The organism is Streptomyces aureocirculatus (assembly GCF_000720475.1).
Lineage (GTDB): Bacteria > Actinomycetota > Actinomycetes > Streptomycetales > Streptomycetaceae > Streptomyces > Streptomyces aureocirculatus.
Window position 1 is genome coordinate 113503 of sequence record NZ_JOAP01000015.1, and the last position, 114642, is coordinate 228144.

The window sequence follows — 114642 nt, forward strand, 5'->3', positions numbered from 1 at the left end:
GCGCAGGACCTGACCCTGGAACAGGACGTCCTCGCGTCCGTGCGGGCGGCGCTTCCCGACGACTCCCCGTCCTTCTGGGACATGACGATCCTCGCGTACTGGGCCTGGTCCGCCTTCGACGCGCGGCGCCCCGGCACCATGCACTCCGCACAGGGCGCGGGCGGCCTCGGCTACGGCTTCCCCGCCGCGCTCGGTGCGGCCGCCGCCGACCCCACCCGGCCGGTCCTCGCGGTCTCCGGCGACGGCGGCGCGATGTACTCGCTCGCGGAACTGGCCACCGCCAAGCAGTACGACCTGGACGTGACCTGGCTGATCGTCGACGACGGCGGCTACGGCATCCTGCGCGAATACATGGCGGACGCCTTCGGCGAGGCGACCGGCACGGAGCTGACACGCCCCGACTTCGTGGCCCTCGCCGAGTCCTTCGGCGTACGGGGCGTACGGACGTCCCCGGAGCACCTCCGCGAAGACCTCACCGAGGCCCTGGCCACACCGGGACCGAGCGTGGTCGTGCTGCCCGCGCTCCTGCGGATGTTCGCGCCCACACACCTGGGCTGAACATCTGGACTGACGAAAACCGCACAGCAGTGCAACCACCGTCGGCCCCCGTGAGTCATGTGTTGCGAGTGCGCTGGGGGCGCGCTCGTACCACTTCGAGGGGAATCTCCATGACTCACCGGATATCCGGGCTGCCCACGCGTGCCCGCGTACTGAGCGCCGGTGTGGCCGCCGCCGTGCTCGTGCCGGTCGCCGCGACCGCCGTCGCCACTCCGGCCGCCGCCGCGACCGCCCAGGTCAAGTGCACCTCGTCGGCTCAGCCGACGCTGGCGAAGAAGCTGACCAAGGACATCACCGCCGCCCTGAAGAACCGCAAGGGCACCATCGCCGTCGGGTTCTACGACAAGGCCACGAAGACGAGCTGCACCCTGCGCGGCTCCACGTCGTTCGACTCGGCCAGCGTCGTCAAGGTGACCGTGCTCGCGACGCTGCTGTGGGACGCGAAGAAGACCGACCGGTATCTGACGGACCGCGAGACCAGGCTCGCCACCGCCATGATCACCAAGTCGGACAACGACGCCACCAGCACGCTGTGGCGGCAGCTCGGTGCCACCAAGGTGAAGAAGTTCCTGGCCGCGGCCAAGATGACCAAGACCGTACCGGGCTCCGGCCGCTACTGGGGCCTGACCCGGATCAACGCCACCGACGAGCAGAAGCTCCTCGCCCTGATCACCGGCAAGAACGCCGTGCTGAGCGACAACTCGCGCGCGTACATCCTCAAGCTGATGGGCAAGGTCGTCCGCGACCAGCGTTGGGGAACGCCTGCCGGGGCTCCGTCCGGCACCGACATCCACGTCAAGAACGGGTGGCTGCCGCGGGCCACGCACGGGTGGCGCGTCCACAGCATCGGCGCCTTCAAGGGCCGCGGGCACGACTACACGATCTCCGTGCTCACCCACGGCAACAGCAACATGAACTACGGCGTCGACACCATCCAGCGGGTCTCCAAGGCCATCCACAAGGACCTGACCCCCCTCACCCAGGCCCCCACCCGCTTCGCCCCCACGGACACCCCGAAGGAAGCATCGGTCCCGGCCCCTCCGGCCTGACGTCAGCTACGCCGGGCGGGTATGTCAGCCCGTCCGGCGTTTGAGGACGAGGCCCGGAGGGCCGAAAAGGCGGGGGAGCGGGGCGCAGCCCCATAGTTTTGTTGCGGCGGGATGAAAACCGCACCTCACCGCGTTGGGCCTCTCGGCAGGTCAGGCGAGCGGGAGGCGGACACAGTGACGAGGCAGCCGGAGCAGCCGGAGCAGTTGGGCTGGGGGAAGCGGCTGTGGGGTTACGCCTGGCGTCACCCCACGGACGTCGTGCTCGCGCTCGGCTCGTCCCTCGGCGGCATGGCCGTCATGGCGCTCGTACCGCTGGTCACCAAGGTGATCATCGATGACGTGATCGGCGACCACAGCCGCCCCATGGGGCCGTGGGCCGCCGCCCTCATCGGCGCGGCGGTTCTTGTCTACGTCTTCACCTACATCCGCCGCTACTACGGCGGCCGCCTCGCCCTCGACGTGCAGCACGACCTGCGCACCGAGATGTACGACACGGTCACCCGCCTCGACGGCCGGCGCCAGGACGAGCTGTCCACCGGCCAGGTCGTCGGCCGTGCCACCAGTGACCTCCAGCTCATCCAGGGCCTGCTCTTCATGCTGCCGATGACCATCGGCAACGTCCTGCTGTTCCTGATGTCCCTGGTCATCATGGCGTGGCTGTCGCTGCCCCTGACCGTGGTCGCGCTCGCCGTCGCCCCCGCCCTGCTCCTGATCGCCCGCCGCAGCCGCGCCAAGCTGCACCCCGCCACCTGGTACGCGCAGGCCCAGGCAGCCGCGGTCGCCGGTGTCGTGGACGGCGCCGTCGGCGGCGTACGCGTGGTGAAGGGCTTCGGGCAGGAGGAGCAGGAGACCGGGAAGCTCAGGGAGGTCGGACGGCGGCTCTTCGCGGGGCGCCTGCGCACCGTCCGCCTGAACTCCCGCTACACCCCGGCGCTGCAGTCCGTGCCCATGCTCGGGCAGGTCGCGATGCTCGCCCTCGGCGGCTGGCTCGCGGTGCAGGGCGACATCACGCTCGGCACGTTCGTGGCGTTCTCCACCTATCTCGCCCAGCTCGTCGGTCCCGTACGCATGCTCGCCATGGTCCTCACCGTCGCCCAGCAGGCCCGCGCCGGTGTGGAGCGCGTCCTGGAACTCATCGACACCGAGCCGACCATGACCGACGGCACCAAGGACCTGCCGGACGACGCCCCGGCCACCGTCGAGTTCGATGACGTGTCGTTCGCCTATGACGAGGGCCGGCCCGTTCTCGACGGGCTCAGCTTCGCGATGCGCCCCGGTGAGACCCTCGCCGTCGTCGGCTCGTCCGGCAGCGGCAAGTCCACCGTGTCGCTGCTGCTTCCCCGGTTCTACGACGTGACGCACGGCGCCGTCCTCATCGGCGGCCACGACGTGCGCGAGCTGACCCAGGACTCGCTGCGCGCCGCCATCGGCCTCGTCCCCGAGGACTCCTTCCTCTTCTCCGACACCGTCCGCGCCAACATCGCCTACGGCCACCCCGGCGCCACCGACGAGGACATCGAGCGGGCCGCCCGCGCCGCCCAGGCCGACCGCTTCATCGCCGAGCTGCCCGGCGGCTACGACACCAAGGTCGGCGAGCACGGCCTGACCCTCTCCGGCGGCCAGCGCCAGCGCCTCGCCCTGGCCCGCGCCATCCTCACCGACCCGCGCCTGCTCGTTCTCGACGACGCCACCTCCGCCGTGGACGCCCGCGTCGAGCACGAGATCCACGAGGCGCTGAAGCACGTCATGCGGGACCGTACGACCCTGCTCATCGCGCACCGCCGCTCCACCCTCAACCTCGCCGACCGCATCGCCGTCCTCGAAGACGGCCGCCTCGCCGACATCGGCACCCACGCGGAGCTGGAGCACCGCTCACCTCTCTACCGGCGCCTGCTCACCGACCCCGACGAGCTCGGCGGCGTATCGCCCGGTCACGTGCCGCCCGCCGCGCCCGCCGAAGCCGTCGATGACACCTCGGTGCGCGCCGAGCTCGACGCCGAGTTCGACGCCGAGCGGGGCATCACCCCGCGCCTGTGGGACGGCGACCGCGAACCGAAGGACATGTCCCTCTCCGGGACTCCGGCCACACCCGAGCTGCTCGCCCAGGTCGACGCGCTGCCGCCGGCGACGGACACCCCGGCGATCGACGAGGCGCGGGCCGTCGCCGCCGAGGAGTCCTACGGCCTGCGCAGGCTGCTCCGCGGTTTCGGCGCGCCGCTCCTGGTGAGCCTGCTGCTCGTCGCCGTCGACGCGGGCGTGGGCCTGCTCCTTCCCGTCCTCATCCGGCACGGCATCGACGAGGGCGTCTCCCAGCTCGCGCTCGGTGCCGTGTGGACCGCGTCCGGCCTCGCGCTCGGCGCCGTCGTCGTGCAGTGGGCGGCACAGACCGGCGAGATCCGCATGACGGGGCGCACCGGCGAACGGGTCCTCTACGCGCTGCGCCTGAAGATCTTCGCGCAGCTCCAGCGGCTCGGGCTCGACTACTACGAGCGGGAGCTGACCGGGCGCATCATGACCCGGATGACCACGGACGTGGACGCCCTCTCCACGTTCCTGCAGACCGGTCTGGTCACAGCGTTCGTCTCCGTCGTCACCTTCTTCGGCATCATGGTCGCGCTCGTCGTCATCGACGTACAGCTCGCCCTGGTCGTCTTCGCCACCCTGCCGCTGCTCGTCGTCGGCACGTTCTTCTTCCGCCGCTCCAGCGTGAAGGCGTACGAGCTGGCGCGGGAGCGCGTCTCGGTGGTCAACGCCGACCTCCAGGAGATGGTGTCCGGGCTGCGCATCGTGCAGGCCTTCCGGCGCGAGCGCTCGGGCAGCGAGCAGTTCGCCGCCCGCAGCGCCGACTACCGCGCGGCCCGCATCCGCGGCCAGTGGCTGATCTCGGTGTACTTCCCGTTCGTGCAGTTCCTGTCGTCCGTGGCCGTGGTCGCGGTGCTCGTCGTGGGCGCGCACCGGGTCGACGCGGGCACCCTCACCACCGGCGCCCTGGTCGCCTACCTCCTCTACATCGACCTGTTCTTCGCGCCCGTGCAGCAGCTCTCCCAGGTCTTCGACGGCTACCAGCAGGCGTCCGTGTCGCTCGGCCGCATCCAGGAGCTGCTCCAGGAACCCGCGTCCACCAAGTCCGCGGACGAGCCGCTCGACGTCCTCTCCCTGCGCGGCGAGATCGCCTTCGAGGACGTGGCCTTCGCGTACGGCACCACCGGCACCGCCGACACCGCCGACGGGTCCGGCGCCGCCGACAAAGCCGCCGGGGGCGACGAGACCGCGCTGAGCGGGGTACGCCTGAAGATTCCCGCCGGGCAGACCGTCGCTTTCGTCGGCGAGACCGGCGCGGGCAAGTCCACCCTGGTCAAGCTCGTGGCCCGGTTCTACGACCCGACGTCGGGCCGGGTGACCGTCGACGGCACCGACCTGCGCTCCCTGGACCTCACCTCGTACCGGCACCGGCTCGGGGTCGTACCGCAGGAGGCGTATCTGTTCGCGGGCACCGTCCGGGACGCCATCGCCTACGGCCGCCCCGACGCCACCGACGCGGAGGTCGAGGCGGCGGCGCGGGCCGTCGGCGCGCACGACATGATCGCCACACTGGACGGCGGCTATCTGCACGAGGTCTCCGAGCGCGGCCGCAATCTGTCGGCCGGTCAGCGCCAGCTCATCGCGCTCGCCCGCGCCGAGCTTGTCGACCCCGACATCCTGCTCCTGGACGAGGCCACCGCAGCCCTGGACCTCGCCACCGAGGCCCAGGTCAACCAGGCCACCGACCGCATAGCGGGCAGGCGGACCACGCTGGTCGTCGCCCACCGCCTCACCACCGCGGCCCGCGCGGACCGTGTGATCGTGATGGATCACGGGCAGGTGGCCGAGGACGGCACGCATGAGGAACTGCTCGCGCGCGGCGGCCGGTACGCGGAGCTGTGGCAGACGTTCGTCGGGCAGCCGGTGGGGGCGTAGCCGGGCCCGGCCCGGCCCGGCTGCTCGTCCCGACTGTCCGTCCCGGATGGTGAGACAGGCAAACTGATAGGCCGGGTTCCGCAACCATCGAGTTCCTGGTCGGCGTCCGTACGTCAGTACGCTGGTACGGGGGTGACGGGAGGGGAAGACGTGCACAGTGGTCGGATATGGCGGGGCCTGTCGACGGGCGCCGCCGCACTCGCGGCTGCCGTCCTGTTCGCGCTCGCGGGCCCCGGCGTCGGTGCCGCCCAGGCCGCGGGTCCCTGCCCCGGCCACAAGGTCCGCACCCTGTCCTTCAGCACCGGCAAGGTCGTGCTCTACAAGAAGCGCGGCTACGTCTGCGCCGTCACGTACGCGAAGCGGCCGGGCGGCCGCAAGGTGATGTCGGTCAGCGTGCAGGCGCGCGGCAGCCGCCCCGTACAGGAAAAGGGCCGCTTCACCCGGCTCGCGGGCCCCGTCAAGGTGCACGCGGGACACCGGTGCGTCTGGGTCAAGGGCGCGGTGGGCCGGGTGAAGGTCAGCTCGGGCTGGATCCTGTGCTGACGTCCGGCCGGGACGGCCTCCGCCGCGGTCTTCGCCGCACTCTTTGCCGCGGTCCTCGCTGAGCTGACGTCCGGTCAGCGGACGCGTTCGTCCTCTCAGTGAAATTCCCTGAGTCCCGTATGAGTCCCTTATGTTCTCAATGTGCCCTGGTGTGCGCGCAGTTGCTCGGTTAGGTTCCGGTCAATCGCTGCGCCGACAGGGGAGGATGCATGCGTAAGACCCTCAGATGGGTGCTTTCACTCACGGTGCTCATAGGCACCGTGGGCCTGGCCGAGACCACGGCCACGGCGTCACCCGACGCCGAACGGGGCGCCACCAGCGCCGCCGAGGACGCTGCCGCCAAGGAAGCTGCCGCAAAGGACATCAAGGACCGGCTCCTCGCCGTCAAGGGCATGAGCCTCATCGAGGAGAAGCCGTACGACGGTTACCGCTTCTTCGTCCTCAACTACACCCAGCCGGTCGACCACCGGCACCCCTCCAAGGGCACCTTCAAGCAGCGCATCACCGTGCTGCACAAGGACACCGCCCGGCCCACCGTCTTCTCCACCTCGGGCTACGGCCTGAGCACCAACCCGGGCCGCGCGGAACCCACCCGCATCATCGACGGCAACCAGGTCGCCATGGAGTACCGCTTCTTCACTCCCTCGCGCCCCAAGCCCGCCGACTGGTCCAAGCTCGACATCTGGCAGGCCGCGAGCGACCAGCACCGCATCTTCAAGGCCCTCAAGCCGATCTACGGCAAGAAGTGGCTGTCCACGGGCGCCTCCAAGGGCGGCATGACCGCCACCTACTTCGAGCGCTTCTACCCGCGTGACATGGACGGCGTCGTCGCCTACGTCGCGCCCAACGACGTGAACAACCGCGAGGACTCCGCGTACGACCGGTTCTTCGGACACGTCGGCACCAAGGAGTGCCGCAGCAAGGTCGAGGCGGCACAGCGCGAGGCCCTGGTGCGGCGCGCGCCGATGAAGAAGCTGTACGCCAAGTACGCCGCCGACAACGGCAAGACCTTCAAGATCATTCGTAGCTTCGACAAGGCCTTCGAGGCCGTCGTGCTCGATGTGAACTGGGGCTTCTGGCAGTACCAGGACTCGGCGACCGCCTGTGCGAAGGTGCCCGACGCCAAGACCGTCACCGACCAGGCGCTGTTCGACTGGATCGACGAGGTCGGCGGCTGGAACGGCTACACCGACCAGGGTCTCGAGTACTACGCGCCGTACTACTACCAGGCCGGCACCCAGCTCGGCTCGCCCGACATCACCCAGCCCTGGCTCGCCGACCTGAGCCGGTACGGGTACCAGCCGCCGCGGAACTTCGTGCCGCACGAGATCCCGATGAAGTTCCAGAAGAACGCCATGAAGGACGTCGACCGCTGGGTGCGCCACAACTCCCACCGGATGCTGTTCGTCTACGGCGGGAACGACCCGTGGGGTGCCGAGCCGTTCCGGCCCGCGCGTGGCGCCAAGCACGACTCGTACGTCATGACCGCGCCCGGGGCCAACCACGGCGCCAGCGTGGCCCAGCTCGTCGGGGACGACAAGGCCAGGGCCACCCAGCGGATCCTGGCGTGGGCCGGGGTGCCTGCTGCCCAGGCCGAGGCCGCGAAGCCGCTCGCGCCGTACGACGCGAAGCTCGACCGCAAGGACCGCGACCGCCGCGACTCGCTGCGTCCGTAGTCCCTCGCGGGGCGCCCCGGGCCCGCCCCTTCTCCGAAACCGGGGCACCGCCCCGGACCCCGTATCGGCGCTCCGCGCCTCGTCCTCAAACGCCGGACGGGCTGTTCACACCCCGTCCGGCGGGTACGAGAGGCCGTGTCCGACGGGGTGCAGCACCGTGCCCGGGTCGTCCGGGCTCGGCACGGGCACCGGCAACCGGCCGGTCGGGCGGACCCGTCCGGCGATGACCCGGGCGGCGGCGCGCAGTTCGACGTCCGTCCAGGAGTACGCGGCGAGCGCGGCGGCCACACCGGGCAGCAGGGTCACGTCGTTCGGGGTGCGCACCGAGACGATGACGACGGGCGGGCCGCCCGGGATCGCCGTCAGAGCTGTGACCAGGGAGTGCTGCGGGTCGCCCGGGGTGACGTCGTACGTCGTGACGAGCACGGCGTCGTGGCCGGAGGCCGCTTCGGCTAGGGCCTTCTCGACGGTTCCGGGTGACGGCTCGGTGCCGGTGCCCGACGCCGTGGCGGTGAAGCCGAGTTCGGTGAGGGCGGCGGCGAGCACGGACGTCGGCGGGCCCGTGGTGCCCGACGGCGAGACCGGGTCGGCGCCGAGGACCAGGAGGCGGCCGTGGGTGCCGGGGGACAGCGGCAGCAGATCGCCCTCGTTGCGGAGGAGGGTCGTGGTGCGCTCGGCGATGCGGTCGGCGGCGACCCGGTGCGCCTCGCTGCCGACGGTCGCCGTGACGGCGGCGGCAGTCGTGTACGCCTGCTCGAACAGGCCCAGCTTCTCCTTGAGCCGCAGGATCCGCAGCACGGACTCGTCGATACGGGCCTCGGTCAGCTCGCCCTCGCGGACGGCCCGCAGGATCGCGTCCCGGGCGAGTTCGGGCTGCGGCGGATGCAGCAGTTGGTCGACGCCCGCCTTGAGCGCGAGCACGGCCACCCGGTCGTCGCCGTACTTGGTGCGCACACCCCGCATGGACAGCGAGTCGGTGACGACGACACCGTCGTGACCGAGCTCCTCGCGCAGGATGCCGGTGACGACGGGGTACGAGAGCGTCGCGGGGTCGAGCGCCGGGTCGAGGGCGGGCACCACGATGTGCGCGGTCATCACCACGTCGACGCCGGTCGCGAGCGCGGCACGGAACGGCGGGGCGTCCAGCTCCTCCCACTGCGCACGGGTGTGGTGGATGTACGGCAGCGCGGAGTGGCTGTCCGTCGCGGTGTCGCCGTGGCCGGGGAAGTGCTTGACGGCGGGCGCGACGCCCGCGTCCCGGTAGCCCTCGATCTGCGCGGTCACGCACGCCGACACCGCCTCCGGGCCCGCGCCGAAGGACCGTACGCCGATGACGGGGTTGGCCGGGTTCACGTTGACGTCGGCGGACGGCGCGTAATTCTGGTAGATGCCCAGTGCGCGCAGTTCGGTACCGGCTATGCGGGCCGCCTCGCGGACGTCGTCGGCCGAGCCGCCCGCGCCGAGCGCCATCGCGCCCGGCAGCAGGGTGGCGGGCGCGCCGATGCGGGCCACGACGCCGTGTTCCTGGTCCACGGAGAGCAGCAGCGGGATGCCCGGCGCCCCGTCGGCGGCCGCCCGCTGGACGTCGTTGGAGAGCGCCGCGAGCTGCTGCGGGTCGCGGGTGTTGTGGGCCCAGCCGAAGTAGATCAGCCCGCCGGGCCGGTACTTGGCGACGGCGTCCGCGGCAGTACGCACACCGAGTTCGCGCTCGTTCAGCTCGATGTCGGCCGCGTCGGGCTCGGTGGCGTGGTGGCCGTACACATGCAGGACGAAGAGCTGGCCGACCTTCTCTTCGAGGGTCATACGGGAGAGCAGCTTCTGGAGGTGGTGGTCGTGGGGACCGGGCCCGCCGGTCTCTTCCTGGGCGCTGCGGGAGTCGTGAGGCACCTGCCACGGATATCCCGTGGGGTGCGGCGGGTCAAGGTCCAAGTTCCAGGTTCCGAGGTCCGACGTCTCCGTGCGGGGGCGCCGATACGGGCGAGGGCCGCCACCGGCGCAAGGGAGGGGCGCACCGGTGGCGGCGTGCTGCCGGCCGCGGGCGGCGGAGAGGGTGGTCAGCGTTCGCAGCCAGCAGCGATGCCGACACCGCCGCGCGGAGACTCTCCGGCAGCTTGCCGGTTTGACGACGGGGCGCCCGCCAAGGTTCCCGAAACGGCGCGGATCAAGGGAAGTTGGGGCGTCCCGTACGGCATCGCTAAGCAACGCTTCAGGTAATCATGAAGAAATTCGTGCTGGTGCTGAACACTGGGGTCGCGTGATCCTCGATGCATGCGCCCCTCACACATCTGCCTCGCCGTCCTCGTCGCCGCCGTCTGGGGTGTGAACTTCGTCGTCATCGAGGTCGGCCTCGGCCACTTCCCGCCGCTCCTGTTCTCCGCGCTGCGCTTCCTCGTCGCGGCCCTGCCCGCCGTGTTCTTCGTCGGGCGCCCCAAGGTCGCCTGGAAGTGGCTCGTGGGTGTGGGCCTCGTGCTCGGCGTGGCGAAGTTCGGGCTGCTGTTCATCGGCATGGACGCGGGTATGCCTGCCGGTCTCTCCTCGCTGGTGGTCCAGATCCAGGCGGTCTTCACGGCGCTCATCGCCTTCGTCGCCCTCGGCGAACGCCCGGCGTGGGTGCGGGTGGTGGGCATGGCCGTCGCGCTCGCCGGGATCGGTGTCGCGGCCGTCCACGAGGGCGCGTCGGGACCCCTCACGGCCTTCGGCCTGACGGTCGCGGCCGCCGCCTGCTGGGGCGTGTCCAACGTCCTCACGCGCAAGGCGGCGCCGCCCGACGCCCTGAACTTCATGGTGTGGGTGAGCACCGTCCCGGTCCTGCCGCTGCTCGCCCTCTCGCTGCTCTTCGAAGGCCCCTCGCGCGACCTCGACGCACTGCGCGCCCTTGACTGGCAGGGCGTCGGGATCATCGTCTACGTCGCGTGGATCACGACCGTGTTCGGCTTCGGTGCCTGGGGCTTCCTGCTGCGCCGCCACCCGGCATCGACGGTGGCACCGTTCTCCCTCCTGGTACCGGTCTTCGGCATGTCGTCGGCCGCACTGTTCCTGGACGAGTCGGTGGGGGGCCTCCAGTGGTGCGCGGCGGCGCTCCTGGTGGGCGGGGTGGCGCTGACGTCCCTGCCGGGTACGCGGCAAAAGCCGATCGCCGAGGCCGCGGCGACGGCCACCCCGGTGGCCCCGGCCGCCCCCACGCCCGCCCGCGTACGCTGACGGCGTGACCTCGGCACCCCCGTCCCGCGCATGACCCGACACGCCCCGCGCGCCGCACGCGCCCCGAAGGCACTGCGCCCGGTGGACCTGGCGCGGATGGCGGGCGTCTCCACCCAGCTCGTCCGCGACTACGCCGACGCGGGCATCCTGCCGCCGACCCCGCGGACCGCCACCGGCTACCGGCGTTTCGCCCCGGTGCACGGCCGGGCCCTCCTGACCTACCGCGCCCTCGCCAAGGGGTACGGGCCCGACCGGGCCCGGGCGGTGATGCGGGCGGTGCACGCGGACGACGTACCGGAGGCGCTGACGCTGCTCGACGCCGCGCACGCGGAGCTGCACGCGCGGCGGGAGGCGCTGCGGGCGACGGGTGCGGCCCTTGAGGCCGTGGCGAGCGAGGTCCCCGGCGCCGCGCCCGCACCGCCGCCGCGCGCGCCCCTGACCGTCGGCGAGGTCGCCGCCCGCGTCGGCGTGCGCACCTCGGCCCTGCGTGTCTGGGAGGCGGCGGGGCTGCTCGCCCCGGAGCGGGAGCGGGGGACCGGCTACCGCCTGTACGGCGCCGCGGACGTGCGCGACGCCCGCATGATCACGATGCTCCGGCAGGCGGGGTACCCCCTCCCCGCCATCCGTCCGGTCCTCGAAGGCCTCCGCGAGACGGGCAGCAGTGAGGCGTTGCGCGCGGCCCTGGCCCACCGCCGGGAGGAACTGACGCGCCGGTCGGGCGCGATGCTGGCGGCGTCGAGCCTGCTGCACGGGTACGTGACCGGGGAGCACGCGGATGGTCCGGGCGGTCCGGATGGGCCGGGCGGTCCGGGCGCGCCGGGCGGTCCGGATGGTTCGGGCGGTCCGGGCCGCCCGGGCGGTTCGGACCAGGCGTCGGCGGGCGGCGGCTTCGGCACGCTGCCGTAGAAGGCCCCCGCGGCCGGGCGGGGCCGCGTGTGCGGGACGGGCGTCGGCCGGAGCCCGGTCGTTCAGGCCGACTCCGTCAGGAGGCGCGTCAGCAGCTCGCGTCCCTCGCCGAGGAGTTCCGGCAGCGGCGCCGCCTTTTCGTACCAGCGCTTCTCGTACTCCCAGCACAGCCAGCCGTCCCAGCCCTTGCGGGTGAGCAGCTCCAGGCACTCGGCGAGCGGCAGGACGCCCGTACCGAGGGCGAGCGGGGTGGTGTCGTCGGCGCTCGCGATGTCCTTGACCTGGACGTACCCGAGGAAGGGGGCGAGCGCGGCATAGCTGTCGGCGATCTGCTCGCCGCCGAGCCAGGTGTGCATCACATCCCACAGGGCCCCGGCGTGCCGGTGGCCCACGGGGCCGAGCACGCGGGCGGCGGCCGCGCCGGTGCGGTGCGAGTCGTGGGTCTCCAGGAGGATGCGGACGCCCGCGTCGGCGCCGTACTCCGCTGCGGTGCCGAGCCGCCGGGCGGCGATCTCGTCGGCCTCCGCGAGGCTCTCGGGGTCCCCGAGGCTCTCGGGGTCCGGTTCGGTGCCGTCGTCCGGGGGTCCGCCCGGGAAGACACGGATGTAGGGGGCGCCGAGGTCGCGGGCCAGGGTCAGCAGCTCCCGGATCTCGTCGAGGACGGGCTCGTCGGCGCCTGGCGCCGCGACGCGCGCGTAACCGGCGACGCCGAGCACCTCGACGCCCGCCTCCTTGAACCGGGCCGCCACCTCGGCCCGTTCGGCGGCACCTAGGCCCGGGTGCACCGGCTCTTCGGGGTGTGCGCGCAGCTCGACGCCGTGGTAGCCGTGAGTGCGGGCCAGCTCCAGGACGTCCTGGATCGGCATGCCCGGGACTCCGAGCGTGGAGAAGGCGAGTTTCATGGCCGGACATCTTTCCGCCGTGCGGCGCCGGAAACGTGCCCCGCAGGGGCGCGGGGCTGTTTTGATGTGCGGCTCCGCCGCGTGGGCGCGCTCGGCCCAAGAGCAGCCGCAGACGCGTCTGCCGGGTGACCACGCAGATGCGTCTGCGGCTTTTTCGTGGCTGGTCGCGCAGTTCCCCGCGCCCCTGACGGGGCGCTCAGTGGGAGGAGCCGCGAAAAAGTCCCCAGTGCGGCTTCAATGAAACGATGGAAGCCGATGGAAGCCGATGGACCGGTGCCGTCGCGCCATCGATGGCGCCGGATGACGTGACGGGAGGCCGGGAGTGAAGTTCGTTCTCGAAGTCGATGTGGACGAGACGGCGACGGCAGAGGACTCCGCCCGCGAGCTGGGCCGCATCCTCCGCTACTGGGCGGGCAACCTCCGGTACTACGCCCTCGAACCGGGCACGGGCGAAGCCGTGTACGACTCCGCCTACCGGGAGGTGGGCCGCTGGAGGTTCACGGAGGCCTGACGCCCCCCGGCGCCGGAGGAAGCCCCCCCGGGGGGCGCCTCAGTGACGCCGGGGCGCCCCCGTCGACCCCCGCACCATCAGCTCCCCGTGCACCGTCGCGATCCCCCCGGGCGGCTCCTCCTCGCGGCCCGTGGCTATCCGGCCCGCCCGCGCCCCCGCCTCGTACAGCGGAAGCCGCACGGTGGTCAGTGCCGGTACCGCGTCGATGCTGAACGGCAGGTCGTCGAAGCCCGCCACCGACACATCGCCGGGGATCGAGAGGCCCCGGTCCCGCAGGGCCGCGCAGGCGCCCAGGGCCACCGTGTCGTTGGCGGCGACGACCGCCGTCAACCGCGGTTCGCGGCGCAGGAGTTCGAGGGTCGCGTCGTAGCCGGAGCGGCGGTCGTAGGGGCCGTGCAGGGTCAGCAGGGGGTCGTTCGCGACGCCCGCCGCGGCCAGGGCCTCCTGGTGGCCCTCCAGGCGGTGGCGGGTGGTGGTGCGCTCCGTGGGGCCCGCGATGTAGCCGATGCGGCGGTGGCCGAGGCCGATGAGGTGGTCCGTGAGGCGGCGCCCGCCGCCCCGGTTGTCGAAGGTGAGCGCCACCGCGTCGGGGGCGGCACCGGTCGGCGGCCGGCCGCACAGCACCACCCGCGAGCCCGCGTCGCAGAGCCGCCGCAGCTTCCTGCCGATCGCCGCCGCGTGCGTGGCGTCCTCGATGGCGCCGCCGGTGACCACGACGGCGGCGGCCCGCTGGCGCTGGAGCAGGGTGAGGTAGGTGAGTTCGCGCTCCGGTGAGCCACCGGTGTTGCAGACCACCGCCATCCGCTCGCCGCCCGCGCGGCCGCCGGGCCCGGTGATCTCCGACTGGACCGCGCTCGCCATGATCCCGAAGAACGGGTCGGCGATGTCGTTCACCAGGATGCCCACCAGGTCCGACGTGGCGGCGGCCAGCGAGCTGGCGGGTCCGTTCAGGACGTAGTCCAGATCGTCCACCGCCCGCAGCACGCGCTCACGCGTGGCCGCGGCCACGGGGTAGTTGCCGTTCAGTACGCGGGACACGGTGGCGGGGGACACCTGGGCGCGAGCCGCCACGTCCGCCAGGGTCACGGTCATCTGTTGGCCTCCGGTCTTGTACGAACCTTGTCCGGCAGGCTAGCTTCTCTCCAATAGAAAGCGCTTGCTACGCATGCTGTGCCTGTACGCACATACGCATCGAGTGCCGCACGGAACGCCCCTGGACCCCGCCCCGGGCGACACCGCCCCACCGGCCGCGCGCCCCGCGCCCCGCGCCCCGCGCCTACGGAGGAACTCACGTGACACGCAGATCGGTCCGCATCGCCATGAACGGCGTGACGGGACGCATGGGCCACCGCCAGCACCTGGTCCGTTCGATCCTCGCGCTGCGCGAGGAGGGCGGCCTCGACCTGGGCGACGGCACCCGGCTCTGGCCGGAGCCGGTGCTCGTGGGCCGCAGGGAGCGGGCGCTGCGCGAACTCGCGGGACGCCACGGCGTCGAGCACTTCTCGACCGACCTCGACGCCGTGCTCGCGGATCCTGCGACCGACATCTACTTCGACGCGCAGGTGACATCGGCCCGCGAGGAGGCGATCAAGAAGGCCCTGGCCGCGGGCAAGCACGTGTACACCGAGAAGCCCTCCGCCACCTCCTTCGACGCCGCGCTCGACCTGGCCCGGCGCGCCCGGGACGCGGGCGTGAAGCACGGCGTCGTCCAGGACAAGCTCTTCCTGCCGGGCCTGCGCAAGCTGGCGCGCCTGATCGACGGCGGCTTCTTCGGGCGGATCCTGTCGGTGCGGGGCGAGTTCGGCTACTGGGTCTTCGAAGGCGACTGGCAGCAGGCGCAGCGCCCGTCCTGGAACTACCGGGCACAGGACGGCGGCGGCATCGTCATGGACATGTTCCCGCACTGGGAGTACGTCCTGCACGAGCTGTTCGGCAGGGTGCGCTCCGTACAGGCGCTCGCCGTGACGCATCTGCCGCAGCGCTGGGACGAGCGCGGCAAGCCCTACGAGGCGACGGCGGACGACGCGGCGTACGGCATCTTCGAACTGGAGGGCGGCGTGGTCGCGCAGATCAACTCGTCCTGGGGGGTGCGGGTGCACCGCGACGAGCTGGTGGAGTTCCAGGTCGACGGCACCGAGGGCTCCGCCGTCGCGGGCCTGCGCAACTGCCGCTTCCAGCACCGGGCGGGCACGCCCAGACCGGTCTGGAACCCCGACCTGCCCGTCACGCACTCCTTCCGCGACCAGTGGCAGGAGGTCCCCGACACCCCCGACACCCCCGACGCTGACGGCGCCGACGGGCCCGTCAACGGCTTCAAGGCACAGTGGGAGCTGTTCCTGCGGCACGTGTACGCGGACGCGCCCTACCACTGGGACCTGCTCGCGGGCGCCCGCGGCGTGCAGTTGGCGGAGCTCGGCCTGCGCTCGTCGGCGCAGGGGCGCAGGATCGACGTACCGGAGATCACCCTGTGAACGCACGGAACCCGTACGGGGCGGGGTCCGCCGCGAGCTCCGCCCCGCATGGCGAGGGGCGGGAGAGTCTCGCGAACCCGGCGGTCTCCCTGCCGCGGCCGGTGTCCGCACCGCCGCTGCGCTCGCGCGCCGTCCTCGCCGCCGCGCACGTCGTGGCGGACCCCCGCGCCGACGTGTCCCCGGACGGGCCCGCCGCCGTCGACTGGGACGCGACGCTCGCCTTCCGCAGGCACCTGTGGCGGCATGGCCTGGGCGTCGCCGAGGCGATGGACACCGCCCAGCGCGGCATGGGCCTGGACTGGCCGGGCGCCGCCGAACTGATCCGGCGTTCGGCCGCGGAGGCGCGGGCGGTGGGTGGCCGCATCGCCTGCGGTGTGGGCACCGACCAGCTCACCGCGCCCGCGGCCCGGCTCGCCGACGTGCGCCGCGCCTACGAGGAGCAGCTAGCGCTGGTGGAGGACACCGGTGCGCAGGCGATCCTGATGGCCTCGCGCGCCCTCGCCGCCACGGCCGAAGGACCCGACGACTACCTGACGACGTACGAGGGTCTGCTCCGGCAGACGAGCGCCCCGGTGATCCTGCACTGGCTCGGCCCGATGTTCGACCCGGCACTCGCGGGTTACTGGGGCACGGACGACCTGGACGCGGCCACGGACACCTTCCTGGAGGTCGTCGCCGCCCACCCCGGCAAGGTGGACGGCGTGAAGATCTCGCTCCTGGACGCGGACCGCGAGGTCGACCTGCGCCGCCGCCTGCCGGACGGGGTGCGCTGCTACACCGGCGACGACTTCCACTACCCCGAGCTCGTCGCGGGCGACGACCACGGCTTCAGCGACGCGCTCCTCGGCGTCTTCGACCCGCTGGCGCCCGTGGCCGCGCAGGCGGTGCGCGCCCTGGACGGCGGCGACCCGAAGGCGTTCCGGGACCTGCTCGACCCCACCGTCGAACTGGCCCGTCACCTCTTTCAGCCCCCCACCCGCTACTACAAGACGGGCGTGGTCCTGCTGGCCTGGCTCGCGGGCCACCAGGACCACTTCACGATGGTCGGCGGCCTGCAGTCGGCCCGCTCCCTGCCGCACCTCGTCCGGGCCCACGAACTCGCCGACGCCCTGTCCCTGTTCCCCGACCCGGACCTCGCGGCGTACCGCATGCGCTCGCTCCTGAAGGTCTACGGAGCCACCCCATGACACCACCCACGCCCCGCGCGCCCGCCGACTTCAGCATCAACCAGATGACGGTCAGACAGCTCTCCCTGCCCGACCTGGTCACCGCCTGCGCCGACCTCGGCATCCGCGGGGTGGGGCTGTGGCGCGAGCCCGTCCAGGAGTACGGGGTCGAGGCGGCCGCGAAGCTCGTGCGGGCGGCCGGGCTGCACGTCACCACCCTCTGCCGGGGCGGCTTCCTCACCGCCGTCGACCCCGGCGAACGCGCCCGTGCCCTCGCCGACAACCGGGCCGCCGTCGACGAGGCCGCCGCTCTCGGCACCGACACCCTGATTCTGGTCTGCGGCGGGCTCCCCTCCGGCGACCGCTCCCTGCCCGCCGCCCGGGAACGCGTCGCCGACGCCCTCGCCGACCTCGCCCCCTACGCGGCCGAGCGCGCCGTCCGCCTCGCCGTCGAACCCCTGCACCCCATGTTCGCCGCCGACCGCTGCGTCGTCTCCACCCTCGGTCAGGCCCTCGACCTGGCCGAACGCTTCCCCGCCGAGCAGGTGGGCGTGTGCGTCGACACGTACCACGTCTGGTGGGACGACCTGGCACCCGCCGCCCTCGCCCGCGCCGGGGCCGGGGGGCGGCTGCACGCCTTGCAGCTCGCCGACTGGACGACGCCCCTGCCGCGCGGCGTCCTCACCGGGCGTGGGGCGCTCGGTGACGGTGCCGTCGACTTCCGGGCGTGGCGCGCCCTCGCCCGGTCCGCCGGGTACCGGGGGGCCGTCGAGGTCGAGGTCTTCAACGATGCGTTGTGGGCGGGGGACGGGCGGGAGGTCCTTGCGGACACGGTACGACGCTTCATGGCGCACGCCTGCTGACGGCGCCCCCTCTTTCCCCCCCCCCCCCCCCCCCCCCCCCCCCCCCCCGCCCGTGCCTCATCGCGCTGCGCGCTCGTCCTCAATCGCCGGACGGGCTTTCTTGCCCGCCCGTCCTTCACCGCGCTGACGCGCTTGTCCTCAATCGCCGGACAGGCTTTCTTCCCCGCCCGCCCGCCCTTTCATCGCGCTGCGCACTTGTCCCCAGTCGCCGGACAGGCTCTCTTCCCCGTCCGCCCCTTCATCGCGCTGCGCGCTCGTCCTCAATCGCCGGACGGGCTCAGACTGTCGCCGGACGGTCTGAGGCTGTCGCCGGTGCGGCGAAGGTCTTTCAGCCCGTCCGGTGAAAGTTTTTCAGCCCGTCCGGCGTTTGAGGACGAGCGCGCAGCGCGACCCAGCCCGTCCGGCGTTTGAGGACGAGGCGCGGAGCGCCGACAAAGGGCTGGGGTCCAGGGGGCGCAGCGCCCCTGGTTACGGTGAAGGGGTGGGCCTGGGGCGCCCCGCGAAGGCCGCCCCGCCTACTTCCTGCCCCCGCCCCCCAGAATCTCCCCCAGAAGATCCCCGAGCCCGCCGCCCGCAGGACCACCCCCGGCCCCCGGCGGGGCAGAGGCACCCCCCGGCGACGGGGAGGCTGCCCCCGGCGACGCGGAGGCAGCCCCCGGCGGCTTCGCCCTCTGGGCGCGCTTGGTGAGGACCGTGAGCACCACGGGGATCAGCAGCTCCACGACACGCACGACCGTGGCCGCGGGCAACCCCGTCTTCTTCGCGACCGCACTCGCCACCGGCCGGCTCAGCCTGCTGAGCATCCCCGCCATCACGCCACCCCCGAGCAACCCCCCGAGCCCACCCCCCAACGTGGCCACGCCCTGAAGCGGCGCCTCCTCCGCGAACGCCTGCCGCACCTCGTCGGCCTCCACGGGATCCGCCGTCTCCGCCTTGTCCCGCAGGCTCCCCGAGAGCGTCGAGACCGTCGTGCCCACGACGTCCTGGGCACCCGCCGGGTCCGTGCCGATGACGTCGGCGATCTCCCGCAGCCGGTCGTCGCCCAGCTCGGAGAGTACGTCCTGCTCGAATGAGGTTTGCTCGCTCATGGGTGAAACGCTACGTCCGGGGTGGTTCGTCGGCACGCCGAAATCTTCCGGGGGAACTTGCCGAAGTCGTGCAACCCTTCCCCCACCACGCGGGTCGTACTGGGTGTCAGGAGCTCTGGAGGGGGATCCGGGGGGATCCGAGGAGCACTGGCAAGGGGAGGGAAACCGAGGGGGCCCGGTCGACGGACAGGGTCCCCTCGAAATAACCGCGGCCACGGACGAAACGCACGCCGCGAGCCCGCCCCAACGGCGCGAGCCCGCCCCAACAGCATGAGCACGCCTCGCCACCTCAGCCGCCCCGGCCCCGGCCCCCAGCCCCCTCAGAAAAAGACCCCGCACGTCAGCAACACATTCGCGTACGGAGTCGCCTCCCCGGTACGGACGACGAGCCGCGCCCCCGCCGAGCGCTCCTTCAACTCCTCGTGCGACACAAGCCGCAGCGCCGCACCGGGAAACCGCCGCTCCAACAGCGCCGCCGTCCCCGGACTGGCCTCCCTGACCTCACGCGCCGCCACCGCACCCTCCACCACGAGCTCCGCGAGCAACCCGTCGAGCACCTGCGCGAACGACGGCACCCCGGCGACGAACGCCAGATCCACCACCCCCGGCCCCGCAGGCACCGGCATCCCCGCGTCACACACCAGGACCCGGTCACCGTGCCCCAGCTCAGCGACCGCACCCGCGAGACGGCGATTGAGTATCCCCGCCTTCTTCACCGCGCCCCACCTCCCGCCGCGGGCCCGTCCGCCGCACCGAGCGCCGCCACCTCCTCGCCCGACGGGTACGACACCTGCGCCCCGGCCCGCGTCACCGCGAGCGCCCCCACCTTCGCCGCGTACCGCGCCGCGGTCTCCAGGTCCTCGCCCACGCCCAGACGCCACGCGAGCGCCGCCGTGAACGCGTCCCCGGCGCCCGTCGTGTCCACGGCGTCGACCTTCACTGAAGGGACCCGCGCCGTCCCGTCCGGGCCCGCGACGAGGGCGCCCTCACCGCCGAGGGTCACCACCACCGACCGCGGGCCGAGTTCGAGGAGCCGCCGCGCCCAGTCCTCCGGCTCGTCCGGCACCTCGGCACCCGCCCCGCGCAGGATCACCCGCGCCTCGTGCTCGTTCACCACCAGCGGATCACAGGCCCCGAGCACCTCGCCCGACAGCGGGGCGGGCGGCGACGGGTTCAGGACCAGACGGGTCCCTGCGGGCAGCACCCGCGCCACCTCGGCGACCGTCTCCAGGGGAATCTCCAACTGCACCGACACCACCCGGGCCGCCTCGAAGAGGCTCCCCGCCGCCCGCACGTCCTGCGGCGTCAGCCGCGAGTTGGCGCCCGGCGCCACCACGATGCTGTTGTCGCCCGAAGGGTCCACCGTGATCAGGGCGACCCCGGTCGGCGCGCCGCCCACCAGGACCCCCGCCGTGTCCACGCCGGCCGAGCGCTGCGAGTCGAGCAGCAGCCTGCCGTACGCGTCGTCGCCGACCCGGGCCAGCAGCGCCGTGCGCGCCCCGAGCCGGCCGGCGGCCACCGCCTGGTTCGCGCCCTTGCCGCCCGGATGGACGGCCAGGTCCGAGCCGAGCACCGTCTCACCGGCGCCGGGCCGCCGCTCGACGGCCGTCACCAGGTCGGCGTTGGCCGAGCCCACGACCAGCAGGTCGTAGTCATGCATCGTGGTTCTGCCTTTCCGTTCTTTCCCCGTGGAACTCTTCTTTCCCCGTGGACTCTTTCCCCGTGGGGCGGGACCCCGTGGGGCGGGACCCCGTGGGGCGGGACCCCGTGGGGCGGGACCCCGCGGGGCCCCGAGAGCGTGTGCCCCCGCGCGCGGCCGCGCCGCGCGCGGGGAACCTCACTTGAACCGTGCCACGTTCCGCGCCGTGACCACCTTCACCGGCACCTTCACCACCGCGTCGACCTTCTTGTCGTCCGCCGCGGCGATCGCGTTGCGCACCGCGATCCGGCCGAGCTCGGCGGGCTGCTGCGCCACCGACGCGTACAGCGTGCCCGCCTCGACCGCCTTCAGGCCGTCGGGGGTGCCGTCGAAGCCGACCACCGACACCGACTTGCCCGCCTTGTCACCGAGGGCCTTGACCGCCCCGAGCGCCATCTCGTCGTTCTCCGCGAACACGCCGTCGACGCCCCGGTTGCCCTGGAGCAAGTTGGTCATGACGTCCAGGCCCTTGGTGCGGTCGAAGTCCGCGGGCTGCTTGGCGACGACCTTGATGCCGGGGTACGCCTTGATGCCCTCGGCGAAGCCCTGGCCGCGCTCGCGGCTCGCGGAGGTGCCCGCCGTGCCCTGGAGCACGACGACCTCGCCCTTGCCGCCGAGCTTGTCGGCGAGGGCCTTCGCCGCCTGCTTGCCGCCCGCGACGTTGTCGGAGGCCACCAGGGTGGCCACGTCCGCCTTGTTCACCCCGCGGTCCGCGGCGACCACGGGGATGTCGGCCTTGTTCGCGGCCCGCGCGGCCGGGCCCGCGGCGTCGGAGTCCACCGGGTTGACGATGACCGCCTTCATGCCGCCGCTGGTGAAGTTCTGCAGTTGGTTGGCCTGCTGGGAGGCGTCGTTCTGCGCGTCCGTGACGGTCAGGTCGACGCCCGCCTTCTCGGCCTCCGCCTGCGCGCCCTGCTTCATCTGTACGAAGAAGGGGTTGTTGAGGGTGGACAGGGACAGGCCGATCTTCGTCGACGTACCGGACGAACCCGAGTTGAACACGGACACCGCGGCGATCACGGCGGCGGCGACCACGGCCGCGACCGTGTACTTGAGCGCCTGCGGGCCCTTGCGCCCCGACCCCGACGACGTACCGCCCACGGCTCCGCCGCCCGCACCGGCCTTCCTGCGCAGCGTGTCCAGGAGCACGGCGAGCGCGATCACGACACCGATGACGACCTGCTGCCAGAACGCCGACACGGACAGGAGGTTGAGGCCGTTGCGGAGGACCGCGAGGATCAGCGCGCCGATCAGCGTGCCCGACGCCTTGCCGACGCCGCCCGCGAGGCTCGCGCCGCCGATGACGACCGCCGCGATGGCGTCCAGCTCGTAGCCCTGCGCGGCCTGCGGCTGCGCCGACACGAGCCGGGAGGCCAGGACGATGCCCGCGACGGCCGCGAACAGGCCCGAGAGGGCGTAGATGACGATCTTCTGCCGCTTGACCCGGAGGCCCGAGAGGCGCGCTGCCTCCTCGTTGCCGCCGATCGCGTACATGGAGCGGCCGATGTACGTACGGGACAGGATCACCGCGGTGACCACACCCATGACGACCATCACGATGACCGGCACCGGCAGCCACCCGCCGAGCGTGTCACCGACCCTGGAGACCGAGTCGGGGAACGGGATCGGGCTGCCCTGCGAGATCACCAGGGACAGGCCGCGCCCGATCGACAGCATGGCGAGCGTCGCGATGAACGGCGGCAGTTTGCCGTACGCGACGAGCGCGCCGTTGACCAGGCCGCACGCGATGCCCGTGGCGATCGCGAGGAGCACGGCGAGCCAGACGGGCACGCCCTCCTTCGCCGCCGTCCAGGCGAGGACCGTCGCCGACAGGGCCGCCACGGAACCGACCGACAGGTCGATGCCCGCCGCCACGATGACGAAGGTGACGCCGAACGCGAGGATCGCCGTCACGGCCGCCTGCACCCCGACGTTGAGCAGGTTCTGCGTGGTCAGGAAGTCGCCGGAGAGCAGCGACATCGCGACCACGAGGACCACGAGGGCGCTGAGCGCGCCGTTGTCGAGCAGGATGCGGCGTAGGTCCGGGCCGCTGCCCGCGCCGCCGGTGCCCGTCTTGTCCGGCCGGGTGTCAGTGGTTGCCACGGGAGTCCTCCTTCGCGTCCCCCGCAGGGGTGTTGTCGTTGTCCACGGGGGCGTCGGTCGCCGCGGGCGCCGTCGTCGCGGTCGCCGTCGCGGAACCGGTGCCGACGGCGAGCGCCATCACCGCGTCCTGCGTCGCCTCGGCCGCGTCGAGTTCACCCGCGAGGCGGCCGTGGGCCATGACCAGGACCCGGTCGCTCATGCCGAGCACCTCCGGCAGATCGCTGGAGATCATCAGGACGGCGTGTCCCGCGGCCGTGAGTTCGTTGACGAGCTGGTAGATCTCGACCTTCGCGCCGACGTCGACGCCCCGCGTCGGCTCGTCGAGGATGAGGACCTTGGCCTGGGCGAGCAGCCACTTGCCGATGACGACCTTCTGCTGGTTGCCGCCGGAGAGGGTGCGCACATGCTGGCCGAGCCCGGCCATCCGCACCCCGAGCTGCCCGGCGATCCGCTCGGCCGCGGTCCGCTGCGCGCCCCGGTCCACGAGCCCCGCCCGCGTCGCCGCCCGCAGCGTCACCAGGCCCAGGTTCTCCTCCACGGACGCGTCGAGGACCAGGCCCTGGCCCTTGCGGTCCTCCGGTACGAGGCCGATGCCGGCCCGCATCGCGGCGTACACGTCGTGCCGCGGCAGGGCCCGGCCCGCGACCTCCACCGTGCCCGCGTCATAGGGGTCCGCGCCGAACACGGCCCGCGCCACCTCGGTGCGGCCAGCGCCCACGAGGCCCGCGACGCCGACCACCTCACCGGCGCGCACCTCGAAGCCGACGTCGTGGAAGACACCGTTCCGGGTGAGGCCGCGGACGCGCAGCAACGGCGCGTCCCCGTCGGCCCGTGGCGTCCCGCCGGAGCGTTCGCGCGGGTACTGCTGCTCGATGGAGCGGCCCACCATGAGGCGGACCAGCTCGTCCTCGGGTGCCGACGCGGGCACCCGGCCCACGCTGCGGCCGTCCCGCAGCACGCTGACGCGGTCGCCGAGCGCGGCGATCTCCTCCAGGTGGTGGGTGATGAAGACGACGCCGACACCGTCGGCGCGCAGGCCGCGCACGATGGTGAAGAGTTTCTCCACCTCCTCGGAGGTGAGCACGGCCGTCGGCTCGTCCATGACGAGCACGCGCGCGTGCAGGCTGAGCGCCTTGGCGATCTCCACCATCTGAAGGCGGGCGATGCCGAGGTCGCGGCAGCGGACGCGCGGAGAGACGTCGACGCCCACGCGCGCGAGGAGCTCGGCGGCGTCGGCCTCCATCTGCTTGCGGTCGATGAGGCCGAAGCGGCGCGGCTGCCGGCCCAGGAAGATGTTCTCGGCGACCGTGAGGTCGGGGACGAGGTTGAACTCCTGGTGGATGGTGGCGATCCCGAGCCGCTCGGCGTCCTGCGCGCCGTGGATGCGCACCTGCTCGCCGCCGACGAGGATCCGTCCGGCGTCGGGCTGGTGGGCGCCGGAGAACATCTTGATGAGCGTGCTCTTGCCCGCGCCGTTCTCGCCGAGGAGTACGTGTACCTCGCCGCCGCGCAGATCGAAGTCGACACCGTCCAGGGCGACCACGCCGGGGAAGGCCTTGCGGATGCCCTCGACACGCAGCAGTTCCGGCGCGTCCTGCACGGTGTCGCTCACCGGAGCGGGGCCAGTCATGCGTCACTCCTTCGGGTCGTGTCCGTCGTGAGGTGCTCGCCGCACGAGCCGCGTACGACGAGGCGGGCGGGCAGCGTCACGGACTGCGGGGTGCGGCCCTCGATCAGATCGGTGAGGGCCCGCACGGCGGCACGGCCGAGGTCGTCCGTGGGCTGGGCGATGGCCGTGACGGGCGGATCGGTGTGCACGAACCAGGGAATGTCGTCGAACGCGGCGAGCGCGATGTCGTGCGGGACGCGCAGTCCGCGCGCGCGGATCGCGTCGAGCGCGCCGAGCGCCATCAAGTTGTCGGCGGCGAAGACCACTTCGGGTGGTTCGGACAGGGCGAGGAAGCGCTCGGTGGCGCGCCGGCCGCTCGCGGCCTGGAAGTCGCCCTGGCCGATGTAGGCGTCCGGCAGCGCGAGCCCGTACGCGGCGAGCGCCTCCCGGAACGCGGCCACGCGCTCGCTGCCCGTGGTGGTCGCCGCGGGGCCCGCGATGATGGCGAGCCTGCGGTGGCCGAGCCCGTGCAGATGGGCGACGAGATCGCGTACCGCCGCCCGGCCGTCGGACCGCACCACGGGCACGTCCACGCCCGGGATCCAGCGGTCCACGAAGACCGTCGGGGTGCCCGCGCGCGCCGCGTCCAGGACGAGCGGGGAGCCGCCGTCGGCGGGGGAGACGAGGAGACCGTCGATGCGGCGGTCCAGGAGCGTGCGGATGTGGTGGTCCTGGAGCTCGGGCCGCTCGTCGGCGTTGCCGAAGATGATGCTGTAGCCGAGCGCGCGCGCCTCCTCCTCGACGGAGCGGGCGAGCGCGGTGAAGTAGGGGTTCAGTACGTCGCTGATGACCAGGCCGAGCGTGCGCGTCCGGTCCGTCCTGAGGGACCGGGCGAGCGTGTTGGGCCGGTAGCCGAGCGCGTCCACCGCGGCGAGCACGCGCTCGCGGGCGGCCGGGCTCACGGACGCGTGTGCGTTCAGGACTCGCGAGACCGTCGCGACGGAGACGCCCGCCCGGGCGGCCACATCCTTGATGCCGATGCCTGCCACTGCCGATGCCACCTCCTCGTGGAATCGATTACACGAGGGATTGGAATCGATTACACGGTGATCTGGCAAGCCCCTGCCCGATGGCCGAAACCCGATCGTGATTTTTGCTGGCGTGGGCGCCTTGACCAGGCAGGGTCGGCAGGGCCACTGCGCCCCGCAAGGGCGCGGGGAACTGCGCGCTCAGCGCGCGAAAAGCCGCAGTCGCGTCTGCCGAGTGACCAGGCAGATGCGACTGCGGCTTCGTCGTGGCTGGCAGCGCAGTTCCCCGCGCCCCTTTCGGGGCCCCCGTGCCCCTTGCGGGGCCCCGTGGCGTAGGCGTTGTCAGTGGGCGGGGGTAGCGTCGGGCCATGTCGAGTGCCGCGCAGCGGAGGAGCGCCGACGGCGTCCCCGGACCCCGTACGGCCGTCGTCGAGGGCGTCCTGGAGCGCATCACGTACGCCAACGAGGAGAACGGGTACACGGTCGCGCGCGTGGACACCGGGCGAGGCGGCGGTGACCTGCTGACCGTCGTCGGCTCGCTGCTCGGCGCGCAGGTCGGCGAGTCCCTGCGGATGGAGGGCCGTTGGGGCTCCCACCCACAGTTCGGCAAGCAGTTCACGGTGGAGAACTACACGACGGTCCTGCCCGCCACCATCCAGGGCATCCGGCGCTATCTCGGCTCAGGACTGATCAAGGGCATCGGCCCCGTGATGGCCGACCGCATCACGACGCACTTCGGCGTGGACACCCTCGACGTCATCGAGACCGAACCGAAGCGCCTCATCGAGGTACCGGGACTCGGCCCGAAGCGCACGAAGAAGATCGCCGCCGCCTGGGAGGAGCAGAAGGCCATCAAGGAGGTGATGGTCTTCCTCCAGGGCGTCGGCGTCTCCACGTCCATCGCCGTGCGCATCTACAAGAAGTACGAGGACGCCTCCATCTCCGTGGTCCGGAATCAGCCCTACCGCCTCGCCGCCGACGTCTGGGGCATCGGCTTCCTGACCGCCGACCGCATCGCCAAGGCCGTCGGCATCCCGCACGACAGCCCCGAGCGGGTCAAGGCCGGTCTGCAGTACGCCCTGTCGCAGTCCACCGACCAGGGCAACTGCTTCCTGCCCGAGGAGCGCCTGATCGCCGACGCGGTCAAGCTCCTCCAGGTCGACACGGGCCTCGTCATCGACTGCCTGGCCGAGCTCGCGAAGGACCCGGAGGGCGTGGTCCGCGAGTCCGTGCCGGGGCCCGACGGCGGCGAGGACGTCACGGCCGTCTATCTGATCCCCTTCCACCGCGCCGAACTCTCCCTCGCCGGCCGCCTGCAGCACCTGCTTCGCACCCCCGACGACCGCATGCCCGGCTTCCGGGACGTGGCCTGGGACAAGGCGCTCGGCTGGCTCGCCGGGCGCACCGGGGCGGACCTCGCGCCGGAGCAGCAGGAGGCGGTCAAGCTCGCCCTGACCAGCAAGGTCGCCGTCCTCACCGGGGGGCCCGGCTGCGGCAAGTCCTTCACGGTGCGCTCCGTGGTGGAGCTGGCCCGCGCCAAGAAGGCGAAGGTGCTGCTCGCGGCGCCCACGGGTCGCGCCGCCAAGCGCCTGGCCGAGCTGACGGGAGCCGAGGCCTCGACCGTGCACCGCCTCCTGGAGCTGAAGCCGGGAGGCGACGCTGCGTACGACAAGGACCGGCCGCTCGACGCCGACCTCGTGGTCGTCGACGAGGCCTCCATGCTCGACCTGCTCCTCGCCAACAAGCTGGTGAAGGCGGTGCCGCCGGGCGCCCATCTGCTCTTCGTGGGTGACGTCGACCAGTTGCCGAGCGTCGGCGCGGGCGAGGTCCTGCGGGATCTGCTCAGCGAGGAGAGCCCCGTGCCCGCCGTCCGGCTCACCCGTGTCTTCCGCCAGGCGCAGCAGTCCGGCGTGGTCGCCAACGCCCACCGCATCAACTCCGGGCAGCCCCCGCTCACCCAGGGCCTGAGCGACTTCTTCCTCTTCGTCGAGGACGACACCGAGGAGGCGGGGCGGCTCGCCGTGGACGTCGCGGCCCGCCGGCTGCCCGCGAAGTTCGGGCTCGACCCGCGCCGTGACGTGCAGGTCCTGGCCCCCATGCACCGCGGCCCCGCGGGCGCGGGCCATCTGAACGGCCTGCTCCAGCAGGCCATCACCCCCGGCCGCCCCGACCTGCCCGAGAAGCGCTTCGGCGGGCGGGTCTTCCGCGTCGGCGACAAGGTCACGCAGATCCGCAACAACTACGAGAAGGGCGCGAACGGCGTCTTCAACGGCACGGTGGGCGTGGTGCAGGACCTGGACGCCGACGAGCAGCGGCTGACCGTCCGCACCGACGAGGACGAGGAGGTGGGGTACGACTTCGACGAACTCGACGAACTCGCCCACGCCTATGCGGTGACGATCCACCGCTCCCAGGGAAGCGAGTATCCAGCGGTGGTGATCCCCGTCACCACCGGCGCCTGGATGATGCTCCAGCGGAATCTGCTCTACACCGCCGTGACACGCGCCAAGAAGCTGGTGGTCCTCGTCGGTTCGCGCAAGGCTCTGGGACAAGCGGTCCGCACCGTTTCGGCGGGCCGCCGGTGGACGGCCCTGGACCACCGGCTCGCCGGCCGCGGGACCGGCTGACAGCGGTTGTCAACGTACTGCCACCGGTTGATCGATCAAACGAGTCGGAAAGGTCACAGAGCACTTTCGGAACCGGGATCCAGGGGGCAGGATGAGCAGGTTGGCGGCACTGAGTGCCGCCAATAGGCCCAATGGTCGACCCCGAGTGCACTCTCCAGGGCCAAATGGGGGATGGTAGAGACAGTCAGGGCACCTCGAAGAAGAGGCACAACGTCGGTGAGGGATGACGTGAGCGAGAACGCTAACAAGGCTGTAGTACTCCGGTACGGCGATGGCGACGAGTACACCTACCCGGTGATCGAGTCCACTGTCGGCGACAAGGGCTTCGATATCGGCAAGCTCCGCGCCCAGACCGGTCTGGTGACCCTGGACAGCGGCTATGGCAACACGGCCGCCTACAAATCCGCCATCACCTATCTGGACGGCGAGCAGGGCATCCTGCGCTACCGCGGCTATCCGATCGAGCAGCTCGCGGAGCGCTCCACCTTCACCGAGGTGGCGTACCTGCTGATCAACGGTGAGCTGCCGAAGGTCGACGAGCTCGCCAGCTTCAAGAACGAGATCACCCAGCACACGCTGCTGCACGAGGACGTCAAGCGGTTCTACGACGGCTTCCCGCGCGACGCCCACCCGATGGCGATGCTGTCCTCCGTGGTCAGCGCGCTGTCCACGTTCTACCAGGACAGCCACAACCCGTTCGACGAGAAGCAGCGGCACCTCTCCACGATCCGGCTCCTCGCCAAGCTGCCGACGATCGCGGCGTACGCGTACAAGAAGTCGCAGGGCCACCCGGTCGTCTACCCGCGCAACGACCTCGGCTACGTCGAGAACTTCCTGCGCATGACGTTCTCGGTGCCCGCCGCCGAGTACGACCTGGACCCGGTCGTCGTCTCCGCGCTCGACAAGCTGCTCATCCTGCACGCGGACCACGAGCAGAACTGTTCGACCTCCACGGTGCGTCTGGTCGGCTCCTCGCAGGCCAACATGTTCGCCTCGATCTCGGCGGGCATCTCGGCCCTGTGGGGTCCGCTGCACGGCGGCGCCAACCAGTCGGTCCTGGAGATGCTGGAGGGCATCCAGGCGACCGGTGGCGACGTCGACACCTTCATCCGCAAGGTGAAGAACAAGGAAGACGGCGTGAAGCTCATGGGCTTCGGGCACCGCGTCTACAAGAACTTCGACCCCCGGGCGAAGATCATCAAGGCGGCGGCGCACGATGTCCTCTCGGCGCTCGGCAAGTCCGACGAGCTGCTCGACATCGCGCTGAAGCTGGAGGAGCACGCGCTGGCCGACGACTACTTCGTCGAGCGCAAGCTCTACCCCAACGTGGACTTCTACACCGGTCTGATCTACCGCGCGATGGGCTTCCCGACCGAGATGTTCACGGTCCTTTTCGCCCTCGGCCGGCTGCCGGGCTGGATCGCCCAGTGGCACGAGATGATCAAGGAGCCGGGCTCGCGCATCGGCCGTCCCCGGCAGATCTACACCGGCGAGGTGATCCGGGACTTCGTCCCGGTGGAGTCTCGCTGAGCCTGGGCCCGTAAGGGGCGCGGGGAACTGCGCGACCGGCCACAGCGAAGCCGCAGTCGCGTCTGCTCGGTAACTCGGCAGATGCTTCTGCGGCTTTTCGCGCGCTGAGCGCGCAGTTCCCCGCGCCCCTGGGGGAGCGGGGCTGAGGCCCACAGGCAGAGGGCGCAGGCGCCAGTGAAAAACACCCCGCCGTCGATCCCCCCACGGGTCGACGGTCGGGGTGTTTTCCTGTGCCCCGGTGCGGATTCCCCCCACGGGATCCGGCCGGGAGTAGGTGGTGCGGTCTGCCGGGACGCGTACGGGAGGGCCGCTCAAAGCTCCCCGGTGCACGTGCCCCGGCCAACGCATTCCAGGGACATCCCCCAAGATGCCCCCCTGACGCCGAACGGATCCCCCAAGATCCGTCAGGTGTCGCCCTCTTAGACTCGCGAGCCCCCTCGATGGTTACGCTGCAATCGATGTGATCTACGTCTCTTGCATATGCCATCGAACCCGCGCAAGAGGGTTCATATGCGGATATCCCTCCTGACGTGAGAGTCCCGCGAAGACAGTGTGAAGGATCGCGGAGCTATGTGAAAGACCGCAAGCGGAGGCTGTTGGTGACGACGAACACGGAGGAGAAGGCCATGGCCGCTCCGGCGATCATCGGGTTGAGCAGCCCGGCGGCGGCGAGCGGCAGCGCGGCGACGTTGTAGCCGAAGGCCCACCAGAGGTTGCCCTTGATCGTGGCGAGGGTCCTGCGGGCGAGCCGGATCGCGTCGGCGGCCGCCCGCACATCGCCCCGTACGAGCGTCAGATCGCCCGCCTCGATGGCGGCATCGGTGCCCGTGCCCATGGCGAGCCCCAGGTCGGCCGTCGCCAGGGCCGCCGCGTCGTTCACGCCGTCCCCCACCATGGCCACCACCCGGCCCTCGCTCTGTAGCCGACGCACCACGTCGGCCTTGTCCTCGGGCAGCACCTGTGCGTACACGGCGTCCGGGGCGATGCCGACGGCCTCGGCGACCGACCGCGCCACCGCGTGGTTGTCCCCGGTCAGAAGGACCGGTGCGAGGCCAAGGCCACGCAGCCTGCGGACCGCCTCGGGGGCCTCGGCCCTGACGGTGTCGGCCACGGTGAGCAGCCCGCGCGCCATCCCGTCCCAGGCGACGAGGACGGCGGTGCGGCCCGCGGCCTCCGCGCGCTCCCTGGCCGCGGTCAGCTCGTCGAGGCCGGTGACACCCGCGGCGGCGAGGAACCGGGCGTGCCCGGCGAGCAGCGCGTGCCCGTCCACCGTGCCGCGCACCCCGGACCCGGGGACGTTCTCGAAGTCCCGGGGCGCGGGCAGCGCACCCGTTGCGAGGCCGAGGCGCTGGGCCGCGCCCGCCGTGACGGCGCGGGCGACCGGGTGCTCGGAGGCGTGCTCCAGGGCGGCCGCGAGCCGCAGCAGCTCCTTCTCGTCGGTGGTGTCGGCCGCGTACACCTCCTGGAGGGCCATGCGTCCCGTCGTCACCGTGCCGGTCTTGTCGAGGACGACCGTGTCGACGCGGCGGGTGGACTCAAGGACCTCGGGGCCCTTGATGAGGATGCCGAGCTGGGCGCCCCGGCCGGTGCCGACGAGCAGCGCGGTGGGCGTGGCGAGGCCGAGCGCGCAGGGGCAGGCGATGATCAGGACGGCGACGGCGGCCGTGAACGCGGCGGCGGCGCCCGCGCCGTTGCCGAGCCAGAAGCCGAGCGTGGCGACGGCGAGCGCGATGACGACCGGTACGAACACGGCCGCCACGCGGTCGGCGAGCCGCTGCACCTGCGCCTTGCCGCTCTGGGCGTCCTCCACGAGCCGGGCCATGCGGGCCAGTTGGGTGTCGGCGCCGACGCGGGTCGCCTCGACCACCAGGCGCCCGCCCGCGTTCACCGTCGCGCCCGTCACCGCGTCGCCCACCGAGACGTCGGCGGGCACGGACTCGCCGGTCAGCATGGAGACGTCGACGGCGGACGCGCCCTCGACGACGGTGCCGTCGGTGGCGACGGTCTCCCCGGGCCTGACCACGAAGCGGTCCCCCACGGCGAGGCGGCCGACCGGCACCCGGGCCTCGGTGCCGTCAGGCCGCAGTACGGACACCTCCTTGGCGCCCAGTTCGAGCAGCGCCCGCAGCGCCGCGCCCGCCTTCCGCTTGGAACGGGCCTCCAGGAAGCGGCCGAGCAGGATGAAGGTGACGACGCCCGCGGCCACTTCGAGGTAGAGCGCCGACGAGCTGTCGCCGCGCGCGATGGTGAACTCGAAGCCGTGCCGCATGCCCGGCTCGCCCGCCGTGCCGAGGAACAGCGCCCACAGCGACCAGCCGAAGGCGGCGAGGGTACCGAGCGACACCAGCGTGTCCATGGTCGCCGCGCCGTGCCGGGCGTTGCGGAACGCGGCCCGGTGGAAGGGGAGCCCGCCCCACACGACGACCGGCGCGGCAAGGGTCAGGGACAGCCACTGCCAGTACTCGAACTGGAGCGAGGGCACCATCGCGAGGACGACGACGGGCAGCGCGAGGGCCGCCGAGACGAGCAGCCGCTGCAGCAGCCGGTCGGCCTCGGTGAGGTCGGTGGTGACGGGGCGGTCGGCGGTGAGGGGGCGGTCGGCGCCGTCGCCGTCCGCGTCGTGCCCGGTGTCGGGCGGGGGCGGGACGATCTCGTGGGCCGAGTAGCCGAGTCTCTCCACGGTGGCGACGAGTTGGCCGACCTCCACGCCGTCGGGGAAGGCCACCTTCGCCTTCTCCGTGGCGAGGTTGACCGACGCGGTCACGCCCTCCAGGCGGTTCAGCTTCTTCTCGATGCGGGCCGAGCAGGAGGCGCAGGTCATTCCGCCGATGGCGAGTTCGACCTCGGAGGTGTGCGAGGTGTTCATGGGGGCTTTCGGCTCTCCGGGCGGCGTACGGCGAGTGGGCGAAGCGGAGGGGAGAGAGGGGTGCCGGGCCCCGCGGCCGTGGGTGGCGTGCCGCGGGGCCCGGCGGGTGGGGCGGCGGTCAGGCCTTGCCGACCAGTTCGTAGCCGGCCTCGTCGACGGCGGCGCGGACGGCCTCCTCGTCGAGGGGGGTGTCCGACACCACGGTCACCTTGCCCGTGGCGGCCTCGGCCTTGACCGAGCTGACGCCGCCGAGCTCCGAGATCTCGCTGGACACGGCGCCCTCGCAGTGGCCGCACGTCATCCCCGTCACCGCGAACACCGTGGTGACGGAGCCGGGCTGCGAGGTCTGGGCGTTGGCGGTCATGTCGTTCTCCTCAGGGGGTGGTGTGGACGCGGTGGACGTCGGTGTGCCTGTGGGGCTCCGGTAGCTCCAGGGAACCCCGACGTGCTTCACACTATACCCCTAGGGGGTATTTTCCAAGAAGGTGTCGGGTGCCATCAGGGCCGGCCCTGCTCAATCGTTGCGGCGGGTGCGGTTGCCGGGGCGGGCGGCGACCCAGGCGCGGATGGTGTCGGCGTACCAGTAGGGCTTGCCGCTCTCGACGTGGTCGGGGTCGGGCAGCAGTCCGTGCTTGCGGTAGGAGCGCACGGTGTCCGGCTGGACCCGGATGTGCGCCGCGATGTCTTTGTACGACCACAGCCTTCTGTCGGTCATGGGGGGCTCCTCACTGCGTGCGCCCAGGGGCGGCCGGAACGGCCGACGGGGGAGCTGGGTGCAGTACCGGCGATCACCCAGCCTGTGCCCCGTCAACGACGCAGAGTGACCGCGCAGGGGGGTCTGTAGACCGGCTGTGACGCAAGATCCGCATTGGCGGGACATGTGTGACATGAAGGCGGTCTTCGTGACAGAAGTGACGCCGGATCGAGGTGTGAAAGTGGGGCGTGTCCGCGGCGCGCGGCCACGCGAGGTGGTAAAGGGAACGAAGGACCGGGCCCGCTGCGCCGGACCCGGCCCCCGGGTTCCCGCACCCTCCCCGAAGCCCGCCGGCCCGAGACGCGGGGGCTCCTTCGGCGGTGGCCCGGAGGGGTCAGGGTGCCCTCAGCGCCCGGGCGCGGTCTTGGAGAATTCCGCGCTCAGGCCGGGGAGCCAGGGGTGCTCCGGCCGGGGGAGCCAGGGGTGCTCCGGCCGGGGGAGCCGGGCGCGCCCCGCTCCGAGGTGCCCGGGGGCCCCAGGACGAGGCTCGTCTGTTCGCCCGCGAGCCGCGCGGCCGACGGCGGTCCGCTGTGCGCGGGCAGCGGAGCCCCGCTCACCCGCGCGAACTGGCGCGGTGTGCAGCCCGTCATCGCCTTGAACTCGCCGCTGAGGTGCGCCTGGTCGTAGAAGCCGCAGAGAGCCGCGGTCTCCGCCTGGCTGCGCCCCGCGGCAAGGAGTCTGCGGGCGTGCTGCAGGCGCAGGACCCGGCCCGCGGCCTTCGGTCCGATGCCGATCTGCTCCCGGAAGCGGTTCTCCAGTTGCCGCACGCTCCAGTCGACCTCGTCCGCGATCGTGGTCACCGGCGCGGTGCCGCGGGTGCGCACCAGCTCGTTCCAGGCCCGCACGGTCCGCCGCGAACTCGGCGGTCCGGACTCCGCCCAGCGGATCAGGACGTCGTCGAGCAGCCCGAACCGGTCGGACCAGCGGGGGAGCGCGCCGAGCGCCGCCGCGAGGTCGCCGATCCGATCCCAGGGGCCGCGGCAGGGCCTGGCGCCGAGCGCGTCCGGATCCAGGGCGCGCCCGGCCAGTTCGTGCTGCTCGACGCCGAGGAGAGTGAAGGAGGCCCACGGAGTGAGCAGCACCTCGATGCCCGCGAGCCGCCCGTCGTGCTCGCCGAGCACCGGCCGCGTGGTGAGCCCGGAGACCACCGAGACCAGCGACACCGGGGGCCGCCCGGAGCCCGTGAGGCCCCGGATGCGCAGCTCGTGGCCGAAGCCGAGCAGCAGCGTCACCGCGCCGATGGGGACCTCGAGCCTGCGCCGGGGCGCGCCGAGGGCGAGCCGGAAGCCGCGGTAGCTGATCACACCGGGCCGCAGCCGCGGGTGGGGGCGGGCGAGTGCGACTTCCCAGCGCCCGTCGGGGCCGTGCAGGGAGCGCACCGCGGTGCGCGTACGTGCCTCGTGCCGGCGGCCCGCGCTCATTCAGCCTCCCGCTCGTCGTCGGCCCGGCGTGGCGGCCCGCCGTACGACCAGCGTGCCGCATCGCTTCGCTGGATGGGCGGTGTTCATCCTGCGGGCCGGTGGGGACTGGTCGCGCGATTCCCCGCGCCCCTTACGGGGCGAAGCGCTAAGCGCCGCAGGAGCGCAGGTACGACCGTGTGCGGCGGGCGATGGGGAGCGGCTTGTCCGGCTCGCACGGATACATGTCCTGCTCGACGATGGCGAAGAGATCGACGTCAAGGCGCTGCGCGGCATCGAGGACAGGTCCGAGCGCGGGCACCCCCGTGGGCGGCTCGCACATCACGCCGCGCGCGACGGCGGGCCCGAACGGCATGTCCTGCGCGCGGACTTCGGCGAGCACGGCCGGGTCGACCTGCTTGAGATGCAGATAGCCGATGCGCTCGCCGTAGGTCTCGATGAGCTTGACGCTGTCGCCGCCGCAGTAGGCGTAGTGGCCGGTGTCCAGGCAGAGCGAGACCAGGTCGGGGTCCGTCGCGTCGAGGAAGCGGGCGACGTTCTCCTCGGTGTCGATGTGGGTGTCGGCGTGCGGGTGGACGACGACGGTCAGGCCGTACCGCTCGCGCACCTCGCGGCCGAGGCGCTCGGTCTGGGCGGCGAGGTGGCGCCACTGCTCGGCGGTGAGCGCGGCGTCCTCAAGGACCTCGCCGGTCTTGTCGTCGCGCCAGAAGGACGGGATCACGACGAGGTGGCGCGCGCCCGTCGCCCGGGTGAGCGCGGCGATGGCCGACACGTGCTCCCAGGTCCTGTCCCAGACGGCGGGGCCGTGGTGCAGGCCCGTGAAGACCGTGCCCGCGGAGACCTTCAGGCCGCGGCGGCCCGTCTCGTCGGCGAGTTGGGCGGGGTCGGTCGGCAGATAGCCGTACGGTCCGAGCTCGATCCACTCGTATCCGGACGCGGCGACTTCGTCGAGGAAACGGCTCCAGGGGACCTGCTGGGGGTCGTCGGGGAACCACACGCCCCACGAGTCGGGGGCCGAACCGATCCGGATGCGGGACAGCGTCGTCATGTCCGAAAGCCTCGCCGCCCGCCGAGAACAGTGTCAAGGAGTAGTCCGAATGTCAGGACAAAATGTTGACAGGGTTCCTGGCGCGGGATTAGACCTGGGGGTGGCGACAGGCTGCCTCCAGGAAGGGATGTGCAGGGTGACCGATCCGTACACCGATCCGTACGACGTCATCACGATGGGCCGGATCGGGGTGGACCTCTACCCCCTGCAGACCGGGGTGCCGCTCTCGCAGGTCACGACGTTCGGGAAGTTCCTCGGCGGCTCGGCCACGAATGTGGCGGTCGCGGCGGCGCGGCTCGGGCGGCGCGTGGGCGTTGTCACGCGGACGGGACAGGACCCCTTCGGTACGTATCTGCGCGAGCAACTGCGGGAGTTCGGGGTGGACGACCGGTGGGTCACCCCGGTCGCCGGGCTTCCGACGCCCGTGACGTTCTGCGAGGTGTTCCCGCCCGACGACTTCCCGCTGTACTTCTACCGGCAGCCGAAGGCACCCGACCTGGAGATCGCGGCGGCCGATCTCGATCTCGACGCGATCGCCGAGGCCCGGATCTTCTGGATGACGGGGACCGGCCTGTGCGCGGAGCCGAGCCGGACGGCGACGATCGCGGCCCTCGGCGCCCGCTCGGGCGGCCTCACCGTCTTCGACCTCGACTGGCGGCCCATGTTCTGGGCCGAGCCCGACGAGGCGCGGCCGCACTACGCGGCGGCGTTGCGGCACGCGAATGTGGCCGTGGGCAATGTGGACGAGGTGGAGATCGCCACCGGGGTGCGCGAGCCGCGGGAGGCGGCGCATCTGCTCCTGGACGCGGGGGTCGAGCTCGCCGTGGTCAAGCAGGGGCCGAAGGGGGTGCTCGCCATGAACCGCGCGGGCGAGTCCGCCGAGGTGCCGCCGCTGCCCGTGACCGTCCTGAACGGGCTCGGTGCCGGGGACGCGTTCGGCGGGGCGCTGTGCCATGGGCTGCTCGCCGGATGGGAGTTGGAGCGGGTGATCCGGTACGCGAACGCGGCGGGAGCGATCGTCGCCTCCCGCCTTGAGTGCTCGTCCGCGATGCCGTACCCCACCGAGGTGGAGACCGCGCTGGCGGCGGGGGCGGTCCTGTGAGCACCCGAACAACACGACTGCGGCACCCGCTGCCGCAACCGCAACCGCAACCGCTGTGGGCAATCGTGCCGCAGGGCGAGTGGGGTCTCCCCTGCTCGAGCGGAGTCGAGAGCTTGGGGAAGGGTGGGCACAGCCCACAGTTCCGGGTGCCGTTCATCCGGCGTGAGGGCAGCGGACGTACGGAGGCCAAGGCGTGACCCCCGTCGATGTCGGCGAGCTCGTACGCATCCGGGCACGGCACCCGGAGGCCATCGCAGAGGCAGCCGCACGCCGCAAGCGGCGGGACCTCCTCGGCCCTTCGGGCCGGCTGATGATCGTCGCCGCGGACCACCCGGCCCGCGGCGCCCTCGCGGTAGGGCGAAACCCCATGGCCATGGCCGACCGCGCCGACCTCCTGGCACGCCTCTGCGAGGCCCTGTCCCGCCCGGGCGTGGACGGCGTCCTCGCCACCGCCGACATCCTGGACGACCTGCTGCTGCTCGGGGCCCTGGAGGGCAAGGTGGTCATGGGGTCCATGAACCGGGGCGGACTCGCGGGCGCGGCCTTCGAGCTGGACGACCGGTTCACAGGGCACCGCCCCGAGGACATCCAGCGGCTCGGCTTCGACGCGGGCAAGCTGCTCCTGCGCGTCGACTACGACGACCCCGGCTCCCTGACGACCCTGGAGGCCACCGCCAGGGCCGTCGACGAGATGGCGGCCCGCAGGCTGCCGGTGTTCGTCGAACCGTTCCTGTGCCGCAGGACCGCGGCCGGGGTGCTGCGCAACGACCTGGGCGCCGACGCCGTCACCCGCTCCATCGCCATCGCCTCCGGCCTCGGCGGCACCTCCGCGTACACCTGGCTGAAGGTCCCCGTCACCGAGAACCCCGACGACATGGCGCGCGTCATGGAGACCTCGACGCTGCCCGCCGTCCTCCTCGGGGGCGACCTGGCGGGGAACCCCGACGACACCGACACCGCGTACGAGAAGTGGCGCGGCGCCCTGCGACTTCCCACCGTGCAGGGCCTGGTCGCGGGACGGACGCTGCTGTACCCGCCGGACGGCGACGTCGCGGGCGCCGTCGACACCGCGGTCGGCCTGCTGTAGCCGTGACGTACGCACTGTGACGTACACGCCGTGATCTGTGCGATCAGGAGGAGCCCGCATGACGTACGTACCAAAAGGAAGTGCGGCCGACGGCACCTACGCCGTCGCCATCGACCCGAAAAGCGCAGCCTGGACGTATGCGGGGCTGCGCGTCGTGGAGATCCCGGCCGGCGGCACGCACTCCTTCGCCACGGGAGACAGTGAATGGATCGTGCTCCCGCTGACCGGCGGCTGTACGGTGCACGCGGAGGGCGAGATCATCGAACTCCTGGGCCGCGAGAGCGTGTTCAGCGGAGTCACCGACTTCGCTTACGTGCCCCGTGACGCCCACATCCAGATCGCCTCCGGCGTGGGAGGCCGCTTCGCCCTGGCAGGAGCGAAGTGCGAGCGCCGACTCCCCGCCCGCTACGGCCCCGCGCCGGAGGTCCCCGTCGAGGAGCGCGGCAGCGGCGGCTGCGCCCGGCAGGTCCGCAACTTCGCCGCCGCGGACGCCTTCGACTGCGACCGCCTGATCGCCGTCGAAGTGATCACACCCGGCGGCAACTGGTCCTCGTACCCGCCGCACAAGCACGACGAGCACCGGCCGGGCGTGGAGTCGGTCCTCGAAGAGATCTACTACTTCGAGATCGAGGGCGAGCACGGCTTCGGCTACCAGCGGGTCTCCCCCTCGCGCGAGGGCGGCACGGACACGCTCGCGGAGGTGCGCTCCGGTGACGCCGTGCTCGTGCCCGACGGCTGGCACGGGCCGTCCGTCGCACAGCCGGGGCACCCCATGTACTACCTGAATGTGATGGCGGGACCGGGGGACGAACGGGAGTGGAAGATCTGCTTCCACCCCGACCACACGGAGGGTTACCGATGAGCGGCACGAAGGACGCGACGCGGGGCCTGCCCGGCACGGTCAGGCTCACGACGGCCCAGGCCCTGGTGCGCTTCCTGACGCGGCAGTTCACCGAAAGGGACGGCGAGCGGCGCCGCCTCATCGACGCCACCTGGGGCATCTTCGGACACGGCAACGTGGCGGGCCTCGGCCAGGCCCTCGTCGAGTACGGCGGGACGATGCCCTTCCACCAGGGCCGCAACGAACAGGCCATGGTGCACGCGGCGGTCGGGTACGCGCGCCAGTGCGGCCGCCTCTCCACCCAGGCCGTGACCACGTCCATCGGCCCCGGCGCCACCAACCTCGTCACCGGCGCCGCCCTCGCCACCATCAACCACCTGCCGGTCCTGCTCCTGCCCGGCGACACCTTCGCGACCCGCCCCGCCGACCCGGTGCTCCAGCAGCTCGAAGTGCCGTACGCGGGTGATGTGTCCGTGAACGACTGTCTGCGGCCCGTCTCGAAGTACTTCGACCGGATCACCCGCCCCGAGGCGCTGATCCCGGCCGCCCTCCAGGCGATGCGGGTGCTCACCGACCCCGTCGACACCGGCGCGGTGACGCTCGCGCTGCCGCAGGACGTGCAGGCGGAAGCGTACGACTGGCCGGAGGAGTTCTTCGTCGAGCGGGTGTGGACCGTGCGCCGGCAGGCCCCCGACCCCGCCGAACTCGCCGCCGCCGCGAGCCTGGTGCGCGACAGCGACCGGCCCCTGATCATCGCGGGCGGCGGCGTCCACCACAGCGCCGCCGAGCAGGCACTCGCCGAACTCGCCGACGCCACCGGCATCCCCGTCGCCGCCACCCAGGCGGGCAAGGGCTCCCTGCGCCACGACCACCCCGCCGACGTCGGCGGCATCGGCCACACCGGCACCGCGACCGCCGACGAACTGGCCCGCACCGCCGACCTGGTGATCGGCGTCGGCACCCGCTACACCGACTTCACCACGGCGTCAGGCACCCTCTTCGCCGCGCCCGGGGTGCGCTTCGTCAACCTGAACATCGCCGCGTTCGACGCCCACAAGATGGCCGCCGCCACCCTCGTCGCCGACGCGCGCGCCGGGCTCGAAGGGCTGCGGGACATGCTGCGGGGCCATCGCGTCGACACCGCGTACGCGGCCGAGTACACGGACGACAAGGAGCGCTGGGAGCACCGGGTCGACGCGGCGTACGCAGCGGACGAACCGGACGTCCGGCCGACCCAGACGCAGGTGCTCGGCCTGCTCGACGAGATCGTCACCGACGAGGACGTCCTCGTCAACGCGGCCGGATCCCTCCCCGGCGACCTGCACAAACTGTGGCGGGCCCGCTCGCCGGAGCAGTACCACGTGGAGTACGGATACTCCTGCATGGGCTACGAGATCCCGGCCGCGATCGGGGTGTCCCTGGCCGCGCCCGAGCGGCCCGTGTGGGCCCTGGTCGGCGACGGGACGTATCTGATGATGCCCACCGAGATCGTCACGGCCGTGCAGGAGAACATCCCCGTCAAGATCGTGATCCTGCAGAACCACGGCTATGCCTCCATCGGGGGCCTTTCGGAGTCCGTGGGCGGCGAGCGCTTCGGCACCGCCTACCGACACCGGGCCCCCGACGGGGGCTATACCGGAACCCCGCTGCCGGTCGATCTCGCCGCCAACGCGGCCTCCCTCGGACTGCCGGTGACCCGCGCGAAGACCGTCCGTGAGCTGCGCGCCGCGCTGCGCGAGGCACGCGAAGCGGACGGCCCCACATGTGTCTACGTGGAGACGGAAACGGCAGACACAGTGTCGGGCCCGCCCCCGGCACAGGCGTGGTGGGATGTGCCCGTGGCCGAGACCGCGACGCGTACGTCGGCGGTCGAGGCACGTGAGGAGTACGACCGGCACGTCTCAGCCCGGCGCCGCCATCTGTGAAGGGACTTACTCGGCATGACGAGCACGACGAGCACGACGAAGACCGTCGACCACTGGATCGGCGGCAAGAGCGTCGAGGGCACGTCCGGTACGTACGGCCCCGTCACCGACCCGGCGACCGGCGCCGTGACGACCCGGGTGGCCTTCGCGTCCGCGGCCGAGGTGGACACCGCCGTGGCCGCCGCGAAGGCCGCGTTCACGACCTGGGGCCAGTCCTCGCTCGCCCAGCGCACATCGATCCTGTTCAGGTTCCGGGCGCTGCTCGACGCGCACCGCGACGAGATCGCCGAGCTGATCACCGCCGAGCACGGCAAGGTGCACTCCGACGCCCTCGGCGAGGTCGCCCGCGGCCTGGAGGTCGTCGACCTGGCGTGCGGCATCAACGTGCAGCTCAAGGGCGAACTGTCCACGCAGGTCGCCAGCCGCGTGGACGTCTCCTCGATCCGCCAGCCGCTCGGCGTCGTCGCGGGCATCACGCCCTTCAACTTCCCGGCCATGGTGCCGATGTGGATGTTCCCGCTCGCCATCGCGTGCGGCAACACCTTCGTCCTGAAGCCGAGCGAGAAGGACCCGTCGGCGTCGATGCGCGTCGCGGAGCTGCTCACCGAGGCGGGGCTGCCGGACGGCGTCTTCAACGTCGTGCACGGCGACAAGGTGGCCGTGGACCGCCTCCTCGCGCACCCGGACGTGGCCGCCGTGTCCTTCGTCGGATCCACGCCGATCGCCCGGTACATCCACACCACGGCCGCCGCCAACGGCAAGCGCGTGCAGGCACTCGGCGGCGCCAAGAACCACATGCTGGTCCTGCCCGACGCCGACCTGGACGCGGCGGCCGACGCCGCCGTCTCGGCCGCGTACGGCTCGGCGGGCGAGCGCTGCATGGCGATCTCGGCGGTCGTGGCGGTGGGAGCGGTGGGCGACGAGCTGGTCGCCAAGATCAAGGAGCGCGCCGAGAAGATCAAGATCGGCCCCGGCAACGACCCGTCCTCCGAGATGGGGCCGCTCATCACGGCCGCCCACCGCGACAAGGTGGCGTCGTACGTGGCGGGCGCGGCGGCCCAGGGCAGCGAGGTCGTCCTCGACGGCACCAGGTACACCGTCGAGGGCCACCCCGAATGCGCTGACGGCCACTGGATCGGCCTCTCCCTGCTCGACCGGGTGCCGGTGACGGCCGACGCCTACAAGGACGAGATCTTCGGCCCTGTCCTGTGCGTGCTGCGCGTCGACACCTACGAGGAGGGCATCGCCCTCATCAACTCCTCGCCGTTCGGCAACGGCACGGCGATCTTCACGCGCGACGGCGGCGCGGCCCGGCGCTTCCAGTTGGAGGTCGAGGCGGGCATGGTCGGCGTGAACGTCCCGATCCCGGTCCCCGTCGGCTACCACTCCTTCGGTGGCTGGAAGGACTCGCTCTTCGGCGACCACCACATCTACGGCAACGACGGCACGCACTTCTACACCCGTGGCAAGGTCGTCACCACCCGCTGGCCCGACCCCTCCGACGCGCCCGCGGGCGTGGACCTGGGGTTCCCGCGCAACCACTGAGCACCGCGCAGCACAGCACGAAGCCGTCCGGAATCCGGACGGCTTCGTTTCTTTTTCGGGGCCCGCGCTGCGGTTCTCGTGCAGAGGGGATGAAACGGGTGCCGCAGGCCACAGGTCCGTTCGACCTTGTCATCCAAGGTCATTAACTGAATCGATCAGGTGAAATTCACCTATAGCCACGAAGGGCTGGGATTCAACGGCGAGTTGGCTGCTCGCGGGACTGCGGATTCCGTAGGTAATCGGCCATTGACGTCTTGTTGACGCCGAGGTTTCCTGACGGCTCCGCGTCCCCCTCCGGTACGAGCCGATCGGATCCGCCGTATGACCGAAACGCTGCACTCGCCTCCCTCCGCGCCCCTCGCCACGGAGGCGGATCCGGCGCCGGACGGGTCGCCGCGGCAGCTCAAGCGGTCCATCGGCGTCGTCGGCGGCACCCTGCTCACGCTGTCCTGCGTGACCCCCGCGTCCACGCTCTTCGTCGTCGTCCCCGACCTGTTCTCCTCGCTCGGCACCGCCACCGCGTTCACCATCGCCATCGGCGCGCTGCTGTGCGTGGGCGTCGCGTTCTGCTACTCCGAGCTCGGCACCCTGATCCCCAGCGCGGGCGGCGAGTACGCCATGGTGTCGACGATGGCCGGGAGGCTCGCGGGCTGGCTCGTCTTCGTCCTGTCCCTGCTCGTCGTCATGATCGTGCCGCCCGTGATCGCCATGGGCACCGCCGACTACCTCGCACCCGTCGTGCACCTCGACCCGTCCTTCGCGGGTGCGGGCGTCATGCTCCTCGCCACCCTCGCGGGCCTGCTCGACCTGCGTGCCAACGCCTGGATCACCGGGATCTTCCTGGTACTCGAAGTGGTCGCGGCGGGTGTGGTCGCGGTGCTCGGGTTCGCGCACGCCGAGCGCGGTGCGGGCAGCCTCGTCGACCTCACGGTGGCCTCCGGCTCCGCCGCCGGTTCCGGTTCCGGCGGCGGCACCGAGGCCGTCACCGCCATGCTGATCGTCTCCGGGCTCGCCATCGCGCTCTTCGTCACCCAGGGCTTCTCCACGGCCGTCTACCTCTCCGAGGAGATGGAGAACCCGCGGCGCAACGTCGCCCGCACCGTGCTCCTCACCCTCGGCATCTCCGCGGTCGTCCTGCTCGTGCCGGTCGCCGCGATCACCATGGGGGCGCCCGACCTCGCGGCGCTCACCAGCGGCGACATCGGCGGGATGGTCGCCGCGTGGTCCAGTTCCGGCGTCGGCACCTTCATCAGCCTGTGCGTCGCCCTCGCCATCATCAACGCGGGCATCGTCATGGTCATCCAGAACTCCCGGGTCCTGTTCGCCTCCGCCCGCGACAAGGCCTGGCCCGCGCCCGTGAACACCGTCCTGTCCCGGCTCGGCCGCTTCGGCTCGCCCTGGGTCGCCACCCTCCTCGTGGGCCTGCCCGGCGCCTTCCTCTGCTTCGTCGACCTCGACACCCTGTACGGGGTGACCGGAGTGTCAGTGACCGGGATGTATCTGCTGGTCGCCGTCGCCGCGCTGCTCGCCCGGCGGGGGACCCACGGGGCTGCGCCCGCCTGGCGGATGCCGTTGTGGCCCGGGGTGCCGGTGGTGCTCGTCGCCGTGCTCGCGTACGTACTCAGCGAGCAGGAGGGCGAGTACCTCCTGTGGACCGGGGGCATCGTGGCCGTCGCGACCCTGTACTGGGCGTTCTACCTGCGGCCGCGCAAGGGCAGCCGGTGGCTGGTGAGCGTGCCGGGGGAGTAGCCGTCGCGGGGCGCCCCAGGCCCGCCCCTTCTCCGATCCTGGGGCTCCGCCCCAGACCCCGTATCGGCCTTCGGCCTCGTCCTCAAACGCCGGACGGGCTCAAATTCTCGCCGGTGCGGCAGCGTCTTCCGGTGCGGCGAAGTCTTTCAGCCCGTCCGGCGTTTGAGGACGAGGCGCGGAGCGCCGATAAGGGGCTGGGGTCCAGGGGGCGCAGCGCCCCTGGTTCGGGAAGGGGCGGGCCCGGGGCGCACCGCGAGGCCTCACCCCCGCAGCCGCCCCTCCACCCCCGCCCAGTCCTCCGGATCCACCGGCACGGACGCCCCCGAGGCCAGCAGATCCCGGTCCTTGAACCCACTGGAAGTGGAGATACAGACCACGGGCCCCTCGACCTCCCGCCCGCCCCCGGCCACCTGCCGCAACCCCGCGACCCCCGCGGCAGCGGAAAACTCGGCCCACACCCCGCCCCGGGCAAGCTCGGCCCGAGCAGCCACCATCTCCTCGTCGGAGACAAGCAGGGCGGACCCCCCGCTCTCCCGCACCGCGACAACCCCGCGATACCCACCGACGGCACAGTCGATGGCGTACGCGGCCGTGGGCCCGAGGGAAACGTGCGCGGCGGGCACCCCGGCACGCACGGCCGCGGCGAGCGGACCCCCGGCGGCGGGCTCGCAGGCGTACATGCGGGGCACCCGGTCCACGAGGCCGTACCTGGCGAGCTCGGCGAACCCCTTCCACACGCCGAACAGCATCTCTCCGTAGCCGGTCGGCACGAACACCGCGCGCGGGGCGACACCCAGCTCCGCGAAGATCTCATAGGCGATGGTCTTGTAGCCCTCGGGACCGAACCCGTGCCCCGTGTGCGCGGCGGGCGTGAGGTTGCTGACGGGGTGGTATCCGGCGCGCTCGACGATGCGGCGAAGGAGCGGCCACCGCGCCTGCGTGGGGACGGGCAGCACGGTGGCCCCGTAGGCACGCAGGAACGCGTCCACGGCGGGCGGCGCGTCCACGGAGGTGACGACGGCGCAGCGCAGCCCCGCGCGTGCCGCGTACGCCGCCGCCGACGCGCCGTGGTTGCCGGAGGAGGCGACGACGACGCCCGTCGCGCCCGCGCCGACCGCCGCGCTCACGGTGACGCGGTTGAGGCGGTCCTTGTGGCTCCACGTCGGATTGCGGGACTCGTCCTTGATCCACACCCCGTCCTCAAGGGGCAGGAGCGGAGTTCCGCCCTCCGCGAGCCCGGGGGCGTGCAGGGGCGGAAGGAGGGGCGCCCACCGCTCGTGCCCGCGCGGCCGGGACGCGGCGGTCGCGAAGAAGTCGGCGGGCAGCTTGTCGTAGGCGTAGTCGACCTCGACCGGGTACGCGACGGAGTCCGTGCTCGTGACCGGGCAGCCCTCGGTGAGGGGCGGCCACAGCGGGAACCGTACGGCGGGATCGGCGAGCGAGCGCTGGCCGGTGGCCAGCGATGCGGTGGGGGTGGCGGGCGAAGACGTCATGGGTCAAGAGGGTAGGCGCCCCTGACAGTTGGACGGCCGGGGCCGCGCCCTACCGCGTCGGTGGTACACGGCGGCCTCCGCGTACTTCCCCGGGAGACACAGGGGTTCCGACCGGCGGGGGCATTGCTTGTCGGTGGCCACCCGTACCGTTGACGCCATGGATCTACGACGGCCCAGGACCGGTGCCTGGAAGACCGCGCTGCGCGGGCCGCGCCGGCTGTTCGCCGCCGCGGCCGCGGTCGTGGTGCTCGCCGGAGCGGGTACGTGGACGGCGCTCGCGTCGGACGACGCCCCGGACGTGCGCCGCTCGGACCAGCGGCTCGACATGGGCACGTCGGCCGAAGGGCGCGAGGTGCGGATCGACACGTCGTACTTCACGGCGGGCGACCCCGGCGAGAAGCGTCCCGCCGTCCTCATCGGGCACGGCTTCGGCGGCAGCAAGAACGATGTGCGCGAGCAGGCCGAGAAGCTGGCCCGCGCCGGGTACGCGGTCCTGACCTGGTCCGCGCGCGGCTTCGGCGCGTCGACCGGCCGGATCGGCCTGAACGACCCCGAGGGTGAGGTCGCCGACGTCCGCAGGCTCATCGACTGGCTGGCCGAGCGCCCCGAGGTGCAGCTCGACAAGGCGGGCGACCCGCGCGTGGGCCTCACGGGCGCCAGTTACGGCGGCGCGGTCTCGCTGCTCGCCGCCGGGTACGACCGGCGTGTCGACGCCATCGCCCCGCTGATCACGTACTGGGATCTCGCGGACGCGCTGTTCCCGCACGGCGTGTTCAAGAAGCAGTGGGCCGGCATGTTCCTCAGCGCGGGCGGCGGCTGCGACCGGTTCGAGAAGAAGCTGTGCGAGATGTACGAGCGGGTCGCGGTGGCCGGGAAGCCGGACGCGAAGGCACGCGAGCTCCTGTCCGGACGCAGCCCCGCCGCCGTCGGCGACCGCATCAAGGTGCCCGCCCTGATCGTGCAGGGCCAGACGGACTCGCTGTTCACACTCGACCAGGCCGACGCCATGGCCAAGAAGATCCGCGGCAACCACGCCCCGGTCTCCGTGGACTGGATCGCCGGCGGGCACGACGGCGGCGACATGGAGACCGACCGGGTCGCGGGCCGTGTCGGGACCTGGTTCGACCGCTATCTGAAGGACGACAAGGGCGTCGACACCGGCCCCGCCTTCCGCGTCACCCGCACCGGTGGCATCGACTCCACGGACGGCGCCGCCACCCTGCGCGGCGCCACCGGCGACCGCTACCCGGGCCTCGCGAACGGCGTGCGCGAGGTTCCGCTCGCCGGCAGGCCGCAGACCTTCGACAACCCCGCGGGCGCCGCACCGCCCGCCGTGTCCGGGCTGCCCGGCATCGGCGGCGCGGCGGGCGGAGGCGGCGGCCTCTCCCGGCTCTCCTCGCTCGGCATCGGCGTCTCCCTGGACTTCCCCGGCCAGCACGCCGCGTTCGAGTCGAAGCCCGTGCCCGAGGACCTGCGCGTCACCGGCGCGCCGACCGTGCGGGCCCATGTGAAGTCCGACAGCGAGGACACGGTCCTGTTCGGGAAGGTCTACGACGTCGGCCCCGACGGCGAGCAGAAGGTGCTGCCCGCACAGCTCGTCGCCCCGGTGCGCGTCGGCGGCGCCGTGGACGGCATGGACGTCGACCTCAAGCTGCCCGCGGTCGACCACGAGCTGAAGAAGGGCCACCGGCTGCGCCTGGTGCTCGCATCGACCGACCTCGGCTATGCCTCACCGGCCGAACCCGCCGCGTACACGGTGTCGTTGAAGAGCGGCCTGAAGGTGCCGACCGCCCCCGGTGTGGACACCGCGGCGGCGCCGCTGCCCGCCTGGGTGTGGTGGCTGCCGCTCACCGGCGCGGTGCTCGCGGCGGCCCTGCTCGTCCTCGGCCGCAGACGGACCACGGCGCCCGCGCCCGACCCTCAGCTCGCCGAAGTCCCCCTGCAGATCACGGACCTGAGCAAGCGGTACGCGAAGTCCACCGACCGGTACGCGGTCCGCGACCTGTCGTTCCGCGTGGAGAAGGGCCAGGTACTCGGCCTGCTCGGCCCCAACGGCGCGGGCAAGACGACGACCCTGCGGATGCTGATGGGCCTCATCGCCCCGGACGCCGGTGAGATCCGCGTCTTCGGCCGCGCGATCCGGCCGGGCGCGCCCGTCCTGTCGCGGGTCGGCGCGTTCGTCGAGGGCGCCGGATTCCTGCCGCACCTCTCCGGGCGGGAGAACCTGGAGCTGTACTGGAAGGCCACGGGGCGACCGCCCGAGGACGCCCACCTCGACGAGGCACTGGAGATCGCAGGCCTCGGCGACGCGCTCTCCCGCGCGGTGCGCACGTACTCCCAGGGCATGCGCCAGCGCCTCGCCATCGCGCAGGCCATGCTCGGCCTGCCCGACCTGCTCATCCTGGACGAGCCGACCAACGGCCTCGACCCGCCGCAGATCCGCGAGATGCGCGGCGTGATGATCCGGTACGCCGCGGCCGGGCGCACGGTCATCGTCTCCAGCCACCTCCTGTCGGAGGTCGAGCAGACCTGCACGCACCTGGTGGTCATGGACCGCGGCAGGCTCGTGCAGGCGGGCCCCGTCGACGAGATCGTCGGCTCCGGGGACACCCTCCTGGTGGGCCTCGCGGCCGACGTACCCGACCCGCTGGTGGAGAAGGTGGCGGCGCTGCCCGGCGTGGCGTCGGCGGTACGGGCCGAGGGCGGCCTTCTCGTGCGGCTCGCTCCCGCGGACGACGCCGACCAGGCCGGTTCCGCGGCGTCCCGGCTGCTCGTCGAGCTGGTCCGGCTCGACGTCCCCGTCGAGGCCGTCGGACCGCACCGCCGCCTTGAGGACGCGTTCCTGACCCTGATCGGAGGCACCGCATGACGGCGACCGAGAGCACACCGGACGCGCCGCACGTGCCGGACGCGACGGCCACGGGCCCCTCGGGGCCGGGGGATGCGCCCGGTGAGCGGGCCACCGCGCCCGGGTACCGCGCGGGGCGCACCCTGCCCCTGCGCGTCGAGGCGATCCGCCAGCTCAAGCGGCGGCGCACGCTGGTGATGGGCGGCGTGCTCGCGCTGCTGCCGTTGGTGCTGCTCGTCGCGTTCGCCGTGGCGGGTTCGCCCGGCGGGCGCAGCGACGAGGTCACGCTGATGGACACGGCCACCGCGTCGGGCGCGAACTTCGCCGCGACCTGCCTGTTCGTGTCGGCCGGTTTTCTGCTCGTGATCCCCGTCGCCCTGTTCTGCGGGGACACCGTCGCCTCCGAGGCGGGCTGGGCCAGCCTGCGCTATCTGCTCGCCGCACCCGTGCCACGGGCCCGCCTGCTGTGGTCCAAGCTCGCCGTGGCGCTCGGCCTGAGCGCCGCAGCGATGGTGCTCCTGCCGCTGGTCGCGCTCGCGGTCGGCGCCGCCGCGTACGGCTGGGGACCGCTGGAGATCCCCACCGGCGGCACCCTGGACGCGGGTACGGCGGCACGGCGCCTCGCGGTCGTCGTGGCGTACGTCTTCGTGTCCCAACTGGTCACCGCGGGCCTCGCCTTCTGGCTCTCGACCAAGACCGACGCCCCGCTCGGAGCGGTCGGCGGCGCCGTCGGCCTGACCATCGCGGGGAACGTCCTCGACGCGGTCACGGCCCTCGGCGGTTGGCGCGACTTCCTGCCCGCGCACTGGCAGTTCGCGTGGGCGGACGTGTTCCAGCCGACACCCGAGTGGGGCGGCATGATCCAGGGCTCGGCGATCTCGGTCACATACGCGCTGGTGCTGTTCGCGCTCGCGTTCCGGGGGTTCGCACGGAAGGACGTGGTGTCCTAGCGCCTGTCTGACTTCGGGGTGCCTCGGCCGACCCGAGACCCTTCCGCAACGCGGGCGGCCGATCGTCCTCGCCCCCTCGGCCGTCACAGGCACAAGAGCCGACGAGACGAGCTGAGGGGTCGAGCCATGGGACGTATGCGTTTTCCGTGCACGCCTTTCCCGCGTATGCGCTTCTCGCGCACCCGGGAGCGAAGTGCCGGACGCGGAGCGGCCGCCGCCGTCCTGGCGGGCGGGCTGCTGCTCGCCGGGTGCGGCGGCGGCGGGAGCGCGGACGCCGACCGGGCCGACGGCAAGCGCCGCGCCGAAGGCGCCCAGCCCGGGCCCGCGCCCGCCCCCGACCTCCGCGTCCCGGCCCCGGACGGACCGCAGGACCGGCGGGACCGGCCGCAGGACCGGCAGGACGGCAGCAATCGCGACCTCGCCCCCGAACCCGCCCCCGCCGACCTGCTCTCCACCTTCGCCCTGGACGTGGACACCGCCTCCTACGGCTTCGCGCGCCGCACCCTCGGCCAGGGCCGCCTGCCCGACCCGGCGACGGTGCGCCCCGAGGAGTTCGTGAACAGCTTCCGGCAGGACTATCCGAAGCCGGACGGCGACGGTTTCTCCGTGACGGTGGACGGCGCCCGCGCCGGCGCCGACGGCTGGTCCCTGATGCGCGTCGGCCTCGCCACCCGGCCGGACGACGAGCGGCACGCACGCCCGCCCGCCGCCCTCACCTTCGTCGTCGACATCTCCGGCTCCATGGCCGAGCCGGGCCGCCTCGACCTGGTCAGGAAGTCGCTCGGCGTCATGACCGACCAGTTGCGCGACGACGACTCGGTGGCCCTGGTCACCTTCAGCGACCGCGCGGAGACGGTCCTGCCGATGACCCGCATCGACGACGGCCGCGACCGCGTGCACGAGGCCGTCGACCGGCTCAGGCCCACCAGTTCGACGAACGTGGAGGCAGGCATCACCACCGGCTACGACACCGCGTCCCGGGGCCTGCGCGAGGGCGCGACCAACCGTGTCGTGCTCCTCTCGGACGCCCTCGCCAACACCGGTGACACCACCGCCGACGGCATCCTGCGGCGCGTCGAGGAGGCCCGCCGCGCCCACGGCATCACGCTGTTCGGCGTCGGCGTGGGCAGCGACTACGGGGACGCCCTGATGGAGCGGCTCGCCGACCGCGGTGACGGCCACACCACGTACGTCGCGGACGAGGAGGACGCCCGCGAGGTGTTCTGCGAGCGACTGCCCGCGCAGATCGACCTGCGCGCGCGTGACGCCAAGGCGCAGGTGTCCTTCGACGCGGAGACGGTCGAGCGGTTCCGGCTCATCGGGTACGACAACCGGCGCGTCGCCGACGAGGACTTCCGTGACGACCGGGTGGACGGCGGGGAGGTCGGGCCCGGGCACACCGTGACGGCCCTGTACGCGGTACGCACCCGGCCCGGCGCGCGTGGCCCCGTGGCCACGGCGCGCGTCCGCTGGCTCGACCCGGGGAGCCGGGCTCCGCGCGAGGTTTCCGCGGGCGTGTCCGCGGACGACCTCGACCGTCCGCTGGCCGAGGTCGGGCCCCACCTCCAAGTGGCGGCCGTGGCGGCCTACTTCGCGGAGGGGCTTCGCGGTACGGGACTGCTTCCCGGGGCCCCGTCTCCGGCCGAACTGGAGGACTGGGCCGAGGCCCTGGCCTTCGTCACCCGGGACAAGTCCGTGGCCGCCCTGGCAGACGGCATCCGCCGCGCGAACGAGATGGGGGGCGCCCCGTAAGGGCCCCGTAAGGGGCGCGGGGAACTGCGCGCTCAGCCCAGAAGCAATCGGCAGCCGCCTCTGCCGAGGCACCGAGCAGACGCGGCTGCGGCTTTGCCGTGGCTGGTCGCGCAGTTCCCCGCGCCCCTGGCCTTCGTCTCCCGGGACAAGTCTGTGGCCGCCCTGGCAGACGGCATCCGCCGCGCGAACGAGATGGGGGGCGCCCCGTAAGGGCCCCGTCAGGGGCGCGGGGAACTGCGCGCTCAGCTCGGAAACAAGCCGCAGCCGCGTCTGCCGAGACACCGAGCAGACGCGGCTGCGGCTTTGCCGTGGCTGCGCGCGCAGTTCCCCGCGCCCCTTACGGGGCCCCGGCCCCTACGGAGCGCCACACAGTTGGCGCTCCGCCCGCACCGGGTCATTGGGGAACCGGAAGGACGTCCGCTCCGGCGCCCCGGCGACATTGCGGAGGAACCGCCCGGGTGTGAGCGGCGCCCGCGTCGCAGCGCGAAGTTCGGCGAGCGCCCCGCACCGCAGGGCGCGCCGCGCGGCGGCGACCCGCTCAGGACGGAACCCGGCCGGCAAGGCCCCCGCCCCGCGGTCGGCGAAGATCCACTCGTCGGGCAGCCACTTGTCGTGGCCGACGCGGCGTTCGGGGATGCGCTCCGAGTGGGCGGCCAGCGGATAGGCGAGGCCGATCGGGTCGAGGGCGGCGCCGTCGAGGGGGACGACGGTGCCGTTGAGGCCGAGGGTGGCGTAATAGGCGGTCACCGAGGGCGAGTCGCCGCCCACCCGGTTACGGGCGAGGAACAGCGCGGGCGCCCCCTCGCGCCCGGCAGCCCGCACCTCGCGCGCGTACGCCGCGTTCTCCCGGTAGCCGCCGAAGGCGTGGTGCACGGGGTGCGCGGCGGCGTTCTGCCGGACGTACACACCGCGTTCGTCGGCGATGCCGCCGGGCCCGATGAGCCCCTCGTACCCGATCCGCAGCCCAGCCGCGCACACCACGGCCCACACGCCGACCCCGAGGGCGGCCGTCGCCCACGCGCGCGTGGCGGGCACGAGGAACACCGGGAGCAGCAGCAGGAAGAGCCCCGGCAGGAACATCCGCCCGTGCATGAAGTCCCCGCCGACCTTGATGACGTACACCCAGCAGAGCACTCCGGCGACGACGGGCGCGAGCACCGGGGCGAGCGGTACGGAGAGCCGACCGCGGCAGGACGGCAGCAGGGCCGCGGCGATGAACAGGACGGGCAGCCACAGCAGATAGGGCCCGGCGAAGTCGTCCAGGTAGTCGAAGCCACGCGCCCACAGGCTCTGCGAGGCCTCCTTGGTGACGCCGGGCAGCGGCACCAGATGCCCGTAGTAGCCCATGCGGAAGATCTCGTACGCGACGGGCAGCGCCCCCGCCACACCCGCACCTGCCAGCGCGGCGCGCCGCGAGGGGCGCGCGCTCAGCCACTGCGCGCCCAGGAACACGGCGGAGACCAGGGCCAGATCGGGGCGGACGAGCGGGCCGAGGCCGAGGACGAAGGCGGTACCGAGGGAGCGGGGCCGGGCGACGAGCAGCAGCCAGGCACCGCCGATCCAGCAGGTGGCGAGCCCTGTCTCCAGGCCGGAGGTGGCGAAGTCCCAGACGGGCGGCAGGGCGAGGGGGACCAGGGCGCCGAGGGGCAGCAGGACACGGCGGCCGCTCCTCACTGTGCCCCCCTCCGGCTCGCGGCGGCCACGGGGCGGGGCGCCGCCGGGAACGGCGCCGCCGGGAACGGCGCCGCCGGGAACAGCCCCGCCGGGAACAGCCCCGCCGTCGTGCAGGCGAACCGCCCCCCACGCGGCGAGCGCGAACCCGGCCGCGGTGAGCAACAGCCCGCCGTACACGGCCGCGGTCGCGATGTCGGCGCCCGGCAGCCCGGCGAGCACGAGCAGCCACTGCCACAGCGTGCCGGTGGACGACTCGGCGCGCTCGCCCGCGTTGAACACGGGCCCGTTGCCCGCGAGGATCTGCCGGACCGTGCGGACGTAGATGTGCCCGTCGTCGGACATCCAGCGCCGCCGGTACCCGGCGACGAGGATCAGCACCGCGGGCGCGAGGCAGAGCGCCCACCGCAAGGGCGTCCGGACGGCGGCGAACCGGCCGCCCGCACGCACGGCATCCGCCCCCGCGGAAGCGCCGCCGGGGCGGGCAGATCGGACAGGGGTGCGCGTAAATGTCATGCACCGTACTTCGGCGCAGGTCAGCGACGGCTTGAACGAGGACCCGGGCGGCCGTCGTGAGCGGTGCGCGGGAGCGCGGTGCGCGGCAGCCGGGATGCCCGGCGTGCGGCCCGGAGTACTTCTGCCCGAACCATTGAATTTCCCTTACGCGTCGGTAAGTTGACTTCAGAGTAAGGAGTTGTTCGCCGTACCCGTGTCACGTGGACGAACCGGGAGCCGTCATGGGCGTACGCAAGGACCTCAAGCAGGCGCGCCGCCGCACCGACCTGGCGGACCGTGCCAAGGTCGAGACCGTCAGGGACGAGCACGGCGTCGTACGGGAGGCCCGCACCCCCGCCCTCGCCGCTCCGGCCGTCCGCGGCAGCACCGCGGACATCCCGTACACCAACGCGGCCGAGGCCCCCGACGCCGTCGTGCTGCGGCGCAAGGAGGCGGGCCGGTGGCGACCCGTCACGGCAGCCGTCTTCGCCCGCGAGGTCACCGCGACCGCCAAGGGCCTCATCGCGGCGGGCCTCGAACCGGGCGGCCGGGTCGCCCTGATGTCCCGTACGCGCTACGAGTGGGCGGTCCTCGACTTCGCGATATGGGCGGCGGGCGGCCAGAGCGTACCCGTCTACGCGACGTCGTCCGCCGAGCAGATCGAGTGGATCGTGCGGGACTCCGGTGCCCGGCTCCTGATCGCCGAGAGCGCGGAGCACGCGGACACGGCGCGGCGCGCGGTCGCCGGGCTCGATGTGCCCCCCGCCGTGTCGGTCATCGACGACGGCGCGGTCCTGGAACTCGCCGAGCGCGGCCACGGGGTGAGCGACCAGGAGGTCACCGAGCGCCGCTCGGCCCTCGGTCCCGACTCCGTGGCCACCCTCTGCTACACCTCCGGCACCACGGGCAGGCCCAAGGGCTGTGTCCTCACGCACGGCAATCTGCACGCCGAGGCGGCCAACACCGTCGACCTCATGCACCCGGTCTTCAAGGCGATCACCGGGCAGACCGCGTCGACCCTGCTCTTCCTGCCGCTCGCCCACATCCTCGGCCGCAGCATCCAGATCGCCTGCATGCTGGCGCGCATAGAGTTCGGCCACTGCCCGAGCATCAAACCGGACGAGCTCCGCCCCGAACTGCGCTCCTTCAGACCGACGTTCCTCGTGGGCGTGCCGTATCTGTTCGAGCGCATCCACGACACCGGTCGCGCGACCGCCGAGAAGATCGGCCGCGGCGCCTCCTTCGACCGCGCCGACCGGATCGGCGTGGGCTTCGCGGAGGCGTATCTGAACAAGTTCCTGGGGCGGGGCCCCGGCCCGTCCCTCGGCGCCTACGCGGCCTGGGCGCTCTACGAAGTCCTCGTCTACCGCCGCATCCGCAAGGAGGTCGGCGGCCGCCTCCGCTACGCGATCAGCGGCGGCTCCCCGCTCGACAAGCGCCTCAACCTGTTCTTCTACGGCGCCGGGATCGTCGTCTACGAAGGGTACGGACTGACGGAGACCACCGCGGCCGCCACCATCGTGCCGCCGCTGGGGCCGCGCCCCGGCACGGTCGGCGTGCCCGTGCCGGGTACGGCGGTACGCATCGCGGACGACGGCGAGGTGCTCATCAAGGGCGGCATCGTCTTCACCTCGTACTGGAACAACAAGGAGGCCACCGACGCCGTACTGAGCGGTGACTGGTTCGCCACCGGAGATCTCGGGTCCCTGGACGAGGACGGCTACCTCACCATCACAGGGCGCAAGAAGGACATCCTGGTCACCTCGGGCGGCAAGAACGTCTCACCGGCCGTCCTGGAGGACAGGCTGCGCGGCCGGCCGCTCGTCGGCCAGTGCCTCGTCGTCGGCGACAACCGGCCCTACGTCGCGGCGGTCGTCACCCTCGAACCGGAGGCCGCCGCCCACTGGCTGGCCGTCCGTAAGCGCCCCAAGGACACCCCGCTGTCCGCACTGTGCCGTGACCCGGAACTGCTCGCCGATGTCCAGAAGGCCGTGGACTACACGAACCAGGCGGTGTCGCGGGCCGAGTCCATCCGCCGGTTCGTGGTGGTCGAGGGCGAGTTCACGGAGGAGAACGGGCTGCTCACCCCGTCCATGAAGGTCAAGCGCCGGGCGGTGACGGAGGCGTTCGCGGGCGAGATCGAGGAGCTCTACCGGGGCTGAGGGGGGGCCGACCGGCTTTCCGGTCGGGGCGGGCGCGGGCGGCGGCCTTGTGCCGGCCGCGCCCGCCTGCCCCGTCGATCAGCCGGCGGCGGGGACTCCCAGCATGGCGGAAGCCCGCTGGAGCGGGCTCATGCGGGGCGCGGGCGCGGGCACGGGCGCGGCCGTAGGGAGCGCACGGCAGGTGAAGCCGAGCTGAGCCATGGCCCGAAGAACCTCACCCGCGCTGAAATCGCGGCGGTCCTGGCGGGTGACGACCTGGCCGACCTGTTTCACGGGGTAGTGGCGCCGCCCGATGATCACCGAATCTCCGGTGACCGGCTCAGGCTTGACGCCTTTCATCGTTTCCAGGACGTCGCTCTTGGTCAGGTCGAACGGGAAGCGAGCGATGACACAGCGCATGAGACCTCACAGGAAGAAGGGGGACCGGGGGGAGCTGATTCAGTGGGCGAGGGAGGGCTGATTCAGTGGGCGAGGGCGAGGCCGCCGTCGCGGACGTCGCGCAGGCGCGTCCGATCCGTGTACGCGGAGCAGTCACGGACGGCCATGAGCCCGGCCCGGGTGACCAGATCGGTGCGCCTGCCGTCCTCGTCGCAGACGAGCAGGTGCTCGACACGGGCGCCGACCATCACGGACAGGGCGACCTCGACGGTCATGTCGTCCCAGACCCGAGGTCCGGCTTCCTCGACGGCGTCGGCCGATGACCCGCGCACGGGCTCGTCGCTCATCGAGTGGGACTGCATCTGAACCAGCGTCAAAAGGTGCCTCCTGCAGCGGTGGGTCAGCTTTCTGATCACGAAGGTGCTAGGCCGCCGCGTCGACAACGAACCGCTGCGGTGCGGAGGCACGCCGCGCCGCCGAAGCGGGGCGACGACGGCCGCGTGCCGCGCTGCCGCGCTTGGGGCGTTCGACCACCGGCGCGGTGATGACGACCGGAATTCCCGAGGGGGCCTGGGCGCCGGTGATGCGGTGCAGCTCCTGCTCACCGGACCGGACCTGGGTGATCTGCGGGCTGATGCCCGCGTCCGACATGAGGCGGACCATGCCGCGGCGCTGGTTGGGGGTGACCAGCGTGACGACGCTCCCGGACTCACCGGCGCGGGCGGTGCGACCACCGCGGTGGAGGTAGTCCTTGTGGTCGGTCGGCGGGTCGACGTTGACGACGAGGTCGAGGTTGTCGACGTGGATGCCGCGGGCGGCGACGTTCGTGGCGACGAGCACGGTGACGTGCCCGGACTTGAACTGCGTCAGGGTGCGGGTGCGCTGGGGCTGCGACTTCCCGCCGTGCAGCGCCGCGGCGCGCACGCCGCTGTTGAGCAGGTCCTGGGTCAGCCGGTCGACGGCGTGCTTGGTGTCCAGGAACATGATCACGCGGCCCTCGCGGGCGGCGATCTCGGTGGTGGCCGTGTGCTTGTCGGCGCCGTGGACGTGCAGGACGTGGTGCTCCATCGTCGTGACCGCGCCGGCCGAGGGGTCGACCGAGTGGACGACGGGGTCGGTCAGGTAGCGGCGCACCAGGAGGTCGACATTGCGGTCCAGGGTGGCGGAGAACAGCATGCGCTGCCCCTCGGGGCGTACCTGGTCCAGAAGCGCGGTGACCTGGGGCATGAAGCCCATGTCCGCCATCTGGTCGGCCTCGTCAAGGACGGTGATGCTCACCTGGTTCAGGCGGCAGTCACCCCGGTCGATGAGGTCCTTGAGGCGTCCCGGGGTCGCGACGACGATCTCGGCGCCACTACGCAGCGCGTTGACCTGCCTGCCGATCGACATCCCGCCCACGACCGTGGTCAGGCGCAGCCTCACGGAACGGGCGTACGGGGTGAGCGCGTCCGTGACCTGCTGCGCCAGTTCGCGGGTGGGGACGAGGATCAGCCCCAGCGGCTGGCGGGGCTCGGCGCGCTGCCCAGCGGTCCGGGCGAGCAGGGCAAGGCCGAAGGCGAGCGTCTTGCCGGAGCCGGTGCGCCCGCGGCCGAGGACGTCACGGCCCGCGAGGGTGTTCGGCAGCGTCGCTCCCTGGATCGGGAAGGGAACGGCCACGCCCTGCCTGCCGAGCTCGGCAAGGAGCGGTGCCGGCATGTCGAGGTCGGCGAAGTCCTCCACGGAGGGAACAGCCGGGGTGATGGTCTTGGGGAGGGCGAACTCACCCTGCGGAGCGGCGGGCCGACGGCCGTGACCACTGGAACGGCGCGGGGCCGGCGCCCCGAAGCGGCCACCGCTCTTTCCGGCACCGGTGCTGCCACTACGGGCGCGGGCAAATCGGTCGTTCGTACGTGTGCGGTTCATGCGGGAACCTTCCTCGATGCGGCGCATATCAAGGAATTCCGCAGCGATGAGCGACGCAGAGAATTACAAGAATGGACCGGTGCTGAAAAGCGAAAGCGAATCTGGCCGACGGATGATCCATGCGGACACAGGCGCTGAAAAAATGAGGGACGCGAAGCGGGAATAAATCCGGAGCGTCGACTGCGGTGGAGATCGTGCGGGGCACACATGTGGGGTGCACATGCGGGGGTGCGCTGCGAAAGTGCGTCTGGATCCCCGTACGAGCGTCCGCGTGAGGTGTGGCGGCGGATGTTCTCCGCGTCGCCCGCAGGTGGAATCACTGCGGGGAAATGCCTAGAGCTGGGGCCCGCACCCCTAAGGATGCGGGCCCCAGCTCTAAGTGCGCGTAAGCGTCAGGCGGGAACGATGTTCTCGGCCGTCGGGCCCTTCTGGCCCTGCGCGATGTCGAACTTCACCTTCTGGCCTTCGAGCAGCTCGCGGAAGCCCTGGGCGGCGATGTTCGAGTAGTGGGCGAACACGTCAGCGCCGCCACCGTCCTGCTCGATGAAGCCGAAGCCCTTTTCCGCGTTGAACCACTTCACGGTACCAGTAGTCATGTCAATCTCCTTTGGGGCAAAACATCGGAATCCGCACTGTGCGGACACCGTGTCGCCGCGATGATTACCCCGCCCGGAAATGACCGGTCATACAAAAGCGCCCCTACCGCAGTATCCGGCCAGGAGCACTTGAAGTTTTCGGGAACCACAACTGCAACTGAGACGACAGTAGCACGTCATGGCGGCCGGTGGGGGGAAACTGAACTCGCTCTGCTCATTGCGCTGAAAAACCTCTCCGCCCGGCTCGTTAAATTCTCACTTCGCGAACACAGACATAGGTTCGCGGCGCGCGGTGATTGCTCCCGGGTGCCGTGTCAGTCAGTGCTTGTGCCCGGATTCTCCAAGGAGTGCAGACGCTCGGTCAGGCTCTCCGTCAGCGGGCTCCCCATGTCCGCGTGGATGGTGACGACTCTGGTCAGGTCGTCTCGCAGTGTGGAGCGGTCGGCACCGGGGCGTTCGGCGATGGAGACGAGGTCGAGCAGGGCCTCGGCCTCGTAGGCGTGTGCCTCAAGGCGCTTCAGTGTCCGCGCTGCTTCGCGCAGGGTCAGTACGGCTTCGCTGGTTCGGCCCAGATTGTCGAGGGCACGTCCGAGTGCGGCGGTGGCGCGGGCGGCCATGCGGTGGTCGGGTACCGGCAGGGCGAGCAGATCTGTGCGTGCGCGATGAAGGGTGCCGAGGGCCTGGTCGTGGTCGCCGCGCGCGTCCTGGGCACGGCCGAGGAAGAAGGCGGCGATGGCTGCTCCGCGTGGCTCCCCGCCCCGCGTGTTGAGTTCCCTGGAGCGCCGGTACGCCGCTACGGCCCGGTCCAGGTCGAAGCGGTCCCAGTACCGGCCGGAGAACTCAAGGACCGAGGCGTGCAGCACCGGGTCGTCGGCGATCTCCGCGCAGGAGAGGGCCGCCGTCAGCTCCCGCAGTGCCCGATCGTGTTCACCGATGTCCATCAGGGGGCGGGAGAGCAGACTGCGCAGCCGTGCCTCAGCGGCCGGAGACACCGCGGCGGCCGCGTAACGCGCACCCAGTTCCAGGGATTCCTGCCAGTCGCCGAGGTGGCGATGGTGCAGGAACAGGACGGTGAAGCACTCGGCCAGTTGCCAGCCGGGTGTGTGCAGCGAGGGTTCGTCCGCCGCGCGCAGGACGGCCATGATGTTCGCGCGCTCGGCCTCCAGCCAGTCCAGCGGGCGTGGACCGGTCCGCGTGGCGAACGGATCGGGTTGTCCTGCCGTCAAAGTGCGCGGATCGGCGACGCGCAGGCGGTCCGCACGCACCGAGCGGTCCGCGAGCGCCGTGAGGACCAGGTAGTGCGTCAGTACGCGCCCCGTCACCGCGAGCCGGGTGCCGGACTGCTCCTCGGCACCCGCACGGTCGCGTGCGTGGAGACGGACGAGGCCGTGGAACCGGTACCGACGCTCCTCCGTGACCTCCAGCAGGCTCATGTCATCAAGGACGTCGAGGAGTACCTGGGCCGACTCCAGGTCCCGGCCGAGGGCGGCCGCAGCGGTTGCCGCGTCGAAGGTCGGGCCGGGGATCCAGCCGAGGAGCCGGTAGCCGTGGGCCATGTCGGCCGGCAGTTGCCGGTAGGCGGAGTCGAAGACCGCGGACACCGGGGACTCGCCGCCCACGCGGAGTGCGGACAGCCGCCGTCCGTCGTCCGCGAGTTCGGCGGCAAGAGCGTCCAGTGTGAGGCGAGGGTCGTTCACCAGACGGGCCGCGGCGACCTGCAGGGCGACCGGTAGGCCCGAGCACAGGCCGACCACCCGTTGGGCGGCTTCGGGATCACCGGCTACCCGCTCCTGACCGCATCGGTCGGCCAGGAGCAGCAGTGAGGCGGCCTCGGTGAGGGGTTCGAGAGGCAAGGGGCGGGCGCCGTCGAGGGAGAGTTCACCCAGCTTGAACGTGCTCGTCGCGAGTACGGAGCTGCCAGGACCGTTCGGGATCAGGGCCCGTACCTGGGCGGGGGAGGACACGTCGTCGAGTACGAGCAGGACGCGCAGATCCGCGGTCCGGTCACGGAAGAGTGCGGTGCGCTCGCCGAGGGATGGGGGCAGGTGGGCATCAGCCACTCCGAGGGACCGCAGACAGTGGCCGACGGCCTCGGTGACGTCCGCCCCCGGGTCGGTGTGATGGCGCAGCGCCGCGAAGTCCACGTAGAGCCGACCGTCGGGGAAGTACTCGCGTGTCCGGCGTGTGTGCGCCCAGTGGCGGGCCAGTGCCGACTTCCCGACCCCTGGCGGGCCGGCGAGGACGCGGACGTCCACGTGTGAGGGGTCGGTGTCGTGAGCGAGCTGGCTGTTCAGGACGGCCAGCTCGTCCGAGCGGTTGATGAAGTGATGGCGCGGGGCCGGTACTTGTGAGGGCGGCCCTTGGCGTCGGAGGGCTTCGGGCACGTGGTACGAGATCGGGGAGTGGGCGGCGGAGCTCGCCGCTCCCTGCGATCCGGTGCTCCCCGCGGGAGGATCGCCCGCCAGGCCGCTCATTTCGCTTAAGAGATCCACCAGTTCCTGAGCGGTCTCGGAGCCTTGCCGCAAGGAGTGGCGCAGCCGTCTGCGCAACTGATCGGCGGAGTCGCCCACGGCGTGCTCGTTGTCCGACCGCAGTGACGCCGCCAACTGTTCGAAAGCGATGCGAAGTTGCTCGACATCTTCGGTGGCGGCGCCCTGGTCACGGCGTCGGCTGAAAAGGTGGGTGAGGCGGGCGCGCACCTGGGTCCACGCTTCGGTGACGGCGAGTCCGACCACCGTGCTCGTCGCACCCGATGCGGCCAGTGCCGCCACCTCGATCGCCACAGGGCCCCCTCACATACCGGCGGTGCTGCCGAACCAGCCGTACCTCTAGTGCCGATGACCACCGTAGAGGGAGCACGGTCGCGTTGGCAGCAGGTCCAAGGAGAACATCGAGGTCGTGGGCCTCAAGTCGTGACGGCGCGCAGGCGTAGCCGTGTCTCGGGGGCGTTCGCGCCGTCGGCGCGCAGCACCACTTCGATCCCGATCGCAGGAACGTCGGCGCGCAGGCAGGCGTAGACCGCGGAGGCGGCCAGTGCCGCATCGACGGCGCGACCGTCGGCGGAGGACACCTCTACGACGCTCCCATCGCGGAGGTTGGCCATGCACACCCCGGAGTCCAGCGCGTTCGCGGCGAGGACGCTGCCGGGCAGGCGTGCCAGGGCATCTCGTGCCCAGTGCCGTGCGGCGGCGAGGTCCGGGGCCGCAGTGGAGCCGAGCAGGACGGAAGCGCTCTCGGTCAGGCGTCGGTCGCGTTCCTCGGCCGGTTCGACGGCGAGATGCCAGAAGGACCGTTCGGTCTCAGGCTGCTCCCGGGCGACAGAGGTGGGGAAGCGGCTGACGCCGATGGTGAGGTGGCCGCGGGGAGTGGACTCGGTACAGAGACGGGTGCCCACGACCCACGAGGTCACCGGAGCCGCGGGATTCACCGGGGTGGTGAGGGCGAGGGGGCGTGGCGCGTCGCTCGGCGGCAGGGGGAGACCGAGCAGGTCGTAGACGGCCGCACGCAAACGAGCGAGCGCCGCCCCCGGCGTCTCGAAGGCGCGCGCGGCCACGGCCGTGTATTGATCACGACGATCCGCATGGCTCTGTACGAGATCGTCGATCTGAGCCAGGAGCCCGCCGTCGGCATCGAGGCGTGGTGTGAACCGGGCCAGATCCGCGCTCGCGGTGCCCGGTACGGCCTCGCTGCCGTGCGCCGCCAGAGCCACGGGTCTGCCGAGCGCGGCTCCGTAGAGGGTTACGGAGCCGTGGTCACCGATCACCGCGTCGGCGGCGACGAGCGCGGGCCGCCAGTCGTGCACGGGCGGCATGAGCAGCAGACCGGCGTCGAGGGCTGCGGCCTGGAGTGTCCGGATGTGCCATGCTCCGTGGGCCGACCACACGTTGGGATGCAGAATCAGGCCGACCCGGTGGGTGTCCCAGGGCAGTTCGCTCAGGAGCCGGGCGGGCAGCTCAGGGTTCTGGGCGATGAGCGAGGTCGGCCCCCAGGTCGAACTGACCATCACCAGGCGCTGATTGTCCTGAACCTCCAGAGCGCGCCGGTAGCTCTCCCTCCGGTGCTCACTCACGAGCAGTTCGTCGAGGCAGGGGTCACCGACGAGCAGCGTGCGCCCGGCGGACTTCGGGTGCGCGGCGACGAGCTGCCGTTCCTGGTCGGGGTGCGAGACGGCCATCCAGGCCCGTCCTGCTTCGATCAGTTCATCCGGCACGACGCCGGACAGGCGGTCGCGCGGGGCGCGGGAGTCCGGGACGTACTTCTGGAAGCCGACCCCGTGCGGGAGCACCAGGACCGGGCAGTGCCCAGCCGGAAGATCGATGTGCTCACTGGCGCTGACGATCAAGTCGGGTTCGATGTGGGAAAGTTGCTCCCAGGGAATGACCCGGCAGCCTGAGTCGTGCAGTAGATCGATCGAGCCGTCGCTGAAGGCGGACCCAGGGTCGTGCGCGAAGACCACGGTGATCCGGGTATCGCCGCGCAGGAGCGCCGGCAGTACCTCCAGGATGCGGATGGTCGAGGTCAGGGTGCGGGCTGCGACGACGAGCGTGCGCTCGCCGGGGAAGGTTCGCCAGCGATGGGCGTCCTCACCCACGGGGACCCGCAGGAACGGGATGTCAGCGAAGCGCGCGGCCACCCCGGCCCCCCAAACCTCCGGCGCCGGCTACGCGGCTCGCGGCTCGCGGCTCGCGGCTCGCGGCTCGCGGCTCGCGGCTCGCGGCTCGCGGCTCGCGGCTCGCGGCTCGCGGCTCGCGGCGGAACAGGCATTGTAGATCGGTTGGGAGGGCCCATTCATAGCTTCCTTTTGGGGACGGTCGGCTCGGATTGGGGACGTTCGGCTCGGAGGAATGGCTGACCCATACGGCGGAGTTGACAAGGGCTCAAAGGTTTCCGCGGGCTGTGGCCGTGGCGATACAGTCCGGCAGAGACGAGGGAGGGGCCGACGTGCTGGAGACTGTGGCGCTGAGCGCGCTGACTGCTTTTCTCACGGCCGCGTGGAACGGCGCCGCGGGAGAGGTGGGCAAGCAGACGCTCCTGTCGGCCGGGGCGATGGCGAGAAGGACCTTGGGGAGGGAAACGCCGCTGCCGACAGGACCGGAGGGGTGGCAGACCCTGGCGGGGCAGGTTCACGCGCGCCTGCGCCATGATCCCCAGCAGGCGGGCGAGTGGGCGCTCCTCGTACGCAGCTTCTCCGGACAGGCGATGGCTCTGCCGCCGGCGGCCGGACTCCCCCCGGCCTCACGGGACTTCACCGATCGCCAGCAGGTCCTGAAAGAGTTGAAGCGGGAGGGGACGCGCCGGGCCGACGGACGGCCGCGCGTCGCGTTGCTCCATGGGCCGCCGGGGATCGGCACCACCGCGGTGGCCCTGCATCTGGGCGCGACGCTGCACGCCCAGTTCCCCGACGGGCAGTTCTACGTCGACCTGCGGGACACCTCAGGCGGGCACGGCCCGGAGCCCGCCGCTGTGCTGCTGCGTCTGCTGCGGCAGATGGGCGTCCCGCCGCAGCGGATGCCCCCCACCGCGGCGGGCCGCGAACAGCTCTACCGTCAGCTCACCGCGGGTCGCAGGGCTCTGGTGGTGGTCGATCACGCTTCCTCGGCCGCCCAGGTCCGCAGTCTCGTCCCGGCTGCTCCCGATGTCTTTCTGCTGGTGGTCGTCTCCGGCCGACCCTTTGTGCTGGAGGCCGAGCGCGTCGCTGTTCCTCCGCTGAGCGACCGGTACGCGGTGCAGATGGTGAGGAAAGTGGCGGGGAAGGAGGAGGTCGCGCGCGCCAAGGCCCGGATGCCGCACCTGCTCGCGCGGTGCGAGGGAAACGCTTTCGCGCTGAAGGCCGAGGCGCTGCGACTCCGCACCGAGGAGGCCGGTCAGGCCGGTCAGCCCGGTCAGCCCGGTCAGCCCGGTCAGGGCGGTCAGCCTGGTCAGCCCGGTCAGGGCGTTCCGGAGCCAAGTGCGGGAAGGCCGGGGCACGATCCGGTACGCGACGCCGTCCGGACCGCCTGTGACTGCCTCCGGCCGGGGACGGCGCGGCTCATCAGGCTGACGGCGCTGGGCGGCTGGCCCTCCATCGACGCACGCCTGGCTGCCGCGGCCGCGGACACCACGCCCGAAGAGGCGGCCCGGATGCTCGTCGAGGCATCGGAGGCCCAGCTCCTGGACCCGCTGGGGGACGAGCGCTACCGCTTCCGTCCCGAGGTGCGGCGCTGCCTGGCCGACACCGCGGGCCCCGAACACGGCATACCCGAGTGCTCCGCCGCCGTGGAGCGCGCGCTCGACTCCCTGCTCAACCGCGCCCTGCACGCGGCCCATGCCGCACTGCCGCAGAGCTGGCGCACCGAACCCGCGCCGGCGGACGGGGACGTCCACCGTGACGAGGCGCAGGGCGTGGCGGAGCTCGCGGCGGAGGCGGGCAATGTGGTCCGAGCGGTATCCGTGGCCGTGGAGTACCAGCACTTCACTACAGCGCTGCGGCTGGCCCGGGCCCTTTGGCCACTTCAACTGAAAGCCGGTTACTGGGACGAGGTGCTGCCCGCGCTGCGCGTGGCGGCCAGGTGCGCCGACGAACGCAGGCCGCACTCCCGCACGGCGGCCGGGCTCCACTTCCAGCTCGGGCACTGCCTGGGAGAACTCCAGCAGTGGGAGGAAGCCGCGCGTGAGGCGCGCGCTGCCATCGCGTGTGAGCGCGCGGAAGGCCACGTACGCGGCGAGGCTTCGTCCGTCGAGTTGCTGGGCCTCTTGTACCTCTACCAGTGGCGCTACGAGGCCGCCTTCGAGCAGTTCGGCGCGGCTGAGCGCAGCTACCGGCGGATTACTCCGGGACAGGAGGGGGCGCGGGACGTGGCGCGTGCCCTCGCCCTGGTCGATCGCCACCAGGGGCGTGCCCTGCGAGGGATGGGGCGGTTGGCGGAGTCGCAACGCCTGCTGGAGTCGGCGACGGACTTCTTCAAGGAGCAGGGGGAGAGCTACAACCGCGCACGTGCTCTCACGGACCTGGCCGAGACCCTCCTCGACGCGGGAGAGAACGCCGAAGCGCTGACGAAGATCACCGAGGCGGAGGGCCTGCTCACCCCAGCGGCCACTCCGCACCTGCGGTACCTCGCCGGACTCCGGCTGCGCTGCGAGGGCAACGGCTAGCGGGCCGTCACGACCACCGGGTGCACGCCACCGGCGACGCGCACCCGGAGTGTGACGGCGCCTTCGCGCGGAACGCTGCCACCGCCGGCCAGCCACGCGTACAACGCTGAGGCGTACGCCGCCGGGTCGGCGTCCGCCGCCGGGCGCGCGGACAGGTGGAGCAGACCGTGTTTGCGGCTGCGTACGGTGCAGGTGTCCGGGCCGCTCACGTACGCGGCGACCGTGCAGTGCTCGTGCCGCGCCAGGGCCTCGGCCGTCCATACCGCCGGGCCGCCGAGGCGCGGGTCGTTCGCCGACTCGTCCCGCACGATCACGTCGGCCAGCTCCAGGCTGCCCGGGTCCCGGGTCTCCTCGTGCACCGCCAGATGCACGTCACCGTCGGCGTCATAGGGGTGTTCGGTGGCTCGCTCGACCACGATGCCGGTCCCGGTGACGCGCGTGAGTACGCGGAGCGGAGCTGTCCGCCGTGGTGGGTCGTAGGGAGGCAGGGGCAACGGTTCCAGCAGAGCGGGGGCAGCGGGCTCAGGGAGGTCCATCAGGGCATAGAAGTGCTGCCGCAGGAGCGCTGCCGAGGCGCCTGGCGCCGAGGTGACGAACTCCCCGGGATCGGCGGCCGAGCGGTGCTCGGTGAGCAGCCGCTCCACCTGGGGGCGCAGGGCGCCGTACGGATCGAGCAGCGGTGCGTCTCGGACGAACGCGGCGAGCGGCGTTCCGGGGTCCAGCCGGTCCTGCCCTCTGGTCGCCATCAGCACCGGAAGGCCCAGAGCGGACGCGTAGTAGGAGACGGCGCCGAAGTCGCCGACGACGGCATCGGCTGCCAGCAGGGCCTGCCGCCAGGCGTGCGCGGGGTCGATGAGAGTCAGCCCGCTGCGCAGGGCCCGGTCCAGCCAGGCGCGGACTTGGCCGGGGCCGTGCCCGTACCAGATGTTCGGATGCAGCACTGCCGCGAGCCGGTAGTCGTCGGCCGGCAACTCCGCGGTGAGCCGGGGGAGAAGGCCCGGAAGGAGGTCCTGATCGCCACCGCTGCCGAAGAAACCCTCGGGATTCCAGGTGGAGTTGAGTACGACGAGCCGTTGGCCCCGTCGCACGCCGAGGGCCCGCCGGAAGCGGTCGCGGTACGGGCGCGCGGCGAGCATCCGGTCGAAGCAGGGGTCGCCGGCGAGCACGGAGACGTCCACGGCCTCGGGACACGCGCGACGCAACCGGTCCAGTTGTTCCGGATGTGACAGCACGAGACCGTCCATGAACGGTTTGCCGTCCGCCAAGAGCCACTCGGGAGACAACCCGAACGTCGGCTCCCGGCTCCCGGCTCCCGGCTCCCGGCTCCCGGCTCCCGGCTCCCGGCTCCCGGCTCCCGGCTCCCGGCTCCCGGCTCCCGGCTCCCAACTCCATGCGAAATAACGGATAGTTTGCCCGGAATGGAGGAGATCTGTCCGCCGAAGCTCGCAGATACCGCAAGGTCTACGGGTGTCGAAAGCGCTTGATCCCAAGGCAGTACGGGAAGACCCAAGCCGGCGGAGAGCTCCTCGATTCCGTCCTGAAAAGCAGAGGAGCCCGTGGATGTGAGGAGTAGCTGCACGCGGAAGTCGTCATGGAAAAGCGGCAACACGTCCATGAGGCGGCCGGCGGAAGTGACGTTGTGAATCACCAGCAGAACCCGACGGCGAGCTGTGCGGCTGGCCCAGCGTTCCGACTCGAGCCCGACCGGCACGCGTATCGGCAGGGGGTCGGCCCGCACGTGTGCCCCTCCTGAGCGTGTGTGGTGCTATCGCGCGATCACTGTAGCTGTGTCGCGATGCGGTCGAGCCTGCGGAGCGGTCACGCATGGGAACGAAGCGGCGGCGGGATATGTCCGTGCCCACGATCGCGGCCAGGCGAAGGCGCTTGCTCACGGAGCGATGTGCATCCGGACATAAAAGAGCCCCTCACGCGTTTCCGCAGGTGAGAGGCTATGTGCGCCCCCGGCAGGACTCGAACCTGCGGCCAAGCGCTTAGAAGGCGCCTGCTCTATCCACTGAGCTACGGGGGCCGGGTGGCGGCCGGTGGCCTGGAGCCCGGTGTGGCCTGGTCCGTGACCCTGCCGGGGGCCGTGGACCATGGACCGGGGACAAGGATAGGGCTCCTGATGGCTTGTCCCTGGTGCTTCACCTCCGCCGCGCGATGTGGAGGTTCGGTGAAGCGATCCTGATAATCGCAGGCAGGTGCGAATCTCGCATCGCTTTTGGCGTCTGGCGCCCCGGGTGTTGTGCACTCGTTATGCCTGCGCCCCAGTCGTCCCTCCCCTCGCGCGTGGTCCGATCGGCGCGCAGGGGTGCCCATATGCTTCAGAAAGCCGTCAAAATTGGGCATTCTTCGCATGTGGCGACCTTGGACGTACGGCCTCAATTGCTTGACGCGCTCTCCGCCCTGCGTGAGCGTGTCGCCGCCGCACGCTTTCCGCTCCCCCTGCCGGGGGCGCCACGCGCGCGGGCCAACCGGGACGAGCTGCTCGCACAGCTCGACGACTATCTGGTGCCCCGGCTACGGGCCCCCGAAGCGCCATTGCTGGCCGTGGTCGGGGGCTCCACCGGTGCCGGCAAGTCGACGCTCGTGAACTCCCTCGTCGGGCGGCAGGTCAGCGAGGCGGGCGTGCTCCGCCCCACCACTCGTACGCCCGTCCTGGTGTGTCATCCGGAGGATCAGCACTGGTTCTCCGGAGTGCGCGTGCTGCCCCACCTCACGCGCGTATGGGTGACCCGGAAGGACGGTGACGGGCGCGACAGGGCCGCCGCGGCGGCGGGCGGCGACAACGACCGGGCGCTGCGCGTCGAGACCGCCGACACGCTGCCCCGCGGCCTCGCCCTCCTCGACGCCCCCGACGTCGACTCCCTCCTCGCCGACAACCGCGTGCTGGCCGCCGAGCTGATCTGCGCCGCGGACGTGTGGGTCATGGTCACCACGGCCTCCCGGTACGCCGACGCCGTGCCCTGGCACCTGCTGCGCACCGCCAAGGAGCACGACGCCACCCTCGTCACCGTCCTCGACCGCGTCCCGCACCAGGTCGTCGGCGAGGTGTCACGCCAGTACGGCGCCCTGCTCACCAAGGCCGGACTCGGCGAAGTGCCCCGCTTCACCGTCCCCGAACTGCCCGAGTCGGCCGGCGGCGGCGGACTGCTGCCCGCCAGCGCCGTGGAGCCGCTCCGGGTCTGGCTCGCCCACCGCGCACAGGACCCGTCCTCCCGTAGGCAGGTCATCGAACGCACCGCCTACGGAGTGCTCGGTTCGCTGAACGCCCGCATGCCGGAGCTGGCCGGCGCAGTCGCCGCCCAGTACGCCGCCGCCCTGCGGCTCATCTCCGCCGTCGACGACGCCTACGAACGGGAGCACGCGCGCGTACGCGACCGGCTGCGGGCAGGTGCCGTGCTCGCCGGCGACGCCCTGAAACGCTGGCGCGCCTACCCGCTGGACTGCGGCCCCGACGAGCTCCTCGACGCCATCTCCGAGAGCCTGGAAGCGCTGCTCCTGTGTGCGGTCACCGCCGCCGACGAACGCATCGACGACGCCTGGCGGCACGAGCCAGCCGCCCGCGCCCCCGGACTCGCCCGCCGCGAAGGCCGCTACGAAAGGGCCCCTTACGAAGACGCCGAAAGACCCGAACACCGCATCGGCGTGGCCGTGCGGCGCTGGCGGCGCGAACTGGAGGAGCACGCCGAGGACGAGGTGCGCGCCCTCGACCGCGTCGACAAGGGCGCCCTGCCCGACGCCGACGTCGTCGCCGCGCTCCTCGCCACCGCCGTCCTCGGCGGGCGGCGGGCGCGCTCCGCGGGGGAGACCCTGGCCGAGCGCATCGGCGCCCACGGTGCCCTGCGGCTGCGTGACCGCGGCAACCGGCTCCTCGCCGACTACCTGGACAAGGTCCTCGGCGCGGAGCGGGAACGGCGCCTGGCCCCCCTCGACGCCCTCGACGTCAGCCCGGAGCCGCAGGCCGAACTCATCGCCGCGCTGTCCGTACTGCAGAAGGAGAGGTGACCGCGGTGACCGCCGTCACGGGCCACACCGACCACACAGGTCACAGCGATCGCACAGATCACAGCGATCGCACGGGTCACACCGACCTCACGGATCAGGCTGATCGCACGGATGATTCCTCTCGTTCGGATGATTCCTCGTGCGCCGATCGCGCTGGATGCGAGGGGCACGTCGAGGGGCGTCCTGGTGAGGCTGAGGCCGGGGACTCCGCCGGGCCCGCCGCCCATGCCGCCCGTGCCGCCGCGGGCACCACCGGTACTGCCGGACCCGGGGAGCCCGATGAGTCCCGGGAGTCCGGGGAGTCCGGGGGTTCCGGCGACCTCGCCGGCGTCCGCGCGGCGCGCGCCGCCCGCGCCGGGCAGGACGGCGAGAACGGCACCCGCGCGGGGCACGGTGAACGGGCTGCCGAAGTCGTCTGGGACGACGGTCTCATCGCCCGGAGGGTGACGCCCGGCACAGCCGCCGCGGACGCGGACGGGGAGCTGCGGGCGGCCATGAGAGCCAGGGCGGCCCGCGCCCTCGAACCCCCGGCCGGGCCGGTGGCGGCCCTTCCACCGGCCACGGGGCCATCGTCCACGTACACCGCCGACGCGTCGTCCTCGTGCACCGCCGGGTCAGCGCCTTCGTACACCGCCGGGGCAGCGTCCTCGTCCTTGTACGAGGGAACGTCGTCCTCGTACAACGCGGGATCGTCGTCCTCGTACAACGCAGGGACGTCATCCCCGTACGCCGCGGGATCGTCCTCCTCGTACAGCTCCTCCTCGCACAGCGGCGCCGCCACCTCCTCGGCGCACACGACCGTCGCCTACGAAGGCTCCTTGCGCGGCCGTCTGGAGGCCCTGCGTGAGCTCATCGGGCTGTCCCGGGCGCGGCTCGACAGCGCGACGCTCGCGGAGGCCGGACAGGTGCTCGACGAGGCCGCGGCGCGCCGGCGGCTTTCCGACAGGCACACCGTCGTCGCCCTGGCGGGTGCCACCGGCAGCGGCAAGTCGACGCTGTTCAACGCGCTGGCCGGGGTGGCGATCTCGGAGACCGGCGTCCGCAGACCGACGACCGCCGCCCCCATCGGGTGCAGTTGGACGGATGGTGCCGCCCCGCTGCTCGACCGGCTCGGCATCCCCGGGCGGCTGCGCAGACGGCCCCTCCAGGGGCCCGACGCGCAGGCGCTGCAGGGCCTCGTACTGGTCGATCTGCCCGATCACGACTCGGCGGCCGACGGCCACCGCGAGCACGTCGACCGGATCCTCGGGCTCGTGGACGCGGTGATCTGGGTCGTCGACCCCGAGAAGTACGCCGACGCGATGCTGCACGAGCGCTATCTGCGACCCATGGCGGGCCACGCCGAGGTCATGTTCATCGTGCTCAATCAGATGGACCGCCTCCCCGGAGACGCCGCCGACCTGGTCCTCGACGATCTGCGGCGGCTCCTCGACGAGGACGGCATCGCCCTCGGTGAGCACGGCGAACCCGGCGCCACCGTGCTCGCGCTGTCCGCGCTGACCGGTGACGGCGTCGGTGAACTGCGTGAATCGCTCGGCCAGTTCACGCGCGAGCGGGGGGCCGCGGCGCGGCGCGTCGAGGCGGACCTGGACGCCGCGGCGGCCCGCCTGCGGCCCGTGTACGCCTCGGGGGTGGGGTCCGCCTCCGCGCGGGGCGCGATCGGGCTCAGCGAGGAGGCGCGCGACGAGTTCGCCGACCGGCTCGGGGAGGCGGTGGGCGCGGTGGCGGCAGGCCAGGCCGCCGAGCGTGCCTGGCGCAGACACGCGAACAAGGCCTGCTCCGCGCCCTGGCTACGGCTGTGGCGCTGGTACGAGGCGAAGCGCTTCCCCTACCACACCGGCAAGCACGTGGTGCCGCCCCCGGTGGACAAGGAGGCCACGGCACGCGCGCGCGTGGAGCACGCCGTACGCACCGTGGCCGACGCGGCGGCGACCGGACTGCCCACACCCTGGGGACAGGCCGTACGGGAGGCGGCCGCGCGCGGCGCGCAGGGGCTGCCCGAAGCCCTCGACGAGCTGGCCCTGCGGGCGGCACTGCCGGGCGGGCGGCCACCGCGGCCCGGATGGTGGCCGGTCGCGGTCCTGGCGCAGGCCGTGATGACGATGCTTCAGGTCGTCGGCGGGCTGTGGCTGATGGGGCAGATCGTCGGGGTCTCGGAGCCGAACCTGGGCGTCCCGGTGCTCCTGATGGTCCTGGGCATCGTCGGCGGCCCCCTCGTGGAGTGGGCGAGCCGGATGGCGGCACGCGGTCCGGCACGGCGGTACGGCTACGAGGCCGAGCGGCGGCTGCGGGAGGCCGCTGCCGGGTGCGGTCGGGCCCGGGTCCTCGATCCGGTGGCGGCGGAGCTGTTGCGGTACCGGGAGGTGCGGGAGCAGTACGTGCGGGTGGCTCAGCGGGGGTGAGGGTCCCTGGGGGCGGGGAGGCGCGGGGCGCGACGGCGGGAGGGGGGTGCGGGGCGGCGCGTAACGGCGGTGCGGGGTGGCGGCGCGGAGCGGCGGCGCGGATGGGGGAGGGGAAGCGGAAGTGCGCCTTCGGGTGGCGGAGTTGTCCACAACCGGCCGGTAGCACACAGGCCTCAGCGGGCTCGGCACGGCGGGGTGCAATCTGAATCCGCGGTCGCCGAAGCCGTGCGGGACAGGCCCGCACGACCGGGGACGAGGGAGGGGTCGGCATGAACGACACGATGGTGACGGTGGTGGGGAACGTGGCGACGACGCCGGTGTTCCGTGAGCTGCCGTCAGGACCGGTGACGCGCTTCCGCATCGCGGTGACGGCACGGCACTTCGACCGGACACGGAACGCCTGGTCGGACGGGCACACCAACTTCTTCACGGTGTGGGCCAGGCGCGCGCTCGGCGTCAACGCGCAGGGCTCGCTCTCCGTGGGCGAACCGGTGATCGTGCGGGGGCGCTTGCGGGTGCGGGACGAGGAGCGGGGCGGGCAGCACTGGCAGTCCGCGGACATCGACGCCCACGCGATCGGACACGACCTCGCACGAGGTACGTCCGCGTTCCGGCGCGCGGGCAAACCGGCCCACTTCTCCCAGCAGGACCGAAGTGCCGATCCAGAGGCGGCGGATGAGCCGGAGTTCGAACTGCCCCCGCCGCGGAAGACGGGCGGGGAAGGGAAAGCGGACTCGGAAGAGGCCGAGCGGGAGCTGGACGCCGCCCCGGTCGGGTGAAGAGACCGCACAAGTCCGGTGAGGACGCCGCACCGGTGGGGTGAGAGTGGTGTGCGGAGGTCGGTCGAAGATCGAAGCGGAACCATTGATTTGTCGATATACCCAGCTCAGAAGGGGGGTTATCGATAACGATTCCGATTCGGATCGGTTGTCGGGCCGAACTCCTGGGAACCGCGATGCGCTACGTCCTTAGGATGCCGGGCGTGGCTCCGTGTGGCGGTTGAGGCCTGAACGGGGCGATCGGCAGATGAATCTGCTCGGTTGAATCTGCTGGCGGGGCCAGTCCCCCCTCATGTGAATGGGTCCCGCCCGGAGGGGATTTCTGTGTTTTCTGCGTTCTCGGAGCGCCCCGCGGTCAAGGCGCTCGCCAAGTCGTCGCCGCGCCGCGGGGGTGCGGGCCGCCTCGCCGCCGTCGCGGCCGTGTCCGGGCTCGCCCTGGCCGGCCTGACGGTCCCCGCTGCCGCGGCCACGGTGGCGGACACCCCGCAGTACCGGGGCGGGGCGAGTGCGACCCTCATGGACCTCAAGACGCACGGCCAGGCGGTCATACGGGAGGACGGCGGCAGCCGGCGGATACCCGCGGGCCTCTTCGAGATGTCCGTGGACAACGGCGGCACCCTGCAGACGTACTGCGTCGACGTCCACAACCCCACGCAGAAGGACGCGAAGTACCGGGAGACGCCCTGGCGCGGCACGTCCCTGAACGGCAACGCACGCGCGGGCAAGATCCGCTGGATCCTCCAGCACTCCTACCCCCGGGTGAACGACCTCGCGCAGCTCGCACGCAAGGCGGGCGCGAAGTCGCTCACCGCGGAGGCGGCCGCGGCGGGCACGCAGGTGGCGATCTGGCGGTATTCCGACAAGGCCGACGTGCAGGCCGTCGACCCGCGGGCGGAGAAGCTCGCGGACTACCTCCAGCGCAGCGCCCACAACAGTCCCGAACCGAAGGCGTCGCTGACGCTGGAACCGCCGGCCGTCGCCGGGCGCGCGGGCGAGCGCATCGGCCCGGTGACCGTGCGGACCGGCGCGGAGAGCGTGACCGTCACACCGCCCGCGGACTCGGCGAGCGGCGTGCGGGTCGTCGGTAAGGACGGCAAGCCGGTCAAGGCGGCCCGCGACGGCAGTCGGCTCTTCTTCGACGTGCCGAAGGGCAGCCCGGACGGCATGGCCGCCCTTGAGGTGCAGGCGTCGACGACCGTGCCCGTCGGACGGGCCTTCACCTCCGAGACCCGCAGCCAGACACAGATACTCGCGGGGTCCAGCGAGTCGACGGTGTCCGCCGTCGCGACCGCCCACTGGGCGCAGAAGGGTGCGATACCCGCGCTGTCCGCGGAGAAGAACTGCGCCGACCGTGGCGTGGACATCACGGCGAGCAACAAGGGAGACGCCCCGTTCACCTTCCGCCTGATGGGGGCCGAGCACACCATCGAGGCCGGTGCGAAGCGGACGGTGACGATACCGCTGCAGGAAGACCAGGCCTACGACTTCACGATCACGGGACCCGGCGGATTCCAGAAGAGGTTCGCGGGAGTCCTCGACTGCAGGACCGAGGGCAGCGCGGACGACGTCGGCGGCAAGGCACAGCCCGCGTCCGAGCCGAGCCCCGCCTCGGCAGGCGGTACGTCCGGGGGCGGTGACCTTGCCGAGACCGGCGGATCGAACGCGACGCCTCTGATAGCGGGCATCGCGGCCGTCATGGTCGTGGTCGGCGGCGGCGCGGTGTTCTTCCTGCGCAGGAAGAACGACACGACGGGCGCGGCACGAGCGTCCTCGTCCGAGGACTGAGGGGCCCGTCTCCCGAGGGCTGAGGGAACCCCCCTCTCCCGCGGACTGAGAGGAAACCCCGCCCTCTCGGACAGTCAGTGACAGGTTGATAAACAGGGGCATGCTGGCGAGCCAGTGACTCCGCTGACTGCTCAAGCAGGTCGGCGGCCATCGAAGCCGGGCCGTCCCTGGGCCGTGCGAGGCTGCTCGGCAGTGGCTGTCGTCGACAGTCGGTGACAGATCAGCTACCGGGGTGTGCTGGGAACGTCCAGGTCACGACCCCCGGCCAGTACTGGTTTCCTCCGGGAGGTGGCTGTCAGGCAAGATGGGGTGTATCTGCCCACACACTGATTGCCGGACGGTTCCTCTTGGCTGAGTACATCTACACCATGCGCAAGGCGCGCAAGGCGCACGGCGACAAGGTGATCCTGGACGACGTCACCTTGAACTTCCTGCCCGGCGCGAAGATCGGTGTCGTGGGTCCGAACGGCGCCGGTAAGTCCACGGTGCTCAAGATCATGGCGGGTATCGAGCAGCCGTCGAACGGTGACGCGTTCCTTTCGCCCGGCTACACGGTCGGCATGCTCCTGCAGGAGCCGCCGCTCGACGAGTCCAAGACCGTCCTGGAGAACGTGCAGGACGGCGCCGCCGAGATCATGGGCAAGCTCAGGCGGTTCAACGAGGTCGCCGAGCTGATGGCGACGGACTACTCCGACGCCCTCATGGAGGAGATGGGCAAGCTCCAGGAGGACCTCGACCACGCGAACGCGTGGGACCTGGACACCCAGCTCGAGCAGGCCATGGACGCCCTCGGCTGCCCGCCCGGCGACTGGGCCGTCACCAACCTCTCCGGTGGTGAGCGCCGCCGCGTCGCGCTGTGCAAGCTGCTCCTGGAGGCGCCCGACCTGCTGCTGCTCGACGAGCCCACCAACCACCTGGACGCCGAGTCCGTGCAGTGGCTGGAGCAGCACCTCGCGAAGTATCCCGGCACCGTCGTCGCCGTCACCCACGACCGGTACTTCCTGGACAACGTCGCCGAGTGGATCCTCGAGCTGGACCGCGGCCGCGCGCACCCGTACGAGGGCAACTACTCCACGTACCTCGACAAGAAGGCCACCCGCCTCAAGGTCGAGGGCCAGAAGGACGCCAAGCGTGCGAAGCGTCTGAAGGAAGAGCTGGACTGGGTCCGCTCCAACGCCAAGGGACGGCAGGCCAAGTCCAAGGCGCGACTCTCCCGCTACGAGGAGATGGCCGCCGAGGCCGACAAGATGCGGAAGCTGGACTTCGAGGAGATCCAGATCCCGCCGGGCCCGCGCCTCGGCAACATCGTCGTCGAGGTCGAGAACCTCTCCAAGGCCTTCGGCGACAAGGTGCTCATCGACGACCTGTCGTTCACGCTGCCGCGCAACGGCATCGTGGGCGTCATCGGCCCGAACGGCGCCGGCAAGACCACGCTGTTCAAGATGATCCAGGGCCTGGAGACCCCGGACTCCGGGAACATCAAGGTCGGCGACACCGTCAAGATCTCCTACGTCGACCAGAACCGCTCCAACATCGACCCCAAGAAGACGCTCTGGGCGGTCGTGTCGGACGAGCTGGACTACATCAACGTGGGCCAGGTCGAGATGCCGTCGCGCGCGTACGTCTCCGCGTTCGGCTTCAAGGGCCCGGACCAGCAGAAGCCCGCGGGCGTGCTCTCCGGCGGTGAGCGCAACCGGCTGAACCTGGCGCTGACCCTCAAGCAGGGCGGCAACCTGCTGCTCCTCGACGAGCCCACCAACGACCTCGACGTCGAGACCCTGTCGTCGCTGGAGAACGCGCTCCTGGAGTTCCCGGGCTGCGCGGTCGTCGTCTCCCACGACCGGTGGTTCCTGGACCGGGTGGCCACGCACATCCTCGCCTACGAGGGCGACTCCAAGTGGTTCTGGTTCGAGGGCAACTTCGAGTCGTACGAGAAGAACAAGATCGAGCGCCTCGGCGCGGACGCGGCCCGGCCGCACCGCGCCACGTACAAGAAGCTCACCCGGGGCTGACATGGCCCGACACCTCTACAACTGCCCACTGCGGTGGTCGGACATGGACGCCTTCGGGCACGTCAACAACGCCGTCTTCCTGCGGTATCTGGAAGAGGCGCGGATCGACTTCATGTTCCGGCTCTCGACCGAGGACGAAGGGCCCTCGTTCTCCGGCGGGTCCGTCGTGGCGCGGCACGAGATCGACTACCTGCGGCCATTGGTGCACCGGCACGAGCCGGTGACCATCGAGTCATGGGTCACGAAGATCGGTGCCGCCTCGCTGACGGTCTCGTACGAGATAAAGGACCCCGAGCCGGGCGGGCAGGTGTACGTACGGGCCTCGACGGTCGTCGTGCCCTTCGACCTGAAGGCGCAGCGTCCGCGGCGGATCACCGCCGAGGAGCGGGCCGTCCTTGAGGAGTACCGCCCCGAGAACGCCGCCGGAGCCGTGGGCGCCGCGGCGGTCCGGGGCGCGGGCGGTTCGGGGGCGCTCGTCGCATGACCGTGCGACTGCACCTCGCCGATGCCGGGGAAGCGGCGGATCTCGCCGCCTTCCTGGCCCGGCTGATCCATTACGACAAGGCGGCCGCGGTGCGGCTGCAGGCCATGGGGGACACCCTCGCGGTGTTCGGACGGCCGCCGTCGTTCGAGGTGCTCGCCATTCGTACGGCGCGCCTCGCCAAACCGTACGAGCACGGACTCGACAAGTCGCTCGACATCACCGTCTCCGCGGGCGAGTTGCTGGAGCGCGTGGCGGACGCGGACACGTCCGTGGAGACGGCGGGGACCGTCGTCGTGCCCGCCGCCGTCACGGGGCCGCCGTGGGCGGGGGTGCTGCCGCCCCGGGGCGGGTGGCGGCAGGTACCTGGGCTGCCCCCGATGGGGGAGGTGCGGGCCCTGGTGAAGGCGGCTGTCGCCGAATTCCGGGCGCGGGTCGAGGAGTTGGCGCCTGAGCGGCGGGTGCGGAGTGAGCTGGACCGGGTGGGGCGGGAGATCTGGGCCCGGTGTCTGGGCGGGACCGAGGTGCCCGTGCGGGCCGCGCATGCCGCGCAGGCCTTGGGGTTCTTGCGGGGCGACGTCATCGACCTGCTGTCGGCCGGGCACTGGCTGCGGTTGCGTACGCCCTACGGGTCCGTCGCCCTGCGTCGGGCGGGGGTCGGGGCGCTTTCCGTCACGCCCACATAGCGGCGCCGTACGCCGGGGCTGTGCCCACCCGTTCCGCCCTGGGGAACGCCTGCCCACAGCGGGAACGGGTGGGACGGGCTCAGTCGGGGGTGTTCAGCATGGAGGCTGCCGCGTAGGTGAGGTAGCTCCAGAGGGTGTGTTCGTGTTCCTCGGAGAGGTTCAGGGTGTCGACGGCTGTGCGCATGTGCTTGAGCCAGGCGTCGTGGGCCTCCCTGTTGACCGTGAAGGGCGCGTGGCGCATGCGAAGGCGCGGGTGGCCGCGGTTGTCGCTGTAGGTGCGGGGGCCGCCCCAGTACTGCATCAGGAACAGCGCGAGGCGCTCCTCGGCCGGGCCCAGATCCTCCTCCGGGTACATCGGCCGGAGCAGCGGGTCCTCCGCGACTCCCTGGTAGAACACGTGCACCAGGCGCCTGAAGGTCTCCTCGCCGCCGACCTGTTCGTAGAAGGTCTGCTCCTGAAGCGTGCCGCGCGGGATCTCATTCACCCCTCCATGGTCTCAGACACGCCGGACGAGGACGGAAGGCTTAGGACCACTCGCATCGGGCGGCCACGGGCAGCACAGTAGGGGTATGGGTGCGCACGCTCCGCTCGGCAGGGAACCCGACCCCGCGCAGGCCGCCGAGGCGCGGGCCGCACTGGTGCGGGAGATCGAGGCCGGCGGGGCCTGGGACCACGATCCTGCCTGGCGGGAGGCGTTCCAGGCGGTGCCGCGCCACCTCTTCGTGCCGTACTACTACGTGAGCACGACCGGTGCGTACGAACGGCTGTGGGGCGAGGACCCCGATCCGGTACGGCGGGCGCGGTGGCTGCGCGGCGCGTACGCGGACGCGCCGCTCGCGACCCGGGTACGGGACGGCGAGCTGGTCTCCTCCAGCAGCCAGCCCTCGCTGATGGCCAAGATGCTGGTGGAGCTCGCGGTCGGTGACGGGGCCCGGCACGACGTACTGGAGATCGGCGCGGGTACGGGCTACAACGCGGCGCTGCTCGCCCACCGGCTCGGGGACGAGCGCGTCACGACCGTCGACCTCGACCCCGACATCACGGAGTCCGCGCGGCAGCACCTCAGGACCGCCGGGTACCGGCCTGCCGTGGTCACCGGTGACGGCGCCGGGGGCTGCCCGCAGCGGGCGCCCTTCGACCGGATCATCGCGACCTGCTCGCTGGACGCGGTGCCGCGGGCCTGGCTCGCGCAGTGCCGTCCGGGCGCGCGGGTGCTCGCGCCGCTGGCGACGGGGCTCATCGCCCTGCGGGTCACGGACGCCGAGCACGCTCAGGGGCGCTTCCTGCACACGCCCGCGTACTTCGTGCCGCTGCGCGGCGGCAGCGGCCGGACCCGGCCGGAGCAGCACATCGGCGGGCTGCCCCGGCGCGCGCTGCAGAACGAGCTGTTCCGGTTCCTGCTCGAACTCACCGCGGGCAGCCTCGATCCGTACGAGGCGCTCGCGCTGTGGCAGCGGGAGCGGCGGCCCGTGCGGGAGCGCTTCGGGGTCACCATCAGCGGAGAGTACGAGTGGGCGTGGCTGGACGACCCCGAAGGGCCGTACGCCTGGCCGCTGTGAGGCGGTCGCCGGGCGTACGGCCCTTCGGGGGCCCCGTAGGGGTCGGTCTCAGTCGCGGCGGACGGTGATCGTCGTCCAGGCGCCCACATGCACCCGGTCACCGTCCTGGAGCGGGACAGGGACGAAGGGCTGGATGGGCTCCTCGCCACCGTTGACCGTGGTTCCGTTGGTCGAGTTCTGGTCGACGACCGCCCAGTTGCCGTCCGGCTGCTGGACCAGGACCGCGTGCTGGTGCGAGACGCCCGGGTCCTCCGGCGGCACCGCCAGGTCGATGTCGGGGGTGTCGCCGGTGGAGTGGCGGCGGCGGCCGATCGTGATCTGGTTGCCGATCATCGGACGCTGCTGCTCCGGGGAGTACGCGGGCAGGTTCAGACCCGCGGCCTCGGGGCCGCTGCGCCGCATCATCGCCATGAAGTACTCACGGTCGGGACCGATGGTCGCCGTCCAGGTACCCGGGCCCTGCGGCTGGGGCGGCGGCTGCGACTGCTGCTGACCGGGGCCAGGGCCGGGGTAGCCCTGCTGGGGCTGCTGGGACTGCTGCGCCGGGCCGCCGGGTCCGCCCTGGCCGGGGCCGCCCTGACCACCGGGGCCGCCCTGGCCGGGGGCCGTGGACGACGGGGGCGAGATCATCCAGTCGTCACCGCCGCCTCCGCCGCCGAAGGGCTGCGCGGACGGGCCGCCGGGTCCGCCCTGGCCGGGCGGGGGCGGGCCCTGCGGCGCGGTGGTCTCCTGCGGGTACGCGGGGGGTGCCGGGGGGCCGCCCTGCTGGTGGAAGGCCTGTGGGGCCCCGGGTGGGTTCGAGCCGGGGCCACCCGGGCCGCCGGGGGTGTTGGGACCGCCGGGGCTGTTGGGGCCGCCGGTGTTGCCGCCGCCGTTGCCGAACGGCGGGATCGGCTCCGCCGGGCGGTTCATCTGTGAGGGGCGGGAGCCCTGGTAGTCGAGGCCTTCCTGGCCGGGGCCGGGTCGGCCGCCTTCGGGAGCGCCGGGGCCGTTCGGGCCACCCGGGGCGCCGGGACCGCCCGGGCCACCGGGGCCGCCGGGGCCGGGAGGGGGCGGGGGAGGGCCCTGGTGGAACGGCTGGCCGCCGGGACCGCCAGGCCCACCGGGGCCGGGGCCGTGTCCGCCGGGGCCGGAGCTGCCGGGACCGCCATGCCCGCCGGGACCGGAGCTGCCGGGGCCGGGGCCACCAGGACCGCCGGGACCAGGTCCACCAAAGCCGGGCCCGCCCGGGCCGCCGGGGCCGGGGCCGTGCCCGCCGGGCCCACCAAAGCCAGGCCCGCCAGGCCCACCGGGGCCCCCAGGGCCACCAGGACCGAATCCACCGGGTCCCCCGGGGCCGCCGGGCCCGCTCGTGGGCAGCGGCGGATTAGGCGCGGCAGGCGTGTACGACGTGGCCGTACCCGTCAGGAAGTTCCACCGGCACTCCTCGCAGAACGGGGCGTTGGACTCGCGGGGCGTGCGGCACTGGGGGCAGAGCTCGGGCTCGCCGCCGCGGTCCGGGACAGCGGACAGATGCGGGCGGCCGGGCTGACCGGGGCCACCGGGGCCTCCGTGCGGGCCAGGCCCACCGTGCTGACCGGGACCACCGTGCTGGCCGGGACTGCCAGGCTGACCCGGGCCGCCGGGAGCACCCAGGCCCCCGTGCTGGCCGGGACCTCCGTGCTGACCGGGACCACCAGGCTGCCCCGGGCCGCCGGGACCACCGGGGCCTCCGTGCTGACCGGGACCACCGGGCTGGCCAGGACCAACGGGACCACCGTGCTGGCCGGGACCACCCGGACCCCCGTGCTGACCAGGGCCCCCGGGCCCACCGGGGCCGCCATACGGACCGGGACCACCCGGCTGACCAGGACCCCCCGGCCCACCGGGGCCACCGTGCTGACCGGGACCGTGCTGGCCGGGACCACCAGGCTGCCCCGGCGCAGGCGGATATCCGTACCCGGCGGGCTGCCCGGGGCCACCGTGCTGACCAGGGCCACCGTGCTGCCCAGGATCACCGTGCTGGGCGGGACCCCCCGGCTGACCGGGACCCCCCGGCTGACCGGGACCCCCCGGCTGACCGGGGCCACCAGGCTGGCCGGGACCACCGTGCTGGCCCCCCGCAGGCGGCGGATACCCGTACCCAGCGGCCGGAGGCGGCGGGGGAGGCGGCGGAGGTACGGCACCGGCCATGCGGTGACCGCAGACCTCGCACCAGTCGTCGGAACCCGACTGGTGTCCGTTCGGGCAGGTCGGCATGTCGGCGCTTCCCCCTCTCCTTCTCCGGCCCGAGGGCCGTAGGCACTGCTTGCGTTGCGTTCCGTTGCTTCCGCGGGCGCGGGCGCGGGACCGGCAGGGCGTACTACTTCTTCACGCGGACCGTCTTCGTCGAGCGCGTTTCGAGCGTCATCTCGTCCGCCTCGGCGACCCGCGCCTTCAATCGAACAGTACCTGTCGCGGCGTCGACCACGTCCACCACCTTGGAAAGGAGCTTGGCGGTGTCCTCGTTGCCGGAGGCGCTCGCGAGCTGAACGGCACGGCCCAGCTTGGCCGTTGCGCCGTCGAAGTCGCCCGATTTGCGGGCGTCGAGACCCTGTTGGATGGCTTGTGCCAGTTCCGCCTGGCCTGTGTAGTGCGCGACCTGCGGATTGATGCAGGTGGAGGACGCCATGTCATCCGTCCAGACCGCCCTGACCAGGCCCTGGGACAGGGTCTGCACGGTGCCGTCCGCGGCCGGTACGACCAGCGAGACCCGGGCCGCGAGCATCTCCTGGCCGAGCTCGGCACCGGGGACGCGGACGCATACGTGGTAGTCACGGGACTCGTCGCCCCAGGACCCCGTGGGGTAGTCGCCCGCACGGGGACCCGCCTCGGTGCGGCGGTCGGTCAACTCCTCGACCGTGGGTGCCACTTGCTTGACGTACATGATCTCCACGCCCATGGGTGTCCACAGCCGCAGGCTGACGTCGGCGACCTCCTTGCCCATGGCCGCCTCCATCATCTGTGTGAAGTCGGCGGCGAGCCCCGCGGGGTCGGCGACGATGTCGGCGCTGCCGAGCAGGGCCGAGGCGATGCCTGTGACCTCTTTCACTTCCCAGTCGGTGCCGACGCCGCGGGCGTCACAGGTGAACCGGCCCGCGCAGGCGTCGAGGGAGGCGCGCAGATCCTCGGGTGACTCGTGTTCGTTGCGGCCGTCGGTGAGCAGGATGCCGTGTCTGATGGCGACGTCGGCGGAGGCGAGGAGCCGGTCGGCCAGGCGCAGCCAGGTGCCGATGGCGGTGCCGCCGCCCGCGCTGAGTTTGCGCAGCGCCTCCTTGGCCTGGGCGCGCGTCTGCGGGCTCGCGACGGCGAGGCGGCCGCCGCCGGGGTAGATCTCCTTGGCGATGTGGGTGCCGCCGATGACGGCGAAGTGGACACCGTCGCGTACGGCGTCGACGGCGGCGGCGGTGGCGTCGCGGGCGCCGCGCATCTTCGTCGGCGGGTAGTCCATGGAGCCCGAACAGTCGACCATGATCGCGACTGCGGCGTCCGGGCCCTGGGCGGCGGAGTACAGGTGGGGCGCGCCGACCGCGGAGCCGACCGTGCCGCCGCCGGTGGAGGTGACCGTGGCGATCGCGTTGACCTCCCGGCCGCCTTCGGGCAGGTACTCGTTCTGGTACACGTCCACAGTGAACTGCGGAACGTTCGACTTGGAGAAAATGGCCATGGACGTTGCTCCCCCCTAGGACTTTCTTCCACAGACCTCGTGAGACCGGACCTGGTGAGACCGGACCTCGTGCCGCCGGACTTCGTGCCGCCGGACCCCGCGCCGCCGGACGTCGTGCCCCCCACCGCCGCCCGCGCTAGGCCGATCCTGCCCCCCGCGGCGCGACCGGGAACGGCAGGACCGCCACTGTTACGTTGTCGTGGCCGCCGCCGTCGAGGGCGTGGCCGACGAGCACCCGGGCGCTGTGCAGTGGGCGCAGGGCGGCGTCGGCGGGCACGGCGCGGGCCATCTCCTCGGCCGCTTCCGCGTAGTTCCACAGGCCGTCGGTGCACACCACCACTACACCCGGACGGTCCGGTTTGAAGGAAGCGGTGTGCGGCTCCAGTTCGTAGGCGTCCGCGCCGAGCCAGCCGGTGATGGCATGGGCCCGCTCGTCGGCGTAGGCCTCGGCCTCGTTCATGAGGCCCGCGGCGACCATCTGGGCGGCCCAGGAGTCATCCTCGGTGAGGCGGACGGTCGGCGCCGTGCGGTCGGCCGGCACCCAGTACGCGCGGCTGTCGCCGACCCAGCCGATGACCAGCAGACCACCGGCGACGACGGCACCGACGAGGGTGCAGGCGGGGGCGTTCTGGTGCGGCTGGTGCTCGCGGGCCCCGTGGGGTTCCTCGGCGAGGGCGTTGACGGCCTCGGAGGCGGCGACGATCGCCTCGTGCATGGCCTGTTGCGGGTGCGTACCGCGCGGCAGGGAGTCCTTGAGCGCGAGGTCGGCGGCGCGGGACGCGGCCATGGAGGCCTCGTCGGGCCTGGTCGCGGAGGAGACGCCGTCGCAGACGATGGCGACGACGGCGGGCGAGCCGTCCGGCAGCGCGGTCGAGGAGATCGTGAAGGCGTCCTCGTTGCGGTGGTGCCTGAGGCCGCGGTCGCTGACGGCCGCCACGGTGTCGAGTTCCTGCTCCATGTGGTCCCGTTCGCGCGGCTGTGCGTGGCCGCAGTTCTCGCAGTAGCCGTCCGGGGCGACGTGCCCGGAGCGGCAGGCGACACAGAGTTTGGTGCCCGCGGGCGGCGTCGGCGTCCCGGCCTCCGTCCTTTCGGCGGGCGGTGCTCCCGGGGCGGCGGGAGCGGGCAGCGGGTAGTCGTCCGGCTCGGCGGGCGCCTCGCCGGGAGCGGCCTGCCCGGCCCGCCCTGGGGACGCGTGCTCCGACGCCCCCGGTACGGCACCCGCGAGGTCACCGCCCGCGGAGTCGGTGCCGGGCAGGTCCGCGGACCGGTGGGTCGGCGCCGGAACATGGGAACTGTCCACCTCGGGCGCCACGGGCCACTCGGCCGGAGCCGGAGCCGGAGCCGGAGCCGGAGCCGGAGCCGGAGCCGGAGCCGGAGCCGGAGCCGGAGCCGGAGCCGGAGCCGGACCCGGACCCGAAACCGGAACCGGAACCGGACCCACGGCAGGAGACGCGGCCGGAGGCTGAGGCGGCGGCGGCGCGGCCGACGCCGGCCCCGGAGGCATCCCGTTGATCGCGAGGGTGGGGCGGTCCACCGGCGGCTCAGGAACCGCGGAGAGGTCGTACCCGCACGCGCCGCAGAACAAGTCGCCCGACTCCAGGGGCTCCTCACAGCTTGGACACGTCGACAAGGCCGCTGGTCGGTGCATCTGCGACATCTTCACACCCACGTCCGAGGGCGGAAACGGTTTGCCCGTTCCACCAGTTCGATCCTTTCCTCGCCACCCTGTGCGAGCCGGGCAAGGGTCCGGTACGACCGTTCGAGACCGAACCTGAGGCCGCGCTCGTCCAGCTCGCTGCCGAGCAGCACGGTCCCCGTATGCCCCGCACCCGGTGCCGACGGCCCGGAGGCACCGCCGGAACGGCTGCCGGAGTGGCTAACGGAGAGTACCCAGTCGAGCGCCGTGCCGAGCACTTCCGTCGACAGGCGCTCTCTGCGCACCGCGTCGAGGCCGAAGCCCGCGAGCGCCTCCACCTGCCCCGCGGCGGCCGTCAGGTCGTCCAGGAACCGGGCCCCGGGCCCGGCCTCCGTGTCGAACCTCATACGCTGCCGCAGCCGCGCCCGCACCGCCGCCACCCGGGCCGCGGTGTAGTGGATCGAGGACTCCGGCACCGACTCCAGGGTGCGTACGGCATCGCTCCGGTCGCCCGCGGCGAGCTGCACCCGGGCGAGTCCGAACGCGGCGCTGACGTAGCTCGGGTCCGTCGCCCACACCAGGCGGTAGTACTCGGCGGCGTTGTCGAGCTGGCCGAGCACCTCCGCGCAGACGCCGAGGGCGAGCTTGGGGGCGGGTTCGCCGGGGAAGGCGTCGTACACCGCGTCGAAGGAGAGCGCGGCGATCTCGTGGTCGCCGGTGGTGAGCGAGGCGACACCCCGGTACCAGATCACCCGCCAGTCGTCGTGGTGGTCTATCTCCAGGGACTCCAGGGTCCGCGCGGCGGCGGCGTGTTCGGTCATGGTGAGGCGGGCGCGCAGCTCGCGCAGGCGCAGCTCGGGGGAGTTGGCGGGCGCGGCCCCGAGCGCGGCGATCAGCTCGCTGCCCGCGGAGTCCACGAGCCCGGCGAGGAAACCGGCGTTGGGGTCGCCCGGATCGACCCGCGGCACGGGCAGGGCGAGGGCAGCCGCCGCGGCGTCCAGCGGACGCACCATGGACGCGGGGGTGACACCCGCCGCCCCGGCCCCAGGCGCCCGCCCGGTCTGCCCGGCACCGGCGGCCCCCACAGCCCCAACGGCCCCAAGAGCCCCAACGGCTCCGGCCCCAACGGCCCCCACACCCCCGGAAGCCCCGAAGCCCGAGCCTTCCCCGCCGCCGCCGAGCAGCGCACCGGCACCGGAGGACGGCCCCCCGGGCGCGGGGAGCCCCAGCGCGTTCACAGCCCCCCGGCCCGGCAGCTCGACGCCGCCCGGCGTACCGGAACCGTCTCGCGTCCCGAGCCCGCGCGCCCCGAAGACCGACACCTCGCCCGCGAGTTCCGCGAACAACTCCGTGTCCGTGACCTTGACTTCGGGGCCGAACAGCGTGGAAAGGGCGGGCCGCGGCCGACCGCTCTGCACCGCGACGACCTCCCGCAGCACACCGGTCAGTTGCTCGGCCATCTCCTGCGCGGAGGAGAAACGGCGGGCCGGGTCGGGGTCCGTGGCGCGCACGAGCAGCCGGTAGAACGACTCGTACGTGCGGAAGACCTCGATGTTGTCGGGGTCGGGCAGGGAGTCCGCGAAGACGTTCGTGTACCCCTGGAAGTCGAAGGTGAGGACGGCCAGGGTGCGGGCGACCGTATAGAGGTCCGACGCCACCGAGGGACCGACCTCGGAGACCTCCGGGGCCTGGTACCCCACCGTGCCGTAGATCGCCGACTCGTCGTCGTCCATCCGCCGGACCGCGCCCATGTCGATGAGCTTGAGCTGGTCCTCGGTCTGGATGGCGTTGTCGACCTTGAAGTCGCAGTACAGCAGGTTGCGGCTGTGCAGATGGCCGAGGGCCTCCAGGGCCTCGATGCCGTACGCGCAGGCCTGCTCCACCGGCAGCGGATCGCGCTTGCCGCTCGCGGTGCGGCGGCCGTTGGCGATCTCCTTGAGGGACTTGCCGCCGACGTACTCCATGACGATGTAGCCGTCCATGGAGCCGGTGCGCTGGTCCAGGTGCTCGACGAAGTTGTAGATGCGGACGATGTTGGCGTGCTCGATCTCGGCGAGGAAGCGCCGCTCGGAGATCGCGGCGGCCATCGCGTCCTGGTCGCCCGTGTCGAGCAGGCCCTTGAGCACCACCCAGCGATCGGACACCGCGCGGTCCACGGCGAGGTACACCCAGCCGAGCCCGCCGTGCGCGAGGCAGCCCACGACCTCGTACTGGCCGTGCACGATGTCACCCGGGTTCAGTTTGGGCACGAACGAGTACGGGTGGCCGCACTTGGTGCAGAAGCCCTCCGTGCGCCCGGGGCGTTCGCCGCGGGCGCGGCCCACGGGCGCCCCGCAGTCGGAGCGCGAGCAGAAGCGCTTCCTCTCGGGCACCTCGGGCTTCTCCTGCACCGCGCCGCGCGGGTCGGGTCGGGGCACCTGCGGTACGGAGACCAGGCCGACGCCGAGCGCGCTGCGGCCGGAGGAGGCCGCCGCCAAGCCGGAGCTGCGCACCGACACCGAGCGCGCCGAGGTACTCCCCGACCTGCCCGACAGGGAGCGCGAGAGCCGCCCCGAGACGGAGCGGCGCGACGACGCGGAGCGCGAGGAACGCGTGCTGCCGCGGGTGCCGACGCTCGCCGAACCACGCGCGCTGCGCCCGCTCCGTCCGCTGCGCCCGCCGACCGTGATGCCCGTCGCCGGGGAGCCCACCATGCCGCTCGCGGACACGACGGGGGCTAGGCCGCACGTGTCGCAGTACAGTTCGCCGCCGCCCACGTCCTCGTACGAACCCGTGCACTGGGGCCGCTGACAGGGCTGCTGTCCGCCGGTCCGCTCACTCATGCTTCCCCCCTCCGGTCGGTGGGCCCGCCCTGCTGCGAAACCCTGGACGCAAGCGCGTCGGCCGCCGCCTGCTGATAGCGCAGGACCGCCTGCTCGGCCACGCGCAGGTCACAGGGCGCGCTCCAGAGCATGCGGCGCGCCGCGTCGTACCGCTCGATCAGGAACGGGTCCTCGGCGAGGCCGTGCCGGGCGACCTTCGCCTTGTACGCGTCGAGGCGGCCGCGCAGTTCGGCGCGCACCGCGAGCGGCGCGGTCACCGCGGTCAGCGACTCGCGGGCGCGCAGGAGTTCGTCCTCGGCCTTCTCCTCCAGGGACTCAAGGAGCGGGGAGAGACGGTGCCACTGGGCGTTCCTGCGGTAGTCGGCGGCCATCGCCAACTGCTCCTGGAGCGCCGTGGGCGGCCCGGAGACCGCGGGCACCTCGGAGGCGGCGATCTTCGCGAGCACCTCGCCGCGCGCGGAGCGTGCCTCGGCGAGCGTGCGGTCCGCGCGGGACAGCAGGTCGCGCAGCCTGCCGAGACGCGCCTCGGCGTCCTGGCGGACCGTGAGCACGGCGTCGATCTCGCGGCGCACGTCCTCCAGGGCGCGGGCCGCGTGGTCGTAGCGGTCGGTGTGCGGGCGGCCGCCGCCGGGGGCCGAACTGCCCTTGGCCGGCTGCCAGAAGGCCAGCGGGTCGCAGATCACCTGCTCGCGCAGGGCCGCCAGCTCGTGCGTGATGTCCTCCAGGTCGTCCCCCGAGGGGTGTTCCCCGGGGCGCACGCCCACCGAGTGCGCGAGCCTGCGGGTGCGCTGGAGTTCGGCGGCGAGCAGGTCGATGCGGGCGGGCAGCGCGGACCACACGGCGTCGGCGGCGACGACCATGTCAAGGGAGTGCGCGTACAGATCGTTCATACGGGCGACGAGCTCTTCGAGGGTGAAGCGCTCGGTGAGCTTCGCGGGGCCCGTGATCGACGGCGCGGCCCCGGACGCCGAGCCGCCCGCGACGGTGACGCTCTGCCCGCGAAGGAGCCGCGTCAGCTCCTGGAGGTCGTCGCGGTTGGGCCAGCGCCTGCGCTCACGGACCTCGCGTGCGGTGCGCAGCGTGCCCGCGTACGCGTCGAAGTACGTCCACAGGAGCGTGATCTGGCGTTCGGCGGCCAGCCAGCGCTCCTGGGTGGTGCCGGTGAGCTTCGCGCCTTCGAGGAGGCGGCGGCCCGCGTGGTCCTGGAGGGCGAGGAGCGACGTCTCGATCGCCTCGTGCTCGGCGTCGAGCCGCACCAGCGCACGGTCCACCTCGTCCCGGTCCATCACAGAGCCGGGGGGTCCCGCGACGCTCATCGATCACCTCTCCGCTCCACTTGTGGTCAGTCCTTGTACTTCGGCTTCGGCGGGCCCGCCGACTTGCCGAGGTCGGCGGCGAGCCACTTGTCGTACGCGGCCCGCCAGCCGTCCTTCTTGTCGTCGCGGAAGTCGTCGAGCACCGCGTTCACCCGGCGCACCAGGTCGTCGGCGTCCTTCTTCATCGCCACGCCGTAGTACTCCGTGGTGAACGGCTTGGCTCCCTTCAGCTCCACGGTCGGGTCCTGGGCGGCCTGACCGGCGGCGAGCGCGCTGTCGGTGACCACCGCGTCCACTTCACCGAGCTGAAGCCTTACCAGGCAGTCGAGTTGATTGGGCACCGTGGTCTTGATGTCGGCACCGAAGCTGTTCTCCTTGAGCGCCGCCTCCGCCGTCGAACCGGCCGCGGAGCAGATCCTCTTGCCCTTCAGGGAATCGTCGTAGCCGGTGATGCCGGACGACTTGGGGGCGAGGACCTGCTGCCCGGTCTCGAAGTACGCGGTGGAGAAGGCGACGTCCTTGATGCGGTCGCAGTTGATCGTCATCGTGCGCACGACCATGTCGACCTGGCCGCTCTGGATCGCGGGAACGCGCTGGTTGGTGGGGATGGCGCGGAACACAACGGCGTCGCGGTCACCGAGCAGCCGCTCCGCGATCTCGTGCGCCAGGTCGATGTCGAAGCCCTCCAGTTCGCCGACGCCCTTGTTCGGGTCGCGGTACCCCCAGCGGTAGCTGTTCTGGTCGACGCCGACGACGAGCTTCTTGACCTTGCGCTGCTTGATCTTCTCCAGCGTCGGTCCGTCCTCGCTGTCGGGCCGCAGGCTGCGCTCGGGGGCCTCACAGTCGTCCGCGCGGGCGGGCGCGGCCTGCGACACCGGCTCGCCGCCGCGCGAACCCGGCACGCCGCTCGGGCCGTTGTCGCCCCGCCACTGCGGCAGGGCGAGCACGAGCGCGGCCGCGAGGAGGCAGGCGAACGCCATCGTGGCCACCCCGCCCCAGCCGCGAAGGACCGCGGCGCCACCCGGTCGGCGCCCCCGGACGCCGTGCCGTCCGCTCTTGTCAGGTCGCGTACGCATGGTCCGCGCGCCCCCTATCACCGGTACTCCGAAAGCCTGCGGCCGATGCCGAGCACGGCGGCGGTCGCGCCGAGCACCGCGAGCACGGCGACGCCCACCGGCAGGCCCGCCATGGCGCCCTTGCCGTCCTTGGCGGCGCGCTGGAACTCGTCCTGTTCGTGCGCGAGCGCGGTGTCGAGGGCCGCGTCCACATTGTCGAAGGACTCGCCGGTCGGCTCGGCGCCGTCGGCGCCTATGACCTTGTCCAGCGCGCCTTCGTAGTCCCCCGAGTCGTCGCTCGCGCGGGCCGACCTGTGGCGGTCCTGCCATTCGGTCACGTTGTTCGCGGCCGCCTTCAGCGGGGCCCTGCCCGCGTCGTCGTCGGCCAGCTCCGCGGCCTCGCCGAGGAGTCCGCTGCCGCCGTCCGCTCCGGCGAGCCGCTTCATCTGCTGCTGGTAGGCCACGTCGAACTTGTCCTTCGTGGCGCTGCCGACGGCGACGGTCTCGGCGCCCCTGCTGACCAGGGTCAGGTTCTCGTTGCCGCGGGCCTTCAGGGAGCTGATGCGGGCGTCGTTGAGCACGTTCAGGGACTTCACTCCGTGGTCGTACGACTCGTTCAGGCCGGAGCGGGCGAAGGTGTGCCCGGCGAGCAGCCACAGGAGCGCCACCGCGGCGGCCGTGGTGGCGGCGAGCAGGCCCGTGTTGAACACCCGGTTCGTACGCCGGTAGTTGCGGTGCTGGGCCAGGGCGAGCGCCGCGAGGGCGAGGACGCCGAGGGCGATGGCGGGCCAGGGGTAGGGCTTGGCGTCGGCGTAGTCGTCGGCCAGGCGCTCGTTCTCCGCCTTGTAGAGCTTCTCGGCGGCGGGGAGCATCCGGGTCTGCATCGTGTCGTTCGCGTACCGCAGATAGGCGCCGCCCAGGGGCAGGCCCTGGCGGTTGTTGGCGCGGGCACGCTCGATCAGGGCCGTGTACTGGGGGAGGAGCGTGTTCAGGCGGCTCACGGAGGCCGCCGATGAGGAGTCCGAGCCCGCGTTCGACGCGGCTGTGGCGAGCTTCTCGCCTGCGCGTTCGATGTCACGCTGGTAGCGCTCGCGGACCTTCGCGGGCTCCTGGCCGCCGGCCAGGAAGCCACTGGACGCGGCCGTGTTGGCATCGGCCAGGGAGCGGTAGATGGCGGCGGCGTCGTTGCTCAGCGGCTGGCTGCGGTTCAGGACGCGGTCCGCGGCGTCCGCGCGGGTGGTGGTCTGCCAGGCGGTGACCGCGCCGAACGCGAGGAGCAGGGCCGCGAGGAGCGCGCCTATGGCGCGGAGCCTGCCCGGCTCCGTCGTCGCCGCCGCGCGCAGGCGGTCCACGCCTTCGGCCCACGCCGTGCTTCTCGCCGGCGGGGGCGCCTGCCGCTGGGGTGTTCGCTCCAACTGGGGCGGGAGATGCGGGCGGGTCGGCGCGGGTGCGTGCGGTGGTGCCTGTGGTGGGTGTGTCACCTGACCTTGACCTCCCCCTTGGTCCTCTCGGTCTTCGGACGGTCCTTCCTTCCGGGCCGGGTGCTTGTGGCTGCGGAAGTGGTGTTCGGCCGCAAGTATCGCCGCCAGGACTGACATCCGCACATGCCTTGACTGGATCTTGTACGGATTGGTGCCCACCGGGCACCTTTGAACACGCTGCGTAGGTGTGTTCGGTTCCGGGGGTGGGGTGGTCCGTGCGGGTCGGCCTTCGCGGGGCGCCCCAGTCCCACCCCTTCTCCGAAACCGGGGGCTGCCGCCCCCTGGACCCCCGCTCCATCGACGCTCCGCGCCTCGTCCTCAGGCTCCCCCAAGCTCTTAAGGAGCAGGGGTACCCCCTTGACGGGCTGAAAGATCCCCACCGGAGGCGTTGAAGGACCGCCCCCGGGCTGAAGTCTCGCCCGAGAGCCTGCGATCTCGCCGGACGAGCTTCGCACTCAGCGGACGGGTTGAAACTCTGCCGCAGCGGCGAGAGTTTCAGCCCGTCCGGCGATTGAGGACGAGGCGCGAAGCGCCGATGAGGGGTCAGGTGCGGCCTGCCGGTGAGGGGTCAGGTGCGGCTCGCCGGGAGGGTGTAATGGGCGCGGGCCCGGGCGTATGCGGACGCCGGGGCACCCATCTCGTCCAGGCCCAACAGGATCGCGCCCAGAACGGGACGTTCGGCCACGACGCGGGGCACCGCTTTGGGGGCGCGCTCGGCGAGGCGCGTGCGGACGCCGTCGTCGAGGCGGTGGTGGCGCGCGGCCAGGACGCCGCCGCCGAGCAGGACGGGGGCGGTCTCGTCCAGGAGGCCGAGCCGGTCCAGGGCGACCACCGACATGGCGACGACCTCCTCGGCCATGCGGTCCACCAGGGAACAGGCGACCGAGTCGCCGTCGGCGGCCACGGCGAACAGGACGGGGGTGAGTTCGTGCTGCCGGACGGCGGGGATGTGTCCCAGGTGCAGCGCCTCGATGAGCGCGTACATGGAGGGCAGGCCGAAGTGGGCCGGGAGCGCGCCCATGAGGGCGGTGGCCCCGCCCCGCCCGTCCTCAGCGCGCGCGGCGTGCCACAGCGCCTCCTGGGCGAGGGCACCGCCCCCGCCCCAGTCCCCGGAGATCTTGCCGATCGCGGGGAAGCGGGCGGTGCGCCCGTCGGGAAGCATGCCCACGCAGTTGATGCCCGCCCCGCACACCACCGCGACCCCGCGCGGCTCGGCGTCCTCGACGAGGCCCGCGCGGAGTATCGCGAAGGTGTCGTTGCGTACGTCGACGCTGCCGCCCCAGTCGCGCCGGCGCACCGCCTCCGCCAACTCCCGCTCCTCGACCGGCAGGTCCGCGTTGGCCAGGCACGCCGAGACATGGCCGACGGAGGACATGCCCGCCTCGGCGAGGGCCCGGGACACCGCGTCGGCGAGGACGTCCACGGCGGGCTCCACGCCCATCTGCGGGGGCTGGAACCCGCCGCCACGGGCCGCGCCGACGACCTGCCCTTCGGCCGTGACCACCGCTACGTCTGTCTTGCTGTTGCCCGCGTCGATGGCGAGCACCGTCCCGGAGGCCCCGGGGCCCGTGCCGTGCGGAGTGCTCAGGCCCACGCGAGGTGCTCCCGGTTGTGTGCGATCAGCTTGTCCGTGAGCTGCTCCGCGTACGCGTACTGGCCCACCAGGGGGTGGGCGAGCAGGGCCTTGAAGACGCGGTCGCGGCCGCCGTGCAGGGCGGCGTGCAGCGCCAGGTCCTCGTACGCGGTGACGTTCGCGATCAGGCCCGAGAACAGCGGGTCGAGGGCCGGGACGGCGAGCGGGGTGGGGCCGGAGGCGTGCACGGACGCCTGCACCTCGATGACCGCGTCGTCGGGGAGGAAGGGGAGTGTGCCGTTGTTGTACGTGTTCACCACCTGGTACGGGCTTCCGCCGCCGCCCAGGAGCGATGCCGCGAGGTCCACCGCAGCCTCCGAGTAGAACGCGCCGCCGCGCTTGGCGAGCAGCTCCGGCTTCTCGTCCAGGGACGGGTCGCCGTACATCTCCAGGAGCTGCTTCTCCATCGCCGCCACCTCGGCGGCCCGCGACGGCTTGGTGCGCAGTTCCTCCACGACTGCGTCGTGCTGGTAGAAGTAGCGCAGGTAGTAGGAGGGGACCACGCCGAGGCGGTCCACGAGCGTCTGCGGCATGCGCAGGTCCTCGGCGATGGCCTCGCCGTGCTCGGCGAGCAGCCTGGGCAGGACGTTCTCGCCCTCGGGGCCGCCGAGGCGGGCGCCCAGTTCCCAGGTGAGGTGGTTGAGGCCGACGTGGTCCAGGTGCACCCGCGCCGGGTCCACGCCCAGGTGCGCGGCGAACTTCCGCTGGAAGCCGATCGCGACGTTGCACAGGCCGACGGCCTTGTGTCCGGCCTGGAGCAGGGCGCGGGTGACGATGCCCACGGGGTTGGTGAAGTCGATGATCCACGCGTTCGGGTTGGCGCGGCGGACGCGTTCGGCGATGTCGAGGACGACGGGGACCGTGCGCAGCGCCTTGGCGAGGCCGCCCGCGCCGGTGGTCTCCTGGCCGACGCAGCCGCAGTCAAGGGGCCAGGTCTCGTCCTGCTGCCTGGCCGCCTGGCCGCCGACGCGCAACTGGAGCAGGACCGCGTCGGCGTCGGCGACGCCCGCGTCCACGTCGGACGTCGTGGTGATCCGGCCCGGGTGGCCCTGCTTGGCGAAGATGCGCCGTGCGAGGCCGCCGACGAGTTCCAGGCGGTCGGCCGCCGGGTCGACGAGGACGAGTTCCCCGATCGGCAGGGTGTCCCTCAACCGGGCGAAGCCGTCGATGAGTTCGGGTGTGTAGGTCGAGCCTCCGCCGACCACTGCGAGCTTCATTACTGGATCAGCCCTTTACTCCGGTGAGGGTGACGCCTTCGACGAAGGCCTTCTGTGCGAAGAAGAAGATGACGATGACCGGAGCCATGACCAGGAGCGTCGCCGCCATGGTCATGTTCCAGTTCACCATGTGGGCGCTCTTGAAGGATTCAAGGCCGTAGCTGAGGGTCCAGGCGCCCGGGTCCTGGGCCGCGTAGATCTGCGGGCCGAAGTAGTCGTTCCAGCAGTAGAAGAACTGGAACAGCGCGATCGCCGCGATGCCGGGCTTGGCCATCGGCACGACGATCGTGAGGAGGGTCCTGAACTCGCCGCAGCCGTCGACGCGCGCCGACTCGATGTACTCCTTGGGGATGGTCAGGAGGAACTGGCGGAGCAGGAAGATCGAGTACGCGTCGCCGAACGCCATCGGGATGATCAGCGGCCACAGCGAGCCCGAGAGGTGGAACTGCTGCGCCCACACCAGGTACATCGGGATCACGATGACCTGCGGCGGCAGCATCATCGTGGAGATGACGAGCAGCATCGCGGTGCGTCGGCCCCGGAAGCGGAACTTGGCGAGCGCGTATGCGACCGGGATCGCCGAGCACACCGTGAAGAGGGTGCCGAGCCCCGCGTACATCAGGGAGTTGCGCCACCAGATGAGGAAGCCGTCGGTCTGGAAGACGGTCCTGTAGTTCTCCCAGTGCCAGGAGGAGGGCCACAGATCGCCGCTCATCGCCTGCGAGTCGCTCATCACGGAGGTCAGGAAGACGAACACGAAGGGGAGGACGAACAGGAGTGCCACGGCGATGGCGACGCTGTGCACGGCGATCCAGTGCAGGATCCGCTTGCGGCGGGCGCGGGCGGCCTCCGGGCCGCGCGGCTTGACGGGTGTCGCTACGGCCTGCGCGGCGGGGGCGCCGAGTGTCGTGGATGTCATGGTGTGATCAGTCCTCCGCCGAGAGCAGCCCGGAGCGCTTGCGCATGAGCAGCATCGTCACGGCCATGGCGATGGCGAAGAGCACGAGCGAGAGCACGCACGCCGCACCGGTGTTGAAGTTCTGGAAGCCCATCGAGTAGACGAGCTGGGGCACGGTGAGGGTCGAGTGGTCCGGATAGCCGGGCTGGATCACCGTGCCGGGGCCGATGGAGACACCGGAGGCGATCTTTCCGGCGACCAGGGCCTGGGTGTAGTACTGCATGGTCTGTACGACGCCGGTGACCACCGCGAACATCACGATCGGGGTGATCGAGGGCCAGGTGACGTACCGGAACTTCGCCCAGGCGCCCGCGCCGTCGAGGTCGGCCGCCTCGTACTGCTCCTTCGGTACGTCGAGCAGCGCGGCCATGAAGATCACCATCAGGTCGCCGATGCCCCACAGGGACAGCATCACCAGGGACGGTTTCGCCCAGGTCGGGTCGTTGAACCAGGTGGGAGCGGAGATGCCGATCCTGCCGAGGATCTCGTTGACCGGGCCGGAGCCGGGGTTCAGCAGGAACACGAAGGCGACCGTGGCCGCCACCGGCGGGGCGAGGTAGGGCAGGTAGAAGGCGGTGCGGAAGAGACCGACGCCGCTCTTCAGCTTCGTCACGAGCAGCCCGAGCGAGAGCCCGAAGACCACCCGCAGCGCCACCATCACCACGACCAGCCACAGCGTGTTCCACAGGGCGGGGCCGAACAGCGGCATCTGCTCGAACACGTACCGCCAGTTCTTCAGGCCCACGAACGTGGGCTCCTTGATCTGGTTGTAGTGCATGAACGAGAAGTAGACGGTGGCGATCAGCGGGTAGAGGAAGAAGGCGCTGAAGCCGATCAGCCAGGGGGAGAGGAAGCCGAGCACGCGCAGTCTGCGGCGCGCGGGATTGGAGAGTGACAGGGCCATGGCGGGGCTCCTCAGTTCTCTGCCTGGAGGTTGTCGGCGTCGATCTGGTCGTCTAGTTTCTTCAGCTCCTTGCGCAGGTTCTTCTTGCCGCCCGCTTCGACGGAGTACGAGAAGTCCTGCAGCGAGACCACGTACGCGCCGCCGTTGGTGGAGGGCGGGAGCGCCTGGCTGTGCTCGTTCTCCAGGATCTTGAAGAAGGTGCGGAAGCGCGGGTCGGCGTCCAGGCGGGGTGACTTGAGGGCCTCGAAGGTGGACGGCACGTTGTGGATGTCGTTGGCGAAGTCCACGACCTGATCGGTGTTCGCCGTCAGGAACCTGACCAGCTCCCAGGAGGCGTTCTGGCGCTTGCTGCTGTGCGCGATGCCGAGGACGGTGCCGGTGATGAAGCCGCGCCCGTACGTGTCGGCCTGGTCGTCGGGTACCGGCAGCGGCGCCACGCCCCAGTCGAACTTCGCCTTCGCGTCGTCCAGCATCAGGCCGCGCCACTCGCCGTCGAGGTGCATCGCCAGCTTGCCGGTGAGGAAGCCGTTCTGTCCTGACATCTCGTCACCGAAGGTGGAGCGGAACTTCTCCAGGTCGGCGTAGCCGCCCTGGGCCTCGATCAGCTCGTTGGTGGTCTTGAAGTAGTCGTACGTCTTGGGCTCGTCGGCCAGGCGGGACTTGCCGTCGGCGTCGAAGTACCGGGGGCCCCACTGGGCGAAGAGGCGGTCGGGGCTGTTCTGGTAGAGCCGGAAGTTGGGCATGAAGCCGACGCGCTCGTACGAGTCCTTGCCGCTGCGCACGGTCAGCTTCTTCGCGGCGGCCTTGAACTCCGACATGGTGCGCGGCGGGCGCTCGATGCCCGCCTCCTTGAAGGCGTCCTTGTTGTAGTACATGCCGAACGCGTCGGCGAGGAACGGCAGGGCGCACTGGTTGCCCCCGTAGCTCGTGTAGTCAAGGAGCGTCTTGGGGAACGTCTTCTTCTTGTCGAGGCCGGTCTTCTTCATGAAGGGGTCGAGGTCGACCCACATGCCGGAGTCGCAGTACTGGCCGACGTTGTTCGTGGTGAACGAGGACACCACGTCGGGAGCCTCGCCGCCGCCCGCCCGAAGGGCCTGGTTGATCGTTTCGTCGGTGACGTTCCCGGTCGCCTTCACATCGATGTTCGGGTGCAGCTTCTCGAACCGCTCGATGCTCGCGTTGATCGCCTCGACCTCGCTGGGCGCGGCCCAGCCGTGCCAGAACTTGAGCGTCACCGGCTTGGTCGGATCGTCGTCGGCACTGCCGGTGCTCGGGTTGGCGCAGCCGGACAGGAGCAGTCCGGCGGCGGCCAGCACGACCGGCACGCGGGTGCGTGGGCGCCATCGCGGCATGGCGGACTTCCTTTGCGGGGAGGGGGCGTATCCGGGGTGTGACCAGGGGCAATTGCAGGGGATGTTGCTGCGGGGACGGGGAGTGCTCAGGCCGTGTCGAAGAGCGTGTCGCGGGCCTGGGTGAGGGCGGTGCGCAGCGCGCCGGTGAGGATCGGGTCGCCGTCGAGCTCGCTGATGCGCAGGAGCGGGCGCGGCAGGGCGAGCCCTGTCATCTCCTCCTTGACGCACAGGCGCAGTTGCTCGCCGCCCGCCTGGGCCACCTGGCCGGACAGGACGACGAGTTCGGGGTCGACGACCGCAACGACGGCGGCGAGGCCGGTGGCGATGTGCCGGGCCACCTCGGCGCGCACGGCGGGGTCGGCGAGCGCGTCCGTGAGTGGCTTGCCGCCCGCGCGCTCGCGGACCACGGCGCCGGCGACGAGGCTCTCGAAGCCGCCCCGGTACGAGCCGGGGGCCCCGTCCGGGGCACCGCGCAGCAGGGGGGCTCCGGGCACCGGCATGTAGCCGATCTCGCCCGCGCCGCCGGTCGCGCCGCGCAGCAGCACGCCACCCAGCACGATCGCCGCGCCCACGCCCTCGTCCAGCCAGGCGAGCACGAAGTCGTCGTTGTCCTGGGCGGCGCCCTCGTACTGCTCGGCGATGGCGGCGAGGTTCACGTCGTTCTCGATGGTCACCGGCGTGCCGAGGACTTCCGCGAGTTCGGCGCGCAGGGTGCGGGAGTGCCAGCCGGGCAGGTGCGGGGCGTAGCGGAGCTGGCCCGTGTGCGGGTCGATGGCGCCGGGGGTCCCGATCACCGTGGCCCGCAGGTCGTCGTGGCCGAGCCCCCCGGCCTCGGCGAGGGCGCCGTCCACGGCCTCCACGACCAACTGGGCGGTGCGGTTGCGTACGTCCTCGGCCACCGCTTCCGCCTCGATGCGGAACCGGCCCACCTCGCGTCCGGTGATGTCGGCGACCAGGGCGGTGAGGCCGAAGGGGTCCGCGGATAGCGCTGCCACGTGGCCGACGGAGGGGTCGATCTCGTACAGGACCGCGTTGGGTCCGGGCCTGCCGCTCTGCCTGCCGGTGGTGCGGACGAGGCCCCCCGCCTCCAGGCGGCTCAGCAACTGCGAGGTCGTCGGCTTGGACAGCCCCGTCAGCTCGCCGATGCGGGTTCGGGTCAGGGGACCGTGGGCGGCGAGGAGGTCGAGCGCGGCGCGGTCGTTCATGGCGCGCAGCACCCGGGGGGTTCCCGGGGTTCCCTGCGTTCCCGGCACGCCGGGGGACCCGCTGGACGGGGTGGCTCCTGCCATCGTTGTCGACACCTGCCCTTCGCCTGCCCGCCTCCCTCACATCACTGTTAGGAAGGCTTCCTATTGGATGCGAGGAACGTAAGTCCCCGTGCAGGGCGCGTCAAGGGAGGGCGCCTTGGCGGCAACCAAGTCGTTACCTGGGGGTGCCTCAGCGCAGGGAGGCCGTGAAGCGCGCCCAGGCGGCCGGGGCCAGGCGGAGTATCCCGGGGTCGGGGGCCGGGTCCTTGGAGTCACGTATCGCGACGGTTCCGGGAATGTTGACGGCCACTTCAACGCATTCGCCGTTCAACTGGCTGTGGCTGGACTTCGCGAACTTGAACTCGGGCACAGGTCACAGCTCCTTGCGCAGGCTGTCGATGAGTTCAACGGAAGCACGGGGGGCCAAACTGAGTCGAGCCGTGCGGTCGAAGAGCGTGCTGTACTTCGCGCTCTCGGCTTCGTTCTCCACCCAAGCCGAGCCCAGCACCCTGTCGGTCTGCACCACGTCCAGAGCGTCGGCCTCCGCGAAGGAGATGATGCTGAAGGGGCCTGCGATGCAGGGATGTCCACCGGCCGCGAACGGAAGGATCTGGAGGCGTACGTTCGGCAGCTCCGACACTTCAAGCATGCGCTCCAATTGCGCACGCATGACGCCGGGGCCACCGACTTGCTGGCGCAGTGCCGCCTCCCAGACGACCGCGTAGACCTGGAGGGGGTGTTCGCCTAGCAATCGCCTCTGGCGCTTCTGCTTCACCTGCACCAAGGGCTCGATCTCCTCGGGGTCCGTCCAGCTTCCCTCGGTCACGCTGAGGGCACGTGTGTACGCGGGCGTTTGGAAGAGCCCTGGGACCAGTGAGGACTGCCAATTGCGGATGCGGCTCGCCACGTCCTCCATGGCGATGTACTCGGCCAGGGACCCACTGCCCGGCGTGTTCTGCCACCACCCCTTGGCCTTGCGGCGCTCGCGGTCCAGCTTGGCCAACTCCAGTAGCCGGGTGACGGACTTGGGGTCCTCCAGGCCGTAGAACTCGCACAGCACCCGGATGTCCGGATCGCGCATGGGGACCCAGCCCTGCTCCATCTTCACGATCTTCGAGTTGGTCGCACTGATGGTCTGCGCGGCCTGCTGCTGGGTCTTCCCGGCGGCGTCGCGCAGGCGCAGCAGCTCGCCACCGAGCTTGCGTCCCAGCACAGTTGACGCCCTGTTGCCCGCATTTGATGATCGGTTCACGGCGTCAGTGTGGTCCTGGCGGCGGTGTCCGGTCGACCGCGTTCACTCGTTGGGGACAATTGTCTCCGTGCGACTTGTGCTCGTCGTAGCCAGCTCACTACGTTCGGTACGCAACCGCCCGTCCGGCGGAGCCAGTTGGTGGGGTCCCCGGCCCCGCCCGCACAAGGAGGCGTGCGTCCATGGCCGAGCAAACCCCCACGCCAGCCCCACCCGGACCGGTGCTCCGGGAGGACCGGCTCGACTACATCCCCCAGGCGGGCAGCGTCTCCCTGGCCCGGCACAGAACGGCCCGCCTCGTCGGCGAGTGGGGCCACCCCGCCCTGGCGGACGACGCCGCACTCATCACCTCCGAGCTGATGACCAACGCCCTGCTGCACGGCAGCCTCCGGGACCGCCTGATCCGCGTACGGATCACCCTCACGGAGGGCGCCCTCCGCATCGAGGTCACCGACCCGCGCGGCGAACGCCTCCCGGAGCCCCGCACGGCCGCCACCACGGACCAGTTCGGCCGAGGCCTCCTCCTGGTGGCCACCCTGGCCGACCGCTGGGGCTGCGAGCCGAGGAGCGTGGGCAAGACGGTGTACGCGGAGCTGAGGTGGTGAACACGGGCGGACCAGCGCGCGCAGGCGCGCCACAGATGCCGGTGGGCACATTCGAGGCCATCGCGCTGCACGCCGCTCGGGTCATGGAGGGAGCACGCGTCGAGTTGCTACGGGGACGACTCGGAGCCAAGGCCGTGCCATACGGGGACCGGGGGCGCGTCCTCCAATGGTTGACGCGCGTGTGCGTGCGGCGCAGGCCGGAGCTGTGGCTCGACACCCAGCAGGGGCTGGTGATCGAGTCCCGCCGGGAAGGCCGCGCCCGGCCCGACGGCATCCTCGCGCCGAGCGATGCCTTCGCAGGCGCGGGCACATGGGCCGACCCCACCCCCGTCCTCATGGTCGTAGAGGTCACCTCGTACGACTCCGACACCGATCACCGCGACCGGGTCGAGAAACCCCGCGCGTACGCCGAGACGGGTATCCCGGTCTATCTGCTCGTCGACCGCGACAGTTGCGAGATCAAGGTGCACAGTCAGCCGGACGGTGTTCGCTACGAGCAGGTGCGGACGCTGCCGTTCGGCAAGGAGGTCATCCTGCCCGACCCGGTCGGCATCACCCTCGACACGGAGCCGCTCAAGGACTGGACTCGCTGAACGGTACCGGCGTGCGCGCTGGGGCCGGGCCCCTACTTCGACAGGTTCGGCGGCGGAGGTATGGGGGAGGCCGCCAGGGACTGGGGGGAGGTGGCTGAGGCGTAGGCGGAGGGGGCCGCCATGCCCGCCGTGGGGTCGGGGGCGGCGGTCACGCCGCCGTCCAGGGCGATGGGGAGGCCGCCCACGAGGCGGATGCCCTCCGCGTCGAAGGCCCGCTTGATGCGCCAGCGCAGCTCGCGTTCGATGCCGAGGGACTTGCCCGGCATGGTCTTCGCGACGACCCGGACCACCATCTGGTCGAGCAGGACGCTGTCCAGGCCGAGCACCTCGACCGGGCCCCAGAGCTGCTCGTTCCACGGCTCGTCCTTGCCGAGGCGTTCGCCGACCTCGGCAAGGACCCTCTTGACCTTGTCGAGGTCCTCGTCCGAGCGGACCGTCACGTCCACACCCGCCGTGGACCAGCCCTGGGAGAGGTTGCCGATGCGCTTGACCTCGCCGTTGCGGACGTACCAGATCTCACCGTCGTCGCCGCGCAGCTTGGTCACGCGCAGGCCCACCTCGATGACCTCGCCGGAAGCCACCCCGGCGTCGATGGAGTCACCCACCCCGTACTGGTCCTCCAGGATCATGAAGACGCCGGAGAGGAAGTCCGTGACCAGGTTGCGGGCGCCGAAGCCGATGGCGACGCCCGCCACTCCGGCGGAGGCGAGCAGCGGGGCCAGGTTGATCTGGAACGTGCCCAGGATCATCAGCGCGGCCGTGCCGAGGATCAGGAACGACGCCACCGAACGCAGCACGGAACCGATGGCCTGGGAGCGCTGCCTGCGTCGCTCCACGTTGACGAGGAGCCCGCCAAGCGCGGTGCCGTCCACGGCCTGCGCCGTACGGTTCATGCGGTCGATGAACTTGGTGATGGCACGCCGCACCAGGATCCGCAGCGTCATCGCGATCACGACGATGAGCAGGATGCGGAGGCCGGTGGCGAGCCACGTGGACCAGTTCTGTTCCACCCAGCTCGCCGCGTTCGTGGCGCTCTCCTGGGCATCGTCGAGCGTCACGGGTTTGCGCGTCTGTGAAGGTGACGGTGACGGTGTCGGGCCCGGGTCCGTTCCGGCAGCCGACAGGACGGACAGGAACACGGCTGGTACCTCCAGGCATAGCGACCTGCCCAGTAGATGCCCCGGGCAGACCCACCACACTAACGGGGCATTGTGTGGGGATCGTTGTCATGTTCGAAGGAGGCACGGTGTTCACCTGCGCGGAAACGTCCCGCCGATCGAGGTGTGGTCGAAAACACTTCAGGGCCGTTACCAGCACATGCTGGCGTTCCGACCAGGCATGAGGGGAGACTGGCTCCAGATCGTCCCGGCGCGAGCCACGCGCCGCCGGCGTTATAGGAGGCATCCGTGCCGCATGTCCTGGTCCTGAACGCGTCGTACGAGCCCCTCGGCGTCGTACCGCTCCGCCGCGCGCTCGTCCTCGTCCTCGAGAACAAGGCACTCTGCCTCGAGGAGTCCGGCGCCTTCATGCACAGCGCGACCTGCACCATCCCCGCACCCAGCGTGGTCCGGCTCAAGCGCTTCGTGCGGGTTCCCTACCGGGGACCCGTGCCACTGACCCGCCGTGCCCTGTTCGCCCGCGACGGCGGCCGGTGCATGTACTGCGGTGGCGTCGCAACCAGCGTCGATCACGTCATCCCGCGCAGCCGCGGCGGCCAGCACGTCTGGGACAACGTGGTGGCGTCGTGCCGCCGCTGCAACCACGTCAAGGCCGACCGGCACCTCCTGGAGCTCGGCTGGCGCCTGCGCCACAAGCCCGCCCCACCCACGGGCCTCGCCTGGCGCATCATCGGCACGGGGCATAGGGATCCGCGCTGGCTGCCGTACTTGCAGCCCTTCGGCGCGGACGACGCGATGGCCCGGATCGACGGCATTTCCGCCTAGAAACGATCCGGGCTTTGTTGTACGCGGTGCGCTGTCGTACGCGGTGCGTCGTTGTACGCGGGGCTTCGTCTCGTACGCGGTGCCGGAGGCGGCCTCAGTCCTCCGCCACCGCGTAGGCCTCCACCGACCACAGCGAGTACCCGAACCGGGTCGCCCGCCGCTCGCCCTGGACCCGCACGAAGCGGGTGCCCGGCGCGTCCATCCGTACGGACTCACGGCCGCCCCTGCCGTCACGGACGACGGCCGCGGTGCGCCACGTCCTGCCGTCCGCCGAGGTCTGGACCCGGTACCTGGCCGCGTACGCGTCCTGCCAGCGCAGCACCACCCGGCCGAGGCGCACCGGGCCCGGCAGCTCCGCCTGCCACCAGGCGCCGTCGTCGGCGGGCGAGGACCAGCGGGTCGTGGCGTCGCCGTCACGGGCCGCCGCCGCGGGGAAGTCCTTCGTCTCGTCGCCCGACGACGTCGCCTTCGCGCCGCGCACCAGATCCGGGCCGCCGGTGCGCGGACGGGCCCGCACCGTGAGCCTCCGCGTCGTCCCGCTCTCCGCGCCCCTGCGGCCCGCACCGAACCGGACGGTGATCCGGTACGACCCCGCGCGCGTGCCCGCCGGGACGGTCACCTCCAGCGGTACGGCCACGTCGATGCCACGGGGCAGGGTCACCGCCCGCGGGGCGCGCACCCTTACCCCCGCGGGCGCCTCGACGCTCAGCTCGCCCCGTACCTCGCCGGGGCGGCGCGACCACAGCTTCGCCGTGACCCGCTCGGGGCCGCCGCCGATGTCCGCGTCCACCGCCGCGCGGTCCAGGCCGAACCGGGCGGCGGGCTCGTCGGCGAACCACGGCACGACGTGCCGGACCCCGCCGTCCGCCGCGACCACCCGGACGGCGTCGGCACGCACATCGCCCTCCGGCCCGAGGGACGTCTCCGTGAACCCGGAGGCGGACAGGGGCGCGAGACGGCGCCAGCCCGCGCCGGGCTCGTGCGCCTCCAGGGCGCCCCGGGTGCCGGGGTCGGACAGAGCGGTCACGGCGGCCAGCGGCCGGGCACCCCGCCACCGCGCGACCAGGCCCTCGCCCCGCACGTCGTGGCGCCGCCCCTTCGAGCTGTCGCCCTGGCCGCGCGTGTCGTCACCGTGGCCGCGCGCGCCGCCGTCCTCACCGCGCGCGCCGCCGTCCTCACCGCGCACGCTGCCGTCCTCACCGTGCGGGCCGCCGGAACGGCCGTGCGCGTCACCGTCCTCGCCGCGCGTGCCGCCCCCCGACGTCGCGTGCTCCCCGTCGAGACCCGCCCACTTCTCGTACGCCGATTCCGCGCGCTCCAGGAACGGGTCGAGGACGCCCTCGCCGACCGTCACGCGGCCGGGCCTCAGCTCGGCGCGCAGCGTGCGCAGGGTGCGGGCCGCGTGCCAGGCGGCCGGTCCTTCGCCCCGCGCGGCCGCGTCCAGCATGTCGACGGCCGCGCCGCCCGCCCTGCCGTACCGCGCGAGGCGCTCCGTCCAGGGCCGCACCTCGTCCGCGAGGTCACCGAGCCCGTCCACCGTGCTGCCGGCCAGCGTCCCCGGCGTGTCCCGCAGCACGCGGAAGGCGTCCCGCAGGGCGTGCGCGGCGTCGGCGGCACGGCGGGGGTCGGTCCTCGCGCGGGACCGCCAGAACTCCCGCAGGAGCGGGCGCAGATACGCCGACTCCTCGGCGCCGAGCACGGAGGACGCGGCGTTGCCCGCGAGGGCCGCGAGCGCGGCGCGGGCCTCGGCGTCGCCACCCGCCAGCTCGTCGAGCGCCGCGCCCCAGGACTCCTGGGGCCGGTATCCGCGGGGGTTCCAGGCGAAGTCGGCGGCCGTGAACAGCGGGATGCGGGACGCCGCGGGCTGCTCCATCGCCTGGGCGAGGAGCGCGGCGGACCCCTGGGCGACCGCGGGCTCCCTGCCCCTGTACGGGCCGAGGAAGATCCGGTCGGGCGCGAAGTCGTTCACGGGGTAGTTGTCCATCGTGACCAGCGGATGCTCCCCGTACGCCGAACGCGCGACCGCGAGTTCGCGTCCGGTGATCGTCTTCGGTACGACCCCGACCCCCGTCCACGCCGACTCGACGGCGGGGTCGAGCGCGGCGGCCAGGGCCGCCCGGTAGTCCGTCGCCCCGTCCTGGAAGAACTCGGTGGGCATCAGGGACAGCGGCCGCGCCCCCGGGTGGCGCGCGGCGAGGTGCCGGGCGACGGCGTTCGCGACCCGCGCCTGGGCCCGGGCGGCGGCGCGTGGACCCGTACCGAAGGCGTCCGCGTCCCGCCCGCAGTGCCACTCGCTGTAGCTCACGTCCTGGAACTGCAACTGGAACGCCCGCACGCCGAGCGCCCACATCGCGTCGACCTTCCGCGTCAGGTCCCTGACGTCCTCGTCCGACGCCAGACACATGGCCTGGCCGGGGGCGACGGCCCAGGCGAGCGTCACGTGGTTGCGGGCCGCACGCTCGGCGAGCGCGCGGAACGCGGCGCGCTGCGCGGCCGGGTAGGGCTCGCGCCAGCGTGCCTGCCGGTACGGGTCGTCGCCCGGCGCGTACAGATAGCGGTTCTGCTTCGTGCGCCCCATGAAGTCGAGCTGCGCGAGGCGCTGCCGGTGCGTCCACGGGGTGCCGTAGAACCCCTCCGTCAGGCCGCGCACCGCCGTCGCCGGCCAGTCGCGGACGCGTACGCCCGGGATCGTGCGGGCCCCGGGGTCGGCGAGCTGCCGCAGCGTCTGCGCGGCGTGGAACAGGCCGTCCGGGCCGACGCCGTCGAGCGCCACGGTGTCGCGGCCGCCGACCGGGCCCACGGCCAGGCGGTAGCCGCCCGCGGGGAGATCCGCGCGCGGGCGCTCCCCGAGGGCGCGCAACGCCGCGTCGGCGCCCCCCTCCCCGCCTTCGCTGCTGCGTCCGCCGCTGCCGCTGCCGCTTCCGACGCGGACCACCAGGTGACTGCCCGCGGGGAGCGGGGCGGCCGCGGGGACCTCGGTGATCCGGCGGGCCCCGGCGCCGTGGAGCAGGGCGCGCAGGGCTTCGACGGCGTGCCGGTCGGAGCCGCCCTCGGTGACGAGGACGACGGTGTCGCCGACGGTGACGGTGTTCCCCGGCCCTGTGGACTCCTGGGACCGCGGCCGTGGCCAGACCCGGGGGGCCACCCCCGGCCGCTGGTCGTCCGGTGACGTCGCGGGGGCGCCGCCGCCCGGCGGGACCGGCGCGGCGACGGCGCCCGGCGCGGTGCCGAGCGCGCCCGCGATGACGGTGAGCGCGACGGCGGCCGCGCCCTTCCTGCGCCGGAGCTGCACGGGCTCTCCTTGTCACGTGGGGGACGATCACGTGGAGTGGTGCGTGGTGACGTGGGCCATGGCCACGTGGACGGGTGGGTGAGGGACCCGCCGCCGTCACCGTGGGCGCCTCCCGTGTCACGCACAGCTCCGAAAGCCCACCACCCCCATGGGGAACGTGTCAATGCGCGGACGCGCGCCGTCCGGCACTCTGGCCCTTGACCGAGTTTGTGACCAGCGCCACGTTCCCGGACCGTATACGGATGCGCCCCACCGCAGTGGGTAGGGCTCCCGCACCGGCATCCGCGACCAAGGAGCAACCCCATGCCCGCCTCCGCGAATCTCCTCCTCTCCGCCCTGTCCAAACAGGTCTCGCACCCCGACTCCGGCTTCGAGGGATCCTGCTCCTGCGGCTGCCTGGAGCTGCCCCTCACCAGCGAGCCGCCGCTCGCCGACGCCGCCCCCCTCACCAGCGAGCCGTCCCTGATGGACGCCGCCCCCCTGACCAGCGAGCCCACCTCCATGGGCACGGCCGCGGGCCTGGACCCCATGGGGGTCTAGATGACCCTTGCCAGGCTGGCCGCCCTGTACGGCGTGGCCACCTCCTACTCCCCGTCCCCGGACCGCACGGTCCAGGCATCCGAGGCCGCGGTCGTGGCGGTCCTCGCCGCGCTCGACGTCGACGCGAGCACCCCCCAGGCGGTACGGGACGCGGTGGCGGCCCGTGAACGGGCGCTGCGGGAGCGGTTGTTGCCCCCGACCGTGGTCCTGTGGGCCGACGAGAACCCCACGCCTGAAGGCGCGGGCCCGGCGCCCGGAGGCGCGAATGCCGCGCCCGGAGGTGCGAATGCCGCGCCCGGAGGTGCGAATGCCGCGCCCGGAGGTGCGAATGCCGCGCCCCGAGGCACGGACGCCGTACCCGGAGGCACGGACGCCGTACCCGGAGGTGCGAATGCCGCGCCCGGAGGTGCGAATGCCGCGCCCGGAGGCACGGACCCCGACCCCGCCCCCCAGGCCACCCTCACCTCTCTGGCCGCCCTCGACGCCCTCACCACTCTCCCCCCTGGCACCCGTGTCACCGTCGAGACAGAGACGGGGGACCTCGTCGAGGTCGTCACGCCCGCGCCCGCACAACCGCCCCCGGCCCTCGACCCGCCCCCGGCCGCCGCCCTGCCCCTGGGAATCCACCGCCTCCGCGCCGTCGCCCCCGACGGCGCCACCGGCGAGGCCCATCTGATCGTCGCCCCGCGCCGGGCGCCCGTGCCGCCGCCGCGCACGTACGGGTTCCTCGTACAGCTCTACTCCCTCCTGAGCCACCACTCCTGGGGCATGGGCGACCTCGGTGACCTCGCGGAACTCGCCTCGTGGTCGGGGCGGGCCCTCGGGGCGGGCTTCGTCCAGGTGAACCCGTTGCACTCGGCCGTGCCCAAGCCCCCCGGCGGCGCCGGTGACCCCTCCCCGTACCGCCCCTCCTCCCGTCGCTTCCCGGACCCCGTGCACCTGCGCGTCACGGACGTACCGGAGTTCGGCAGGCTGCGGGGCGAGGCCCGCGAACGTGCGGGCCTGTGCCTGGACCGGGCCGCGGCGCTGCGCAGGGCCGTCCTGCGCGAGGGCGGTCTCATCGACCGGGACGCGGTGTGGGAGCTCAAGTCGGCCGCCCTGGAACTGATCCGCGACGTGCCGCTCGGGCCGGGCAGGTCCGCGGGCTACAGCGACTTCCTCGCCGAGCGCGGCGAGGCCCTTGAGGACCACGCCACCTGGTGCGCGCTCGCCGAGCGGTACGGCCCCGACTGGCACACCTGGCCCGCGCCCCTGCGGGACCCGGCGTCCCCCGAGACCGCCCGCGCCCGTAGGGAGGCGATGGACCGCGTCGACTTCCACGGGCGCCTCGCCTGGCTCACCGACGAGCAGCTCGCCGCCGCCCAGCGGGCCGCGCACGACGCGGGGATGAGCATCGGCCTCATCCACGACCTGGCCGTCGGCGTGCATCCGGACGGCGCCGACGCCTGGGCCCAGCAGCGGTACTTCGCCGCGGGCATGTCCGCGGGCGCGCCCCCGGACGCCTTCAACGAACTCGGGCAGGACTGGGGGCTTCCGCCGTGGCGCCCGGACCGGCTCGCCGCGTCCGGCTACGCCCCGTTCCGCGAACTGCTGCGCGCCACGCTGCGGCACGCGGGCGCCGTGCGCATCGACCACGTCATGGGCCTCTTCCGGCTCTGGTGGGTGCCGGAGGGACGCACCCCCGTGGAGGGCACCTACGTACGCTACGACGCCGAGGCCATGCTGGCCGTCCTCGTCCTGGAGGCGCACCGCGCGGGTGCCCTCGTCATCGGCGAGGACCTCGGCACCGTCGAGCCCGGCGTGCGGGAGGCGCTGCGCGAGCGCGGGGTGCTCGGCACGTCCGTGCTGTGGTTCGAGCGCGACTGGGAGGGCTCGGGCCTGCCGCTGCCGCCCGCGCGGTGGCGCGCCGACTGCCTGGCCACGGCGACCACCCACGACCTGCCGTCCACGGCCGCCCGCATGACCGGCGACCATGTGCGCCTGCGCCACGACCTCGGCCTGCTGACCCGGCCGCAGGCCGCCGAACGCGCCGAGGCCGCCGCCGACGTGCACACATGGCTCGCGCTGCTCTCCCGGCTCGGGATGCTGCCGGGCGGCGCCGGTGACGAGGAGGACGCGGTCCGGGCCGTGCACCGGTTCCTGCTCGCGACGCCCGCCCGCATGGTCGGGATCTGGCTGCCGGACACCGTCGGCGACCGCCGCCCGCAGAACCTGCCGGGCACCTGGGACCAGTACCCCAACTGGCGGCTGCCCGTCGCCGACGCCACCGGACGCCCCGTCACCCTGGAGGATCTCGCCGCCGCGCCGCGCCTGCACGCCCTCATGGAGGTGTTCCACCCGCACCCGGGCCCCGGGGCCCGTACGGACTGAGACGCCCCGTACGGCACCCCGGGCGCGCGGCCCGCGGAGCGGTTCGCTACGTTGGCACCGTGGACAAGAAGAACGCCCTGCGCGCCGGTGCCCTGGCTGCCGGTACGACGCTGATGATGCTGCTCATGACGTCCCCTGCGTCCGCGTCGCTCCACCGCGACGACGGTGACGACCCGGGCTCCGGCCTGAGCGTGATGGAGACGCTCGGCCTGTACGTCGCCGCGCCGATCGTGCTGTTCCTCGTGATCGCCGGTCTGGTCATGGTGGGCGACAAGTCCCGCAAGCAGCAGAAGCAGGGCTGACGACGCCGGTCCGGTTCTTCCGGTCTCCGGCTTCTTCGGCTCCTTCCGTTCGCCGCTTTTCGTTTTCGCCGAGGGCGCTCCCCGGCCGTACGCACGCAGGTGACTGCGTGCGCGGCCGAGGGGCGCCCTCGGCGTGTTCTCAGGCCCCGTCCCCGGGGCGGGTGCCCGCGAGCAGTTTCCGCAGCAGAGCGGCCAGTTGCGCCGTCTCCGCCGCGTCGAGGCCCGCGGCCTTGAGCGCGGCGCGCTGCTCGTCGAGGCCCGCCGCCACCGCCCGTTCGACCAGGGCCAGGCCCTCCTCGGTCAGCGTCACCTGAAGCGCCCGCCGGTCGTGCGGGTCGGGGGAGCGGCGGAGCAGCCCGGCCCGCTCCAGCTTGTCGAGCCGCCCGGTCATACCGCCCGTGGTCAGCATCAGCGTGGAGGACAGCCGACGCGGTGAGAGCGTGTACGGCTCCCCGGAGCGGCGCAGCGTCGCGAGCACGTCGAACTCCCCGCGGGTGGTGCCGAGACGGCGGTACGCCTTCTCGACGCGGTCACCCATCGCCTGCGTGACGCGGTAGACGCGGCCGAAGACTTCCATGGGGGTGGTCTCCAGGTCCGGCCGGACGGCGGCCCACTGGCCGATGATCGCGTCGACGGCGTCGGACGTGGCGGCCGTGTTCCCCGCGCCCTCTGGGTCCCCTGCTTCCCCTGTGCCCCTTGCGTCCCTGGCTCCCTCTGTATCCATGGGGAAAGTATCCGACGTGTTTCACATGCTTACAAGTAAGTGGTTTGACAGTAAGTTGCTTAGAGCTAAGCTACTTACCGCCAAGCCACCCGCTGTCCGCCGCGTCATCCCGGCGGGCGCCTGCCCTGGAGTCGTACGTCATGAAGCGCGCCACCGCGATCCTGCTCACCGCCTACGCCCCCCTGACCTGGGGTTCCACCTACGCGGTCACGACCGAGTTCCTGCCCGCGGACCGGCCCCTGTTCACGGGCCTGATGCGGGCCCTGCCCGCCGGGCTGCTGCTGCTCCTGCTCGCCAGACGACTGCCGCGGGGGGAGTGGTGGTGGAAGTCCCTTGTCCTCGGGGCGCTGAACATCGGCGCCTTCTTCCCGCTGCTCTTCCTCTCCGCCTACCGACTGCCCGGCGGCATGGCGGCCGTCGTCGGCTCCGTCGGGCCGCTCTTCGTCGCCGGGCTCTCGGCGCTGCTCCTCGCCGACCGCCCGAGCCCGCGCACCCTGCTCACCGGCGCCGCGGCGGCGCTCGGCGTCAGCCTCGTCGTCCTCAAGGCGGCCGGGGCGCTCGACGCGGTCGGCCTGCTCGCGGCGGTCGGTTCGACGGCGTCGATGTCGACCGGAACCGTGCTCACCAAGCGGTGGGGCCGCCCGGACGGCGTGGGCCCGCTGGCGCTCACCGCCTGGCAGTTGACGGCGGGCGGCCTGCTCATCGCCCCGGTGGCCCTCCTTGTCGAGGGCGCGCCACCCGCCCTCGACGGCCGGAACATCGCGGGCTACGTCTATCTGTCCCTGGCTGGTACGGCGGTCGCGTACTGGCTGTGGTTCCGCGGCATCGGCAGCCTCAGCGCGACCCAGGCCAGCCTGCTCGGCCCGCTCTCCCCGCTGACGGCGGCGGTCATCGGCTGGGCGGCGCTCGGCCAGGCGCTGACGGCGGTGCAAGTGGGCGGGATGGCCTTGGCGTTCGCGGCCACGGTGTTCGGCCAACTGCGCCCGGCACGGCCTGCCACCGACCCCAAAACGTTCAGCTCAGCTTCAAAGACCGACCGAAAAGATTCGATGGACCTGGAAGGTGAGGCGGTGCGACGGTAGTCCCGCAGAGATCTTCGAGCCCCTGGCGCAGACAGGGGGAGAGGCAAGGGGTAGCAGTGACGACCGTCCTGGACCGTAGGAGCGCGAGCACGGACACCGCGTCGACGACGAAGACGCGGGCAGGGAAGGGGGGCGTGCGGGCGAACGGGCTGGGGCTCGGTCTCGCGCTCGCCGCGCTCGCCACCGTCGTCTGGTCGGGGAGCTTCGTCACCTCCCGTGCCCTCGCCGACAGCGTCCCGCCCGTCCAGCACGCGTTCTGGCGCTGGCTCGTCGCGATCGCGGCCGTCGCACCCTTCGCCGCTCGTCGGACCTGGCGCCAACGCGCCCTGCTCCGGCGGCATCTGCGCTTCCTGCTCGCCGCGTCCCTGCTCGGCGTCACCGTCTACAACACCCTCGTCAACCAGGCCGGGGTGACGACCACCGCGGGCAACATGGGCATGATCATGGCCGCCTCGCCGGTCCTGATGGCGGTGTACGAGCGCATCGGCGGAGCCCGCCTCGGAGCGCGGCGCGTCGCGGGCATGCTCGTCGCCTGCGTCGGGGTGCTGCTCCTGGTCAGCGGCGGCTCCCTCGCCATGGACCTGGCGGTCGGCGACCTCTGGGTGATCGGCGGCGCCGTCGCCTTCGGCTCCTACAGCGCCTTGCTGCGCCGCAAGCCCGCGGAGATCTCCGGCCTTCCCTTCCTCTTCGCCACCTTCGTCCTCGGCGCCCTGATGCTGCTGCCGGTGTTCGTGGTCAGCCTGGCCGTCCAGGGCGGCTTCGAACCGACGGCGGCGACGGTCTCGCCTCTCCTCTACGTGGGTGTGGTGTCGTCGGCGGTGGCCTTCTTCGCCTGGAACCGGGCGATCTCCCTCATCGGCGCGGCCCGCGCGGGCGTCGTCTACTACCTCCAGCCGGTGTGCGTGGCCCTGCTGTCCTTCGCGCTACTCGGCGAGGGCATGGGGTGGCTTCAGGTGGTGTGCATGGGCCTGATCCTGGGCGGGGTGGTGCTGGGTTCGGCGGCGCGCAAGTGAGCGCCACCTGCGGGTACGTTGACGCCCTGACCGAGCGGGGCACGGGATGCCTGGATGGCGTACGGGATGCCTGAATGGTGCACGGGACGACCGAGTGGACACGAGATGACTGAATGGCGCACGGGATGACCGAGTGGGACATCAAGAAGCTGCACATCCTGCGCACCCTGGACGAGCGCGGGACCGTCACCGCGACGGCGCGCGCCCTGCTCATGACCCCCTCGGCCGTGTCCCAGCAACTGTCCAACCTCGCCAAGCAGGTGGGTGTGGAACTCCTGGAGGCGCACGGGCGCCGGGTGCGGCTCACCGGCGCAGCCCGGCTCCTGCTCGGGCACGCCGACGCCGTCTTCGCCCAACTGGAGCGGGCGGACGCGGAGTTGGCGGCCTACGTGCAGGGGGAGGCCGGGGAGGTACGGGTGGGGGCGTTCTCCACGGCGGTGCCGGCCCTGGTGGTGCCCGCGGTACGGGCCCTGCGGGTCGCGCACCCAGGGGTGCGGGTACGGGTGCGGGAGGCCGAGGCGGGTGAGGCGTACGAGTTGCTGGCCGCGGGGGAGGTCGACCTGGCCCTTTCGCTGGCGGCGCAGGCTCCGGGGGAGGCGGGGGGCCGGGGGCGGGACGGGCGGTTCACGCGGGTGACGCTGTTCGCCGACCCGCTGGACGTCGCGCTGCCCGCGGGGCATTCGCTCGCCCGCGCCCCCGGGCTCGGTCTCGCCGACCTGGCCGGGGAGGCGTGGATCTTCGGGGGGTCCGGGCCCTGGTCGGAGATCACGCTGGCCGCGTGCGAGGCGGCGGGCTTCGTGCCCGAGGCGGCTCACAGTGCATCTGGGTGGGGGGCGATCCTGGCGATGGTGGCGGCGGGGATGGGGGTGGCTCTCGTGCCCCGTATGGCGGTTTCTGGCCGGGGGGCCGTTGGGCAGGGGGGCGTGGTGATGCGCGACCTCGGGGCCGCGCGTCCCCGCCGCCATGTGATCGCCGCGACGCGCCGGGGCGCCGAGGCCGCCCCGGCGCTTTCCCATGTACTGACCGCACTCCGCGAAGTCCCCCCGACCCACACCTGACGCCCCCGAGGCGGAGGGGGGCCGCGAACCGCGGCATGCGGCGGTGATCAGTCCTTGGACGGTGGTCTTCCTGGGCTGGGCGGCTCGTACACTGACGAGAATGGAGGACCACACGGCCACCGGGATCGGTGCACGTCCGGCGCCCCTCCTGCGGCAGTACGTCGACTCGTATGTCGGCTTCGACCTCCGCGGGCTCCCGACGGGGGTGCACTGCGGTCCGCCGAGCCGCGCGCTCACTGCGGTGATCAGCCTGTCAGATCCTTTGGAGGTGGCGGCGGGCGTTGACGACGGGTCACCGGTCACCCGATTCGGCAGCGTGGCCGGCGGTCTGATGTGCCGGTCCGTCGCGATTCACCACGACGGACGCCAGCAAGGTGTTCAGGTGTCCCTGACACCGCTCGGGGCCCGGGCCATCTACGGCATGCCCGCCGCCGAGCTCGCCCACCGACTGGTCCCGCTTGACGAGCTTCTCGGAGCGCTTGCCGTCGAGCTGGTCGACCGGCTCCGATCGGCGACAACATGGGCGGCGCGGTTCACCGCGCTGGACGAATTGCTCCTCCGAGCTGTCGGCCGTGGCGCCTGCGGCGACCAGGTGCGCTGGGTGCGCCCCGAGGTAGCCGAGGCGTGGCGCCGCCTCGTCGCCGCGCGGGGTTGCGTCCAGGTTGGCGTGGTCGCCGCGGAACTCGGCTGGAGCCGGCGGTACCTCACCGAGCGGTTTCGCGGTGAGGTGGGCCTGTCGCCGAAGACCTTCGCCCGGGTCTTGCGCTTCGAGCACGCGCACGAACTGGCGGCGGCGCGGGACCCGCTCCCGTGGGGCGATGTGGCAGCCGTCTCCGGCTACGCCGACCAGGCCCATCTCGTTCGGGACTGGCGCGAGTTCACGGGCCGATCGCCGACGGCCTGGCGTCGCGGCGAAGTCCTCCTCGGAGCCGGGTAGCCGCCAACCGGCTGCCCGTCGCGTCGGCTTCTCTTCCCTTTTCTTCAAGACCGCCCGAGCGCTGTCGTGGACGATCGCCGGCATGAGACTCGTCAACCACGAACGCAACGCAATGAACCTGCGGACCACCCCCGTGCACCTCGGACTGGGATCGAGAGCGAAACCCGTCGAGGGCTTCACCTGGGACCCGGAGGTGCTCAAGGCCTACAGCGCCGCGGTCGCGGCGGACGGCGCCGAGGGCCGGATGGTGATGATCTTCGACGGCGACGGGCTCGGTGACCATTGGGAGAGCCACCCCGCAGGCGACGAACTGGTCGTTTGCCTCAGCGGGTCCGTGACGGTCACCCGCGACGTGGACGGGGTGCCCGACCGCGTTCTGCTCGGGCCGGGCGAGGCCACCGTCAACCCGGCCGGGGTATGGCACGCGGTCGACATGGAGGGGCCGACGTCCATCCTGGCCATCACTGCGACCCTCGGCACCGACCACCGTCCTCGGACCAACACCCGCCCGACCGACCCCGTCGGCACGCCCAGCCCGGAGAAAGCACCATAACGACACGCACAGCGTGCCCACCCGCGCCCCCGCACACGGACGGCGTGCCCCACTCGCCCCCCCGGCATACGGACGGCGTGCCCACCCGTCCCCCGCACACGGACGGCGTGCCCCACTCGCCCCCCCGGCATACGGACGGCGTGCCCACCCGTCCCCCGCACAC

The 114642-nt window shown here is 72.3% G+C and carries 84 protein-coding genes, 1 tRNA gene and 1 pseudogene (1 of these 86 only partly in view); 43 read left to right on the forward strand and 43 right to left on the reverse strand.

Annotated elements, in window-relative coordinates; genetic code table 11:
• The 5 genes from IG78_RS0115665 to IG78_RS0115685 form a co-directional block, all read left to right on the forward strand.
• Positions 1-558, forward strand: partial view of a thiamine pyrophosphate-binding protein gene (locus IG78_RS0115665; RefSeq protein ID WP_030563431.1) — the 3' portion only. Its footprint begins 1128 nt before the window's first position; only the last 558 of its 1686 coding nucleotides appear in the window; its start codon lies beyond the left edge, outside the window; it ends in the stop codon at positions 556-558.
• 110 nt (positions 559-668) lie between these two features.
• Positions 669-1607, forward strand: coding sequence for a serine hydrolase (locus tag IG78_RS0115670; protein WP_030563433.1), 939 nt, complete (start codon positions 669-671; stop codon positions 1605-1607).
• A 111-nt stretch (positions 1608-1718) separates the two neighbouring features.
• Positions 1719-5564, forward strand: coding sequence for an ABC transporter ATP-binding protein (locus IG78_RS0115675; protein ID WP_157855802.1), 3846 nt, complete (start codon positions 1719-1721; stop codon positions 5562-5564).
• Between the two features lie 150 nt (positions 5565-5714).
• Complete coding sequence (locus IG78_RS0115680; RefSeq protein ID WP_030563437.1) at positions 5715-6107, forward strand: hypothetical protein; 393 nt, start codon at positions 5715-5717, stop codon at positions 6105-6107.
• A 209-nt stretch (positions 6108-6316) separates the two neighbouring features.
• Positions 6317-7783 (forward strand): alpha/beta hydrolase family protein, encoded by a 1467-nt coding sequence (locus IG78_RS0115685; protein ID WP_030563439.1) that lies wholly within the window; start codon positions 6317-6319, stop codon positions 7781-7783.
• Positions 7784-7888: 105 nt separating this feature from the next.
• Here IG78_RS0115685 and IG78_RS0115690 read toward each other — a convergent pair whose 3' ends face one another.
• On the reverse strand, positions 7889-9670 hold the full coding sequence (locus IG78_RS0115690; RefSeq protein ID WP_030563441.1) for a glycoside hydrolase family 3 protein: 1782 nt from the start codon (positions 9668-9670) through the stop codon (positions 7889-7891).
• Positions 9671-10051: 381 nt separating this feature from the next.
• Between IG78_RS0115690 and IG78_RS0115695 the strand changes: the two genes are divergently transcribed.
• Both IG78_RS0115695 and IG78_RS0115700 read left to right on the forward strand, forming a co-directional pair.
• Positions 10052-10984 (forward strand): EamA family transporter, encoded by a 933-nt coding sequence (locus IG78_RS0115695; RefSeq protein ID WP_030563443.1) that lies wholly within the window; start codon positions 10052-10054, stop codon positions 10982-10984.
• 30 nt (positions 10985-11014) lie between these two features.
• Positions 11015-11890: a MerR family transcriptional regulator gene (locus IG78_RS0115700; protein WP_051852663.1), complete on the forward strand. Its 876-nt coding sequence runs from the start codon at positions 11015-11017 to the stop codon at positions 11888-11890.
• Positions 11891-11952: 62 nt separating this feature from the next.
• Here the strand turns inward: IG78_RS0115700 and IG78_RS0115705 are convergent, their stop codons facing one another.
• Positions 11953-12792, reverse strand: coding sequence for a sugar phosphate isomerase/epimerase family protein (locus tag IG78_RS0115705; RefSeq protein WP_030563447.1), 840 nt, complete (start codon positions 12790-12792; stop codon positions 11953-11955).
• Positions 12793-13114: 322 nt separating this feature from the next.
• Between IG78_RS0115705 and IG78_RS0115710 the strand changes: the two genes are divergently transcribed.
• On the forward strand, positions 13115-13303 hold the full coding sequence (locus IG78_RS0115710) for a hypothetical protein (protein WP_030563449.1): 189 nt from the start codon (positions 13115-13117) through the stop codon (positions 13301-13303).
• 39 nt (positions 13304-13342) lie between these two features.
• Here IG78_RS0115710 and IG78_RS0115715 read toward each other — a convergent pair whose 3' ends face one another.
• Complete coding sequence (locus tag IG78_RS0115715) at positions 13343-14395, reverse strand: LacI family DNA-binding transcriptional regulator (protein ID WP_030563451.1); 1053 nt, start codon at positions 14393-14395, stop codon at positions 13343-13345.
• A 200-nt stretch (positions 14396-14595) separates the two neighbouring features.
• Between IG78_RS0115715 and IG78_RS0115720 the strand changes: the two genes are divergently transcribed.
• From IG78_RS0115720 to IG78_RS0115735, 3 genes are all read left to right on the forward strand, one after another.
• Positions 14596-15774 carry a Gfo/Idh/MocA family protein gene (locus IG78_RS0115720; protein WP_030563453.1) on the forward strand — a complete coding sequence of 393 codons (1179 nt, stop codon included), beginning with the start codon at positions 14596-14598 and terminating at the stop codon, positions 15772-15774.
• 89 nt (positions 15775-15863) lie between these two features.
• Positions 15864-16961: a dihydrodipicolinate synthase family protein gene (locus IG78_RS0115730; protein ID WP_037685300.1), complete on the forward strand. Its 1098-nt coding sequence runs from the start codon at positions 15864-15866 to the stop codon at positions 16959-16961.
• Positions 16958-17803: a sugar phosphate isomerase/epimerase family protein gene (locus tag IG78_RS0115735; RefSeq protein WP_030563457.1), complete on the forward strand. Its 846-nt coding sequence runs from the start codon at positions 16958-16960 to the stop codon at positions 17801-17803. The genes IG78_RS0115730 and IG78_RS0115735 overlap by 4 nt, the downstream gene beginning before the upstream one ends.
• 515 nt (positions 17804-18318) lie before the next feature.
• Here the strand turns inward: IG78_RS0115735 and IG78_RS0115740 are convergent.
• The 6 genes from IG78_RS0115740 to IG78_RS0115765 all read right to left on the reverse strand — a co-directional run bounded on the left by IG78_RS0115740 (position 18319) and on the right by IG78_RS0115765 (position 25363).
• A complete protein-coding gene (locus IG78_RS0115740; protein WP_030563459.1) occupies positions 18319-18891 on the reverse strand; it encodes a DUF937 domain-containing protein in 573 nt (190 codons plus the stop codon).
• A 320-nt stretch (positions 18892-19211) separates the two neighbouring features.
• Complete coding sequence (gene rbsD / locus IG78_RS0115745; RefSeq protein WP_030563461.1) at positions 19212-19607, reverse strand: D-ribose pyranase; 396 nt, start codon at positions 19605-19607, stop codon at positions 19212-19214.
• Positions 19604-20551 carry a ribokinase gene (locus IG78_RS0115750; protein WP_051852664.1) on the reverse strand — a complete coding sequence of 316 codons (948 nt, stop codon included), beginning with the start codon at positions 20549-20551 and terminating at the stop codon, positions 19604-19606. Before IG78_RS0115750 ends, rbsD begins: the two co-directional genes overlap by 4 nt.
• A 177-nt stretch (positions 20552-20728) precedes the next feature.
• Positions 20729-22693 carry an ABC transporter permease/substrate-binding protein gene (locus IG78_RS0115755; RefSeq protein ID WP_030563464.1) on the reverse strand — a complete coding sequence of 655 codons (1965 nt, stop codon included), beginning with the start codon at positions 22691-22693 and terminating at the stop codon, positions 20729-20731.
• On the reverse strand, positions 22680-24323 hold the full coding sequence (locus IG78_RS0115760) for a sugar ABC transporter ATP-binding protein (RefSeq protein ID WP_051852665.1): 1644 nt from the start codon (positions 24321-24323) through the stop codon (positions 22680-22682). Before IG78_RS0115760 ends, IG78_RS0115755 begins: the two co-directional genes overlap by 14 nt.
• Positions 24320-25363 (reverse strand): LacI family DNA-binding transcriptional regulator, encoded by a 1044-nt coding sequence (locus tag IG78_RS0115765; protein WP_249926108.1) that lies wholly within the window; start codon positions 25361-25363, stop codon positions 24320-24322. The genes IG78_RS0115760 and IG78_RS0115765 overlap by 4 nt, the downstream gene beginning before the upstream one ends.
• Positions 25364-25698: 335 nt before the next feature.
• On the opposite strand from IG78_RS0115765, the pseudogene recD2 reads away from it, so the two are divergent.
• Together recD2 and IG78_RS0115775 are read left to right on the forward strand one after the other, a co-directional pair.
• Positions 25699-27954 (forward strand): annotated as a pseudogene (gene recD2, locus IG78_RS0115770) (SF1B family DNA helicase RecD2); the annotation flags it as partial.
• 231 nt (positions 27955-28185) lie between these two features.
• Positions 28186-29487, forward strand: a complete 1302-nt coding sequence (locus IG78_RS0115775; RefSeq protein WP_030563472.1) for a citrate synthase — start codon at positions 28186-28188, stop codon at positions 29485-29487.
• Positions 29488-30055: 568 nt separating this feature from the next.
• Here the strand turns inward: IG78_RS0115775 and IG78_RS0115780 are convergent.
• From IG78_RS0115780 to IG78_RS0115800, 5 genes are all read right to left on the reverse strand, one after another.
• A complete protein-coding gene (locus IG78_RS0115780) occupies positions 30056-32353 on the reverse strand; it encodes a heavy metal translocating P-type ATPase (RefSeq protein WP_030563474.1) in 2298 nt (765 codons plus the stop codon).
• Positions 32354-32471: 118 nt separating this feature from the next.
• Positions 32472-32717 carry a heavy-metal-associated domain-containing protein gene (locus IG78_RS0115785; RefSeq protein ID WP_030563476.1) on the reverse strand — a complete coding sequence of 82 codons (246 nt, stop codon included), beginning with the start codon at positions 32715-32717 and terminating at the stop codon, positions 32472-32474.
• Between the two features lie 150 nt (positions 32718-32867).
• Positions 32868-33068 (reverse strand): hypothetical protein, encoded by a 201-nt coding sequence (locus IG78_RS0115790; protein WP_030563478.1) that lies wholly within the window; start codon positions 33066-33068, stop codon positions 32868-32870.
• 419 nt (positions 33069-33487) lie between these two features.
• A complete protein-coding gene (locus IG78_RS42185; protein WP_078964944.1) occupies positions 33488-34528 on the reverse strand; it encodes a helix-turn-helix domain-containing protein in 1041 nt (346 codons plus the stop codon).
• Positions 34529-34673: 145 nt separating this feature from the next.
• Positions 34674-35573 (reverse strand): sugar phosphate isomerase/epimerase family protein, encoded by a 900-nt coding sequence (locus tag IG78_RS0115800; RefSeq protein WP_030563482.1) that lies wholly within the window; start codon positions 35571-35573, stop codon positions 34674-34676.
• A 127-nt stretch (positions 35574-35700) separates the two neighbouring features.
• Between IG78_RS0115800 and iolC the strand changes: the two genes are divergently transcribed.
• From iolC to IG78_RS0115830, 6 genes are all read left to right on the forward strand, one after another.
• A complete protein-coding gene (gene iolC / locus IG78_RS0115805) occupies positions 35701-36675 on the forward strand; it encodes a 5-dehydro-2-deoxygluconokinase (protein ID WP_030563483.1) in 975 nt (324 codons plus the stop codon).
• 193 nt (positions 36676-36868) lie between these two features.
• On the forward strand, positions 36869-37762 hold the full coding sequence (locus IG78_RS0115810) for a Cgl0159 family (beta/alpha)8-fold protein (RefSeq protein ID WP_030563485.1): 894 nt from the start codon (positions 36869-36871) through the stop codon (positions 37760-37762).
• 58 nt (positions 37763-37820) lie between these two features.
• Complete coding sequence (iolB, locus tag IG78_RS0115815) at positions 37821-38624, forward strand: 5-deoxy-glucuronate isomerase (protein ID WP_030563487.1); 804 nt, start codon at positions 37821-37823, stop codon at positions 38622-38624.
• On the forward strand, positions 38621-40528 hold the full coding sequence (iolD, locus tag IG78_RS0115820; RefSeq protein WP_051852667.1) for a 3D-(3,5/4)-trihydroxycyclohexane-1,2-dione acylhydrolase (decyclizing): 1908 nt from the start codon (positions 38621-38623) through the stop codon (positions 40526-40528). Before iolB ends, iolD begins: the two co-directional genes overlap by 4 nt.
• Before the next feature lie 15 nt (positions 40529-40543).
• A complete protein-coding gene (gene mmsA, locus IG78_RS0115825) occupies positions 40544-42073 on the forward strand; it encodes a CoA-acylating methylmalonate-semialdehyde dehydrogenase (protein WP_030563491.1) in 1530 nt (509 codons plus the stop codon).
• A 321-nt stretch (positions 42074-42394) separates the two neighbouring features.
• Positions 42395-43822, forward strand: a complete 1428-nt coding sequence (locus IG78_RS0115830; RefSeq protein ID WP_030563493.1) for an APC family permease — start codon at positions 42395-42397, stop codon at positions 43820-43822.
• A 260-nt stretch (positions 43823-44082) separates the two neighbouring features.
• On the opposite strand, the gene IG78_RS0115835 is transcribed toward IG78_RS0115830, so the two are convergent.
• Positions 44083-45315 (reverse strand): threonine synthase, encoded by a 1233-nt coding sequence (locus IG78_RS0115835; RefSeq protein WP_030563495.1) that lies wholly within the window; start codon positions 45313-45315, stop codon positions 44083-44085.
• Between the two features lie 157 nt (positions 45316-45472).
• On the opposite strand from IG78_RS0115835, the gene IG78_RS0115840 reads away from it, so the two are divergent.
• The 3 genes from IG78_RS0115840 (at position 45473) to IG78_RS0115850 (ending at position 50865) form a co-directional block, all read left to right on the forward strand.
• Complete coding sequence (locus IG78_RS0115840; RefSeq protein WP_030563497.1) at positions 45473-48184, forward strand: alpha/beta fold hydrolase; 2712 nt, start codon at positions 45473-45475, stop codon at positions 48182-48184.
• Positions 48181-49113 (forward strand): ABC transporter permease, encoded by a 933-nt coding sequence (locus tag IG78_RS0115845; RefSeq protein WP_107054913.1) that lies wholly within the window; start codon positions 48181-48183, stop codon positions 49111-49113. Before IG78_RS0115840 ends, IG78_RS0115845 begins: the two co-directional genes overlap by 4 nt.
• Positions 49114-49278: 165 nt before the next feature.
• The gene (locus IG78_RS0115850) at positions 49279-50865 is read left to right on the forward strand and encodes a vWA domain-containing protein (RefSeq protein ID WP_030563501.1); all 1587 of its coding nucleotides are present in this window, start codon (positions 49279-49281) and stop codon (positions 50863-50865) included.
• A gap of 354 nt (positions 50866-51219) precedes the next feature.
• On the opposite strand, the gene IG78_RS42190 is transcribed toward IG78_RS0115850, so the two are convergent.
• Positions 51220-52986: an arabinofuranosyltransferase AftB family protein gene (locus IG78_RS42190; protein ID WP_051852668.1), complete on the reverse strand. Its 1767-nt coding sequence runs from the start codon at positions 52984-52986 to the stop codon at positions 51220-51222.
• Between the two features lie 287 nt (positions 52987-53273).
• Between IG78_RS42190 and IG78_RS0115865 the strand changes: the two genes are divergently transcribed.
• Positions 53274-55193, forward strand: coding sequence for an AMP-dependent synthetase/ligase (locus IG78_RS0115865; protein ID WP_030563505.1), 1920 nt, complete (start codon positions 53274-53276; stop codon positions 55191-55193).
• A gap of 78 nt (positions 55194-55271) precedes the next feature.
• Here IG78_RS0115865 and IG78_RS0115870 read toward each other — a convergent pair whose 3' ends face one another.
• The 6 genes from IG78_RS0115870 to IG78_RS0115895 form a co-directional block, all read right to left on the reverse strand.
• Positions 55272-55592, reverse strand: a complete 321-nt coding sequence (locus IG78_RS0115870) for an SCO5918 family protein (protein ID WP_030563507.1) — start codon at positions 55590-55592, stop codon at positions 55272-55274.
• A 62-nt stretch (positions 55593-55654) separates the two neighbouring features.
• The gene (locus IG78_RS0115875; protein ID WP_037685271.1) at positions 55655-55948 is read right to left on the reverse strand and encodes a CBS domain-containing protein; all 294 of its coding nucleotides are present in this window, start codon (positions 55946-55948) and stop codon (positions 55655-55657) included.
• A gap of 46 nt (positions 55949-55994) precedes the next feature.
• Positions 55995-57473, reverse strand: a complete 1479-nt coding sequence (locus IG78_RS0115880; protein ID WP_030563511.1) for a DEAD/DEAH box helicase — start codon at positions 57471-57473, stop codon at positions 55995-55997.
• A gap of 392 nt (positions 57474-57865) precedes the next feature.
• Positions 57866-58069, reverse strand: a complete 204-nt coding sequence (locus tag IG78_RS0115885) for a cold-shock protein (protein ID WP_030563513.1) — start codon at positions 58067-58069, stop codon at positions 57866-57868.
• A 314-nt stretch (positions 58070-58383) separates the two neighbouring features.
• A complete protein-coding gene (locus tag IG78_RS0115890; RefSeq protein ID WP_051852669.1) occupies positions 58384-60852 on the reverse strand; it encodes a tetratricopeptide repeat protein in 2469 nt (822 codons plus the stop codon).
• Positions 60853-60974: 122 nt separating this feature from the next.
• Positions 60975-62702, reverse strand: a complete 1728-nt coding sequence (locus IG78_RS0115895) for a hypothetical protein (protein WP_225882019.1) — start codon at positions 62700-62702, stop codon at positions 60975-60977.
• Between the two features lie 308 nt (positions 62703-63010).
• Between IG78_RS0115895 and IG78_RS49200 the strand changes: the two genes are divergently transcribed.
• Positions 63011-65200, forward strand: coding sequence for an ATP-binding protein (locus IG78_RS49200; RefSeq protein ID WP_030563519.1), 2190 nt, complete (start codon positions 63011-63013; stop codon positions 65198-65200).
• Here the strand turns inward: IG78_RS49200 and IG78_RS0115905 are convergent.
• Together IG78_RS0115905 and IG78_RS0115910 are read right to left on the reverse strand one after the other, a co-directional pair.
• Entirely contained in the window at positions 65197-66432 is a 1236-nt protein-coding gene (locus IG78_RS0115905; RefSeq protein WP_318657856.1) for a hypothetical protein, read from the reverse strand. The two genes, IG78_RS49200 and IG78_RS0115905, sit on opposite strands and share 4 nt — an antisense overlap.
• Before the next feature lie 724 nt (positions 66433-67156).
• Positions 67157-67229 (reverse strand) — tRNA-Arg (locus IG78_RS0115910).
• A 329-nt stretch (positions 67230-67558) separates the two neighbouring features.
• Between IG78_RS0115910 and IG78_RS0115915 the strand changes: the two genes are divergently transcribed.
• The 7 genes from IG78_RS0115915 (at position 67559) to IG78_RS0115945 (ending at position 77353) form a co-directional block, all read left to right on the forward strand.
• Positions 67559-69208 (forward strand): dynamin family protein, encoded by a 1650-nt coding sequence (locus IG78_RS0115915; protein WP_030563523.1) that lies wholly within the window; start codon positions 67559-67561, stop codon positions 69206-69208.
• Positions 69209-69213: 5 nt separating this feature from the next.
• Positions 69214-71610, forward strand: a complete 2397-nt coding sequence (locus tag IG78_RS0115920) for a YfjP family GTPase (protein WP_030563525.1) — start codon at positions 69214-69216, stop codon at positions 71608-71610.
• Between the two features lie 269 nt (positions 71611-71879).
• On the forward strand, positions 71880-72389 hold the full coding sequence (locus tag IG78_RS0115925) for a single-stranded DNA-binding protein (protein WP_078964949.1): 510 nt from the start codon (positions 71880-71882) through the stop codon (positions 72387-72389).
• 324 nt (positions 72390-72713) lie between these two features.
• Positions 72714-74174: an LAETG motif-containing sortase-dependent surface protein gene (locus IG78_RS0115930; protein ID WP_078964951.1), complete on the forward strand. Its 1461-nt coding sequence runs from the start codon at positions 72714-72716 to the stop codon at positions 74172-74174.
• 347 nt (positions 74175-74521) lie between these two features.
• A complete protein-coding gene (gene ettA / locus IG78_RS0115935; protein WP_078964953.1) occupies positions 74522-76186 on the forward strand; it encodes an energy-dependent translational throttle protein EttA in 1665 nt (554 codons plus the stop codon).
• Position 76187: 1 nt separating this feature from the next.
• On the forward strand, positions 76188-76670 hold the full coding sequence (locus tag IG78_RS0115940; RefSeq protein ID WP_030563532.1) for an acyl-CoA thioesterase: 483 nt from the start codon (positions 76188-76190) through the stop codon (positions 76668-76670).
• Positions 76667-77353 carry a DUF8185 domain-containing protein gene (locus IG78_RS0115945; RefSeq protein WP_030563534.1) on the forward strand — a complete coding sequence of 229 codons (687 nt, stop codon included), beginning with the start codon at positions 76667-76669 and terminating at the stop codon, positions 77351-77353. Before IG78_RS0115940 ends, IG78_RS0115945 begins: the two co-directional genes overlap by 4 nt.
• A gap of 79 nt (positions 77354-77432) precedes the next feature.
• Here IG78_RS0115945 and IG78_RS0115950 read toward each other — a convergent pair whose 3' ends face one another.
• Positions 77433-77837 carry a globin gene (locus IG78_RS0115950; RefSeq protein ID WP_030563536.1) on the reverse strand — a complete coding sequence of 135 codons (405 nt, stop codon included), beginning with the start codon at positions 77835-77837 and terminating at the stop codon, positions 77433-77435.
• 85 nt (positions 77838-77922) lie between these two features.
• Here IG78_RS0115950 and IG78_RS0115955 point away from each other — a divergent pair, with 85 nt between their 5' ends.
• On the forward strand, positions 77923-78912 hold the full coding sequence (locus IG78_RS0115955) for a methyltransferase domain-containing protein (protein WP_030563538.1): 990 nt from the start codon (positions 77923-77925) through the stop codon (positions 78910-78912).
• A 48-nt stretch (positions 78913-78960) separates the two neighbouring features.
• Here the strand turns inward: IG78_RS0115955 and IG78_RS45785 are convergent, their stop codons facing one another.
• From IG78_RS45785 to IG78_RS0116045, 15 genes are all read right to left on the reverse strand, one after another.
• Entirely contained in the window at positions 78961-80547 is a 1587-nt protein-coding gene (locus IG78_RS45785; RefSeq protein WP_225882023.1) for an FHA domain-containing protein, read from the reverse strand.
• Positions 80548-81253: 706 nt separating this feature from the next.
• Positions 81254-82597: a vWA domain-containing protein gene (locus tag IG78_RS0115975; protein WP_030563546.1), complete on the reverse strand. Its 1344-nt coding sequence runs from the start codon at positions 82595-82597 to the stop codon at positions 81254-81256.
• 136 nt (positions 82598-82733) lie between these two features.
• Positions 82734-84254, reverse strand: a complete 1521-nt coding sequence (locus IG78_RS0115980) for a PP2C family protein-serine/threonine phosphatase (RefSeq protein ID WP_030563549.1) — start codon at positions 84252-84254, stop codon at positions 82734-82736.
• Between the two features lie 2 nt (positions 84255-84256).
• Positions 84257-87055, reverse strand: coding sequence for a serine/threonine-protein kinase (locus IG78_RS0115985; RefSeq protein ID WP_078964957.1), 2799 nt, complete (start codon positions 87053-87055; stop codon positions 84257-84259).
• The gene (locus IG78_RS0115995; protein WP_030563555.1) at positions 87052-88371 is read right to left on the reverse strand and encodes a coiled-coil domain-containing protein; all 1320 of its coding nucleotides are present in this window, start codon (positions 88369-88371) and stop codon (positions 87052-87054) included. Before IG78_RS0115995 ends, IG78_RS0115985 begins: the two co-directional genes overlap by 4 nt.
• 26 nt (positions 88372-88397) lie before the next feature.
• Positions 88398-89447, reverse strand: a complete 1050-nt coding sequence (locus tag IG78_RS0116000) for a glutamate ABC transporter substrate-binding protein (protein ID WP_078964959.1) — start codon at positions 89445-89447, stop codon at positions 88398-88400.
• A gap of 17 nt (positions 89448-89464) precedes the next feature.
• The gene (locus tag IG78_RS0116005; RefSeq protein ID WP_030563560.1) at positions 89465-90907 is read right to left on the reverse strand and encodes a hypothetical protein; all 1443 of its coding nucleotides are present in this window, start codon (positions 90905-90907) and stop codon (positions 89465-89467) included.
• Positions 90908-91475: 568 nt separating this feature from the next.
• Positions 91476-92501, reverse strand: coding sequence for an N-acetylglucosamine kinase (locus IG78_RS0116010; protein ID WP_030563562.1), 1026 nt, complete (start codon positions 92499-92501; stop codon positions 91476-91478).
• Positions 92492-93757 carry a 6-phospho-beta-glucosidase gene (locus tag IG78_RS0116015; RefSeq protein WP_030563564.1) on the reverse strand — a complete coding sequence of 422 codons (1266 nt, stop codon included), beginning with the start codon at positions 93755-93757 and terminating at the stop codon, positions 92492-92494. The genes IG78_RS0116010 and IG78_RS0116015 overlap by 10 nt, the downstream gene beginning before the upstream one ends.
• A gap of 7 nt (positions 93758-93764) precedes the next feature.
• On the reverse strand, positions 93765-94676 hold the full coding sequence (locus IG78_RS0116020) for a carbohydrate ABC transporter permease (RefSeq protein WP_030563566.1): 912 nt from the start codon (positions 94674-94676) through the stop codon (positions 93765-93767).
• Positions 94677-94683: 7 nt separating this feature from the next.
• On the reverse strand, positions 94684-95619 hold the full coding sequence (locus tag IG78_RS0116025) for a carbohydrate ABC transporter permease (protein ID WP_030563569.1): 936 nt from the start codon (positions 95617-95619) through the stop codon (positions 94684-94686).
• 11 nt (positions 95620-95630) lie between these two features.
• Positions 95631-96971: an ABC transporter substrate-binding protein gene (locus IG78_RS0116030; protein ID WP_030563571.1), complete on the reverse strand. Its 1341-nt coding sequence runs from the start codon at positions 96969-96971 to the stop codon at positions 95631-95633.
• A gap of 86 nt (positions 96972-97057) precedes the next feature.
• Entirely contained in the window at positions 97058-98260 is a 1203-nt protein-coding gene (locus tag IG78_RS0116035; protein WP_037685273.1) for an ROK family transcriptional regulator, read from the reverse strand.
• Positions 98261-98408: 148 nt separating this feature from the next.
• Positions 98409-98588 (reverse strand): DUF397 domain-containing protein, encoded by a 180-nt coding sequence (locus IG78_RS0116040; RefSeq protein ID WP_030563575.1) that lies wholly within the window; start codon positions 98586-98588, stop codon positions 98409-98411.
• A 3-nt stretch (positions 98589-98591) separates the two neighbouring features.
• Positions 98592-99428 (reverse strand): helix-turn-helix domain-containing protein, encoded by an 837-nt coding sequence (locus IG78_RS0116045; protein ID WP_199813244.1) that lies wholly within the window; start codon positions 99426-99428, stop codon positions 98592-98594.
• A gap of 221 nt (positions 99429-99649) precedes the next feature.
• Here IG78_RS0116045 and IG78_RS0116050 point away from each other — a divergent pair, with 221 nt between their 5' ends.
• Entirely contained in the window at positions 99650-100072 is a 423-nt protein-coding gene (locus IG78_RS0116050; protein ID WP_030563579.1) for an ATP-binding protein, read from the forward strand.
• A gap of 35 nt (positions 100073-100107) precedes the next feature.
• The gene (locus tag IG78_RS0116055) at positions 100108-100665 is read left to right on the forward strand and encodes a Uma2 family endonuclease (protein WP_030563581.1); all 558 of its coding nucleotides are present in this window, start codon (positions 100108-100110) and stop codon (positions 100663-100665) included.
• 32 nt (positions 100666-100697) lie between these two features.
• Here the strand turns inward: IG78_RS0116055 and IG78_RS0116060 are convergent, their stop codons facing one another.
• Positions 100698-101804 carry a mechanosensitive ion channel family protein gene (locus IG78_RS0116060; RefSeq protein WP_030563583.1) on the reverse strand — a complete coding sequence of 369 codons (1107 nt, stop codon included), beginning with the start codon at positions 101802-101804 and terminating at the stop codon, positions 100698-100700.
• Between the two features lie 267 nt (positions 101805-102071).
• Here IG78_RS0116060 and IG78_RS0116065 point away from each other — a divergent pair, with 267 nt between their 5' ends.
• Positions 102072-102608 (forward strand): HNH endonuclease, encoded by a 537-nt coding sequence (locus IG78_RS0116065; RefSeq protein ID WP_030563585.1) that lies wholly within the window; start codon positions 102072-102074, stop codon positions 102606-102608.
• A 94-nt stretch (positions 102609-102702) separates the two neighbouring features.
• Here IG78_RS0116065 and IG78_RS0116070 read toward each other — a convergent pair whose 3' ends face one another.
• The gene (locus IG78_RS0116070) at positions 102703-105900 is read right to left on the reverse strand and encodes a glycoside hydrolase family 84 protein (RefSeq protein ID WP_030563586.1); all 3198 of its coding nucleotides are present in this window, start codon (positions 105898-105900) and stop codon (positions 102703-102705) included.
• Positions 105901-106203: 303 nt separating this feature from the next.
• Here IG78_RS0116070 and IG78_RS0116075 point away from each other — a divergent pair, with 303 nt between their 5' ends.
• From IG78_RS0116075 to IG78_RS0116085, 3 genes are read left to right on the forward strand one after another with little or no spacing between them, the layout of a single operon-like run.
• Complete coding sequence (locus IG78_RS0116075; RefSeq protein ID WP_030563589.1) at positions 106204-106440, forward strand: hypothetical protein; 237 nt, start codon at positions 106204-106206, stop codon at positions 106438-106440.
• The gene (gene malQ / locus IG78_RS0116080) at positions 106441-108810 is read left to right on the forward strand and encodes a 4-alpha-glucanotransferase (RefSeq protein ID WP_037685275.1); all 2370 of its coding nucleotides are present in this window, start codon (positions 106441-106443) and stop codon (positions 108808-108810) included.
• A 59-nt stretch (positions 108811-108869) separates the two neighbouring features.
• A complete protein-coding gene (locus tag IG78_RS0116085) occupies positions 108870-109112 on the forward strand; it encodes a hypothetical protein (protein ID WP_030563592.1) in 243 nt (80 codons plus the stop codon).
• 139 nt (positions 109113-109251) lie between these two features.
• On the opposite strand, the gene IG78_RS0116090 is transcribed toward IG78_RS0116085, so the two are convergent.
• Entirely contained in the window at positions 109252-109836 is a 585-nt protein-coding gene (locus IG78_RS0116090) for a MarR family winged helix-turn-helix transcriptional regulator (protein ID WP_078964963.1), read from the reverse strand.
• A 140-nt stretch (positions 109837-109976) separates the two neighbouring features.
• Here IG78_RS0116090 and IG78_RS0116095 point away from each other — a divergent pair, with 140 nt between their 5' ends.
• The 5 genes from IG78_RS0116095 (at position 109977) to IG78_RS0116115 (ending at position 114479) form a co-directional block, all read left to right on the forward strand.
• On the forward strand, positions 109977-110918 hold the full coding sequence (locus IG78_RS0116095; RefSeq protein ID WP_030563595.1) for an EamA family transporter: 942 nt from the start codon (positions 109977-109979) through the stop codon (positions 110916-110918).
• 134 nt (positions 110919-111052) lie between these two features.
• Positions 111053-111931, forward strand: a complete 879-nt coding sequence (locus IG78_RS0116100) for a DMT family transporter (RefSeq protein ID WP_037685276.1) — start codon at positions 111053-111055, stop codon at positions 111929-111931.
• 125 nt (positions 111932-112056) lie between these two features.
• Positions 112057-112989 (forward strand): LysR family transcriptional regulator, encoded by a 933-nt coding sequence (locus IG78_RS0116105; protein ID WP_030563599.1) that lies wholly within the window; start codon positions 112057-112059, stop codon positions 112987-112989.
• A 100-nt stretch (positions 112990-113089) separates the two neighbouring features.
• Complete coding sequence (locus tag IG78_RS0116110; RefSeq protein ID WP_030563601.1) at positions 113090-113926, forward strand: helix-turn-helix domain-containing protein; 837 nt, start codon at positions 113090-113092, stop codon at positions 113924-113926.
• Positions 113927-114008: 82 nt separating this feature from the next.
• Positions 114009-114479, forward strand: a complete 471-nt coding sequence (locus tag IG78_RS0116115; RefSeq protein ID WP_030563603.1) for a cupin domain-containing protein — start codon at positions 114009-114011, stop codon at positions 114477-114479.
• Positions 114480-114642: the final 163 nt, after the last annotated feature.

What these genes read in the sequence shown, in the direction of transcription:
- IG78_RS0115670 (WP_030563433.1), top strand. Translation starts at nt 669, where the DNA reads ATGACTCACCGGATATCCGGGCTGCCCACGCGTGCCCGCGTACTGAGC.
- IG78_RS0115675 (WP_157855802.1), top strand. Translation starts at nt 1,719, where the DNA reads ATGAAAACCGCACCTCACCGCGTTGGGCCTCTCGGCAGGTCAGGCGAG.
- IG78_RS0115685 (WP_030563439.1), top strand. Translation starts at nt 6,317, where the DNA reads ATGCGTAAGACCCTCAGATGGGTGCTTTCACTCACGGTGCTCATAGGC.
- IG78_RS0115695 (WP_030563443.1), top strand. Translation starts at nt 10,052, where the DNA reads ATGCGCCCCTCACACATCTGCCTCGCCGTCCTCGTCGCCGCCGTCTGG.
- IG78_RS0115700 (WP_051852663.1), top strand. Translation starts at nt 11,015, where the DNA reads ATGACCCGACACGCCCCGCGCGCCGCACGCGCCCCGAAGGCACTGCGC.
- IG78_RS0115705 (WP_030563447.1), bottom strand. Translation starts at nt 12,792, where the DNA reads ATGAAACTCGCCTTCTCCACGCTCGGAGTCCCGGGCATGCCGATCCAG.
- IG78_RS0115715 (WP_030563451.1), bottom strand. Translation starts at nt 14,395, where the DNA reads ATGACCGTGACCCTGGCGGACGTGGCGGCTCGCGCCCAGGTGTCCCCC.
- IG78_RS0115735 (WP_030563457.1), top strand. Translation starts at nt 16,958, where the DNA reads ATGACACCACCCACGCCCCGCGCGCCCGCCGACTTCAGCATCAACCAG.
- IG78_RS0115740 (WP_030563459.1), bottom strand. Translation starts at nt 18,891, where the DNA reads ATGAGCGAGCAAACCTCATTCGAGCAGGACGTACTCTCCGAGCTGGGC.
- IG78_RS0115750 (WP_051852664.1), bottom strand. Translation starts at nt 20,551, where the DNA reads ATGCATGACTACGACCTGCTGGTCGTGGGCTCGGCCAACGCCGACCTG.
- IG78_RS0115760 (WP_051852665.1), bottom strand. Translation starts at nt 24,323, where the DNA reads ATGACTGGCCCCGCTCCGGTGAGCGACACCGTGCAGGACGCGCCGGAA.
- IG78_RS0115780 (WP_030563474.1), bottom strand. Translation starts at nt 32,353, where the DNA reads ATGAACACCTCGCACACCTCCGAGGTCGAACTCGCCATCGGCGGAATG.
- IG78_RS0115785 (WP_030563476.1), bottom strand. Translation starts at nt 32,717, where the DNA reads ATGACCGCCAACGCCCAGACCTCGCAGCCCGGCTCCGTCACCACGGTG.
- IG78_RS0115790 (WP_030563478.1), bottom strand. Translation starts at nt 33,068, where the DNA reads ATGACCGACAGAAGGCTGTGGTCGTACAAAGACATCGCGGCGCACATC.
- IG78_RS42185 (WP_078964944.1), bottom strand. Translation starts at nt 34,528, where the DNA reads ATGAGCGCGGGCCGCCGGCACGAGGCACGTACGCGCACCGCGGTGCGC.
- IG78_RS0115800 (WP_030563482.1), bottom strand. Translation starts at nt 35,573, where the DNA reads ATGACGACGCTGTCCCGCATCCGGATCGGTTCGGCCCCCGACTCGTGG.
- iolC (WP_030563483.1), top strand. Translation starts at nt 35,701, where the DNA reads ATGTGCAGGGTGACCGATCCGTACACCGATCCGTACGACGTCATCACG.
- iolB (WP_030563487.1), top strand. Translation starts at nt 37,821, where the DNA reads ATGACGTACGTACCAAAAGGAAGTGCGGCCGACGGCACCTACGCCGTC.
- iolD (WP_051852667.1), top strand. Translation starts at nt 38,621, where the DNA reads ATGAGCGGCACGAAGGACGCGACGCGGGGCCTGCCCGGCACGGTCAGG.
- mmsA (WP_030563491.1), top strand. Translation starts at nt 40,544, where the DNA reads ATGACGAGCACGACGAGCACGACGAAGACCGTCGACCACTGGATCGGC.
- IG78_RS0115830 (WP_030563493.1), top strand. Translation starts at nt 42,395, where the DNA reads ATGACCGAAACGCTGCACTCGCCTCCCTCCGCGCCCCTCGCCACGGAG.
- IG78_RS0115835 (WP_030563495.1), bottom strand. Translation starts at nt 45,315, where the DNA reads ATGACGTCTTCGCCCGCCACCCCCACCGCATCGCTGGCCACCGGCCAG.
- IG78_RS0115840 (WP_030563497.1), top strand. Translation starts at nt 45,473, where the DNA reads ATGGATCTACGACGGCCCAGGACCGGTGCCTGGAAGACCGCGCTGCGC.
- IG78_RS0115845 (WP_107054913.1), top strand. Translation starts at nt 48,181, where the DNA reads ATGACGGCGACCGAGAGCACACCGGACGCGCCGCACGTGCCGGACGCG.
- IG78_RS0115850 (WP_030563501.1), top strand. Translation starts at nt 49,279, where the DNA reads ATGCGCTTCTCGCGCACCCGGGAGCGAAGTGCCGGACGCGGAGCGGCC.
- IG78_RS0115865 (WP_030563505.1), top strand. Translation starts at nt 53,274, where the DNA reads ATGGGCGTACGCAAGGACCTCAAGCAGGCGCGCCGCCGCACCGACCTG.
- IG78_RS0115870 (WP_030563507.1), bottom strand. Translation starts at nt 55,592, where the DNA reads ATGCGCTGTGTCATCGCTCGCTTCCCGTTCGACCTGACCAAGAGCGAC.
- IG78_RS0115880 (WP_030563511.1), bottom strand. Translation starts at nt 57,473, where the DNA reads ATGAACCGCACACGTACGAACGACCGATTTGCCCGCGCCCGTAGTGGC.
- IG78_RS0115885 (WP_030563513.1), bottom strand. Translation starts at nt 58,069, where the DNA reads ATGACTACTGGTACCGTGAAGTGGTTCAACGCGGAAAAGGGCTTCGGC.
- IG78_RS0115925 (WP_078964949.1), top strand. Translation starts at nt 71,880, where the DNA reads ATGAACGACACGATGGTGACGGTGGTGGGGAACGTGGCGACGACGCCG.
- IG78_RS0115940 (WP_030563532.1), top strand. Translation starts at nt 76,188, where the DNA reads ATGGCCCGACACCTCTACAACTGCCCACTGCGGTGGTCGGACATGGAC.
- IG78_RS0115945 (WP_030563534.1), top strand. Translation starts at nt 76,667, where the DNA reads ATGACCGTGCGACTGCACCTCGCCGATGCCGGGGAAGCGGCGGATCTC.
- IG78_RS0115955 (WP_030563538.1), top strand. Translation starts at nt 77,923, where the DNA reads ATGGGTGCGCACGCTCCGCTCGGCAGGGAACCCGACCCCGCGCAGGCC.
- IG78_RS0115975 (WP_030563546.1), bottom strand. Translation starts at nt 82,597, where the DNA reads ATGGCCATTTTCTCCAAGTCGAACGTTCCGCAGTTCACTGTGGACGTG.
- IG78_RS0115980 (WP_030563549.1), bottom strand. Translation starts at nt 84,254, where the DNA reads ATGTCGCAGATGCACCGACCAGCGGCCTTGTCGACGTGTCCAAGCTGT.
- IG78_RS0115985 (WP_078964957.1), bottom strand. Translation starts at nt 87,055, where the DNA reads ATGAGTGAGCGGACCGGCGGACAGCAGCCCTGTCAGCGGCCCCAGTGC.
- IG78_RS0115995 (WP_030563555.1), bottom strand. Translation starts at nt 88,371, where the DNA reads ATGAGCGTCGCGGGACCCCCCGGCTCTGTGATGGACCGGGACGAGGTG.
- IG78_RS0116000 (WP_078964959.1), bottom strand. Translation starts at nt 89,447, where the DNA reads ATGCGTACGCGACCTGACAAGAGCGGACGGCACGGCGTCCGGGGGCGC.
- IG78_RS0116015 (WP_030563564.1), bottom strand. Translation starts at nt 93,757, where the DNA reads ATGAAGCTCGCAGTGGTCGGCGGAGGCTCGACCTACACACCCGAACTC.
- IG78_RS0116020 (WP_030563566.1), bottom strand. Translation starts at nt 94,676, where the DNA reads ATGACATCCACGACACTCGGCGCCCCCGCCGCGCAGGCCGTAGCGACA.
- IG78_RS0116025 (WP_030563569.1), bottom strand. Translation starts at nt 95,619, where the DNA reads ATGGCCCTGTCACTCTCCAATCCCGCGCGCCGCAGACTGCGCGTGCTC.
- IG78_RS0116030 (WP_030563571.1), bottom strand. Translation starts at nt 96,971, where the DNA reads ATGCCGCGATGGCGCCCACGCACCCGCGTGCCGGTCGTGCTGGCCGCC.
- IG78_RS0116035 (WP_037685273.1), bottom strand. Translation starts at nt 98,260, where the DNA reads ATGGCAGGAGCCACCCCGTCCAGCGGGTCCCCCGGCGTGCCGGGAACG.
- IG78_RS0116050 (WP_030563579.1), top strand. Translation starts at nt 99,650, where the DNA reads ATGGCCGAGCAAACCCCCACGCCAGCCCCACCCGGACCGGTGCTCCGG.
- IG78_RS0116055 (WP_030563581.1), top strand. Translation starts at nt 100,108, where the DNA reads ATGCCGGTGGGCACATTCGAGGCCATCGCGCTGCACGCCGCTCGGGTC.
- IG78_RS0116075 (WP_030563589.1), top strand. Translation starts at nt 106,204, where the DNA reads ATGCCCGCCTCCGCGAATCTCCTCCTCTCCGCCCTGTCCAAACAGGTC.
- malQ (WP_037685275.1), top strand. Translation starts at nt 106,441, where the DNA reads ATGACCCTTGCCAGGCTGGCCGCCCTGTACGGCGTGGCCACCTCCTAC.
- IG78_RS0116090 (WP_078964963.1), bottom strand. Translation starts at nt 109,836, where the DNA reads ATGGATACAGAGGGAGCCAGGGACGCAAGGGGCACAGGGGAAGCAGGG.
- IG78_RS0116095 (WP_030563595.1), top strand. Translation starts at nt 109,977, where the DNA reads ATGAAGCGCGCCACCGCGATCCTGCTCACCGCCTACGCCCCCCTGACC.
- IG78_RS0116105 (WP_030563599.1), top strand. Translation starts at nt 112,057, where the DNA reads ATGACCGAGTGGGACATCAAGAAGCTGCACATCCTGCGCACCCTGGAC.
- IG78_RS0116110 (WP_030563601.1), top strand. Translation starts at nt 113,090, where the DNA reads ATGGAGGACCACACGGCCACCGGGATCGGTGCACGTCCGGCGCCCCTC.
- IG78_RS0116115 (WP_030563603.1), top strand. Translation starts at nt 114,009, where the DNA reads ATGAGACTCGTCAACCACGAACGCAACGCAATGAACCTGCGGACCACC.